The following is a 115,343-nucleotide window of genomic DNA, read 5'->3' as shown; positions in this document are numbered from 1 at the left end:
GCTGGGGCGCACCGGTATCGCCGAACCGGGCAAGCGCGTGAACAGTTACCCGCATCAGCTGTCGGGCGGGCAACGGCAGCGCGCGATGATCGCGATGGCGCTCGCGTGCCGTCCCAGACTGCTGCTCGCCGACGAGCCCACCACGGCGCTCGACGTGACGATCCGCGCGCAGATCGTCGATCTGCTGCTGGAGTTGCAACGCGACGAAGCGCAAAAGCGCGGGATGGCCGTGCTGCTGATCACGCACGACCTGAATCTGGTGCGCCACTTCGCGCAGCGCATCGCGGTGATGGAGCGGGGCGTGCTGGTCGAGAGCGGGCCGGTCGAGCGGGTGTTCGAGTCGCCGCAGCATCCGTACACGCAGCGTCTGCTGGCGAGCCGGCCGCAGCGCACGGTGGTGCCGGTGCTGCCGATCGCGCCCGTGCTGCTCGAGGCGCGCGCGATCTCGGTGGATTTCAAAACGAAGCTGCCGGGCTTCGGCGGCTGGTTCCGCTCGGGACGGTTTCGCGCGGTCGCCGACGCGAGCGTGTCCGTGCGCCAGGGCGAGACGCTCGGGATCGTCGGCGAATCGGGTTCCGGCAAGTCGACCCTCGCGATGGCGCTGCTCGGTCTGCAACGCACCGCCCACGGCGAGATCGAGTTTCAGGGCAGGGCGCTCGGCAGCTATCGCGGCGCTGACCAGACCGCGTTGCGCTCGAACATGCAGGTCGTCTTTCAGGACCCGTTCAGCTCGCTTTCGCCGCGCCAGACGATCGAGCGGATCGTCGGCGAAGGGCTCGCTCTGCATCGGCCGCAGATGACCCCGCAGGCGCGGCGCGACAAGGTGGTGGCGGTGCTGCGCGAGGTCGGCCTCGATCGCACGGTGCTGTATCGCTATCCGCATGAATTTTCCGGCGGCCAGCGTCAGCGGATCGCGATTGCGCGCGCGCTGGTGCTCGAACCGCGCGTGCTGATTCTCGACGAACCGACCAGCGCGCTCGACGTGTCGATCCAGCAACAGGTGCTGAAACTGCTCGCCGGGTTGCAACAGAAGTACAACCTCGGCTTCGTTTTCATCAGCCACGATCTCGCCGTGATCGGGGCAATGGCGCATCGCGTCGCGGTGATGCAAAACGGTTCCATCGTCGAAGCCGGGGAAGTCGAGGAAATTTTTGCGACCCCGGCTCATCCTTACACCCGAAAACTCCTGAAAGCGGCCCGCGACCATTGATTTTTCAACCCTTTCACCAATTGGGTGCGTATCTCGATTGTATTTTTCTATTTGTTTTGACATGTGAATACTTACTGGCTAGTATCGACCAAACTTTTTTCCGTAGACCCCTGATTTTTAGGCAAAAACTACCGACCAATGCAGCACAGAAATCTAACCCAGGCTTGCACGCGCGTCGTCGCCGGGATGTTCATTGGCGTCTTGATGGCAGCAGCTCCCGGCGCGTTCGCCGATGAAGTAAGCGGTTTTAATCAGAATGCCTCCTATTCGACCCCCAGCGGGTCGAATTTTTCGTCCATTTCCAGTTCGGCATCCAGTGCGCAAACGGCCGCTCCCGAAAGCGACGGCGGCGCCAAATCGTTCCTGTCCGGCATGGCCGGAAAAGCAGGCGACGTGGTGGTCGGCGCACTGAACATGATCGGCGTACGCTACCGCTGGGGCGGCAACACGCCTGATTCGGGGCTCGATTGCAGCGGTTTCGTCCGCTACGTGTTCCAGGACACGCTCGGCATGGCATTGCCGCGTCGTGCCGAGGAAATGAGCCGGGTGGGCGAGAAGGTTCGCGTGAGCGACCTGAAGCCGGGCGATCTGGTGTTCTTTAATACGATGCGCCGCACGTTCTCGCATGTCGGCATCTATATCGGCGACAACAAGTTCGTGCATTCGCCCTCCACGGGCAGCACGATTCGGGTCGACGACTTGGATAGCGGCTACTGGGAAAAACGCTTCACCGGCGCGCGCCGGATCGAAGCGTCGTACCAGGAAGGCGAAGATCTGCGCAAGCGCGTGACCGCGACGATCGGCGGCAACAACTGATTCTGGCTGAGTTGGTGGTTTTGCAGCGATAAAAAAGCCTGCTTCGTTCGAAGCAGGCTTTTTCTATTTGGGTGTTTCGGAGCCGTACTGCGCTCGCGCGGCTCGGTGGCAGTCTGATCGGCGTCGTTGCTGCCCGAGGCCCGCGCTGCGTGCCCCAGGCCGGTCGCGACAGCAACCCGCATTTGCCGCCACGCCTTACGCCGTCGTGCGACGCGCGGCCAGTTTACGTTGCAGCTCCGGCATCATCTTTGCCACTGCTTCTTCGCCGGCCAGAATCGCCGCGTTGCGCTGTGAGAAGTCACTGCCGCTCATCGCGGCCAGATTCGGCCGGATCACGACGTCAGCGTACTTGTCGAGTTCATAGGCCTTGATCGTCTGGCCCATGATCGTGAAAGTTTGCATCAGCACGTCGAACGAACTGGCGGTCAGGCCGCTTTCCGGGCGCTGCGAAATGTCCACGGCGATCACGAAGTCCGCGCCCATTTTGCGCGCGAACGATGCCGGCACCGGGCTCACCAGGCCGCCGTCGACATATTCATGGCCGCCGACCTTCACCGGCTCGAAAATCGACGGCACGCTGCATGACGCGCGCACCGCGATGCCGGTGTTGCCGCGCTGGAACAGGATCGGCTGACCGGTTTTCAGATCGGTGGCGACCACGCCGAGCGGCTTCGCCATCTTCTCGATCGGGCGGTTGTTGAGCGTCGTATTGAGGTAGTTTTGCAGCGCGACGCCTTGCAGAAAGCCGCGTGTGCGAAACGGCATCGCCCAGTCGCTGATCGACGCTTCATCCATGGTCAGAGCAAGCTTGTTCAGCGCAAAGCCGTTCATCCCCGAAGCATATAGCGCGGCGACCACCGAACCGGCGCTGGTGCCGGCCACCAGATCGATCTGGATGTTGCGCGCTTCGAGGGCCTTGATCACGCCGATGTGCGCGAAGCCGCGCGCGGCGCCGCCGCCCAGCGCGAGCCCGACGCGGACCGGGCGCTGAGGCTTGTCGAGCGGCGGCGGGTTGACGGTGGGCGCAGCGGCAAGCGGCTTGCTATCGGTTTTGGTTTTGCCACCGGTCGTGGTGCAGGCGGCCAGTACGGCGGAGGCGGCCGCCAACGAGAAGTTGCGGCGGGCGAGACGGGGTGACGAGGGTTTCAACGAGCTCTCCAGCAACGGCGCGGTCGACGCAATCGGCGTCGCCGGTCGCCGCGATCAGGCTGATAGTCAGACGGACGGGATCGCCGTAAGAGGCGATTCCGCGCGCCGTGGGCCTATCTCCAACCGCAGCGCGCGCACATCATAAATCAAAGCCCGATGCGCGCGGCGGCCTGGTAATGAAACGTTGCAGAGGAAGTGTCCGGGCGATGTGGCGGGCGACTTCAGAGCGGTTTTAACACGGCTTGAGCGTGCCTTGCGCTTGGCATGTGTGCCGCGTCGGCGCTTCTTTGGCCTCGGACGCCTTCCCTCAGGCACACCGCCCATGGCCATTCGGGCGAGGGCGGCCGGGCGCGTGTGGAAGGTATAATTCCGCTCTCGCATTTATTTCCCTCGTGTCCATGCAACGCGCTTGTGCCGCATGGGCGCGGTCCGCTGCCGCGCTTCACGGCTGATGTTCGCCTAGGCGCCGGCGCCAGTCTTCCGAGTAACCGCTAATGACCACCTCCGTTCGTACCCGTTTCGCACCGAGTCCCACCGGCTTCATCCACCTCGGCAACATTCGCTCCGCGCTCTATCCGTGGGCGTTCGCGCGCAAGATGAAAGGGACCTTCGTGCTGCGGATCGAGGACACCGACGTCGAGCGTTCCACCAGCGAATCCGTCGACGCCATTCTCGAAGGCATGGCGTGGCTCGGCCTCGATTTCGACGAAGGCCCGTTCTATCAGATGCAGCGCATGGACCGCTACCGCGAAGTGCTCAAGCAGATGCAGGACGCGGGGCTCGTCTACCCGTGCTACATGTCGACGGAAGAGCTCGACGCGCTGCGCGAGCGGCAACGCGAAGCCGGCGAAAAGCCGCGCTACGACGGCACGTGGCGCCCGGAGCCGGGCAAGGTTCTGCCGCAGCCGCCGGAAGGCGTGCAGCCGGTACTGCGCTTCCGTAATCCGCTGACGGGTGTGGTCGCATGGGACGACGCCGTGAAGGGCCGTATCGAGATTTCGAACGAAGAACTCGACGACCTCGTGATCGCGCGCCCGGACGGCACGCCGACGTACAACTTCTGCGTGGTGGTCGACGATCTGGACATGCGCATCACGCACGTGATCCGCGGCGACGATCACGTGAACAACACGCCGCGGCAGATCAACATCCTGCGTGCGCTGGGCGGCGAGACGCCGGTGTACGCGCACCTGCCGACCGTGCTGAACGAGCAGGGCGAGAAGATGAGCAAGCGCCACGGCGCGATGAGCGTGGTCGGCTATCGCGACGCCGGCTATCTGCCGGAAGCGGTGGTCAACTATCTGGCGCGTCTCGGCTGGTCGCATGGCGACGCGGAAGTGTTTTCGCGCGAGCAGTTCGTCGAATGGTTCGACCTGGAGCACCTGGGCAAGTCGCCGGCTCAGTACGACCATGACAAGCTGAACTGGCTCAACGCGCACTACATCAAGGAAGCGGATAACGCGCGCCTCGCCGGGCTCACCAAGCCGTTCTTTGCCGGACTGGGTGTGGACGAAGCAGCGCTTGCGCAGGGCGCGGATCTGACGGCGGTGGTGGGCCTGCTGAAGGACCGTGCGTCGACGGTGAAAGAGATCGCCGAAAACGCCGCGATGTTCTATCGCACCCCGGCGCCCGACGCCGAATCGCTGGCGCAGCACGTGACCGACGCGGTGCGCCCGGCGCTGGCCGATCTGGCGGCGGCGCTGAAGACCGTCGAATGGACGAAGGAGGCGATCGCCGCCGCGGTGAAGGCGACGCTCGGCGCGCACAGGCTGAAGATGCCGCAACTGGCAATGCCGGTTCGTCTGCTGGTGGCGGGCACGACGCATACCCCGTCGATCGACAGCGTGCTGATGCTGTTCGGGCGCGACGTGGTGGTGAGCCGCATTGAGAAAGCGCTGGCCTGATTAGGGGCGTTCGCGAGCGTGTTGAGAGGGTTTGCGTGCGGCTTGAAAAAAGTCGCATGTAATTGCTCAAAGGGTATTTACAAAGCGCAGATTGGCCTCTAAAATCTCGTTTCTCTGGTGTGCAGGGGGTATAGCTCAGCTGGGAGAGCGCTTGCATGGCATGCAAGAGGTCAGCGGTTCGATCCCGCTTACCTCCACCAACATAGAGTAAAGTTGTTCTGAAGTCTGGAAGTTGTAGTAAAAAAGACTTCACAATCGGCGGAAACGTCGTTAAAATAGCGGTCTTCGCAGTTGACGAAACGAAATAACTGGCAAGTTAGCGTAAGTTAGCAGCGAATTAAAGACAGATCTGAAAAGATTATGTCCCCTTCGTCTAGAGGCCTAGGACATCACCCTTTCACGGTGAGTACAGGGGTTCGAATCCCCTAGGGGACGCCAAACATCAGCGTCGCTTTAGTGTTCGAGTCACGGCTATGAGTCAGGACTCGATTGGCAGTAAAGCAACGCAGCTTGCAGAGAATTAACCGACGCTCGCAAGCCAGGGTGTAAAGACTGGAGTGGTAGTTCAGTCGGTTAGAATACCGGCCTGTCACGCCGGGGGTCGCGGGTTCGAGTCCCGTCCACTCCGCCAGACAAAGCCCGTTCATTCAAACCTGAACGGGCTTTTTCATTAAAGGTATAAGCAGTACGTTGTCCCCTTCGTCTAGAGGCCTAGGACATCACCCTTTCACGGTGAGTACAGGGGTTCGAATCCCCTAGGGGACGCCAGAACATCGGCGTCGTTCGGTTGGAAGTTTGAACGGTGCAGCAGGCGAATGAGCGTCGCTCATAAGCTGCGGTGAAAAAAATCTGGAGCGGTAGTTCAGTTGGTTAGAATACCGGCCTGTCACGCCGGGGGTCGCGGGTTCGAGTCCCGTCCGCTCCGCCAGATTTGAGAAAGCCCACTTCGAAAGAAGTGGGCTTTTTTTTATTTCCGCCTGGCCATCCTGCCACGGTATGCTCGGGACAAACAGCCATTGCCAGCGCGCGCGGGCTGTTTTACCGTTGACCGACACTTCTTCGCCGATCCACCATGTTCGATCCCACCGAAGCTCCGTCACCGTTTCATCTGCGCGTTGCCAGCATGGACGATTTCGAGTTCGCCGAGGCGCTGACCCGCAACAACATGGGCGGCTACTATCGCCGTCACCATCTGGTGTGGCGTAGCGACCTGTTTCTCGGCAGCTGGCGAGAATCGGAGAATTTCATTCTCGAAGTGGACGGCCAGCCGATCGGCGTGCTGCGCATCACGGAAGAAGGCGACTCGCTGCATATCCGCGACGTGCAGATTGCCGAAGGGCATCGGCGGCTCGGCGCCGGCACCTATCTGCTCGACATCTCGCATCAATGGGCGCGCGAGCGCGGGTTGCGCGAACTGCAACTGCGCGTGTTCGTCGACAACCCCGCCGCGCGGCTGTATCAACGCAAGGGCTACAAGCTCGCGGGGCCGCGTCTGGCGCAGCTTGGCGCGATCCGTCATCTGGCGCGGCGGGTCTGAAATCCCTGGGCCGCCGATCAGCGTGCGGCAGCATCCGCGCGGCCTTGCGCGGTTTCTTCATCCGTCTCGACGTCGTTGTGCTCGCCGTTTTCCGTGCGATGTTCCGAGCCCCGCTCGATAAACGCGCGCGGACTCTCACCGAACGCGCGCCGGAACATCGCGGAAAACGCACTCTGGCTTTGATAGCCGAGTTCCTGCGCGACATGCGAGAGCGGCCGCCCCTGACTCAACAGCGGAATCGCGCGCGCCAGAATCGCTTGTTGGCGCCATTGCGAAAAGCTCACACCCAATTCCTGACGAAACAGCCGCGCGATCGTGCGCGTACTCGCGCCGACACTCGATGCCCATTGTTCGAGCGACTCGCCGTGCGTCGGGTCCGCGATCACGGCTTCGCACAGCGCACGCAGACGCTTTTCGTTGGGCATCGGCACGGACAGCGGCAGCGGCTCCGAGCGCGTCAGCTCGTCGAGCGCGAGCGCGCCGAGCAACTGTTCGCGCGTGGCCGAGATGCCGGGGGTGTCGAGCGCGGCAATCACTTCGCGCAGCAGATCAGACACTTCGACGACGCGCGGGGCATCCAGCCCGGCCGGCACGGTGCTTTCGGTGATGTAGAGCGTGCGCAGGAACGCGTCTTCGACGGCCACCACTTCGTGTGTCACGTGCGGCGGCACCCAGATCGCGCGCGACGGCGGCACCATCCACGTCGTGCCGGTCGTCGCGACGCGCAGTACGCCGCGCGACGCGTAGGCCACCTGCGCCCACGCATGCGTATGACGCGCGATACGCCAGCCCGACGGCATTTGCCGCGAGCGCACGCGGATCGGGTGCGTCTCGGTCGGCTGGAACTCGGGCGGAATGTCGGCGAAGCGGACGAAGCTCGACAGCTCGGAGTCGGCGGACGAAGTCATGGTTAAGCGCGAAAGGCGAAGGGGGCGAAGGTCGATCCGGACAGCGAGTGCCTGAACAGGCGACGCGCGAAATAGCGCATGCGGAAGCTTTGCATTCGCAGCTCGCGCGCCATGAGCCCAGCGGGCCTTGTCATTGTAGATGTTGCCCGCACCCCGCCGTTGCATAATGTCCCGATTACCCGGATAAGGAGTACGTCATGAGTTTTGCCACCGCGGACTTGTGCGACGCACACGAAGATCAGCTGGCGCTCGGCACGCTGCGCGCGCTCGAGCCGGTGTTTCACCTGTTCAGCCGCACCGAGTGTTTCAGCGGCGAGGCGGTGACGCTGAAAGTGTTCGAAGACAATGCGCTCGTGCGGACCGTGCTCGAAGAGAAGGGCGCGGGCCGCGTGTTGGTGGTCGACGGCGGCGGCAGCCTGCGTTGCGCGCTGGTCGGCGGCACCCTCGCGCGGATCGCGGAGCAGAACGGCTGGGCGGGCATCGTGGTGAACGGCTGCGTGCGCGATGCGCTGGAACTGAACGAAGTCAATACCGGCGTGGCGGCGCTCACGACCTGTCCGCGCCGCGGCCAGAAGCGCGGCGCCGGCGAACGCGACGTGGCGGTGCAGTTGCCCGGCGCGCTCGTGCGTCCTGGCGAATGGATTTACGCGGATCTGGACGGCGTGCTCGTCGCGAGCGCGGCGCTGAACTGAAACGGCATTTGAAACGGGCACGAATCGAGCCAGCCAACCCTCATCCCAGGAGAGCAAACGACGATGCAGACCGTCTTTATCTACGGCACATTGCGTGCCGGTGAAGTGAACGACATCAGCGCAGCCGCGGCGCGCAACGACATCGCCGCGCCGACGCTACTCGGCACCGCCACCGTGCGCGGCCATCTGTACGACTTCGGCTTATATCCGGGCCTCGTCGCCGACGAAGCGGGCGTCGACGTGATCGGCGACGTCTACGAAATCGACGATGAACTGGTCGCGGTGCTCGACGAAATCGAAGCCGTGTATCCGGGCGTCGAGGATCGCTTTCTTGCGCGCGAGGTGATGGTGAAAGTGGACGGCAATGTCGTGAACTGCCGCTTCTATCCGGTCACGCCGAATGCGGTGAAGGGCTTGCCCGAAATCAGATCGGGCGATTGGGTCGAGCATCGTCGAACGCGCTGAGCCGGTGCGTCGGATGCGCATGGCGAGCGGGTGACGCGTCGTGCTAAAGGCCGCTAAAAAAGTGGCCCGGCAGACGTAAGCCTGTCGGGCCATCCGGTCGGTTAGTGTTGCGACTCAAGCCGCCCTCACGCCGCATACGGCACGTGAAGGCAAGCTTGATATGGCATCGTGCGGTGCCGATCCCGCTGATTGCGTTGACGCGTGAAGCGCGTCAACAGCCTCAGAGTTCTTCGTACAACGGCAACGTCAGGAAATCGGTGAACTGCTCCGACGTCGACATCTGTTCGAAGATCTGCGCGGCGCGCTCATACGGCTTCGTATCTCCGCCCACGGCCTGCTTCACCTTGTCGAGTTCCTGCGCCGACAGCTCGCGCACGAGTTCGACCGTCACCTTGCGGCCGTCGTCGAGCTTGCCCTTCGGCGAGCGAATCCATTGCCACACCTGCGAACGCGAAATTTCCGCGGTGGCGGCGTCTTCCATCAGGTTGTGAATCGGCACGCAGCCATTGCCCGCGAGCCACGAGCCCAGGTAGTGGATGCCGACGTTGATGTTGTTGCGCAGACCGCCTTCGGTGATCGGCGTCTCCGGGCGGAAGTCCAGCAGATCGGTGGCGGTGACGAGCACGTCGATGCGTTGCTTGCTGATCTGGTTCGGCTTGTCGCCGAGCACCTTGACGAACTCTTCCATCGCGATCGGCACGAGGCCCGGATGCGCGACCCAGCCGCCGTCGTAGCCGTCGCCGGCATCGCGCGCCTTGTCCGAGCGCACGCCGCCCATCGCTTTGTCGTTGGCCGCCGGATCGTTCTTGATCGGGATCAGCGCGCTCATGCCGCCGATCGCAGGCGCGTTGCGGCGATGGCAGGTCTTCAGCAGCAACAACGCGTACGCGCGCATGAACGGCGAGGTCATCGTGATCTGCGAGCGATCGGCGAGGCAGAAATTGCGGTCGGCCTTGAACTTCTTGATCGCCGAGAAGATGTAGTCCCAGCGGCCGGCGTTCAGGCCCGAGCTGTGTTCACGCAGTTCGTACAGGATCTCGTCCATTTCGAACGCGGCGACGATCGTCTCGATCAGCACCGTCGCGCGAATCGTGCCGCGCGGCACGCCGACCGCTTCCTGCGCGGCGATGAAGATCTCGTTCCACAGACGCGCTTCCAGATGGCTCTCCATCTTCGGCAGATAGAAGTACGGGCCCGAGCCGCGCGCGACCAGTTCCTTCGCGTTGTGAACCATGAACAGCGCGAAGTCGAAGATGCCGCCCGACACGCGCTTGCCGTCCACCTTCACGTGCTTCTCGTCGAGATGCCAGCCGCGCGGACGCACGATCAGCGTGGCGACCTTGTCGTTGAGTTTGTACGACTTGCCGTTCTGGTCGAGCGAAATCGTGCGGCGCACCGCGTCCTTCAGATTGATGTGACCGGTGATCTGGTTGTCCCAGCTCGGCGCATTCGAATCCTCAAAGTCGGTCATGTACGAATCCGCGCCCGAATTCAGCGCGTTGATGATCATCTTGCGCTCGACCGGACCGGTGATCTCCACGCGGCGGCATTGCAGATCGCGCGGCAGCGGCGCGATGGTCCAGTCGCCGTCGCGCACGCTTTTCGTCTCGGCGAGAAAGTTGGGACGCTCGCCGGCGTCGAGCCGCTTCGTGCGTTCCGCGCGCGCCTGCAGCAGTTCCTGACGGCGCGGTTCGAACGTCCGATGCAGCGCGGCGACGAGTTCGAGCGCTTCGCTCGTGAGGATCGCTTCGAAGCCGGGCTTGATCTCAGCCGAGATTTCCATGCCCTGCGGCAGTGGCAACGATGTCAGCGAATTCGCCATGTTTTCTCCTTGGTCGGTCAGATTGCAAAAGTGCAGATGTTGAAAAGCAGTCGTTGTGCGTGATGAGGCGGGCGGGACCGGCAGGGGCCGGTGGCAGCCGTCATGTGCCGGGGCGGTGACGCGTGCGGCTGCCGCCGGGATTGCCTGGGCTGTTGCCCGGGTCGTTTCCAATGCGCCCAGGCGGCGCCAGGGTCCGCAGAAAAGCGAGCAGATCGCTCATCCCGCCGCCCGTGCCGTGCGGCGTGACGCCGAGTTCTTCGAGCGGGGCGTTCTGCCGGTTGAGCCAGAAAGTGGTGAAGCCGAACCACGCCGCGCCTGCCACGTCCCAGCCGTTCGACGACACGAAGACGATCTCGCGCGGCGGCGCGTCGAAGGCCTGCGTGCCGAGCGCATAAGCGGCGGGCGAGGGTTTGTAGGCGCGCACGGCGTCGACGGAAAGAACGTGGTCGAACAGGCCGCTCATGCCGGCGCTTTTGAGCGCGATGTCGAGCATCTGCGGATTGCCGTTCGACAGGATCGCAAGACCGACGCGCTGTGTGGCGGATTCGCTGTTCGCCGGTGTCTGCGGCGTCGACGGACTCGCCGCCGGCTCGCGCAGCGTACGCAGCGCGGGCACGGCGTCGGGGAAGGCGGACAGGCACGCGTATTCGTCCATCAGCCGCTTCTCGGCCGCGCGGCCCAGCGTGAGCTGAAGTTTTTTCGCGGCGAAGCGCAGCGCGTCGAGCGTGATGTCCCAGAAGGGGCGGTAATGCGCGCCGGGCGTTGCCGCCGCATCGGCTAGCGTGCGCAATTGCGTGTATTCGATCTGCTTCTGGCGCCACAACTGCGACAGCGCATCGCCGTGGCCGGGGAACATCTGCTCGGCGGCAGCGATCACCGAGTGCACGTCGAAAAGCGTGCCGTACGCATCGAAAATCACTGCTTTTAGGGATGGTGTCGTTGTGGCCGACATTGCCGTGCACTCCTGTCAGAGGTCAAGACGGATTGTATTAGTGACGATCGACGCTAAAAAAGAGGCTAAACATCACTTGATCTTTTACTTTCATGCACCTAATCTGACGCGCACCGATCACTTTGCCGCGAAGCGCCCCCGAGGGCCTTCCTTTCGGGGCTTCGCGGCGCACCTGGCTCATGGACCGTTTCAAGCAGATCGAAACTTTCGTCACCGTCGCGGCCAAGGGCAGCCTGTCCGCCGCGGCGCTTGCAGAGGGCGTCGCGCCGGCGATCATCGGCCGACGCATCGACGCGCTCGAAGAGCGCCTCGGCGTCAAGCTGCTAGTGCGCACGACCCGCAAGATCACGCTGACCTTCGAAGGCTCGGCCTTCCTCGAGGACTGCCAGCGCATCATTCACGACATGCAGAACGCCGAAGCCAGCGTGTCGGCGGGCGGCGTGAAAGCGAGCGGCCATTTGCGGCTCTCGGCGCCGGCGGGTTTCGGACGCCGGCACGTCGCGCCGCTGGTGCCGGCGTTCACCGTCGCGCATCCGGACGTCTCGATCACGCTCGACCTGTCCGACCGGCTCGTCGATCTGGTCAACGAGGGTTTCGATTGCGCGGTGCGTCTGGGCGAACTGCCGGATTCGTCGCTGGTGTCGCTCAAGCTCGGCGAGAACCGCCGCGTGTGCGTGGCGTCGCCGGCGTACCTGAGCCGGCGCGGCGCGCCGCACAGCCTCGCCGATCTCGCGCAGCACAACTGCCTCGCGCTCGGCGCGAGCGCGAACCAGCAGCGCGGCTGGGTGTTCCAGCAGGACGGCAAGGTCGTCTCGATCAAGGTGTCCGGCACGATGGAATGCTCGGACGGCGTGGTGCTGCACGAGTGGTGTCTGGACGGCTATGGGCTGGCGTGGCGCTCGTGGTGGGAAGTCGGCGAGGAAATCGCGGCCGGGCGGCTGCTGAGCGTGCTCGACGAGTTCGCCGCGCCGCCGATCGGCATCCACGCAGTGTTCCCGCAGCGCCGTCATCTGCCGCTGCGGGTGCGGCTGTTTCTGGACCTTCTCAAGCATACGTATGGCCATCCGGGTTACTGGGGCTGACGTCGACCGGTGTCTCGCAAGCGCGCTCGTGTTCGCGCGAGCTTGCGACCGCGAGCGGGTTTGCCCTTCTGCGACCCATACCCGCATCAGCGCGAACTACAATCGACTGAAGCGGCTCGCACGCCGAGCCTCGTTGGACGCTCACGCCGCGCTGCGCGCAGCCGGCGACGGAGGGCATCATGTTCAGGCACATCCTGGTTCCGACCGATGGTTCAGAACTGTCACGCAAAGCGATAGACGGCGCAATCGACCTCGCGCAGGCGGTCGGCGCGCGCGTGACCGCCTACGCGTGTCTGCCGCAATATCCATACTCGCCGTTTTCCGACGTGGTGGTCGAGCCGCCTTCCGAATTCCTGCATCGCAGCGAACGCGAAGCGCGCGTCCATCTGCGGGAAGTGGAACTGGCCGGGCGGCGCGTCGGCGTTACCGTGGAAAGTCGTACGAGCGTCCATCCGGCGCCTTATCTGGGCATCATCGAAGCGGCCGAGCAGGGGGCTTGCGACGTGATCTTCATGGCGTCGCACGGGCGGCGCGGTCTGGGCAGTCTGCTGATCGGCAGCGAAACGCAGCGGGTACTCACGCATACGAAGATTCCAGTGATCGTGTACCGCTGAACGGCGGGCGCGCGGCTCGCAACTGATCGGGGTCCGCGCGGAAAAACACGTCGGCGATGAGGCCGGCGCGTCACTGCTGGCCGCACGATGCGCTGTGCCGGCTTTTTCTCCGCTGCTGCGGTTTTTTATCAGATTCCGTCCGCCGGGGTTGGCTTCTGACACCCCGGCGGCGCGGCTCCTCCCTATGACGGCGGCTCTCTGACGGAGCCGCTTGATCGTCTTCTGCACTGCCATTCCTGCGATCAGACCTCGGGTCCGCGAAGTCCCACGACGCGGCCGACGACGTTGCCGATCACGCGACCTTCTTGTCGAAGAACTGCTCGTCTTCCGTCGAACCGTGCAGCGCGGTCGTCGACGCTTCGCGCTCGACCGTTTGCGTGACGGCGTCGAAGTAGCCGGTGCCGACTTCGCGCTGATGCTTGACGGCGGTGAAGCCCTTTTCGGCTGCCGCGAATTCGGCCTGCTGCATTTCGACGAACGCGGTCATCTGATTGCGGGCATAGCCGTGCGCGAGGTTGAACATCGAGTAGTTCAGCGCATGGAAGCCGGCCAGCGTGATGAACTGGAACTTGTAGCCCATCGCGCCGAGTTCGCGCTGGAACTTGGCGATGGTCGCGTCGTCCAGATTCTTCTTCCAGTTGAACGACGGCGAGCAGTTGTACGACAGCAGCTGATCGGGGAATTCCTTGTGGATCGCGTCGGCGAATTTCTTCGCGAACTCGAGGTCCGGCTTGCCGGTTTCGCACCAGATCATGTCGGCGTACGGGGCGTAGGCGAGGCCGCGCGAGATCGCCTGTTCGAGACCCGGCTTGGTGCGATAGAAACCTTCCACCGTGCGCTCGCCGGTCAGGAACGGCTTGTCGTTGTCGTCGATGTCCGACGTGACGAGGTCGGCGGCTTCCGCATCGGTGCGGGCCAGCAGCACGGTCGGCACGCCGGAGACGTCGGCGGCCAGACGCGCGGCGGTCAGCTTGGCGACGTTTTCGCGGGTCGGCACCAGCACCTTGCCGCCCATGTGGCCGCACTTCTTCACCGACGCGAGCTGGTCTTCGAAGTGCACGCCCGAAGCGCCCGCTTCGATCATCGCCTTCATCAGCTCGAACGCGTTCAGCACGCCGCCGAAACCGGCTTCGGCGTCGGCGACGATCGGTGCGAAATAGTCGATGTAGCCTTCATCGCCCGGATTTTTGCCTTCCGACCACTGGATCTGGTCAGCGCGCGTCAGCGTGTTGTTGATGCGCTTCACGACGAGCGGCACCGAGTTGGCCGGATACAGCGACTGGTCCGGGTACATTTCGCCGGCGACGTTCGCATCGCCCGCCACCTGCCAGCCTGACAGATAGATCGCCTTGAGGCCGGCCTTGACCTGCTGCATCGCCTGATTACCGGTCAGCGCGCCGAGCGAGTTGACGAACGGCTCGTTGTTCACCGCATGCCACAGCTTTTCCGCGCCGCGCTTGGCGAGCGTATGTTCCACCTGAACCGAACCACGCAGACGGATGACGTCTTCCGCCTTGTAGCTGCGTTTGATGCCCTTCCAGCGCGGATCGGTATCCCATTGCTGCTGGAGTTGCTTCGCTTGTTCTTCGCGGGTCATGGTCATGGTGTTCTCCTTGGTTGCCTGTTGGATGGGTGACTCTGTCTTCGTCGAAGCGGCTGGCCGGTCGGGCATTTCGTTTCGTGAAGTCTTATATAAGAGTCTAGGCAAATCGCCGATTGCGCCATAGCTGCGGCGAAACGTTTTTCGAATATTTATTATCGTTGTTATTCAATGGTTTACAACTTACGTTTCGCATTGAGAAACGATTTTTCCCCTGTTGCAACGCATGGTCTTGTGCCGTGCAGCACGATTTTTTACGACACAAAAAATTTTTTCACATCGCGAAATTTGGGTAGCGACAAATCTCGGGACGAAAAAAAACCGGCGCCTGAGCACCGGTTTCTTCCGACTGACGAACGGCGCAAGGCCGTCCGGGTCTTTTACACGCTGATTTCTGGACTGTTGCCAGACGGTTCAGCCTTGGCTTAGCTGCCGCGACGAGCCGTGCGCGGGCCGTCGCTGCGGCGTGCGCCGTAGCCGCCGTCGCGCGAACCGCCGTAGCCTTCACGCGAGCCGCCGCCGAAGCCGCCTTCACGCGAACCGCCGCCAGCCGACTTGCCGGCCCAGCCGCCGCCATTGCCGCCGCTGCGCGCACCGCCGCCGTTGCCGGCTGGCTTGCCCGAACCGCTACCGAAGCGACGGCCACCGCCGTTGCCGCCGCCCGGACGGCCACGGCCGCCAAAGCCAGGACGGCCGTTGCCCGACGGAGCCGATTTGCGCGGCTCGAAGCCTTCCACGACGTTGACCGGGAGCGGGGTGCGCACGAAGCGCTCGATGCGCTTGAGCGCGCCCTGTTCCGCGTGATGCACGAGGCTAACCGCGATACCCGAGCGGCCAGCACGGCCGGTACGGCCGATACGGTGCACGTAGTCTTCAGCGAACTTCGGCAGGTCGTAGTTGAACACGTGCGTGATGCCCGGAATGTCGATACCGCGAGCGGCGACGTCCGTCGCCACCAGCACGCGCACACGGCGCTCGCGCAGTGCCTTGATGGTGCGGTTACGCGCGCCTTGCGGCAGATCGCCGTGCAAAGCTGCCGATTCGAAACCGGCGTCGGCAAGACGCCCTGCGAGCTGGTCGGCGTCCATCTTGGTTGCCGTGAACACAATGGCCTGGTCGAGGCCCGAGTCACGCAGCAGATGGTCGAGCAGACGATCCTTGTGATCGCGGTCGTCGACGTAGTGGACGGTTTGCGCGATGTTGGTGCGCTGTTCCAGACGCTGAACGATCTCGATACGCTCCGGTTCCTTCAGCAGGCGGCCGGTCAGCGAACCGATCTTGCCGTCGAGCGTGGCCGAGAACAGCATGGTCTGGCGCGTAGCCGGCGTAGCGGCGACGATCGTCTCGATGTCTTCGATGAAGCCCATGTCGAGCATACGGTCGGCTTCGTCGAGCACGAGGATCTGCAGTTGCGACAGGTCGATACGGCCGCGTTCCAGGTGGTCGATCAGACGGCCCGGCGTGGCAACCAGGATTTCCGGGTTCTTCGCCAGCAGCATCAGCTGTTGGCCGTAAGCGACGCCACCCAGAATGCTGACGGTGCGCAGGCGCTTGAGGTGCTTGCCGTACGTGGCGGCGGCGGTCGTAACCTGCATCGCGAGTTCGCGGGTCGGCGTCAGGACCAGCATGGTCGGACGGGCCACCGGTTGTGGGCGGCGCGTGCGGGCGCCGTCGGCCGGACGCGGCTCGCGCGGCTGGCTGGCTTGCGCCTTCTGGAGTTGCGAGAAACGTTCGATGGCGGGCAGCATGAACGCGGCGGTCTTGCCCGAACCGGTCGGGCTCGAGACCAGCAGATCGCGGCCGGCGATGCCGGCGGGGATCGCGCGTTGCTGAACCGGCGTCGGGTTCTGGTAACCAGCGGCGGTCAGCGCGGAGACGACATCCGCGGACAGACCGAGCGACGCGAACGTCGGGCCGGTGGGCGCTGCGGCTTCAGCGGCGACGGCTTCCGGAGCGGCAGCAACGGCTGCGGCTTGTGCGGGTGCGTCGGCGAGACCGAGTGCCTGATCGGCGATGGCGTTCAACGGGCTGGAGGTGTTGCTCGAAGTCATGAGAATCCTTGGTACACAGGGAATTAAAACGTCGGCGCCAATCGGCATACCCAAGTCGTCGGATTCAGCGAGCAAAGAAGCAGCGAGCAAATCGAAAAACGGGGGCAGCTCGCGACAATGAAGGCGAGCTTTTCGTTAGAAGCTGTATCGGATGCGACATGCCAACACGGCGTGCCGCCAGCCTGGGACATGATCGCCCGTAGGGGGCTAGGCAGGAGGGGACAGGTTCTAAACTGGATTGGAGCTAAACGCTACGAGGCGCTGCGCCGCAAAGGCCGCTACGGAAAGCCGGGCAAAGCAGTGAAGCGCAGGCCGCATTATATAGAGTTTTGTTGCACTGCGCCACTATTAGGAAATTTCCGGGCGGAAAAGTTTGCCGGGCGCGCGTGATGGCGATCAGTTCCGACGACGCAGGCCGGGTCGCCGGCCTGATCGCGGGCAAGGTGGCCTCAGGCCGCGGCGCCGCTTTTCAGCAATTCGACCAGTTCGACGTATTGCTGCTTCGCAGCGTCCTGCGCGGTGCCCTTGAGCGCGGCCCACGCGTCGTACTTGTATTTGCCGACGATGTCGGTGAAGCCCGGCTTGTCGCCGTGAACGTCGCCGCGGGTGGCCTGCTTGTAGAGCGCGTAGAGCCGCAGCAGCGTGAGGTTGCCCGGCCGCTCCGGCAACTGCTGGACGTCTTCATGGGCCTGGGCGAATTGGGTGTCGAGGTTTGTCATCGTGGTGGTGCCCGTGGGGCGGGATGAGGTGAGGATCGGCCGACGATCATAGCAACTGGATGCGGCCCCGGGGCCGAGGGCATATTCCAAACAGCGCCCAACAACGCCAATCAGCGACTGCCGGGCTGCGCCACGCCAAACCACATTTGCGCGCGCAGTGCCGATTACAATACGGTCCATGAATCAAACTGTGCTCCTTGCCCTCGATACCTCGACCGAATTCTGTTCGGTAGCGCTTCTGCGCGTCACCGTCGACGCCACCGGCCGGACCGGCGCCGAACCCCGCTGCTGGGTTCGCCACGAGCAGACCGGCGCGGTTTCCAGTACGCGCCTGCTTCCCGCGATCCGCGAACTTTTCGACGAGGCCGGCTTGAGCCTCGCGGACTGCAACGCGATTGCGTTCGGTGCCGGTCCCGGCTCGTTCACCGGCCTGCGCACGGCGACCGGCGTCGCCCAGGGGCTGGCGTTTGGCCTGAACCTGCCGGTCGTGCCGGTCAGCACGCTGCTGGCCTGCGCGGAAAGTGCGCGCCTGCGCGATCCGTCGACGACGCGCGTGCTTGCCGCGCTCGACGCCCGGATGGACGAAATCTATTGGGCCGACTATACGTGGGACGACGTGCAATGCGAATGGCGCACCGTACAGACGGCGTCGCTCGATGTGCCGGAGCGGCTCGTTTTGCCCGATGCGCCTTTTACGCTGGCCGGCAACGCCGCGGCCGTGTTCGGCGCGCGGCTGCCCGCGGTTGCGGCCGCGCGCACGGTCGACAGCGAAGCGCTGCCGCATGCGCTGCCGCTCGCGCACGCGGCGCTGCGCGCGTTTCGCGCCGGCCGCACGGTGCCTGCCGACCAGGCCGCGCCGGAATACGTGCGTGACAAGGTCGCGCAGACCACGGCGGAACGGGTTGCGGAGAAGGCGGAAAAAGCTGCCAGGGCTGAGCAGGCTGGGCGGTCGGAAGCGAACGCGCGGCACTCGACACCTGAGCCGAACACGCATGACGGCGCTCCCCGCGCCGCCCCTCACGGCGAGGGCCGGCAATGAGCGGCGTATTGCTCGCGGACCGCTACATGTCGCCGATGACCGAAGGCGATCTGGACGAGGTCGCCGCGATCGAGAAGATTGCTTATGAGTTTCCGTGGAGCCGGGGCAATTTCGGCGATTCGCTGCGCAACGGCTATTTCGGCATGTGTCTGCGGCACGTGACCGGTACGCTGATCGGCTACTGCGTGCTGATGCCGGTGGTCGACGAAATGCATCTGCTCAATTTATGTGTGGCGCCCAGCGCGCAAGGCGCCGGCGCCGGCCTTGCGCTGCTGCGCGAGGCGGTGCGCATTACGCGCGCCGAAAAACTCGACGGCCTGCTGCTTGAAGTGCGGCCGTCGAATCATCGGGCGATCCGGCTCTACGAACGTTTCGGCTTTACGTCGATCGGCCGGCGCAAAAATTATTATCCGGCGCGGCATCGCAGCCGGGAGGACGCCATCGTGATGCGTTTCTCGTTTGCCACGGAGGGCGCAGATGGCGCTGCATGACTCGGTAATGGAAGAGTTCGGACTCGCGCCGCTGTGGGTGCGTCGGGGAATGGCCGCGCAGCAACCGGTCGAAGAAGCGGGTGCCGGGCAGGGCGCCGATCCGCTAGCCGGGCAGCCAGTGCGTCGTGACGATGCGCGCGGCGCGGCGGCAAAGGCAGGCGGTCTTACGCAGGACCTCCAGCGGCCCGCGTTTCGTGCCAGTGAGAGCCGGCAAGCGGATGCTGCGCCGACGCAGCGCGAGCGCCACGCCCCTGTTCGCGACGGACAAGCGACATCGTCGGCCGGGGCAGCCGGGCGGTTTGATGAACGTGAAGCATCGGTGCGTACGAGCGAGCCGTCGCGCTCCGCGCAAGACGGCGAGCGCGACGAGCGTCGTGCGCAGCCTGCGCAGGGCCACATGGCGCAAGCGCGCCAGGAGCGCATGCAAGCCCCTGTTGACGCGCCTGAGCCACAAACGCAGCGCGAACCGGCGCGGCATTCCCAGCCCCCGCAGCAATCCCAGCCCGAGCCGGAGGAGCAACCCGCGAATCGCCACTCCCGCGCCGCCGAGCCCCCCGCATTCGACGCAGCCCCCGACGACGATCTCGCGTGGTTCGACGACTCGCCCGCTCCCCCGCCGTCGGAAGCGGGCCGCGACACGCCCCAACTGCCTGCCATCCACACGCTCGACTGGGATGCGTTGAGCGAGCGCGTCTCTACCTGCCGACTTTGCCGTCTGTGCGAGAAGCGCACCAACACCGTATTCGGCGTCGGCGATCGCAGCGCCGACTGGATGCTGATCGGCGAAGCGCCCGGCGAGAACGAGGACCGTCTCGGCGAGCCGTTCGTCGGCCAGGCCGGCAAGCTGCTCGACAACATGCTGCGTTCGCTGACGCTCGCACGCGACACCAACGTCTACATTGCGAACGTGATCAAATGCCGCCCGCCCGGCAACCGCAATCCGGAGCCGGACGAAGTCGCGCGTTGCGAGCCCTATCTGCAACGCCAGGTGTCGCTGGTCAAGCCGAAGCTGATCGTCGCGCTCGGGCGTTTCGCCGCGCAGAGTCTGCTGAAGACCGACGCGAGCATTTCGTCGCTGCGCGGCCGCGTGCACGAATACGAGGGCGTGCCGGTAGTCGTCACCTATCACCCGGCGTATCTGCTGCGCAGCCTGCCCGACAAGGCGAAGGCCTGGGCCGACCTGTGCCTCGCGCGCGAAACATGGCGCGCGTCCGGCGGCGCGCCGTCGGACGCGGCGAAGTGATCGGTGATGGCCGCTGATGAACCGGCGGCGCGCGTCGCTCCCGACGCGCCCGATACTCAAGCCGCGTTGCGCGCTACGCCGCTCGATGACTTGCTCGACACGTTGCGCGATGCTGCCGTGCGCGATCTGGCGTGGCTGCTGCTGAGCGCCGATCTGCTACGTCCGCAGCCACCGCTGGGCGCACTCGCGAATCCGTTCGACACCCCCGAGGCACTGCAGGCAACCATCGACTGGCTGCGCGCACTCGACGCCGCGCCGGCCCCGTTGCATAGCGACCTCGCGGCGCCGCGCATCGCGCGTCTTGGCCGATACGCCGAACGGCTGCTCGGTTGGTTTCTGCAACACGGACCGGCTCCGCGGCTCGTCGCGGCGAGCGTGCCGTTGCGGCGCGCGGGCGTCACGCTCGGCGAATGCGATTTTCTCGTGCAGACGCGCGAGGGCGCGCGGTTGCATTGGGAGCTGGCGGTGAAGTGCTACCTGCATGCGGGCGACGGGCGCGCGCAGTTGGCAGACTATGTCGGTCCGAATCTGAAAGACCGCTTCGATCTCAAGCTCGCGCATCTGTTGAACCACCAGTTGCCGTTGAGCGCGCGCGAAGAGTTCGCGTCGGTCGGCTATGCGGGGCCGTGGACGCCGCAGATGTTCATCAAGGGCTGGCTGTTTTACCGGCACGGCGAGACGCCGATGGACCCCGTCGAACTCGATCCGGCGCATGGCCGTGGCTGGTGGGTCACGCGCGGCGATTGGCCGGCTTTCGCAGCGGCGCATGCGCCGAAGTGGCGGTTGCTGCCGCGGCTGGAATGGCTCGCGCCTAGGCGCGCGGAGCACGAAGGGATGCAGGAAGTGAAGCAGGCCGGCGAGCAATTCGACACCGCCGTCACGAGACCGCGTTACGTCGACGCGCAAACACTCGCCGCGCAGATATCACATCAACATGGACCAACGATGGTCGCCGCTTTTGCCGAGGACAGCGCCGGCTATTTGATCGAACGCTCGCGCGGCTTCATCGTGCCCGACGAGTGGCCCGAGCAGGCGCGGAACTACGCGCGGCAGTAACGGTGCAGCAAGCAGCCGGACGGCAATGCCTTCTTCGCGTCGCCGTCTGATGCAACGGCTCAACGCCCATCCCCAGCTTCACCACCACCGATAAAAATGATGCACCGGCCCGACGCCGCTACCGACGTCGAGTCGATCGCTCGCCTGCAGCGCGCCGGTCAGATAAAGCTTCGCGTCGGCCACCGCGCTCGCCAGATCGTCCCGTTGCGGAATCAGCGCCGCGATCGCCGACGACAGCGTGCAGCCCGTCCCATGCGTGTTCTTCACCGGCACGCGTGGGCCGCCCAGACGCAGCGTGCCGCTGTCCTGCACCAGCCAGTCCGGACTGTCAGCCGCGCTCAGATGGCCGCCCTTCATCAGTACCGCGCGTGCGCCGAGCGCGCGCAGCGCTTCGCCCTGTTCGACCATGCCGGCTTCATCCGCGGCGGGCTGAACGCCGAGCAGCGCCGCGGCTTCCGGCAGATTGGGCGTCAGCACGTCGGCGAGCGGCAGCAGCTCATCGCGCACCACCGCGACCGCATCGGGCAGCAGCAACGCATGGTTGCTCTTCGAGATCATCACCGTGTCGAGCACGATGTACTTCGGCTTGTGACGGCGCAGCGCGTCGGCAACCGCACGAGCGATAGGTGCGTTCGCAAGCATGCCGATCTTTACCGCGTCGATGCGGATATCGTCGAACACCGCGTCGAGTTGCGCGGTGATGAAGTCCGGGTCCGGCGCATGAATCGCGGTCACGCCGCGCGTGTTCTGCGCGGTCAGCGCGGTGATCACGCTCGCGCCATACGCGCCGAGCGCCGAGAAAGCCTTCAGATCGGCCTGAATGCCGGCGCCGCCGCCGGAGTCGGAACCGGCGATCGTCAGCACATTGGGAATCGGTTGAGTCATGGTCAAGCGAGGAGGAAGGAAGGCGCGGGCACGCGGTTCGAATGCGGCCCGCGCAGGTCAGTGCTTGGCTTCGCCGATCAGCGCGACCGAGTCGAACGCCCGCTGGTTCGCCTGATGGCGCCGCATCACGAACCACATCATCACGCACACGAAGGTGCCGAACAGCACGATCACCGTGGTGACCGGCACGTCGAGCCACACCAGTACCGCGTACAGACACAGCATGACGAGCACCGAGAGATTTTCGTTGAAGTTCTGCACAGCGATCGAGTGACCCGCCGACAGCAGCACGTGGCCGCGATGTTGCAGCAATGCATTCATCGGCACAACGAAAAAGCCCGACAGGCCGCCGACCACCATCAGGAAGATGTACGCGAAGATCAGATAGCCCGGCACATGCATGCGGCCGAAATAGATGCCCCAGTGCGCGGGGAACAGGTCGCGCGTGTAGAACGCCATCAGCATCACGGCGATCCCCATCATGATGCCGACCGGCAGCACAGACAGCGACTTCTTCAACGGCACGCGCGAGGCCGCGAAGATCGCGCCGGCCGCCACGCCGACGGCCACCACCGCCTGCAGGATCGCCGCCTCGGACAGCGACATGCTGAGCGACACTTCAGCCCACTTCAGCACGATGAATTGCAGCGTCGCGCCGGCGCCCCAGAACAGCGTGGTGACCGCGAGCGAAATCTGGCCGAGCTTGTCGCGCCACAGCACGAGGAAGCAGTCGGCGAAATCGGTGATGAGCTTGATCGGGCCGCGCTCCTGTTTCGGGTAGCGCGCGCCGGTGTCGGGAATGCGCAGATTGAACAGCGCCGCGATGATGTAGATCCCCATGATCACGAGCATCGCCGCTTCTGCCGGCGTGTTGACCGTGGGGATGTGCACCCGCAGGATCGGCGCGGCGATGTGCGGACTGATCAACGCGCCGCCGAGCACCGTGCCCAGAATGATCGAGCCCACCGTGGTGCCCTCGATCCAGCCGTTCGCGGCGACCAGTCGGTCAGGCGGCAGCAGTTCGGTGAGGATGCCGTATTTGGCGGGCGAGTAGGCCGCCGCGCCGAAGCCGACGATGCCGTACGCAAGAAGCGGATGCGCGCCGACCAGCATCGTGATGCAGCCGACCACCTTGATGGTGTTGGTGATGAACATCACGCGTCCTTTCGGACGGGAGTCGGCGAAAGCGCCCACGAACGCGGCGAGCACGACGTACGACAGCACAAAAAACAGCTTGAGCAGCGGCGTCATCCAGTTCGGGGCGTGAAGATCTTTCAGCAGTGCAATAGCAGCGATCAGAAGCGCATTGTCGGCCAGCGACGAAAAAAACTGCGCGGCCATGATGGTGTAAAAACCTTTTTTCATCTGATGCGATGCTGTCCTCGCTGCGGTCTGTCCGCTCCGGTCGTTTGTAATGCGTCCGGGCTTATGCCGTTCGAAATGGGTTGTGCGCACGGCTTTATATCACGAAAATAGCTGGATTCGGACTAGCAGAATCCTTGATCGCACCGCCCAGCGGGCTGCCGAGCGTTGAAAACGCCCAGTAAGCCGCTGATTCGCAAGCGTCTTTACGAAAATATCCCATGCCGCGCCCCCTCTCAGCCACGATTCACACCGCCGTACTCGCCAATAATCTTGCCGTCGCGCGCCGCTATGCGCCGAAATCCAAAATCTGGGCCGTCGTCAAGGCGAATGCTTATGGACATGGCCTCGCGCGCGCGTTTCCGGGTTTGCGCACAACTGACGGCTTTGGTTTGCTGGACCTCGAAGAGGCCGTTAAGTTGCGTGAATTGGGCTGGGCCGGGCCGATTCTTCTGCTCGAAGGCTTCTTTCGTCCGACCGATATCGATGTGATCGACCGCTACAGCCTCACCACCGCGCTGCATTCGGACGAACAGTTGCGCATGCTGGAAATGGCGCGTCTGTCGAAACCCGTCAATATCCAGTTGAAGATGAACACCGGGATGAACCGGCTCGGCTACACGGTGGAAAAATTCCGCGCCGCGTGGGAGCGGGCGCGCGCCTGCCAGGGCGTCGGTCAGATCACCTTGATGACGCACTTTTCGGATGCCGACGGCGAGCGCGGCATCGCTTATCAGATGGAAGCATTCGAGCGCGGTGCGCAAGGCATTGCCGGCGCGCGCAGCCTCGCCAATTCGGCGGCCACGCTGTGGCATCCCGGCGCGCATTTCGACTGGGTGCGCCCGGGCATCATGCTGTACGGCGCGTCGCCGTCGGGCGTGACGGCGGCGATCGAAGGCACCGGGCTGCAGCCGGCGATGACGCTCGCATCGGAACTGATCGCGGTGCAAATGCTCAGTGAAGGCAGCACGGTCGGCTACGGTTCGGCGTTCAAGGCGCGCGGGCCGATGCGCATCGGCGTGGTCGCGTGCGGCTACGCGGACGGCTACCCGCGGGTCGCGCCGGAAGGCACGCCGGTGATCGTCGACGGCGTGCGCACGCGGGTCGTCGGGCGCGTGTCGATGGACATGCTCACCGTCGACCTGACGCCAGTGCCCACCGCCAACATCGGCTCGCGGGTCGAGTTGTGGGGCAGCGCGCTGCCGATCGACGACGTCGCGCAGGCGTGCGGCACGATCGGCTATGAGCTGATGTGCGCGGTGGCCCCGCGCGTGCCGGTGCGCGCAGAGTAGTAGTGCGTAGCGCAAGCTGCTGCTGGTTTGCAGTTTGCGATGCGCGGCGCGGGTCGTCGGATGGCAAGCCGCTTCGCTTTTCGCCTGGCTTGCCGGTGCGCTTCTCGCGAGGTTCGCTGCGTCGCTCCGCGCACCGCTCTTCATCGCGCCAGCGTTTGCCGGTCCTCAGCGACACGCCCCTCACCCGCATCAATCCCCGGAACAGCAACACAGGCAATTACGCGTGGCTAAACCCAAAACGTTGTACATCTGCAGTGAATGCGGCGGGCAATCGCCGAAATGGGCCGGCCAGTGCCCGTCATGCAACACGTGGAACACGCTGGTCGAATCGGTGGCGGAAACGCCGTCCACGCACCGCTTCCAGTCGCTCGCGAAGAGCGCCCCGGTACGCCGTCTGGCCGATATCGACGCATCCGACGTGCCGCGTTTCTCCACCGGCGTCAGCGAATTCGACCGCGTGCTCGGCGGCGGTCTGGTGCCGGGCGGCGTGGTGCTGATCGGCGGCGATCCGGGCATCGGCAAATCGACGCTGCTCCTGCAATCGCTCGCGGAAATCGCCGCCGACAAACGCGCGCTCTATATCAGCGGCGAAGAGTCGGCCGCGCAGATTGCGTTGCGCGCGCAACGGCTTTCGTTGCTGGAGCCGGGTTCGAAGGCGAGCGAGCTGCAGTTGCTCGCGGAAATCCAGCTCGAAAAAATCCAGGCGACGATCGCCGACCAGCGGCCCGATGTCGCCGTGATCGACTCGATCCAGACGGTCTATTCCGACGCGCTGACTTCCGCGCCGGGCTCGGTCGCGCAGGTGCGCGAGTGCGCGGCGCAATTGACGCGCATCGCCAAGCAGTCGGGCACCACCATCATCATGGTCGGCCACGTGACCAAGGAAGGCGCGCTGGCGGGGCCGCGCGTGCTCGAGCACATCGTCGACACAGTGCTGTACTTCGAAGGCGACACGCACTCGTCGTACCGTCTCGTGCGCGCGATCAAGAACCGCTTCGGCGCGGTCAACGAACTCGGTGTGTTCGCGATGACCGAGCGCGGCCTGCGCGGCGTGGCCAATCCGTCGGCGCTGTTTCTGTCGCAGCACGAGCAGTCGGTGCCGGGCTCGTGCGTGCTGGTGACGCAGGAGGGCACGCGGCCGCTGCTGGTCGAAGTGCAGGCGCTGGTGGACGCGGCCAATGCGCCGAATCCGCGCCGGCTGGCGGTCGGCCTGGAGCAGAACCGGCTGGCGATGCTGCTCGCCGTGCTGCATCGGCACGCGGGGATCGCGTGCTTCGATCAGGACGTGTTTCTGAACGCGGTCGGCGGCGTGAAGATCACCGAACCCGCCGCCGATCTGGCCGTGCTGCTCGCGATCCACTCGTCGATGCGCAACAAGCCGCTGCCCAAGGGGCTGGTGGTGTTCGGCGAAGTGGGCCTCGCCGGCGAGATCCGGCCGTCGCCGCGGGGTCAGGAACGGCTGAAGGAAGCGGCCAAACTGGGCTTCTCGGTTGCGGTCATTCCGAAGGCCAATGCGCCGAAACAGCCGATCGAAGGCTTACAGGTCGTTGCGGTCGAACGGATCGAACAGGCCATCGATCGGGTCCGCACGCTCGAATAGACGGGGCTGCGGCGCCTGCGGGCCGTCAGTGCGCTGTAACGTCCCGTAAATATATTCATATCGGCTGTAACCTGAATGGCATTCCTTTTTCCTAAGCTGCAAGGGTATGCATCCCTTCCGATGCCCGAAAAAGGATCGCGCCTTGAAAGAGTCATATGAAACCCTGGCCGAGCGGCCGATACAGATGCGTGGCTGCCGTGTGTCAGCACCGATCCGCCAGCCGTGGGGCGGCGCTTGCCGGATTGTCGAGTGGATCGACACGGCGGGGCAGATATCGCGGCGGGTGGTGGCCGAAGACGCCACGGCCGCCGAGGTGCGCGCCACGATCAACCGTCACGTGGAAGGCCGCAAGCACCTGCTGTACGACGACGAAAAGACGCCGCGCCAGACATTGCCGCGGCGCTGAGTCAGCTGAGCGGATCGTCGCTGTCGGTTTCACTCGCATTTTCACTCGCGCTCGCTGCCGCATACCCCTGCGGATTGAACAGCGGATGCCGCGCGGCTTCAGCCGCCGTCAGCACCGGCGACACACAGCAGTCGAGCGGCTCCAGCAGCACCACCCAGTCTTCCAGCGCCCGCGTGCCGATCACGTCGGCCAGCTCCTGCGTAAGCGCGACGGCATCCGGGCCGCCGATCGCCTGGCCGAGGCTCCAGTGGCGCGTCGCCCACTCGGGCCGGTCGAGCGACATGCACAGCGTTTCCCAGAACTTCAATTCGAGCGCGCCCACCGCGAGCCAGCGGTGATCGAGCGTGCGGTACAGGTTGTAGCAGGGCACGCCACCGTTCAGCAGGCCGGCGCCCGCAGCCGGCGCGGCGCCTTCATTGGCCAGTGCGACCTGCGCGACGACGTTGTGCGCGTAGGTGACATGCGCCATCGACACGTCGACGAAGCGGCCTTCGCCGCCGCGCGACACATGCCATAACGCGGCGAGAATCTGCGTGACCGCGCTCAACGCGCCGCCGAGCAGGTCGGCGATCTGGAAGTTCGGCACGATCGGCGTGCCGTCGCGGCTTGCCAACTGATCGAGCACGCCCGCATAACCGATGTAGTTCAGGTCGTGGCCGGCGTAATCCGCCAACGGGCCGCTCGCGCCATAGCCGCTGATCGCGCAGTAGACGAGCCGCGGGTTGTCCGCGCGCAGCGTCGCGTAGTCGAGGCCGAGCCGCTCCATCACGCCTGGACGGAAACTCTCGATCAGCACGTCCGCTTGCGCCGCGAGCGCACGCAGCACATTGCGTCCCGCGTCGGATTTGAGGTCGAGGCGCGTCTCGCGCTTGCCGCGATTCACGAGCCGGTAGAACGCGCCGGGCCGCCCGGCCACACGGTCTGCCGACGACTGCATCATCGTGCGGGTAGGATCGCCCGCGCCGGGCGCTTCGATTTTCAGCACGTCGGCGCCGAGTTCGGCGAGCCGCAGCGCGGCCACCGGGCCTGGCAGCAGGCGCGTCAGGTCGAGTACGCGCAGCCCTTGCAGCGCGGGCGGCGGCGCAATGGACGAAGCGGACGAAGCCGGCGCTGCGGCCGATGACACGGATGATGATGTCGCTAAAGACAAAGCCAACCTCCCGCCGGTGCCGGCGCGGACCGCAAACAGCGTGCCGCTAGCCGATTTGTTCGAGTTCCTCGTGAGTCTCGAGCCATTCGGCTTCGAGCGTTTCGAGGCGCGCGTTCACATCTGCCTGACGGCGGATCGCCTCCGTCAGCCTGTTTTTCTGCTCGGGCTCATAGCTTGCCGGATCGACGACGAACGCATCCAGCTTCGCCTTCTCCGCATTGAGCGCGTCCATTTCCTTTTCGATCTTCGTGATGCGGCTTTGCAGCGGCTTTTTCAGGTGCGCGAGCTTCTGCCGCGTTTCCGCTTCGAGGCGGCGCTGCTCCTTGCGATTCACGCCGTTATCCGCGCCGCTGTCCGCGCCATTGACCGCCGCGCCCGCTTTGAGCGCCGCGCGCTGCTCGGCCGCGTGTTGCAGCAGCCAGTCGCGATAGTCGTCGAGATCGCCGTCGAACTCCGTCAGACGGTGTTTGGCGACCAGCATGAACTGATCGGTGGTGGCACGCAGCAGATGCCGGTCATGCGACACGAGAATCAGCGTGCCTTCGAATTGTGCGAGCGCCATGGTCAGCGCGTGACGCGTTTCGAGATCCAGGTGGTTGGTCGGCTCGTCGAGCAGCAGCAGGTTCGGCTTCTGCCAGATGATCAGCGCGAGCGCGAGGCGCGCCTTTTCGCCGCCGGAGAAGGGCGCGATCTTCGACGTCGCCATCTCGCCGGAAAAGTTGAAGCTGCCGAGGAAGTCGCGCAGCTCCTGTTCGCGCGTGTCTGGCGCGAGTCGTGCGAGGTGCTGCAGCGGCGTGTCGTCCGCGCGCAGCGTTTCGAGCTGATGCTGCGCGAAGTAGCCGATGCGCAGGCCCTTGCCTTCGCGCACGTGACCGCCGAGCGCTTCGAGCGTGCCGGCCAGCGTTTTGATCAATGTCGATTTGCCTTGGCCGTTGGCGCCGAGCAGGCCGATGCGCTGACCGTTCTGGATCGACAGCATCACGTGATCGACGATCGGAATCTCGACGCCTTCGTCGCCTTCGCTGCGGTAGCCGCAACGCACGTCTTCCATCACCATCATCGGATTCGGCGCCGAATCGGGCGCACGGAACTCGAACGTGAACGGCGACGCCGCATGCGCGGGCGCGATCAGCTCCATCTTTTCGAGCGCCTTCACGCGGCTTTGCGCCTGGCGTGCCTTGGTGGCCTGCGCCTTGAAGCGGTTGATGTAGCTCTGCAGATGCGCGACCGTGCGCTGCTGCTTGTCGTACGCGCTCTGCTGCAGCGCGATCTGCTGCGCGCGCAGCACTTCGAACTGCGAGTAGTTGCCGCCGTAACGCTTGATCTGCTGCTGCTCCAGATGCAGCGTGACGTTGCAGACCGAATCGAGGAATTCGCGGTCGTGCGAGATCACGATCAGCGTGCCGGCATAGCGATGCAGCCAGTCTTCGAGCCAGACGATCGCGTCGAGATCCAGGTGGTTGGTCGGTTCGTCGAGCAGCAGCAGGTCGGAGCGGCACATCAGCGCTTGCGCGAGATTCAGCCGCATGCGCCAGCCGCCCGAAAAGCTGCTGACCGGCTCGCGCGTTTGGTCGAGCGTGAAGCCGAGGCCGAGCAGCAATGCTTCGGCGCGCGCGGGCGCGGTGTAGCCGTCGGCGTCCGCGAACGCGGCGTGCGCCTCGCCTTCGGCCGCGCCGTCGTGCGCGGCGGAAGCGGCGGCGATGCGCGCTTCGATCGCGCGCAACGCGGCGTCGCCGTCGAGCGTGTAGTCGAGCGCGGTCTTGTCCGCGGCGGGCGTTTCCTGCGCGACGTGGGCGATGCGCCACGTGGGCGGAATGGAAAAGTCGCCCCCGTCCGCATGCAGTTCGCCGAGCAGCACGGCAAACAGCGTCGACTTGCCCGCGCCGTTCGCCCCCACGAGGCCGGCCTTTTCGCCGGGGTTCAGGGTGAAGGTGGTGTTGTCGAAGAGCGGCTTGGTGCCGCGCGCGAGGCTGAACTGATTAAAGCGGATCACGAAGAGGCCGGCTGAGGAAAACCGCTATTTTAGACTGCCCGGACCGGCGCCGGGCGGTCAGTGGGGATCGGCCAATCGGCCGACTGTTGCGGCGCGGCTTTTGGCATAGACTGACGGCTTTCACACGGGGGGAGCACATGACATCGATTTATTCGTTTTCGGCACGCACGCTCGGCGGCGAACAGGTGAGTCTCGCGCCGTATCAAGGCAAGGTCCTGCTGATCGTCAACACGGCGAGCGAATGCGGATTCACGCCGCAGTACGCGGGCCTGCAGAAACTGTATGACACCTACGCGGCGCGCGGGCTCGCGGTGCTCGGTTTCCCATGCAACCAGTTCGGCAAACAGGAGCCGGGCGACGCCGCGCAGATCGGCAGTTTCTGCGAGAAAAATTACGGCGTGACTTTCCCGATGTTCGACAAGATCGACGTGAACGGGCCGAACGCACATCCGCTGTTCCGCTATCTGACGGGCGAGGCGCCGGGCTTGCTGGGCCTCGAGGCGATCAAGTGGAATTTCACCAAGTTTCTGATCGGCCGTGACGGCAACGTCGTGAAACGCTATGCGCCGCTCACCAAGCCCGAGGTGATCACAGGGGATATCGAAAAGCTGCTGTGACGCGACGCCTACAAGATCGGCGAGAAGAGCCGCGCCACGTGCATCAGCACACGCCGCAGCGCGCTTGCCCGCCGGTACTCGTTGCGGTCGATTTCGAGTGACTCGGCGAAATCGTTCAGCAGCATCGTTTCGACTTCCTGCGCAAAGCCGCGGTCCACGGTCAGCACCATGATCTCGAAGTTCAACCGGAACGAACGGTTGTCGAGATTGGCGCTGCCGATCGCGGCCGCCACACTGTCGATCAGCACGACCTTCTGATGCAGGAAGCCCGGCTGGTAGCGGAAGATGCGGATACCCGCGCGCAGCGAGTCGTACGCATAGAGCTTCGAGGCGGCGAACACCACCCGGTGATCGCGCCGGCTCGGAATCAGAATGCGCACGTCGACGCCGCGCAGCACCGCGAGCCGCAGCGCCGAGAACACCGCTTCGTCGGGCACGAGGTACGGCGTGGTGATCCAGATCCGCTCGCGCGCCGCGTTGATCGCTTCGACGAAAAAGAGCGAACAGGTCTCCTGCTTGTCGGCGGGGCCGCTCGGCATCACGAGGCAGTGCATGCCATGGCCGTCGGGCTGGTTGTCTGGCTGATCGTTCGGGTGATGGGCCGGCGCGGCGGGCGGCATGTCCAAATCGGGCAACTGCTGCGTGGCCCAGTACCAGTCTTCGGTGAACACGAACTGGATGCTGGCGACCGCCGGGCCGCGCACCTCGATGTGCGTATCGCGCCACGGCGACAACGGCGGCCTGCCGCCGAGATATTCGACGCCGATGTTATGGCCGCCGACAAACGCGCGCTCGCCATCCACTGACACGATCTTGCGGTGATTACGGAAGTTCAGTTGCAGACGGTTGACGAAACGCCGATTGGTGGCGAACGGATTCATCTCCACGCCGCCTGCGCGCAGCGCCGCGACGTAGCGATGCGGCAGATCGAAGCTGCCGATGCTGTCGTACAGGAAGTACACGCGCACGCCTTGCTGCGCCTTGGCGATCAGCGCGTCTTTGAACATCTCGCCGAGCGCATCGTCGCGCACGATGAAAAACTGCACGATCACGTAGCGGCGGGCGTTCTCGATCGCGTCGAAAATAGCCTCGAAGGTTGCCGCGCCATTCACGAGCGTGCGCACGGCGTTGCCTGGCAGGAACGGCATGCCGCCCAGACGCGTGAGCGAGTGCACGAGCCTCACGCCGAGCTGCTGCGTGGGCAGCCCTGCCGACGACGCCTGGCTGTCCCATTCCGGCGGATGCGCGCGCGTGCGCAGCAGTTCGTTTTCGACGCGGCGCGCGTCCGCATAGCCGGCGAACTTGCTACGGCCGAGGAACAGGTAGGGCACCAGCGTCAGATAAGGCATCGCGACCAGCGACACGGCCCACGCGATTGCGCCTTGCGAGGTGCGGGTGTTGAGAATCGCGTGGCATGCTGCGATCACCCCGAGAATGTGGGCGAGGGCGACCAGCGGGGCGACGTGAAGCAGGTCGAATGGCATAAGCTCGCGAAGAGTTGGCGAAGCGCCGCGCTTTAGAAGCGGGTGCGGATGGCTAACTGGAGCGCGGGAGTCGAGGGCCGCGGGTTCAATAAGCGCAGGCTCAAGCGGTACAGACTCCCGCAACGCCGCGCTTATGAAGCGCAGCTTCAATTACCACACTTCAAGCAGGGCAGACCCCAGCGATTGTCCATGCTAAAACCCAGCGCCTTCAAACAGCTGCGCGTAGCCGACTCGCGTCGAAAGCGCGCTCAAACGCAACACGCGCGACTCCTGCAGATACCTGCCGCGCGCACCGCGTCATCCAGCAAAAGATCAAACCGGCAGATCCGCCGCCTGAATCAGGAACACGTTGTCATCGCCTGCGCTGGTCGACATCCACACCAGATCGAGCCCGCCGAACGCCGCTTCCACATGCGCGCGCTCATTGCCGATCTCAACTACCAGCACGCCGTTTTCCGTCAGCCAGTTGCGCGCGTCGGCGATGATCCGGCGCACGACGTCCATGCCGTCGGCACCGCCCGCCAGCGCCATGTCCGGTTCATGTTTGTATTCGGCGGGCAATTCCTGCATCGACGCCGCGTTCACGTAAGGCGGATTGCTGATGATCACGTCGTAGCGGCGTTCGGCGAGCGGCGCATACAGGTCGCCTTCGAACAGTGCGATGCGGTCCTCAAGCTTGTAGTCCGACACGTTGCGCGTGGCGACTTCGAGCGCGGGCCCCGACAGGTCCACTGCGTCGACATCCGCGTTCGGGAACGCGTGCGCCGCGAGAATCGCGAGGCAGCCGGAGCCGGTGCACAGCTCGAGCACGGCGCTCACCTGCTCGGGGTCTTCCACATATGGCTGCAAGCCGTCCTGCAGCAGTTCACCGATGAACGAACGCGGCACGATCACGCGCTCGTCCACGTGAAAGCGGAAGCCGTGCATCCACGCTTCCTGCGTGATGTACGCGGCCGGCACGCGTTCGGCGGCGCGCCGCTCGATCACGTTCAGCACGGCGTCGATTTCGGCTGCGCTCAAGCGCGCGTCGAGGAACGGCTCCAGCAGATCGAGCGGCAGATGCAGCGTGTGCAGGATCAGATAGGCGGCTTCGTCGTAGGCGTTGGCCGAGCCGTGACCGAACGACAGCTCGGCCTGGTTGAAGCGCGACACCGCAAAACGCAGCAAGTCGCGAACAGTGCAAAACGGGAGCGTCATCGCAAATAGTCCTTGGTCAGGCGATCAGTTGTTCGAGCACGCGGCGGTACACGTTCTTCAGCGGCTCGATGTGTGCGACTTCGATATGTTCGTCGATCTTGTGAATGCTCGCGTTCAGCGGGCCGAATTCGATCACCTGCTTGCAGATGCGCGCGATGAAGCGGCCGTCAGACGTGCCGCCGGTGGTCGACAGTTCGGTGGTGACGCCGGTCTCGTCCTTGATCGCCTGCGCGAGCGCATTCGACAGATCGCCGCGCGGCGTCAGGAACGGCAGGCCGCTCACGGTCCACTGCAGATCGTACTCAAGCCCGTGTTTGTCGAGGATCGCATGCACGCGCGCCTGCAAACCTTCCACCGTGCTGGCCGTCGAGAAGCGGAAGTTGAACATGACGTCCGCGTGGCCGGGGATCACGTTGGTCGCGCCGGTGCCGCTGTGCAGGTTCGACACTTGCCACGTGGTGGGCGGGAAGTATTCGTTGCCGTCGTCCCAGCGAACGGCGACCAGTTCGGCCAGCGCGGGCGCGAGCACGTGTACCGGATTCTTCGCCAGATGCGGATACGCGATGTGGCCTTGCACGCCCTTGACGACCAGCTTGCCCGACATCGAGCCGCGCCGGCCGTTCTTCACCATGTCGCCGAACCGCGCGCTCGAAGTCGGCTCACCGACGATGCAGTAATCCATGCGCTCGCCGCGCGCCTGCAACGCTTCGACCACCTTGACGGTGCCGTCGGTGGCCGGGCCTTCTTCGTCGCTCGTGATCAGGAAAGCGATCGAGCCGCGATGCGCGGGGTGCGCCGCGACGAATTCCTCGCTCGCCACCACGAAGCCGGCGATCGACGCCTTCATGTCCGCAGCGCCACGGCCGTACAGCTTGCCGTCGCGTTGCGTGGGCTCGAACGGCGCCGAATGCCATTGTTCGAGCGGACCGGTCGGCACCACGTCGGTATGGCCGGCGAACGCGAGCAGCTTGCCGCGCGCGCCGTCGACGCCGCGTTTGACGGCCCACAGGTTGGTCACGCCGTTCGATTCGATCGTCTCGTGCTCGAAGCCGAGCGCGGACAGGCGTTCGATCAGGAGGCGCTGGCAATGCTGGTCGTCGGGCGTGACGGACGCGCGCGAGATCAGTTGTTCGGTAAGGGCGAGGGTGCCGGACATGGATTCAGTACAAGCCACTTTGAAATGAAAAAATGCCGGCTGGCGGTTGGACACCGCAGCCGGCAACAGCTGTTGATGCACGCGGCGAGGCCGCGTTTGCTCTCTTACTTTTGTTGCTGGTTGCGTTCGGTTGGGGCACCGGAGCGCGGGTTCAGTTCCGCGCGCCTCAATCTCAAACTCACGCAAACAGCGCCGCGTACTCGTCCGCGGAAAAACCGAGCGACTTGACCCGCCCATTGACCACCAGCACCGGACGCTTGATTACCGACGGCTTGTGGATCATCAACGCGATCGCGCCCGGCTGCGTTTCGGCGGCCGCCTTCATGTCGTCGGACAGACCGCGCCACGTGGTGCCGCGGCGATTCAGCAACGCGTCGAGCTTCACGTCCTTGAGCCAGTCCTGCACGAGCGGCTCGGTCACGCCGGCCTTCTTGAAGTCGTGAAACTCGAACTCGACGCCGTGCTCTGCCAGCCACACGCGGGCTTTCTTCACGGTGTCGCAGTTCGGGATGCCGTAAACGACGGTTTTGGTGCCGCGCGCCATCAATCGCCTCGCAGCAGCTCGTTCAGGCCGACCTTCGCGCGGGTCTTCGCGTCCACCTTCTTGACGATCACCGCGCAGTACAGGCTGTGCGAGCCGTCCTTCGACGGCAGGTTGCCCGCCACCACCACCGAGCCCGCCGGAATGCGGCCGTAGCTGACTTCGCCGGTTTCGCGGTCGTAAATCTTGGTGCTCTGGCCGAGGTACACGCCCATCGAGATCACCGAGTTCTCTTCGACGATCACGCCTTCGACCACTTCCGAACGCGCACCGATGAAGCAGTTGTCTTCGATGATGACCGGGTTGGCCTGCAGCGGCTCCAGCACGCCGCCGATGCCAACGCCGCCCGACAGGTGCACGTTCTTACCGATCTGCGCGCACGAACCGACGGTGGCCCACGTGTCGACCATCGTGCCTTCGTCGACGTAGGCGCCGATGTTGGTGTACGACGGCATCAGCACGACGTTCTTCGCGATGAACGAGCCGCGGCGCGCGATGGCGGGCGGCACCACGCGGAAGCCGCCCGCCGCGAAGTCTTCAGCGGTGTAGTTGGCGAACTTCGACGGTACCTTGTCGTAAAACTGGCTATAACCGCCGGCCGGCATCGGTGCGTTGTCTTCGAGGCGGAACGACAGCAGCACGGCTTTCTTCAGCCATTGATTGACGACCCAGTCGCCGTCCTTCTTTTCGGCGACGCGCAGCGCGCCCTTGTCCAGTTGCTCGATTGCATGGGCGACGGCTTCGCGCACTTCGGCCGGAGCGGCCTTCGGCGACAGTTCGGCGCGGTTTTCCCAGGCGGTGTCAATGATCTGCTGAAGTTGTTGCGACATATGCGTGCTTTTCTGAAGAGTAGAAGTCTGAAGAAGGGGATGCTGCGCGCGGCGTTCGCCTGAACTTCGCGAAACTGCCTCGCCGATTTTAGCTAGCGAGCGCGCGGCAAAAATCGACGATCCGCTGCGCGCCCTCGGTGCATTCGTCGACGTCGGCGACCAGCGCGAGGCGCACGAAATTGCGGCCGGGGTTCACGCCGTGCGCGGTACGCGCGAGGAACGAGCCCGGCAGAACCGTCACATTATAGTCGGCACGCAGGCGCTGGGCGAACTCGGTGTCCGTGAGGCCGGTGCGCGAGACGTTCGCCCACAGGTAGAACGCCGCGTCCGGCAGGCGCACGTCGAGCACGTCGGCGAGCATCGGTGTGACGGTGGAAAACTTCTGCAGGTACTTCGCGCGGTTTTCGCGCACGTGCGCTTCGTCGTTCCAGGCCGCGATGCTGGCGCTCTGGAACACCGTCGACAACGCCGCGCCGTGGTAGGTGCGGTACAGCAGGAAGGCCTTTAGGATCGCCGGGTCGCCGGCGACGAAGCCCGAGCGCATGCCGGGCACGTTCGAACGCTTGGACAGGCTCGACAGCATGACCAGACGCTCGAAGCCGCGGCCCAGCTTGTACGCGGCTTCGAGGCCGCCGAGCGGGGGATGCGCTTCGTCGAAATAGATCTCGGAGTAGCACTCGTCCGATGCGATCACGAAACCGTAGCGGTCCGACAGCGCGAACAGCTCGCGCCAGTCGTCGAGCGTGAGCACCGCGCCGGTCGGGTTGCCCGGCGAGCAGACGTACAGCAGTTGCGTGCGGGCCCAGATGTCGGTCGGCACCGCCGCGTAGTCGCATGCGAAGTTGCGCGCCGGGTCGCTATTGACGAAGTACGGCTGCGCGCCGCCGAGAAGCGCCGCGCCCTCGTAGATTTGGTAGAACGGGTTCGGACAGAGTACGATCGCAGGCTCGCTGCCCGCGTTGCGCTGCGGGTCGAGCACTGTCTGCGCGAGCGCGAACAGCGCCTCGCGTGAGCCCGCTACCGGCAGCACCTCGGTGGCCGGATCGATGGACGGCAGGCCGTAGCGCTGCTTGACCCACTGCGCGATCGACTCTCGCAGCGCCGGCATGCCGAGCGTGGCCGGATACGTGGCGAGGCCGCCGAGCGATGCGATCACGGCGTCGCGGATCAGTGCCGGCGTCGGATGTTTCGGCTCGCCGATGCCAAAGCTGATATGAGCGAGGCCAGCGGGCGGCGTGACGTCCTCGAAAAGCACGCGCAGCTTTTCGAACGGATAGGGCTGTAGGGAATCGAGTAGCGGGTTCACGGGGCGGATCGAGCCTGATCGAAGATGGGCGCAGACGGACGCTGGAAGAAGCCGGGCACGCGTGCCGGCGGCAAAGCGCGTCGACTGCGCTGGGCAGACCGGCCGGCAACGGCGGCGAGCGGGTGATTATAGCGTGGCCCGCATTAGCGTGGCGCGTGGGGCATGGAGGGCAACGTGGCACGGAGGGCGCGGCGGCACAGCCTGGCGGCCTTGGCAGACAGTGGCAGATAGCGGCAGCCACGCGTGACCAGACAATCGAGGACCGCGCCGCCAATGAAGGACCCACTGGAAAGACACAGCGCGCCGTGATGCACCGGCGCAACCCGCCAGGCGGCGCATGGAAAGCGTTGCAGCGGGAACGACGCGAACCGCGGACGGTTCGCGAAAAAGAGGCAGGAGCAGCAATGTACGCAGCAGTCCCGGAGACAGTCGGGCAGAGCGGGCCGAAGCCCGCCGCAGCCCGCGATGGCAACAACATCACAAGCAACCTCATAAGCACCGTCGCGGGCCACACCGCAAACACTCTTGCGAAAAACATCGCCAGCAATCCCGCACACCCCTCAAGAAGGAGCGCCGCGCGATGAACAACTGGCTTCGCAAGGGCTGGCCGACGCTCGCGATCATGATGGGCGCATCGGTATGGGGAATGATCTGGTATCCGCTGCGCATGCTGGCGGCCCTCGGCGTCACCGGTACGGCGGCCAGCGCGCTGACGAGCGGCGCCGGCTGTCTGTTCGTGCTGCTGGTGCGCCGTCGCGCGATCAAAACCGTGAGCTGGCACTGGCTGCTGCCGGCGCTCGCGCTGGCGGCGGGCATCACCAACCTCGGCTTCGTGTGGGGCTCGATCCACGGCCGGGTGATGCGTGTGCTGCTGCTGTTCTATCTCACCCCCGCATGGACCGCGCTGTTTGCGCACTTCATCCTGCATGAACGGCTGACCTGGTCGGGCGCGGCACTCGCGGCGCTGTCGCTGGCCGGCGCGATGACCATGCTGTGGTCGCCCCGGCTCGGCATTCCCATGCCCGGCAATCTCGCGGAATGGGCGGGCCTCGCGGGCGGCATGGGCTTCGCGATGAGCAACGTGCTGATCCTCAAGACGAGCCGCGTGCTGCCGGACATGAAGCCGGAAATGCGCACCGCGGTGATCTTCGGCGGCGCGGCGATCTTCGGCGTGTGCGCGTCGCTGTTCGAAGCGATGCCCGCGCCGCCCACCGGCGCGCATCTCGGCACCGCCGCGTTGCTCGTGCTCGGCCTCGGTCTGCTGCTGGCGTCGAACAATATGCTGGTGCAGTACGGCCTCGCACGCGTGCCGGCCAACCGGGCGTCGATCATCATGCTGTTCGAGCTCGTGGTCACCGCGTTGTCCGCGTGGCTGTTCGCCGGTGAGACGCCGGGCCCGCGCGAATGGGCCGGCGGCGTGTGCATCGTGCTGGCTTCGGCGTTATCCAGTTGGGTGCACCGGAGCAAAGTCTTGCCGCCCGATCCATCCACGGAGGACGTGAGCGTCGCGGACGAGCCCGCGCCCGGCAGCAACGGTGGCGCAGGCAACGGCGACGGCACCGGCGGGAACGGCCGAAACGACCGTAAGGGCGGTAAGAATCGTCCACGTGCGATGGTATGATTGCCCCTCATTAGCCGACGCATGCGTGAGCGCGTGCAGCCGGCGCCCATGTTCCGAGGGTTTGCGGGGTTCGCGGGCCGTTTCGCTGCATTGGCGAACGCTTCGCGCGGCCTTCACGAGCCACCTATTATTTTCCCTTTTCAAACAGCGAAATCGCCGTGCGTCTGACCTCGATCAAACTCGCTGGCTTCAAGTCATTCGTCGATCCCACGCATTTCCAGGTCCCAGGCCAGCTAGTCGGCGTGGTCGGACCGAACGGGTGCGGCAAGTCCAACATCATCGACGCCGTGCGCTGGGTGCTCGGCGAATCGCGCGCCTCCGAACTGCGCGGCGAGTCGATGCAGGACGTGATCTTCAATGGCTCGACCGCGCGCAAGCCGGGTAGCCGCGCCAGCGTCGAACTGGTGTTCGACAACGCCGACGGCCGCGCCGCCGGCCAGTGGGGCCAGTATGCCGAAATCGCCGTCAAGCGCGTGCTCACGCGCGACGGCACCTCGAGCTACTACATCAACAATCTGCCGGCGCGCCGCCGCGACATTCAGGACATCTTCCTCGGCACCGGCCTCGGGCCGCGCGCGTACGCGATCATCGGGCAGGGCATGATCGCGCGGCTGATCGAGGCGAAGCCGGAAGAGCTGCGGGTGTTCCTCGAAGAAGCCGCCGGCGTGTCGAAGTACAAGGAACGCCGCCGCGAAACCGAGAACCGTCTGCACGACACGCGCGAGAATCTGATTCGGGTCGAGGACATCGTCCGCGAACTGGGGGCCAACCTCGAGAAGCTCGAAGGGCAGGCCGTGGTCGCCACGCGCTACAAGGAACTGCAGACCGACGGCGAAGAGAAGCAGCGTCTGCTGTGGCTGTTGCGCAAGAACGAAGCCGGCAGTGAGCAGGAGCGCCAGCAGCGCGCGATCGAACAGGCGCAGATCGACCTCGAAGCGCAAACCGCGAAGCTGCGCGAAGTCGAAGCGCAACTCGAAACGCTGCGGGTCGCGCACTACTCCGCGAGCGACGCGATGCAGGGCGCGCAAGGCGCGCTGTACGAAGCTAATGCGGAGGTCAGCCGGCTCGAGGCCGAGATCAGGTTCATCGTCGAGTCGCGCAACCGCGTGCAAGCTCAGATTGCCGCACTGAGCGCACAGCGCGAGCAGTGGCAGTCGCAAGCCGAAAAGGCGCAGAGCGATATCGAGGACGCCGAGGAGCAACTGGCCGTCGCCGAGGAAAAAGCCACGCTCGCCGAAGACGAAGCCGCCGCGAAGCACGACGCGATGCCCGCGCTCGAAGCCCGCTGGCGCGATGCGCAGACGGAGCTGAACGCGGAGCGCGGCGGCATCGCGCAGACCGAACAGGCGCTCAAGCTCGAAGCCGCGCATCAGCGCAACGCCGATCAGCAATTGCAACAGCTGCAGCAGCGTCACGAGCGGCTGAAGTCGGAAGCGGGCGGTCTCGACGCCCCCGACGAAGCGCAGCTCGAAGACCTGCGCATGCAACTCGCCGAGCACGAAGAGATTCTGCACGACGCGCAAGCGCGTCTGGCGGATGCGCAGGAAACGCTGCCGCGCCTCGACGGCGAACGCCGCGCCGCGCAGGAACGCGTGCAGGCCGAAGGCGCGCAGATTCATCAGCTCGACGCGCGTCTCGCAGCGCTCAAGCAGTTGCAGGAAAACGTCCAGACCGAAGGCAAGATACAGCCGTGGCTCGAAAAGCACGAGTTAGGCGGGCTGCCGCGTCTGTGGAAGAAGCTGCACGTCGAAGCCGGCTGGGAAACCGCACTCGAAGCGGTGCTGCGCGAGCGCCTCGCCGCGCTGGAAGTGTCGAACCTCGACTGGGTCAAGGCGTTCGCCACGGACGCGCCGCCCGCCAAGCTCGCGTTCTACGCGCCGCCGGTGGCCGGGCAGCCGGCCGCCACGCCACCCGCGTTGCGGCCGCTGCTGTCGCTGGTGCGCATCGATGACGCCGGCATTCGCGCGGTGCTGAACGACTGGCTCGGCCTCGCGTTCGTCGCCGACGATCTGCAGCAGGCGCTCGGCATGCGCGCGCAATTGCCGGAAGGCGGCTCGTTCGTCGTGAAGGCGGGTCACGTGGTGACGCGCGTCGGCGTGCAGCTGTACGCCGCCGATTCCGAGCAGGCCGGCATGCTCGCCCGTCAGCAGGAAATTGAAAACCTCGCGCGCCAGGTGCGCGCGCAGGCGTTGCTTGCCGATGAAGCCAGGGCCACCGCGATCCGCGCCGAAGCCGCCCACACGCAAGCCGCGCAGGCGCTGACCGACGTGCGTCAGCAGGCCGAGCGCGCGACGCAACGCGTGCACGCGCTGCAAATGGATGTGCTCAAGCTCACGCAGGCGCATGAGCGTTACACCCAGCGCAGCACGCAGATTCGCGAGGAAGTCCAGGAGATCACCGCGCAGATCGAAGAGCAGCGCGGGATGCGTGCGGAGTCGGAAGCGAACTTCGAGCGGCACGACGCCGAACTCGCGGAATTGCAGGCGCGTTTCGAAGATCACCAGTTGGCCTTCGAAGCGCTCGACGAGGAACTGACCACCGCACGAGGCCAGGCCCGCGACCTCGACCGCGCCGCCACCGACGCGCGCTTCGCCGCGCGCAACATGGCGAACCGCATCGACGAATTGAAGCGCAGCATTCAGGTCGCGCACGAGCAGAGCGAGCGTGTCGCGGTGTCGCTGGAAGACGCGCGCGCCGAGCTGGAAACGATCAACGAGCAGACCGCGCACACCGGCCTGCAGGACGCGCTCGACATCCGTTCGGTCAAGGAAGAGGCGCTGCACGCCGCGCGCCTCGAACTCGACGATCTGACCGCCAAGCTGCGCTCCGCCGACGAAACCCGCCTCACCGCCGAGCGCGCGCTGCAACCGCTGCGCGAGCGCATCAACGAATTGCAGCTGAAGGAGCAGGCCGCGCGACTGAACGGTGAGCAGTTCATCGAGCAACTCGCGGCGGCGGGCGTCGACGAGGCCGAGCTGCAGGCCAAGCTCACGCCGGACATGAAGCCGTCGTACCTGCAAGGCGAAGTCACGCGCATCAACAATGCGATCGCCGCGCTCGGCCCGGTCAACATGGCCGCGCTGGATGAGTTGAAGGCCGCGACCGAGCGCAAGTTCTTCCTCGACTCGCAATCGGCCGACCTGAGCAGCGCGATCGAAACGCTCGAAGACGCGATCCGCAAGATCGACGCCGAAACGCGCACCCTGCTGCAAGGCACCTTCGACGAAGTGAACCGTCATTTCGGCGAACTATTCCCGCGCCTGTTCGGCGGCGGCCAGGCGAAGCTGATCATGACCGGCGACGAGATTCTCGACGCCGGCGTGCAGGTGATGGCGCAGCCGCCGGGCAAGAAGAATTCGACGATCCATCTGCTGTCGGGCGGCGAGAAAGCGCTGACGGCGACCGCGCTGGTGTTTGCGATGTTCCAGCTGAATCCGGCGCCGTTCTGTCTGCTCGACGAAGTGGACGCGCCGCTCGACGACGCCAATACCGAACGTTTCGCGAACCTGGTGCGGGCGATGTCGGACAAAACCCAGTTCCTGTTCATCTCGCACAACAAGATCGCGATGGAAATGGCGCAGCAACTGATCGGCGTGACCATGCAGGAGCAGGGCGTGTCGCGCATTGTCGCGGTCGACATGGAAAGCGCGGCCGGTTTCGCCCAGAATATCGTTTAACTTAAGCCTTCGCGGGCGTCCGCGGTTCAGCAGCGGCCAACGCCGCGCGACACGTGGAGCGGGCGCACAAGCCGCGCGGATAGAAGAATTGCTGATGGAGCATGCATGGACGAGTTGACACTCGGTTTGATCGGCGCGGGAGCCGTGGTGGTCGGGGGCGTGGTCGTGTACAACGCGTGGCAGGGCGCGAAAGTGCGTCGCAAGATGCCGCGGCCGATGCCGGCCGAAACCGCCGAAAACTTCGCGCGGGACGATCAGGAGGAGCAGAGCCCGTTCATCGAACCGGCCCGGCCGACCACGCGCCGCGAACCAGTGGTGGGTTCCGATGCGTCGGCGGAAACGACGGCGGCGCGCGTCGAGCCGACTTTTGGCGGGAGCCCGGGCGTACCCGCCGCGCCGCTCGACACGCCGGCCGATATTCAGGCCGAGACGATCACGCCGAACGGTTTGCCGGAAGCCGAGGGCGTGGCCGAGGCTGAAGAAGGCGTTCATCCCGCCGAGGCCGGCGAGGCCGCGCGACCCGCGCAAGCCGCTCGCGACGCCAACGAACCGGCCGAACCGATTCTGCCCGCCGCCACGACGATCTCGTCGGCGCCGCCGGCTATCGTCGATCGGCGCATCGATTGCATCGTGCCGATTCGTCTGAACGGCCCGGTGGCCGGCGACAAGGTGCTGCCCCTCGCGCAGCGCCTGCGCCGCGCCGGCAGCAAGCCGGTGCATATCGAAGGCAAGCCCGAGGGCGGCGCGTGGGAGCTGCTGCAAAACGGCGCGCGCTATGAAGAGCTGCGCGCGGCCGCGCAACTGGCCAACCGCAGCGGTGCGCTGAACGAACTGGAGTTCTCGGAGTTCGTCACCGGCGTGCAGCAGTTCGCCGACGCGCTCGACGCGGCGCCGGAATTTCCCGACATGCTCGAAACGGTCGCGATGGCGCGCGAGCTCGACGGTTTCGCCGCGCAATGCGACGCGCAACTGTCGATCAACGTGCTGTCGGACGGCGCGCCTTGGTCGGCCAACTACGTGCAGGCGGTGGCGTCGCAGGACGGCCTACTGCTGTCGCGCGACGGCACGCGCTTCGTCAAGCTCGACTCGCGGCAGAGCCCGGTGTTCATGCTGCAATTCGGCGACACCAACTTCCTGCGCGACGACCTCACGTACAAGGGCGGCCAGATGATCACGCTGGTGCTCGACGTGCCGGTCGCCGACGAAGACATCCTGCCGTTCCGGCTGATGTGCGACTACGCGAAATCGTTGGCGGAGCGTATCGGCGGGCGGGTGGTCGACGACGGCCGCCGTCCGTTGCCGGAAACCGCGTTGCTCGCCATCGAGAAGCAGTTGATGACGCTCTACGCGAAACTCGAACAGGCGGGGATTCCGGCGGGTTCGCCGGCCACGCGGCGCTTGTTCAGCCAGTAAAGCCGCACGGCTTTTTCGAGGTGCCCGACGGCCGCGCGATGTGCGGCCGTTGTCGTTAGCGGCGGCGCATGCGCGCACCGCTTTGAACCGCTGGCGAACGCGCAGCGGTCAGCCCGAAACCTGGCCACTCGGACGATGTAAAGGGGCACGCTTCCTGCGATAATCCAATGTCTGAATTTCCCTCATGAACCGTCCGACAGCATGTCCCGAACCCCCGCCTCTTCCCCAGCAACCAGCGCTCCGGCCGAACGGGCCGCGTGGCTGCGCGCGGAACTCGAACGCGCGAACTACGCGTACTACGTGCTCGACCAGCCCGACCTGCCGGACGCGGAATACGACAAGCTGTTCAAGGAACTGGAGAACATCGAGTCGGAGCATCCCGATCTGATCGTGCCGGATTCGCCCACCCAGCGCGTGGGCGGCGAGGCGGCGAGCGGCTTCGAGCCGGTCGTGCACGACCAGCCCATGCTGTCGCTGAACAACGGTTTCGCCGATGAAGACATCGTCGCGTTCGACAAGCGCGTCGGCGACGCGCTCGGCAAGAACGCGAGCGAGCCGTCGGTGCCGGTCGATTATGCGGCCGAGCTGAAGTTCGACGGCCTTGCGATCTCGCTGCGTTACGTCGACGGCGCGTTCGTCCAGGCGTCCACGCGCGGCGACGGTACCACCGGCGAGAACGTCACCGAAAACGTCCGCACGATCCGCTCCATTCCGCTCAAGCTCAAGGGCAAGCGCGTGCCGCAAGTGCTCGACGTGCGCGGCGAAGTGCTGATGTTCAAGCGCGACTTCGAACGTCTGAACGAACGCCAGCGCGCCGCGGGGCAAAAGGAGTTCGCCAATCCGCGCAATGCGGCGGCGGGCAGCTTGCGGCAGCTCGATTCGAAGATCACCGCGCAGCGGCCGCTGTCGTTTTTCGCTTATGGCATCGGTGTGCTCGAACGAATCGAGATGCCGGCCACGCATAGCGAGCTGCTCGACTGGTACAAGGAACTCGGCTTGCCGGTGAACGGTGAACGCGCTGTCGTGCAGGGTGCCGAAGGTTTGCTGGGCTTCTTCCACGCGGTCGGCGAGAAGCGCGACTCGCTGCCTTACGACATCGACGGCGTGGTCTACAAGGTCAACCGGCGCGACGAGCAGGACGCGCTCGGCTTCGTGTCGCGCGCGCCGCGTTTTGCGCTGGCGCATAAATTCCCCGCGCAGGAAGCGCTGACCAAACTCGTCGCGATCGATGTGCAGGTCGGCCGCACCGGCGCGATCACGCCGGTGGCGCGGCTGGAACCCGTGTTCGTGGGCGGCGCGACGGTCACGAATGCCACGCTGCACAACGAAGACGAAGTGCGCCGCAAGGATATCCGCATCGGCGACACGGTGATCGTGCGGCGCGCCGGCGACGTGATTCCCGAAGTGGTGAGCGCGCTGCTCGAACGTCGTCCGGCCGACGCCCGCGAGTTCGTGATGCCGACGCAGTGTCCGGTGTGCGGCTCGAACATCGAGCGGCTGCCCGACGAGGCGATCGCGCGTTGTACCGGCGGGCTGTTTTGTCCAGCGCAGCGCAAGCAGGCGCTGTGGCACTTCGCGCAGCGGCGCGCGCTCGATATCGACGGGCTCGGCGAAAAGATCATCGATCAACTGGTCGAGCAGAATCTGGTGCGCACGCCGGCTGATCTGTTCAACCTCGGCTTCGGGACGCTCGCCGAACTCGACCGTTTCGCCGAAAAGTCCGCGCAGAACCTGCTCGATTCACTGGAAAAGGCCAAGCACACCACGCTGGCGCGCTTCATCTATGCGCTCGGCATCCGCCACGTGGGCGAATCCACGGCGAAAGATCTGGCGAAGCACTTCGGCTCGCTGGACCCGATCATGGACGCAACGGTCGAAGCCTTGCTGGAAGTCAACGACGTGGGGCCGGTGGTCGCCGAGTCGATTCATCAGTTCTTCGCCGAAGAGCACAACCGCACGGTGATCGAGCAGCTGCGCGCGCCGGGCAAGGTCACCTGGCCGGAAGGGCCGCCTGCGCCGAGGGCGCCGCTAGGCGCGCTGGCCGGCAAGACGGTGGTGTTGACCGGCACCTTGCCGAATCTCGCCCGCGAGGAAGCGAAGGAAATGCTGGAAGCAGCCGGCGCGAAAGTGGCGGGGTCCGTGTCGAAAAAAACGGACTACGTGGTGGCAGGGGCGGAAGCCGGCAGCAAGTTGGTCAAGGCCGAGGAACTCGGCATCCCCGTACTCGACGAAGATGGTATGCGTAAGCTCCTGGAGGGGCAGTCATGATCCGCGAAATTCTCAAGATGGGCGATCCGCGCCTGCTGCTAATTGCCGATCCGGTCGATCACTTCGACACGCCTGAACTGCATGAACTCGTCAAAGACATGTTCGAGACCATGCGCGACGCCAACGGCGCGGGCCTTGCCGCGCCGCAGATAGGCGTCAATCTGCAGGTGGTGATCTTCGGCTTCGGCAAGAACGAGCGCTATCCGGACGCGCCGTCGGTGCCGGAGACGGTGCTGATCAATCCGACCATCTCGCCGGTCTCGCTCGATATGGAGGAGGGCTGGGAAGGTTGTCTGTCGGTGCCGGGCCTGCGCGGCGCGGTGAGCCGGTTTTCGATGATCAAGTATCACGGCTTCGACCAGTACGGCAAACCGATCGACCGGGTCGCCGAAGGCTTTCACGCACGCGTCGTGCAGCACGAGTGCGACCACCTGATCGGCAAGCTGTATCCGATGCGAATCAACGATTTCGCGAAGTTCGGCTTCACGGAAGTGCTGTTTCCGGACATGGAGCCGAATAGCGACGATTGATGCTGCTGCGGGGTTTGCTGCTGCATGCGGCAGTTTGAACGGGTAGCGCCGCCTGCGGCGCCAACAAAAAACCCACGCATCGGCGTGGGTTTTTTGTTGGCGCGAGCGCCTGTCCGATGGTGAACAGGCGCTCGCGGCGGCGGCGTCAGAACGATTCGTCCGCCGCCAGATAGCGCCATTGGCCCGGCGGCAGCGCGCCCAGCATCACGCGACCCATCCGCACACGCTTCAAGCCGATTACTTCGAGGCCGACCAGTTCGCACATCCGGCGGATCTGGCGTTTCTTGCCTTCGCGCAGCACGAAACGCAACTGCTCGCCGTTCTGCCAACTGACCTGCGCGGGCTTGAGCGGCACGTCGTCGAGCGACAGGCCGTGGCACAGCAGCTCGAGGCTTTCGGGCGGGAAGTGGCTTTCGACGTCCGTGGTGTGTTCGCCATAGGCCACGCGCACCAGGTATTCCTTGTCGATCTCCGAATGGCCGCCTATCAATTGCTTGGCGACGCGGCCGTCCTGCGTCAGTACCAGCAGGCCCGTCGAATCGATGTCGAGACGGCCGGCCGGCGCAAGCTGGCGCAGATGCGCGACGGAGAAGCGAATTTCCGAGTGGTCGCCTTCCCAGCGATTCTCCGGCGTGACCAGTGTGATCGCCGGTTGATAGCCATCTTCCGCCTGGCCCGACACGAGGCCGACCGGCTTGTGAACCAGCACCGTCACCTGGCTCGCTTGCGCGGCTTCGGCGGCGGGGTCGATCTCGATGCGTTGGTCCGGACGAACCTTGGTGCCGAGCGTGTCGATACGCTCGCCGTCTACCAGCACCCAGCCCTTTTCGATCCACTCGTCGGCTTCGCGGCGCGAGCATAGTCCGAGTTCGGACATCAGCTTCGACAGGCGCAAGGTACCCGGCGCGTCTTCGTAATCGCGACGCGGAGTGCGCGGGGCAGGATTGGCGTCGGTCTCGTTGCCCGCATCGCGGCGCCCGGCGCGCGTTGCGGACGCGCCCGCGGGGGCGCGTGGCTTGTCGGCGCGGGCCCGGGCCGGGCGGTCGTCGCCGAAGCGGCGCGGCGCGGACGGCTGTGCCTTGTCGAAGCTGCGGGCCGGGCGCTCGCCGCGTTCACCACTGCGCGTGGGGCGGTCGTTGAATTCGCGTTTGGCGGGGGCGCGGTCGCCGCGATCACTGCGTTCATTGCGCTCACCGTTGCCGTCGCGCGGAACGCGTGCCGGACGGTCAGAGCGGTCGCCGTAGCCGCTTTTTACGGGTTGCGCAAAGCTGCGTTCGCCACGTTCGGACGAGCCGCGCTCGCTTTCGAAACGGCGCGGCGCGCTATCGGTACGCGGTCCGCGGTCGCTTCCGCGATGGTCTTGGGGAGCACCACGGTCGCTGCCGAAACGGGGCCGATCGGATGCGTCGCGTTCGCGCCGCGCCGGGCGTTCGCCACGCGGTGCGTCTTCCGATGGACGGCCTGTGCCTGTGCGCGGTCCGCTGAACGGGCGGCGTTCGCCGTCGTCGCGGCGCGGGGCGCGTTCACCGCGATTACCCGCGCCTTCAAATCGGCGGGGCGCGCGTTCACCGCGATCACCCGCGCCTTCGAAGCGGCGAGGTGCGCGCTCGCCGCGATCACCCGCGCCTTCAAATCGACGTGGTGCGCGTTCGCCGCGATCACCCGCGCCTTCGAAGCGGCGGGGCGCGCGTTCGCCTCGGTCGCCTGCGCCTTCGAAGCGGCGGGGCGCGCGTTCGCCGCGATCGCCTGCGCCTTCAAACCGGCGAGGGGCGCGTTCGCCGCGATCACCCGCGCCTTCAAACCGGCGAGGGGCGCGTTCGCCGCGATCACCCGCGCCTTCGAAGCGGCGGGGCGCGCGTTCTCCACGCTCGCCACCACCTTCCAACCTGCGCGGCGCCCGCTCCCCAACATCACGACGCGGCCCCCGCTCCCCGGCAGCCCCTTCCCGGCGCGGCGGCCGATCCGACGTGGCGCGACGCGCCGCACCCGCCGCACCCGCGTCCCGCTCGCGCGAAAACGATCCCTCAGCACGCGGCGCACGTGCACCGCTACCCACCGGCTTGCCACCCGCGGGCCGCTTGCCAGCGCCGCCTGCTGCACCAGCGCCTTCACCCCGCGCCCCGCTGAAAGCCGCCGTCGACGGCTTCGGTCCCACCGGACGCGTCGGCTTACGCGCCGACGTGCTGCCGGTACGGACAGGGGCGCGTTCGGACGAAGCCGGCCGCGGGTGCTTGGCTGTTAATTTGACTCGCATGAAATCTCACACTGCGATCGCGCGCAGCAGTTCGGTCTCGACCTGAATTTGCAGGCGGTTGTCCGACAGGCCGTGTCCGTCCAGCAGGAACACGTCTTCGACTCGTTCGCCGAGCGTATTGATCCGCGCCGAAGCGACGCCGACCCGATGCTCGGCCAGCACGCGCGCGATCGAATAAAGAAGGCCTGGCCGGTCGTTCGCCGACACGGACAGGATGTAGTATTGGCCGCGCTCGTCGGCCCGAAGATCGACGCGCGGCGTGACAGGGAAGGTCCGCGACAGCCTCGACAAACGGCCCTTCGACGGTCCCGGCAGCAGGGTTCCGTGGCCGGTGAGGCGGGCGGTCAGTTCCTGTTCGACCAGATTGGCGATATCGCGATAATGCACGTCTTCTTCGGTATGCGCGACGAGGAAATTATCGAGCGCGTACCCGTGACGGGTCGTACTGACCCGCGCATCGAGCACCGACAGGCTATTGCGGTCGAAATACGCGCAAATGCCGGCGAACAGGTCGGGCTGGTCCTTCACGTACACCAGCACCTGCAGCGCCTCGCCGATCGGCGACGGACGAGCCCGGACGATCGGTGTCGGCGTTTCGACGTGGCGGTACAGCACGCGCGTTTGCCACGCGATGTCCGCCGCGTCGTGACGCAGGAAATAGCCGACATCGAGCTGGTCCCACAACGCCCGTTGCGCGCCTTCCGGCACGGTTTCGAGACGCAGCAGCGCGAGCGCCTCTTCCTTGCGGGTCTTCAGCTCCGAGTGCGCATCGGGCCGCGCGCCGCCGAGTACGGCCAGCGTCGCGCGGTACAGGTCTTCGAGCAGCTTGCCTTTCCACGTATTCCATACTTTCGGGCTGGTGCCGCGGATATCGGCCACGGTCAGCAGATAGAGCGCGGTGAGGCGGCGCTCGGTGCCGACCAGTTCGGCAAAGCGCTTGATCACTTCCGGGTCGCTCGTGTCCTGCTTCTGCGCGACCTGGCTCATCGTCAGATGCTGCTGCACCAGCCACACGACCAGCTCGCCGTCCTCGCCCTGGATGTCGTGGTTGCGGCAAAAGCGCCGCGCGTCGACCATGCCGAGCGTGGAATGGTCGCCGCCGCGGCCCTTGGCGATATCGTGGAACAGCGCCGCCACGTACAACACCCACGGCCGGTCGAAGTTGGTGATCAACTGGCTGCAGAACGGATATTCGTGCGCATGCTCGGCCACGGCGAAGCGACGCAGATTGCGCAGCACCATCAGGATGTGCTGGTCGACCGTGTAGACGTGATACAGATCGTGCTGCATCTGCCCGACGATGCGCCGGAAATTCAGCAGATAGCGCCCGAGCACGCTGGTCTGGTTCATCAGGCGCAACGCGTGCGTGATGCCGGCCGGCTGCTTCAGGATGTCCATGAACAGGAGCCGGTTCTCCGGATCGCGCCGCCAGTGCTGATCCATCACGTCGCGGGCGTTGTAGATCGCACGCAGCGTGCGCGCCGACAGGCCTTTGACGCCGGGCGTCTGCTCGTACAGCAGGAACGCTTCGAGGATCGCGTTCGGCTCGCGCTCGAACACGTCGTCGCTGGCGATCTCCAACATGCCTTGCTTTTCGACGAAGCGCTCCGACAGTACGCGCGTAATGCCGCTCGTGCTGGGGAAGAGTTGCGCCTCGATGTTCTGGATCAGGATCGTGGCGAGCTGCGTGACGGCCTTGGCGGCCCAGTAATAGCGGCGCATCAGCTGTTCGCTGGCGCGCTTGGTGACGGTCGGCTTGTAGCCGAAGCTTTCGGCCACCGGCGTCTGCAGGTCGAACACCATGATGTCCTGACGACGCCCGGCGGTCACATGAAGCCGGGCGCGCAGCGCCTTCAGGAAACCTTCGTTGTGGCGCAGTTCGCGCGCCTCGCGCTCGGTGATCAGGCCGCGCGCTTCGAGTTCGCGCCAGCTGCTGCCAAACCCGGCCGCCTGGGTGATCCAGAGAATCAGCTGAAGATCGCGCAGGCCGCCCGGACTTTCCTTGATGTTGGGTTCGAGCGAGTAGGGTGTGTCCTGGAACTTGGCGTGGCGCTGGCGCATTTCGAGCACTTTCGCCTGGAAGAAGGCCTTTGGATCGAGCGCCGCGCGGTAACGCTTCGCGAAGTCGTCGAATAGCGCGGCGCTGCCCGTGATGCGCCGCGCTTCGAGCAGCGAGGTGCGCACGGTGACGTCGTTGGCGGCTTCTTCGAGACATTGCGACACGCTGCGCACGCTGCTGCCGAGTTCCAGCCCCAGATCCCACGCGAGGCTGATGAAGCGTTCGATGCGCGCTTCCAGATGTTCCAGCGGCGCGTCCGGCAGCAAAACCAGGATGTCGATGTCCGAGTGCGGTGCCAGTTCGCCCCGGCCATAGCCGCCGACGGCCAGCAGCGCCAGCTCGCCTGACAGCTCGCAGGTGTCCCAGGCTGCGCGCAGCGAGTCGTCCGTGGCGCGCGCGAGGGCGGCCATCAACGCATCGACGTTGGTGGCCGTTTTGAAGCGTTCCAGTATCTGGGCTTTGGCCACTTTGTAGTCCGCCTTCAGCGACGTGGCATGGGATGGGGCGACGACAGGAACGCTACTCATTGGCAGGCGGGCGGTGGGGTCGGAAGTCGGTCAGGCGGTGGCCGCGACGACCGGCGGCCGCGCGGGCGTGCCGGCGGAAACGGTCAGCACGTCGTAGCCGGTTTCCGTGACGAGCACGGTGTGTTCCCATTGCGCCGACAGGCTGCGGTCCTTGGTCTTGACGGTCCACTGGTCGGGCATCGTGCGGATGTCGCGGCGGCCGGCGTTGATCATCGGCTCGATCGTGAAGATCATGCCGGCCTGCAATTCGAAGCCGGTGCCAGGACGGCCGTAGTGCAGAATCTGCGGGTCCTCGTGGAACACCGTGCTGATGCCATGACCGCAGTACTCGCGCACCACGCTATAGCCTTGGCCTTCCGCATGCTTCTGGATTGCATAGCCGATGTCGCCGAGATGCGCGCCCGGGCGGACCTGGTCGATACCCAGCCACATGCATTCGAAGGTGGTCTGCACGAGCCGTTTGGCGAGGATCGAGCCTTCGCCGACGATGAACATGCGGCTCGTGTCGCCGAAATAGCCTTCCTTGATGACCGTGACGTCGATGTTCAGCGCGTCGCCGTTCTTCAGCGTCTTGTCACCGGGGATGCCGTGACAGATGACGTCGTTGACGGAAATGCAGGTGGCTTTCGGATAGGGCGGATAGCCGGGCGGCTGATAATTCAGCGGCGCCGGAATCGTGCCCTGTTCCTTCAGCATGTATTCGTGGCATAGACGGTCGAGTTCGCCGGTCGTGACGCCGGCCTTAACAAACGGCGTGATGTAGTCGAGCACTTCGCTAGCGAGCTTGCAGGCGACGCGCATCTGCGCGATATCGTGTTCGTTTTTGAGTGTAATAGCCATGAGTCGGGCCTGAAATGCGATTTATTGCGGGATTATCGCACCATATTCCTGCTGCCGCAGGCTTTTGCGACGGGGCTCGGGAGTTTGGCGGGTGCTTTTGTGAACTGCGCTTGAGCAAGTTGGACGGCCTTGCCTGCGATAGACGAGGCGGGCTGCGCGGATTCGTCCAGCCGTTACGTCATATTTATGCGGCGGGCCGCCTTCGGCGCACGCCGGCGGCGGCAATCTTCCGGGTGCAACCCCGTCGCGGCAAACGGGGGCTCCCACGCAGGTTGAGTCGTGCAATAGTCGCGTGCTATAATCTTTGGCTAAGTCGTTCTATGTCTCGTTTTATTGCCTGGGAATCGTGAAAAATCGTGAAAGGGTGGTCAAAAACGGGCAGGAGCGGTTTTTCATGGTGCCGGTTGCCTGCGCCATGAGGTAATAAATGTAGGTCAAGGTAAGTGCAGGTTAATGGCATTACCAGGCATTGGCATTACCGGGCATTACCGGGCATTACCCAGGCAGCCAACTCGCAAGCCGGCGCACCCAGGGTGTCTGTCGCGTTCCAGCCAAAGAAGAAGGCGGGCGCGGCCGATACGGCAGCCGGCTTAAGACCCAACCCTCGCGGAGATTTTCATGGCAGTTACCATGCGTCAAATGCTGGAAGCCGGTGTCCACTTCGGTCACCAAACGCGCTTCTGGAACCCGAAGATGGCCCCGTTCATTTTCGGTCATCGCAACAAGATTCACATCATCAACCTCGAAAAGACGCTGCCGATGTACAACGACGCGCTGAAGTACGCGCGTCAACTGGCAGCGAACCGCGGCACGATCCTGTTCGTCGGCACGAAGCGTCAATCGCGCGACACGATCGCCGAAGAGGCACAACGCGCTGGCATGCCGTTCGTCAACGCACGCTGGCTCGGCGGCATGCTGACCAACTTCAAGACGCTGAAGGTTTCGATCAAGCGCCTGAAGGACATGGAAGCGGCGCTGGAAGCGGGCGAAACCGAGCGCATGAGCAAGAAGGAAGCGCTGCTGTTCGAGCGCGAAATGGCCAAGCTGCAGAAGTCGATCGGCGGCGTGAAGGACATGGGTGGCATTCCGGACGCGATCTTCGTGGTCGACGTCGGCTACCACAAGATTGCCGTCACCGAAGCGAACAAGCTCGGCATTCCGGTCATCGCAGTGGTCGACACGAACCACTCGCCGGAAGGCATCGACTACGTGATCCCGGGTAACGACGACGCCAGCAAGGCTGTGGCTCTGTACACGGCTGGCGTGGCTGACGCGATCCTGGAAGGCCGTGCGAACGCGGTCAACGAAGTGGTGCAGGCTGCACGTGGTGGCGACGGCGACGAGTTCGTCGAGGTCAACGGGGAAGCGTAAAACTGCCCCGTGTCCGGCAAAAAAGGGGGCTTTCTACAGGCCCCCTTTTTTTAAGCCGCGACGTGTTGTAGTGGGTGCCGCAGGCGGCGCCCAACGCGTTGTCCGTAAAAAAATACACGGCAACGCTGAAACGAATTCTTGCCGCCGGTATCGAAGTGCGGGCGGCGTGTGACAGACGGAACTCAAGGAGCAAATGATGGCGGCAATTACCGCAAGCATGGTTGCAGAACTGCGCGCGAAGACCGACGCGCCGATGATGGAATGCAAGAAGGCGCTGACGGAAGCCGACGGTGACATGGCGCGCGCTGAAGAGCTGCTGCGCGTGAAGCTGGGCAACAAGGCCAGCAAGGCAGCGTCGCGCGTGACGGCTGAAGGCGTGGTCGCATCGTTCATCGGTGGCAACGCGGGTTCGCTGGTCGAGCTGAACTGCGAAACCGACTTCGTTTCGAAGAATGACGACTTCCTGGCTTTCTCGAAGCAGGTCGCCGAGCTGGTCGCCAAGCAAAACCCCGCTGACGTCGCTGCTCTGTCGGCACTGCCGCTGGACGGCTCGACGGTCGACGCGGTGCGCCTCGCGCTGGTCGGCAAGATCGGTGAAAACCTGTCGATCCGTCGTTTCGTGCGCTTCGACACGGCTAACAAGCTGGCAGCGTACCTGCACGGCACGCGCATCGGCGTGCTGGTCGAGTACACCGGCGCGGACGAGCAGGTCGGCAAGGACGTGGCGATGCACATCGCCGCGATGAAGCCGGTTTCGCTGTCGTCGGACGACGTGCCGGCGGACCTGATCGCGAAGGAACGCAGCATCGCTGAACAGAAGGCCGCCGAATCGGGCAAGCCGGCTGAAATCGTCGCCAAGATGGTCGACGGCAGCGTGCAGAAGTACCTGAAGGAAGTGTCGCTGCTGAACCAGACGTTCGTTAAGAACGACAAGCAGACGATCGAACAGATGCTGAAGGCAGCCAGCTCGAGCGTGCAGAAGTTCGCGCTGTTCGTGGTCGGCGAAGGCATCGAGAAGAAGCAGGACGACTTCGCAGCAGAAGTGGCCGCTCAAGTCGCTGCTGCAAAGCAACAATAAGCGTCGCTCAAGCTTCACAGTAGTACTGTTGGACCCGCGGCGGAGCAAGACTTCTCCGCGGTCGGCAGCGCCGCAAGGCTGCGCGCGGGTTGACCCTCGCAGCGCAGCCGCAGGCGGACCCGAGGGTCCGTCAATTTGGCGGCGCTTGCCCGAATCAGCATTTCACCCCTACATTAGTCCCTTGTTGTTGCCCTGTTCTGCGCGATCTGGATACCCCTATGCCCACTGCCTACAAACGCGTCCTGCTCAAACTCTCCGGTGAAGCTCTGATGGGCGACGATGCCTTCGGCATCAATCGCGCGACCATCGAACGAATGGTGGCGGACGTGGCCGAAGTGGTCCGTCTCGGAACGCAGCTGGCCGTGGTGATTGGCGGCGGCAATATTTTCCGCGGCGTCGCGGGCGGTGCGGCCGGTATGGATCGCGCCACGGCCGACTACATGGGCATGCTGGCCACGATGATGAACGCGCTGGCGCTGCAGGACGCAATGCGCCACGCTGGTATCGAAGCGCGCGTGCAATCGGCGCTGCGCATGGACCAGGTGGTCGAGCCGTACATCCGGCCCCGCGCGATTCGCCAGCTCGAAGAAGGCAAAGTCGTGATTTTCGCGGCCGGCACCGGCAACCCGTTTTTCACTACCGACACGGCCGCCGCGCTGCGCGGCTCGGAAATCGGCGCGGAAGTCGTGCTGAAGGCAACCAAGGTGGACGGCGTCTATTCGGCCGATCCCAAGAAAGACGCAAGCGCAACCCGCTACACGACGATCAGTTTCGACGAAGCGATCGGCCGCAATCTGCAGGTGATGGACGCCACGGCGTTCGCGTTGTGCCGCGACCAGAAGCTGCCGATCCGCGTTTTTTCGATCGTCAAGCCGGGCGCGCTCAAGCGCATCATACAAGGCGACGACGAGGGCACCCTCGTCCACGTGTAAACTCTCGTTCACATAACGTGGGCTTTGATGCGAGCCCAGGCCGCCGCCTATCGCGCGCGTGCCGGCTCGCTCCGTTTTGAAGGTTCGGAGGTTTAAAAATGTCTGTGGCTGATATCAGGAAGGGCGCTGAACAAAAGATGCAGCGTTCCATCGACGCGTTCAAGAACGACCTGTCGAAGATCCGCACGGGCCGTGCGCACACGGGCCTGCTCGATCACATCCAGTGCGATTACTACGGTTCGCCGGTGCCGATCTCGCAGGTCGCGAACCTGACGCTGATCGACGCGCGCACGATCGGCGTGCAGCCGTGGGAGAAGAAGATGGTCCAGGTCGTCGAAAAGGCGATCCGCGAGTCGGATCTCGGTCTGAATCCGGCCACGCAAGGCGACGTGATCCGCGTGCCGATGCCCGCGCTGACCGAAGAGCGCCGCCGCGAACTGACCAAGGTGGTCAAGAGCGAAGCGGAAACGGCCAAGGTTGCGGTCCGCAATTTGCGTCGCGACGCCAACGAGCAACTGAAGAAGCTCGTGAAAGACAAGGAAATTTCGGAAGACGACGAGCGTCGTGCAGGCGACGACGTTCAGAAGCTGACGGACAAGTTCGTCACTGAAATCGACAAGCTCGTCGTGACGAAAGAAGCCGAGATCATGACGGTGTGAGGCCGCCTGGCTCAGCACTTTCAGGATTTCCACTTCTTTATTTGCAGTCACTGTCCCGACGGCCATGACCTATACCAGCTCAACCGTGCGCGTGCCTGATGTCGCCGCGGTGCCGCGACATATCGCGATCATCATGGATGGCAACGGCCGTTGGGCCACCCAGCGGCGCTTGCCGCGCGTGGCGGGCCATACGCGCGGCGTCGACGCGGTGCGGGCGGCCGTCGAGGCGTGCGCGCGGCAGGGCGTCGAATACCTGACGCTGTTCGCCTTCAGCTCGGAAAACTGGCGCCGCCCGAACGACGAAGTGTCGTTCCTGATGCGCCTGTTCGTCACCGCGCTCGAGCGCGAGATCGGCAAACTGCACGCGAACGGCATCCGTTTGCGGGTGGTGGGCGATCTGGACCGCTTCGACACGCGCATCCGCGACCTGATCAAGCGCGCGGAAACCAAGACCGCGCGCAACACCCGTCTCACGTTGACCATCGCCGCGAATTACGGCGGGCGCTGGGACATCATGCAGGCCACGCGCAAGCTCGCCGAGCAGTCGGCGCTGGCGGGCAAGGCGGTCGAGGTCAACGAGGATTCGTTCGCCGAGCACCTGTCCATGGCATATGCGCCGGAGCCGGACCTGTTCATCCGCACCGGCGGCGAGCGCCGCGTCAGCAACTTCCTGCTGTGGCAGCTCGCGTACACCGAGTTCTACTTCACCGACACGTTCTGGCCGGATTTCGATGCCGACGCGCTCGGCCACGCCATCGCTTCGTACGCGGAGCGCGAACGCCGCTTCGGCCGCACCAGTGCTCAGCTCGAGCCACAATCGCAAAACGTCGATTCGCTTCCATGCTAAAAACCCGTGTCATCACGGCGATCATCCTGCTGGCAGTGTTCCTGCCGGTCACGCTGTTCGCGCCGGTGGGCGCGTTCGGCGCGCTGATCGCGTTCGTCGTCGTGTTCGCCGCGTGGGAGTGGGCGCGCCTGCTCAAGCTGGGCGGCGCAGCTCCGGTGATCTACGCGCTGGTGGCCGCGGTCGCGCTGGTCGCGAGCACCCGGCTCGGCACCGGAGTCGCGGAGGCACGTTCGCTCTTCAAGGCGGCGGCCATTTTCTGGGTGATCGCCGGTCCGTTCGTGCTGCTGCGCAAGCCCACGCTCGCGCAGGGTGCCTGGCGCATCTTTCTGTCCATTGCCGGGATTGTGGTATTCGTCGCCTGCTGGCATGCTCTCGTCGCCGCGCGCATACAGGGTGTGCCCTTCGTGCTGTCGCTGCTGCTATTGGTATGGCTGGCCGATATCGGCGCATACTTCTCCGGAAAAGCATTCGGAAAACATAAGCTGGCGCCTGCCATCAGTCCGGGCAAGACTTGGGAGGGCGCGATCGGCGGCTGGCTGGTAGTGATGATCGTCGCGGCGGCGGCGGTCTTTTTGCACGCGTTCGAGCCGACCCTGTATTCTGCGCTGCTGGCGCAATGGGGCGCCGTGCGCACACTGCTCGCACTGACCTTGCTGGTGGTATTCAGCGTGGTGGGCGACCTGTTCGAATCGATGTTGAAACGCCAGGCCGCTGTGAAGGATTCAAGCGGCCTGTTGCCGGGGCACGGCGGCGTGCTCGACCGCATCGACGCCTTATTGCCGGTGCTGCCGCTTGCCATGCTGCTGCTCGGCTAGAGAAAGAGATATGCAAAAACGTCTGACATTGCTCGGTTCCACGGGCTCGATTGGAGACAGCACGCTCGACGTCGTCGCGCGTCATCCCGAGCGTTTTTCGGTTTATGCGCTCTCCGCGCATCGCAACGGCGACAAGCTCGTCGAGCAATGCCTGCGCTTCAAGCCCGAAGTCGCAGTGGTCGGTGACGCCGATACGGCCGCGCGCGTCGCGGCGAAACTTCGCGAAGCGGGTTCCAGGACCGAGGTCACGTACGGGCCGCAAGCGCTCGTCGACGTGTCGGAGAGTGACGGTTGCGATACGGTGGTGGCGGCGATCGTCGGCGCGGCCGGCCTCGCACCGAGTCTCGCGGCCGCGCGCGCCGGCAAACGCATCCTGCTCGCCAACAAGGAAGCGCTGGTGATGTCCGGCGCGATCTTCATGAACGCGGTGCGCGACCACGGCGCCGTGCTGCTGCCGGTCGACAGCGAACACAATGCGATTTTCCAGTGCCTCCCGCGTGAAGCTGCGCTGCACGGCGGCGTCTCCAAGATCATTCTGACCGCTTCGGGCGGCCCGTTCCGCACCCGCGAACCGGCCACGCTGGTCGACGTCACGCCGGACGAAGCCTGCAAGCATCCGAACTGGGTGATGGGCCGCAAGATTTCGGTCGACTCCGCGACGATGATGAACAAGGGACTCGAGGTGATCGAGGCGCACTGGCTGTTCGGCTTGCCGGGCGAGCGCATCGACGTGCTGATCCACCCGCAAAGCGTGATTCATTCGCTGGTGTCGTACGCGGACGGCTCGGTGCTCGCGCAACTCGGCAACCCCGACATGCGTACGCCGATCGCTCACGCGCTGGCGTTTCCGGAGCGCGTGGACTCGGGCGTCGCGCAACTCGATCTCGCGGAGATCGCGTCGCTGTCGTTCGAAAAGCCGGATTACACGCGCTTCCCGTGCCTTGCGCTGGCGATGAAAGCACTAGCCGAAGGTGGCGTCGCGAGCGCGGCGCTGAACGCCGCGAATGAAATCGCGGTTGAAGCATTCCTCGCGCGCCGGATCGGTTTCATGACCATCGCGCAGGTGGTCGACTCGGTGCTCAACGCTTTGTCCAATCGCAGCGCGCACGCGCTCGAAGACGTGATCGAAGCGGACGCCACCGCGCGTCGCGCCGCTGCCGAATTTATCGCGCGTCTGCCGGACGGCGCCCGTCGCACGGAACGCGCCGTCCAGTGAGGCGCTTATGAACCTGCTGATCGAACTGCTTGCCTTCGCGGTCGCGATTGGCGTACTCGTGGTGGTTCACGAATACGGGCACTACAGCGTCGCGCGTCTGTGCGGCGTCAAGGTGCTGCGCTTTTCGATCGGCTTCGGCAAGCCGCTGTTCCAGTGGGTGAGCCCAAAGACGGGCACCGAATGGATCATCGCCGCGCTGCCGCTCGGCGGCTACGTGAAGATGCTCGACGAGCGCGAAACCGGCACCGCCCCGATTCCGGCCGACGCGTTGCCGCATGCGTTCAACCGGCAATCCGTGTGGCGGCGCTTCGCGATCGTCGCGGCGGGCCCGGTGGCGAACTTCCTGTTGGCGATCGTGCTGTTCGCGCTGGTGTTCGCCACAGGCGTGACGGAACCGGCGGCCGTGATCGCGACGCCCGCGCCGAATACACCGGCGGCGGTGGCCGGCTTCGAAGGCGGTGAAACCATCGTCGCGGTGCGCAGCGGCCACGCCGACGAATCCGAATCGGTGCGCTCGTGGTCGGACCTGCGCTGGAAGCTGCTGGGCGCGGCATTCGATCGTAAGCACCTCGTGCTGAGCGCGAAAGACGCGCACGGCATCTCCGATTTCCCGATCGATCTGCGCGGCATCAGCGAGAAAGATGTCGACGACGACTTCATGTCGCGGCTCGGTTTCGAGCCGGGCGGCGGCAAGCTGACGGTGGCCGGCGTGCAAACGGGCAGCGCGGCGCAGAAGGCGGGGCTCGTCGCGGGCGATCGTCTGCGCGCCATCAACGGAACGCCGGCTGATAACGCCACAGCGTTCATCGCTTATGTAAAATCGCACGCCGGCGTGCCCGTGACGCTGCAGGTGGAGCGTGGCGGCCGCGGCGGACACGCGACGGGCGCGCTCGAAGACATCAGCATCGTTCCTCAGTCGCAGCGAGATAGTGCAACCGGTCAGCAGATCGGCCGTATCGGCGCGGAACTGGCGACCCAGGTGCCGTCGATCGAAGTCCGTTACGGGCCTGTCGAAAGCTTGCGGCTCGGCGCGCATCGCACGTGGGATCTCGCGGTGTACTCGGTGCGCATGTTCGGCAGGATGATCGTCGGCGAGGCGTCGCTGAAAAATCTGTCCGGTCCGGTGACGATCGCCGACTACGCAGGAAAGAGCGCACGTCTGGGTCCTTCTGCATTCCTTTCGTTCCTGGCCCTTGTCAGTATTAGCCTTGGCGTACTGAACCTGCTACCAATTCCGGTATTGGACGGGGGTCATCTGTTATATTATTTGGTTGAAGCTGTGACCGGTAAAGTTGTCTCCGATCGCTGGCAACTCGTTTTTCAGAGGGCGGGTCTCGCCTGCATCGTCGCACTGTCGGCGATTGCGCTGTTCAACGATCTGGCTCGTTTAATCCATTTTTAAAGTGTCTGGCGGCGTTCACGATGGCGACCGTCTGACCCGATGCAGCTATACACACTGGGGAAGCACGTTGTTTAAACCTCATCGCTTTGTTCCAAAGACGGTTATAGCCGCGGCATTCGCCGCGCATGGGCTGGTTGCTCACGCAACGACACCCTTCGTGGTGCAAGACATCCGCATTGAGGGATTGCAACGCGTCGAACCGGGTACCGTGTTCGCGTACCTGCCCATCAAGCAAGGCGACACGTTTAACGACGACAAGGCGTCCGAAGCGATTCGCGCGCTCTACGCCACCGGCTTCTTCAACGACGTCAAGATCGCGACCGAAGGCAATGTCGTCATCGTGCAGGTGCTGGAGCGTCCGGCCATCGGCACGATCGACTTCTCCGGCATCCATGAGTTCGACAAGGAAAACCTGACCAAGGCGCTGCGCGCGGTCGGCTTGTCGCAAGGCCGGTACTACGACAAGGCGCTGGTCGACAAGGCCGAGCAGGAACTCAAGCGCCAGTACCTGACGCGCGGCTACTACGCCGCCGAAGTCACCACCACGATCACGCCGATCGACCGCAACCGCGTGTCGGTGCTGTTCTCGGTGGCCGAAGGTCCGAGCGCGAAGATCCGCCAGATCAACTTCATCGGCAACAAGGCGTTCAGCACGGGTACGCTGCGCGACGAAATGCAGCTGTCCACGCCGAACTGGTTCTCGTGGTACACGAAGAACGACCTGTACGCGAAAGACAAGCTCACCGGCGACCTCGAAAACGTCCGCTCGTATTACCTGAATCGCGGCTACCTCGAGTTCAACATCGAGTCGACCCAGGTGTCGATCACGCCGGACAAGAAGGACATGTATCTGACGGTCACGCTGCATGAAGGCGAGCCGTACACGATTTCCTCCATCAAGCTGGCCGGCAATCTGCTCGATCGCGAAGCGGAGTTGTCCAAGCTGATCAAGATCAAACCGGGTGACCGTTTCTCGGCTGAAAAGCTGCAAGCCACCACGAAGGCGATCGTCGACAAGCTCGGCGAATACGGCTACGCGTTTGCGACCGTCAATGCGCAGCCGCAGATCGATCAGGCCAACCACAAGGTCGACCTGACGCTGCAGGTGGACCCGAGCCGCCGCGTGTACGTGCGCCGCATCAACGTGGTCGGCAACACGCGCACGCGCGACGAAGTGGTGCGCCGTGAAATGCGCCAGCTGGAAAGCTCGTGGTTCGACTCGAACCGGCTCGCGCTGTCGAAAGACCGGATCAACCGTCTCGGTTATTTCACCGATGTCGACGTGACCACGGTGCCGGTGGAAGGCACGCCGGACCAGGTCGACGTGGACGTCAAGGTGGCCGAAAAGCCGACCGGCGCGATCACGCTGGGAGCGGGCTTCTCGTCGACCGACAAGGTGGTGCTGTCCGCCGGCGTGTCGCAGGACAACGTGTTCGGTTCGGGCACGAGTCTCGCGGTGAACGTGAACACCGCGAAGACCTACCGTACGCTGACGGTCACGCAAGTCGATCCGTACTTCACGGTCGACGGCATCAAGCGCATTACCGACGTCTACTACCGCACGTATCAGCCGCTGTTCTACTCGACGGATTCGAGCTTCAAGATCGTCACGATCGGTGGCGACCTGAAGTTCGGCATTCCGTTCTCGGAAGTCGACACGGTGTACTTCGGCGTGGGTCTCGAGCAGAACCAGCTGGACATCGACTCGAACACACCGCAAAGCTATATCGACTACGTGAACCAGTTCGGCCGCGTGTCGAACAACGTGCCGATCACGGTGGGCTGGTCGCGCGATGCGCGTGACAGCGCACTGGTGCCGAGCCGCGGTTACTTCACGCAGGCGAACGCCGAATACGGCACGCCGATCGGCGGCACGCAGTACTACAAGGCCGACATCAACGCGCAGTACTATTATTCGTTTGCGCGCGGGTTCGTGCTGGGCTTCAACTTCCAGGGCGGTTACGGTAACGGCCTGGCCGGCAAGCCTTATCCGATTTTCAAGAACTACTACGCGGGCGGTATCGGTTCGGTGCGGGGCTACGAGCCGAGTTCGCTGGGTCCGCGTGACGCGAAGACCAACGACCCGATCGGCGGCTCGAAGCTGCTGGTGGGCAACATCGAGCTGACGTTCCCGCTGCCGGGCACCGGCTACGACCGCACGCTGCGGGTGTTCACCTTCCTCGACGCCGGTAACGTCTGGGGCACGGAAGGCAACAGCATCGGCGCAAATGGCTTGCGTTACGGTTATGGTGTCGGTCTGGCGTGGATCTCGCCGATCGGCCCGCTCAAGCTGAGCCTGGGCTTCCCGCTCACGAAGCACACTGGCGACCAGTATCAGAAGTTCCAGTTCCAGATCGGGACGGCGTTCTGATCACCGCAGAGGCGGCTCGCCAAACTACAGTATCGAGAGGATGACTTTGCTAACCGGTATGTTTTCGAAACGTGTAGCGTGCGCAATGGCGCTGGCAATGACCTTGGGCGTCGGGGTAGCGCACGCGCAGGAAGCAAGAATCGCCGCGGTGAATTCCGACCGCATCCTGCGCGAATCGGCAGCGGCGAAAGCCGCCCAGGTCAAGCTCGAGGCCGAATTCGCCAAGCGTGACAAAGATCTTGCCGACATGGCGCAGAAGCTGAAGTCGATGTCCGATTCGCTCGACAAGAACGGCGCGTCGATGTCGCCGGCCGATCGCGCGCAGAAGCAGCGCGATCTGTCGCAACTGGACACGGACTTCCAGCGCAAGCAGCGCGAGTTCCGCGAAGATCTGAATCAGCGCCGCAACGAAGAACTGGCGGCGGTGCTCGACCGCGCCAACAAGGTCATCAAGCAGATCGCCGAGGCGCAGCACTACGATCTGATCGTGCAGGAAGCGGTGTACGTGAGCCCGCGCATCGATATCACCGACCAGGTGCTCAAGGCGCTGGCGGCGTCGGGTAACTGAGCCGCGCGCGCCGGGCCTCATACCGGCACCCGGCATCACCCGGCGGCGCGGGGCCGCAATGACAGGTTGGACTGAACAGCAGGAGACAGGATAGGCATGGCATTTACGCTCGAGGACATCGTCCAGCGGTTCGGCGGTACGGTAGTCGGAAACGGTTCGCAGCACGTCGGCAGTCTGGCGCCGCTCGACCAGGCAGGCCCGGACCAACTGGCGTTCCTCGCCAATCCGAAGTATCTGTCGCAGGTCGAAACGACCCGCGCGGGCGCGGTGTTGATCAACGCCGGCGACCTCGCGAAGCTGGCTTCGCGCGAAGGTCGTAACTTCATCGTCACGCCGAACCCTTACGCTTACTTCGCGCGCGTCGCGCAAACCTTCATCGACCTCGCGGCACCCAAGGCGATGCCGGGCGTGCATCCGAGCGCCACCATCGATCCGTCCGCGCAGATCGCCGCGAGCGCAGTGATCGGTCCGCACGTCACGGTGGAAGCGGGCGCGGTGATCGGCGAACACGTGCGGCTCGACGCCAATGTCGTGATCGGGCGCGGCACGCGCATCGGCGCGAACTCGCATCTGTATCCGAACGTCGCGGTGTACCACGGCTGCAAGCTCGGCGAGCGCGTGATCGTGCACGCAGGCGCGGTGATCGGCTCGGACGGTTTCGGCTTCGCGCCGGACTTCGTCGGCGAGGGCGATGCGCGCACCGGCAGCTGGGTGAAGATCCCGCAGGTCGGCGGCGTGTCGATCGCCGCGGACGTCGAAATCGGTGCGAACACCACGATCGATCGCGGCGCGATGGCCGACACGATCATCGAAGAGTGCGTGAAGATCGATAATCTCGTGCAGATCGGCCATAACTGCAAAGTCGGCGCATACACTGTGATCGCCGGTTGCGCGGGCATCGCGGGCAGCACGACCATCGGCCGTCATTGCATGATCGGCGGCGCGGTCGGGATTGCCGGGCACGTCACGCTGGCCGATTATGTGATCGTCACCGCGAAGTCGGGCGTGTCGAAGTCGCTGTTGAAGCCCGGCATGTACACGAGCGCGTTCCCGGCCGTGAACCATGCGGACTGGAACAAAAGCGCGGCGTTGCTGCGCAACATCGACAAGCTTCGCGATCGTATCAGGGCGCTCGAAAACGCCGCCGCGGACACTTCGGGCAATGCCGCGACCCGTGTAGCGGGCAGTTCAGCAGCCGACACAACAAGCAATTCCGCAGGCGACCAGGCTTGATATCTGGGGGCGAGCTGCAAGCACCGCGTAAAATAGCGGGCAAGCATGACGAAGCAAAGACGGTTGCCGTGACCGGGTGGCACGGCCGCCGGATCATGGCGGGCGCCGGCAGCACGCGTTTTCAACCCACCTGCACCAGCATCCGCAGTCATCACCGCGCAGTCAATGCGTGAGCAGAAACACCATGAGCACCGAAAAAATCAATCTCGACATTCACAAGATTCTCACGCTGCTGCCGCATCGTTACCCGATCCTGCTGGTCGACCGGGTGCTCGAACTCGAGCCGCACAAGTGCATCAAAGCGTTGAAGAACGTGTCGATCAACGAGCCGTATTTCCAGGGGCATTTTCCGACCCGTCCGGTGATGCCCGGCGTGCTGATTCTCGAAGCGCTCGCGCAAACCGCAGCCCTGCTGACATTTTCGGAAGAGCCGAGCGATCCGTCGAATACGCTGTACCTGTTCGTCGGTATCGACAATGCGCGCTTTAAGCGGGTGGTCGAACCGGGCGACCAACTGATCCTGAACTGCACGTTCGAGCGTCATATGCGCGGCATCTGGAAGTTCAAGGCGCGCGCCGAAGTGGATGGCGTCGTGGCGGCGGAAGCCGACCTGATGTGCGCGGTCCGGCACACGGACAAAGACGCTTAAGTCAGCGTCAAGGCGGCCGGCGTCCGGGCGGTCAGCGGCTCGACACGAGCGCGGCCGGCCCTGCCGGAAGCCCATCCAGACAACGCAACAGAATCAGAAGCGAGGACGCATGAGCAGGATTCATCCCACTGCGATCGTCGAACCGGGCGCACAGCTCGACGAATCCGTTGAAATCGGACCGTACGCGGTGATCGGCGCACACGTGACGATCGGCGCGCGCAGCACCGTCGGTTCGCACAGCGTGGTCGAAGGGTACACCACGCTCGGCGAAGACAACCGCATCGGCCACTACGCATCGGTCGGCGGCCGTCCGCAGGACATGAAGTACAAAGACGAGCCGACCCGGCTCGTGATCGGCAACCGCAACACGATCCGCGAGTTCACCACGATCCACACCGGCACGGTGCAGGACGCGGGCGTCACCACGCTCGGCGACGACAACTGGATCATGGCGTATGTGCACATCGGGCATGACTGCCACGTCGGCAACAACGTGATTCTGTCGAGCAATGCGCAGATGGCCGGCCACGTGACGATCGGCGACCACGCGATCATCGGCGGCATGTCGGGCGTGCATCAGTTCGTGCGCATCGGCGCGCATTCGATGCTGGGGGGCGCGTCGGCGCTAGTGCAGGACGTCCCGCCGTTCGTGATCGCCGCCGGCAACAAGGCCGAGCCGCACGGCATCAACGTCGAAGGCTTGCGCCGCCGCGGCTTCTCGCCGGATGCGATTTCGGCGCTGCGCGCGGCCTATCGCGTGCTGTACAAGAACGGCCTGTCGCTGGAAGAAGCGAAGGTGCAGCTGCGCGAACTCGCGTCGGCCGGCGGCGACGGCGATGCGCCGGTGCACACGCTGCTCGCGTTCGTCGAAGCGTCGCAACGCGGCATCATCCGCTAACCGATGGCATTGCAACCCAGTCCGCTGCGCGTCGCGATGGTGGCCGGCGAGCCGTCCGGCGACCTGCTGGCGGCGTCGCTGCTCGACGGTCTCGCGAGCCGTTTGCCGGACGCCACCCAGTACTACGGGATCGGCGGCCCGCGCATGATCGCCACGGGTTTCGACGCCCACTGGCCGATGGAGAAGCTGACGGTGCGCGGCTATGTCGAAGCGCTGCGGCACATCCCCGAGATTCTCGGTATTCGCAACGAGCTGAAGCGCCAGCTGCTGGCCGAGCCGCCGTCCGTGTTCGTCGGCGTGGATGCGCCCGATTTCAACTTCGGGCTCGAGCACGCACTGCGCGACGCGGGTATTCCGACCATTCACTTCGTCTGTCCGTCCATCTGGGCGTGGCGCGGCGGACGCATCAAGAAGATCGCCAAAGCGGTCGATCACATGCTGTGCGTGTTCCCGTTCGAAACGGCGCTGCTGGAAAAGGCGGGCGTAGCGGCATCGTACGTGGGGCATCCGCTCGCCGACGAAATCCCGCTCGTGCCCGACACGCTCGGCGCGCGCCGTGCGCTCGGCCTCGTGCAAGAGGGTCCGATCATCGCGGTGCTGCCGGGCAGCCGGCGCTCGGAAATCGACCTGATCGGTCCGACTTTTTTCGCCGCGATGGAAATGATGCAGCACCAGGAGCCCGCTCTGCGCTTCGTGATGCCGGCGGCCACGCCGGCCTTGCGCGAGATGCTGCGGCCGCTGGTCGAGGCGCATCCGGGGCTCGCGCTGACCATCACGAACGGCCAGGCGCAGCTTGCGATGACCGCCGCCGACGCGATCCTCGTAAAGAGCGGCACCGTCACGCTCGAAGCCGCGCTGCTGAAAAAGCCGATGGTCATTTCGTACAAGGTGCCCTGGCTGACCGGCCAGATCATGCGCCGCCAGGGCTATCTGCCGTATGTCGGCCTGCCGAACATTCTGGCGGGGCGTTTCGTGGTGCCGGAGATCCTGCAGCACTTCGCCACGCCGCAGGCGCTCGCCGAAGCCACGCTGAAACAGTTGCGCGACGAGGCCAACCGGCGCACGCTGACGGAAATCTTCACGGAGATGCATCACGTGCTGAAGCAGAACACCGCGCAGCGTGCGGCGGAAGTCGTGGCGAGCGTCATCGAAAAGCGGACGGCGCGGCCGTGACCACGGCACGCGCAACCCGCCGCAAGACCGCTACCGTCGCTGGAGCGGCGATGCGGCAGGCCGGCCTGAACTTCGAGACGGCGGACGACATCGTCTGCGGCGTCGACGAAGCAGGGCGCGGGCCGCTGGCAGGTCCGGTCGTCGCGGCAGCGGTGATTTTCGACCCGGCGAGGCCAATGATCCGCGGGCTCGACGATTCGAAAGTGCTTACCGCGAAAAAGCGCGATGAGCTGTACGACAAGATCGTCGACCGGGCGCTCGCCTATTGCATCGCGTCGGCCACGGTCGAGGAAATCGATTCGCTGAACATCCTGCACGCCACCATGCTGGCGATGAAGCGCGCCGTCGAAGGCCTGTCGGTCGTGCCCACACTGGTGAAGATCGACGGCAATCGCTGTCCGACGCTGAGCATCCGCAGCGAAGCGGTGATCGGCGGCGACGCGCTCGTCAAGAGCATTTCAGCGGCGTCGATCCTGGCCAAAGTCACGCGCGACCGGATGCTGCTCGAGTTGCATCAGAGCTATCCGGTGTATGGCTTCAACGCCCATGCCGGCTACGGCACTCCGCAGCATCTGGCGGCGCTGCGCGAGCATGGACCTTGCGAACATCATCGGCGCTCGTTCGCGCCGGTGCGCGAAGCGCATCTGCGCTTCGGCACAGGCGCGCCGCTGCCGGCCGTTGACATGATCGTCATGCCCGGCACGCTCGCAGACACGATCCCCGACGAAGACGCGTTCGGCGAATACAGCGGCACCTGAACATCACCCGAGCGCCGCGAGCGGTCTCACGCGTCGCTCATTCTTTTCCTCATTCTCACCGTCTTCGCTGCCTGTGAAAGCCATCACCTCGCGGGACAATCCGCTCTACAAGCGCCTGAAGGCATTGGCCGGGTCGACGCATCAACAGCGTCGCAGCGGCCACGCGTTGCTCGAAGGGTTTCATCTCGCGGGCGCGTATCTCGATGTCGCGGGTCAGCCGGAAATGTGCATCGTCACCGACGGTGCATTGCGGCACGACGAAGCGCAAGCGATCGTGGCGCGCCTCGAAGATCATCGCATCGTGACGTTGCCGGACGCGCTGTTCGGCCAGTTGTCGAACGTCGTGCATGGGGTCGGCATTCTGTTGCTGGTCGAAAAACTCGACATGCCACTGCCCGCGAGAGTCGCGCAGACCTGCCTCGTGCTCGACGGTGTGCAGGATGCGGGCAATGTCGGTTCGATCCTGCGCAGCGCGGCCGCCGCCGGCATCCAGCAGGTGTTCTGCGCGCCGGGCACGGCGTACGCGTGGTCGTCGAAAGTGTTGCGCTCGGGCATGGGCGCGCACTTCCTGTTGCAGATTCATGAGGATGTCGAAGCGCTCGCGCTGATTGAGCGCCTCGCGGTGCCTGTTGTCATTACGGATTCGCACGGCGCCGAGGCGATCTACGATTGCGATCTGAGCGGACCGCTCGCGTGGGTGTTCGGCAACGAAGGAGCGGGCGTCTCGCAGATCTGGCGCGACGCGGTCTCGTTGCGGGTGACGATTCCGCAGCCTGGCGGCATGGAGTCGCTGAATGTGGCGGCCGCGGCCGCCGTTTGCGTGTTCGAACAGTGCCGTCAGCAACGCGGGCGCGCGTGACGGTTGTGAGCGCGGCGCGCACTGCGCGCCGCGAATCGTTACTCGGGGCTGCTCGTGAAAAAAGCCAGAATGCTTCGCAGCTTTGCCGGCGCGGCCTCGCGCTAATCTCCGTTCAGGCCGCGCTCAATACGCTGGCCGGTCCAGCCTGATCTCCTGCAGAATCGTCGTCGCGATCTCCTCGATCGACTTGTGCGTCGACGACAGCCACTTGATCCCTTCACGCCGCATCATCGTCTCGGCTTCGTTGATCTCGTAGCGGCAGTTTTCCGGCGCCGCATACTTGCTGCCCGGACGCCGCTCGTTACGAATCTCCGACAGGCGTTGCGGATCAATCGACAAGCCGAACATCTTCTGCCGATGCGCAAGCAGCGGCGTGGGCAGCTTGCCGCGCTCGAAGTCTTCCGGAATGAGTGGATAGTTGGCCGCTTTCACGCCGTACTGCATCGCCAGATACAGGCTCGTCGGCGTCTTGCCGCTGCGCGACACGCCGACCAGAATCACGTCGGCGTCGGCGAGATTGCGGTTCGATTGACCGTCGTCGTGAGCCAGCGAGAAATTGATCGCCTCGATCCGGTTCTTGTATTCCTCGGTGTCCGCATTCTGGTGGCCGCGGCCCATCGCGTGGCTCGACTTCAGCTCCAATTCCTGTTCGAGCGGCTCGACGAAGGTCTGGAACATGTCCAGCACCAAAGCGTTCGAGCCTTTCACGATCTGATTCGATGCGCTGTCCACCAGCGTGGTGAACACGATCGGACGGCGGCCGTCCTGCTGTATTGCTTCGTTGATTTTTTCGAGCGTCGCGTAAGCCTTTTCCGTCGAGTCGACGAAGGGCACGCGAACCAGGCGGAATTTCTGGTCGAACTGGGAGAGGATCGAATGCGCGAAGGTTTCGGCAGTGATCCCGGTACCGTCGGAGACGATGAATACGGTGGGCGGCATCGGTGGAGCTGGGAACGTGAGCGGCAAAAAGCGCTCGAATCAAACATCGCTGCGGTGAGTTCGCTGCCCGGTGGCTAACCGGTGCGGGCAGTGTCGTCGATGCAGCGCGCCGTGGGCGCCACAACCGCGCCCGGAGGGCGGCGGAGCCTCGCAAAAAGTCCGTCGGCCTGTGCCGGGCGCGATTCGAGGCGCAATTCTCGTCCGACTGCCACATTTAGGGAGTCGGCACGGTAGAATAGCGGCAACCTGTTGGATAAGCAATTGCGGGCGATTGGCGTCTAACTTGCCGCGAACGGTCGCTGAACGCGACGCTTTCGGCTGGTAACTAGCGGTGATTGGGGTGGATCGGCCGGTAAATCCGGCCATTCGCTTCCTTCGTCGCATTTCTGGCGCGCACGCCGCCGTGGCCGCAGCTGGTCTTTCCAGCGATTGCTTCTCCAACAGGTTGTGCAAGACACGGGGTCACGCTTCCAATGGGCGTCCCGTGTTCAAGCCCACTTGCACAGCCGTGAATTTCTTTCACACTTAGGGGCTTGTATGACTAACGCAGTTACCGTCGCAAAGGACAAGGCGTATGTAGTTCCGTTCGAGCAGTTGCGGATGACCGATGTGGAGATTGTCGGCGGCAAGAACGCGTCGCTTGGCGAGATGATCAGTCAGCTCGCTGAAGCCGGCGTGCGGGTGCCGACCGGCTTCGCCACCACGGCGCTGGCTTTCCGTGACTTCCTGCATCACAACAATCTGACTGACCGCATCGCCAAACGCCTCGAAACGCTCGACGTCGACGACGTGAAGGCGCTCGCCGAAGCGGGCAAGGAAATCCGTCAATGGATCGTCGACGCGCCGCTGCAGCCGCAGCTCGAGGCCGACATCCGCGCGGGTTTCGACACGCTCCAGAACAGCTCGCCTGAAGAGCTGTCGTTTGCCGTGCGCTCGTCGGCAACCGCGGAAGACCTGCCGGACGCGTCGTTCGCGGGTCAACAGGAAAGTTACCTGAACGTGGTCGGCATCGACGACGTGCTCGATCGCATGAAGCACGTGTTCGCGTCGCTGTATAACGATCGCGCTATCTCCTATCGCGTCCACAAGGGCTTCACTCACGCTGAAGTCGCGTTGTCGGCGGGCGTGCAGCGCATGGTGCGCTCGGACGTCGGCGCGGCAGGCGTGATGTTCACGCTGGACACCGAATCGGGCTTCAAGGACGCGGTTTTCATCACGTCGAGCTACGGCCTGGGCGAAACCGTCGTGCAAGGCGCGGTGAATCCGGACGAGTTCTACGTCTTCAAGACCACGCTCGCACAGGGCAAATACCCGATCATCCGCCGCTCGATCGGCTCGAAGCTGATCAAGATGGAATTCACCAAGGCCGGCGAGCAGGGTCGCGTGAAGACCGTCGACGTGCCGCACGAGCAGCGTAACCGCTTCTCGATCACCGACGAAGACGTGATCGAACTGGCGAAGTACGCGGTCATCATCGAAAAGCACTACCAGCGTCCGATGGACATCGAGTGGGGCAAGGACGGCCGTGACGGCAAGATATTCATTCTGCAGGCGCGTCCGGAAACGGTGAAGAGCCAGGCGTCGGGCAAGGCCGAGCAGCGATTCAAGCTGAAGGGCCAATCAAGCGTTCTGACCACGGGCCGCGCAATCGGTCAGAAGATCGGCGCGGGTCCGGTGCGCGTGATCCACGATCCGTCGGAAATGGACCGTGTGCAGCCGGGCGACGTGCTGGTCGCCGACATGACCGACCCGAACTGGGAGCCGGTGATGAAGCGCGCGTCGGCGATCGTCACGAACCGTGGCGGGCGCACCTGTCACGCGGCGATCATTGCGCGTGAGCTGGGCGTGCCGGCGGTGGTCGGGTGCGGCGACGCAACCGACCTGCTGAAGGACGGCGCGCTCGTGACCGTGTCGTGCGCGGAAGGCGACGAAGGCAGGATCTACGACGGCCTGCTCGAAACCGAGATCACCGAAGTGCAGCGCGGCGAACTGCCACCGATTTCGGTGAAGATCATGATGAACGTCGGCAACCCGCAACTGGCCTTCGACTTCTCGCAACTGCCGAATGCAGGCGTGGGTCTGGCGCGGCTCGAATTCATCATCAACAACAATATCGGCGTGCACCCGAAGGCGATTCTCGAGTACCCGAACATCGATCAGGACCTGAAGAAGGCAGTGGAAAGCGTCGCTCGCGGTCACGCATCGCCGCGCGCGTTCTACGTCGACAAGCTGACCGAAGGCATCGCGACGATCGCCGCGGCGTTCTATCCGAAGCCCGTGATCGTGCGTCTGTCGGACTTCAAGTCGAACGAATACAAGAAGCTGATCGGCGGTTCGCGTTACGAGCCGGACGAGGAAAACCCGATGCTGGGTTTCCGCGGCGCATCGCGCTACATCGCCGAAGACTTCGCCGAAGCGTTCCAGATGGAATGCATCGCGCTGAAGAAGGTGCGTGAAGAGATGGGCCTCGACAACGTCGAGATCATGGTGCCGTTCGTGCGCACGCTGAAGCAGGCGGAGCGCGTGGTCGGACTGCTGGAGAAGTTCGGCCTCAAGCGTGGCGAAAAGGGCCTGCGCCTGATCATGATGTGTGAAGTGCCGTCGAACGCGATTCTCGCCGAAGAGTTCCTGCAATTCTTCGACGGCTTCTCGATCGGTTCGAACGACCTGACGCAGCTCACGCTGGGCCTCGACCGCGACTCCGGCATGGAACTGCTGGCTGTCGATTTCGACGAACGCGATCCGGCGGTCAAGTTCTTGCTCAAGCGCGCGATCGAAACCTGCCTGCGCCTGAACAAGTACGTCGGTATCTGCGGGCAGGGCCCGTCGGATCATCCGGACTTCGCGCAATGGCTGACGGACGAAGGCATTGCGTCGATCTCGCTGAACCCGGATACGATCATCGACACGTGGCAGCAACTGGCGAAGTCGGCGAACAACAGGTAAAGCGTGCGGCATGCCGCTTTCCAGGCGGCATGCATGACGCGAGGTGCGGTGTCAAAGGCGTGTTGAAGCGCCCCGCATCGCGCGTTAAAACGTACTCGCTTCGTGCTATAAACACCCCGGTAGATCCGGGGTGTTTTGCTTTGTGGAGGTCGACGTGGCGCCAGGTGGATTGTTCTGGTGGATCGGGGCGGGCGTGCTGGTCGTGCTGGAGATGATCAGCGGCACCTTCTATCTGTTGATGATCGCGTTGGGCTGTGTCGCGGCCGCGCTTGCGCACGTGGCCGGCGCCGCTGCCGACGTGCAGTTCGCGGTGGCCGCGGTCGTGGCGCTGGCGGCGGTCCTGCTGCTCAGGCGTTCGCGCTTTGGGCGCCGCAAGCGCGAGCGGGCCTCGCGCAATCCGGACGTCAATCTGGACATCGGTCAGACGCTGACCGTGCCGGCGTGGCACGAGCGCCGGGCGCGCGTCAGTTACCGTGGCGCGGCATGGGACGTCGAACTGGCGGCGGGCGAGCCCGAAGACGCGCAGCTCTACGAAATCACGGAGCTGCGCGGCAGTTGTCTCGTCGTCGTGGCGAGCCGGCAGGCGAAAGCCAACGCGAGCGCGGCCTGAGCGCACGCGCTTGCGCTTTCGTTTGTGCTGGGCGTCAATACGCACAACTATTCGAACCAGGGACCGGAGGGCAAGTATGGATTCAACCATCGTCGGGGCAGTGCTGCTGATCGTCGTGATCGTGCTGGCGTCGCAGACCATCAAGATCGTGCCACAGCAGCATGCGTGGGTGCTGGAGCGCCTCGGCCGCTATCACAGTACGCTGACGCCGGGCTTGAGCTTCGCGTTTCCGTTCGTCGACCGGATCGCGTACAAGCACATCCTCAAGGAAATTCCGCTCGAAGTGCCGAGCCAGGTCTGCATCACGCGCGACAACACGCAGTTGCAGGTGGACGGCGTGCTGTACTTTCAGGTCACCGATCCGATGAAGGCGTCGTACGGGTCGAGCAACTTCGTGTTCGCGATCACGCAGTTGTCGCAAACCACGCTGCGCTCGGTGATCGGCAAGCTGGAACTCGACAAGACCTTCGAGGAGCGCGATTTCATCAATCACAGCATCGTTTCGTCGCTCGACGAAGCGGCGGCGAACTGGGGCGTGAAAGTGTTGCGCTACGAGATCAAGGACCTGACGCCGCCGAAGGAGATCCTGCACGCGATGCAGGCGCAGATCACCGCCGAGCGCGAGAAGCGCGCGCTGATCGCCGCGTCCGAAGGTCGCAAGCAGGAGCAGATCAATATCGCGTCGGGTGGCCGCGAAGCGGCGATCCAGAAGTCCGAAGGCGAGCGGCAGGCGGCGATCAATCAGGCGCAGGGGCAGGCGTCGGCGATTCTCGCGGTGGCCGAAGCCAACTCGCAGGCAATCCAGAAGATCGCGGCGGCCATCCAGTCGAACGGCGGCATGGAGGCGGTTAATCTGAAGGTGGCCGAACAATACGTGAACGCGTTCAGCAATCTGGCGAAGCAGGGCACCACGCTGATCGTGCCGGGCAACCTGGCGGATATGAGCTCGATGATCGCATCGGCGCTGACGATCGTGAGCAAGGGCAAGGGTGCGGCCGAGGTGCGGTAGGCGCTGCGGTAGGCACATTCGCCCGCTGCAAAAACCAGATGGCCGGCAGAGTGTGCGGGCCATTTTTCATGTGCGGCTGTAGCGCTGTGGTGATGGGGCAGGGCGCTGCAATTGCGCCCGTTGTCCGTCGCCAACGACGGCGGTGTCGTCGATCAGGTCGGCGAGCGCATCAAACGCGCTTTCTCACGCTCCCAATCACGCTTCTTCTCGGTCTCGCGTTTGTCGTGCAGCTTCTTGCCCTTGGCGAGTCCGATCTCGCATTTGACGCGGCCGCCCTTGTAGTGGAAGTTCAGGGGCACGAGCGTGTAACCGCGCTGCTCGACCTTGCCGATCAGTTTGCTGATCTCTTCGGCATGCAGAAGCAGCTTGCGCGTGCGCACCGGGTCCGGGTGGATATGGGTCGAAGCTTCGGGCAGCGGGCTGATGTGCGTGCCGATCAGGAACAGTTCGTTATCGCGGATCACCACGTAACCTTCCTTGATCTGGCCGCGCCCGGCGCGCAGCGCCTTGACCTCCCATCCTTCGAGCACGAGTCCTGCTTCGTAGCGTTCTTCGACCGAGTAGTCGTAGAAGGCTTTTCTGTTGTCGATGATGCTCATGAATGGAAAGTGCCCAACTCGTTTAAAATCACGATTTTAGCAAAGCGGGGCAAGGAAAGCCCGCGGCGCTTGTCCACCGTTGCCACGTGCTGTTCAATTTATGGCAGATGTCCAGAAAACCGTGTTGATCCGCCATTCGGCGGAACAGATGTTCGACCTCGTCACCGACGTCGCCGATTACCCCAACTTCCTGCCTTGGTGCGGGGGAGTCGAAATCCGTCACCGGGACGACACCAGCATGGAGGCGAAGATCGACATCAATTTCAAGGGCATCAAGCAGCATTTCGCCACGCGTAACAGCATGGAGCGTCCCACGCGCATCGACATGGAATTCGCGGACGGCCCGTTTCGCAAGTTCACCGGCTTCTGGCGGTTCACGCCGTTGCGCGCGGATGCCTGCAAGATCGAATTCGCACTGCACTACGAATTCACCAACATCATCCTCGAAAAGATCATTGGGCCGGTGTTCAATCACATTGCCAATACTTTCGTCGAATCTTTCGTGAAGCGCGCCGATCAGCGTTACGGTAAGGCATGAGCGCGCGCCTGTCGATCGAAGTCTGCTACGCGTCGCCTGAAGGGCAGACGCTGATTGCCGTGGAATTGCCCGAAGGCGCCACGCTGCAACAGGCGCTCGACGCGAGCGGTATTCTGCAGCGTTATCCGCGGATCGATCTGAGCACGCAGAAGGTGGGCGTGTTCGGCAAGCTCAAGCCGCTCGACGCGGTGCTGGCCGACCACGACCGCGTCGAGATTTACCGGCCGCTGCTGGTGGATCCGAAGCTGTCGCGTCAACGCCGCGTGGAGAAGACCCGCAAGGCGGGGTCGATAGAAGGGCGCCGGTGGCAGAATCGGGATTCGCGGTAGGCGGGCGGCCCGAAGCGAGTAACGTGGCTAGGAGCTAAAGAGGCGCCTCGCTTGCGAAAACCGTTGTGAACCGGGCCGCTGGCCGCGTTGATTCAGTGATGGTCGAGCGCGGCATGAAGGAGGTCTGCGAACGCCGCGCTGGCCGCGCTGGCCGCACTTCGCGTCATCCCGTCGATGTGCCGAAAGCCGTGCCTTGCCGGTCACGGAGCGCGACGACACCGCGACGTCGCGCGCCTTCCCGCACTCCATCTCAAGGCGCCGAAGCCTGCGCATTTTCCTTGATACGCCCGACTTCCGCCGAATCATCGTCCGCATGCTGGCGCACCGACCAGCATACTCCGGCCACCAACAGCAGGATCGCCGCCAGTTCCAGCGGACGCGGCAGGCGCTGGTCGTAGATGAACGCGTAGAGCAGAGCGAAGAGCGTCTCGAACACGATCATCTGGCCGGACAGCGTCAGCGGCAGCCGTTTCGATGCCGCATTCCACAGTCCGTTGCCGAGCCACGACGCACCGATCGCGAGACCGAGGTTCAGCATCCAGAACGTGTGCCAGCGCGTGTCGGCAAGCTCGCCTTGCGGGCCGCCTGACGGCAGCGCCGCGATCACGAGCCACAGCGCCGCGCCGAGCGCACCCGTCACCACGCCCCACAGCACGGACCACTCGTTGCCGCTGAAATGGGTCTGACGCTGCAGGTAGCGTGCATTTTCGACCGCGAACCACGTCCAGCAGACCAGCGCGCCGACCGCGCAGGCGACCCCGAGCAGCTTGGTGGCGACGCTCACCGGCGTACTGCCGGCCACGGTGAACACGTCGATGTTGATGCACACGATGCCCGCCATCACCACCGCGAGCGGCCACGCGAGGCGGGCGAGCGGCACCGCGCCATGATCGCGCCGGCCGAGCAGCGTCACCGTGACCGGCAGCACGCCGACGATCAGCGACGCCGGCGCAATGCCGATCAGATGGACGGCCGCCGTCAGCAGCAGGTAATAGATGAGATTGCCGGCCAGCGCCAGCTTGACGAGCGCGCCGAGATCCTCGCGGGTCAGGCGTTTGACGAGCGAGCGTGCCATCGGCAGCGCGGCGGCCAGCGACACGATGCCGTACATCGTGTAGCGGCCGGCGCTCAGCAGCAGCGGCGAAAAGTCGGGCAGCACGCGCGGCACCAGAAATACCATGCCCCATAAGGCCCCGGCCATCACTCCATATGCCACACCGCGCTGCATCGACTGCCCCTGCAAAAAAACTCGAATGGCCCGGAGAATAGCCGGTCGGCGGGCAGCGTGTCTTGTTCGATTCTGCATTCGGGCGGGTTTTGCGCGGTTTCGTCGGTGCTGCTCCGTGCTTTCCGTCGTGCCGCAGGCCCATGGCGACGGTCGCGTGACGCGGCCGCCGCTCCATGTGTCGGCCTGAAAGGCCTGAAAGGCGAACGGTCGGACGCTGCCACCGCCCGATTGCCCCTGATCGCGCAAACGAAACCCGATCGAACCCGACGCGAACAGCCAAGCGAAATCGGCCGGCCCGAAGCCGCGAAAAAATCGCCCGAAATTCGCTAAGCTGCTGTTCGCGCAGTGAAAACCGGGGAGGTATCGCGTATAATTCGCTTTTGCGCCTATAGGATTTGCCATGCGTCTGATCCAAACAGCACTCACGTTCGATGACGTGCTCCTCGTCCCGGCCTTCTCCGATGTTCTGCCGCGCGACACCAGCCTCAAGACCCGGCTGACCCGCAACATTTCCCTGAATATGCCGCTCGTGTCCGCCGCGATGGACACCGTCACCGAAGCACGCCTCGCGATCGCGATGGCGCAAATGGGTGGCGTGGGCATCATCCACAAGAACCTCACGCCGGCCGAGCAGGCCCGTGAAGTCGCCAAGGTCAAGCGTTTCGAGTCGGGCGTGGTGCGCGATCCGATCACGGTGCCACCACAGATGAAAGTGCGCGACGTGATCGCACTGTCGCAGCAGCATGGCATTTCGGGCTTTCCGGTCGTTGAGGGCGCGCAACTGATCGGCATCGTCACGAACCGCGACCTGCGCTTCGAAGAGCGTCTGGATGAGCCGGTGCGCGCGATCATGACGCCGCGCGAGCGCCTCGTCACCGTCAAGGAAGGCACGCCGCTCGCCGAAGCGAAGGCGCTGATGCACAGTCACCGCCTCGAGCGCGTGCTGGTCATCAACGACGCATTCGAACTGCGCGGCCTGATGACCGTCAAGGACATCACCAAGCAAACCGAACACCCGGACGCCTGTAAAGACGAACACGGCAAGCTGCGCGCGGGCGCCGCGGTCGGCGTCGGCGCGGACAACGAAGAACGCGTGGAACTGCTGGTGCAGGCGGGCGTCGACGTGATCGTCGTCGACACCGCGCACGGCCACAGCAAGGGCGTGCTCGAGCGCGTCAAGTGGGTCAAGCAGAACTTCCCGCACGTCGAAGTGATCGGCGGCAACATCGCCACCGCGGCGGCCGCGAAGGCGCTCGTCGAATACGGCGCGGACGGCGTGAAGGTCGGTATCGGCCCGGGCTCGATCTGCACGACGCGGATCGTCGCTGGCGTGGGCGTGCCGCAGGTCACCGCAATCTCCAACGTGTCCGAAGCGCTGAAGGGTACCGGCGTGCCGGTGATCGCCGACGGCGGCGTGCGCTTCTCGGGCGACGTCAGCAAGGCGCTGGCAGCGGGCGCGAACGCCGTGATGATGGGCAGCATGTTCGCCGGCACCGAAGAATCGCCGGGCGACGTGTTCCTGTATCAGGGACGTCAGTACAAGTCGTACCGCGGCATGGGTTCGGTCGGCGCGATGAAGGACGGCGCGGCGGACCGCTACTTCCAGGACAACTCCGCGAACATCGACAAGCTGGTGCCGGAAGGTATCGAAGGCCGCGTCGCCTACAAGGGCTCGGTCAACGCGATCCTGTTCCAGCTGATCGGTGGCGTGCGCGCCAGCATGGGTTACTGCGGCTGCCGCACGATCGCCGAGATGAACGACAAAGCCGAATTCGTGCAGATCACCGGCGCGGGCCTGCGCGAGTCGCATGTGCATGATGTGCAAATCACCAAGGAAGCGCCCAACTACCACGTGGACTAAACGCCAATGAAGCCACTGCTGCGCGTTGTACTCATCCTCGATGCCTTGTTGTTGCTTGCGTTCGGCCTGTTGTTCCTGCTGACGCCCTGGACTTCGTTGTACGACGCGCTGCAGTTGGTGCAGACCCAGCCGGCTCTGGTCGCGCAGGGGTTTGGCGTGGCGCTGATCGGGCTTGCGTGGCTGGCCTTGCACGCGTCGTTCGACGGGGCGCTGACGTCGAAGGTCGCCAAGGTCATCGGTCATGTGAACTGGCTGACCGGCGTGCTGATGCTGGTCTGGCTGCTCGGTCTGCATACTCCGGCGCTGACCGGTTTCGGGCAGATCGTCGCGGTGCTGACCGCTGTAGTGCTGGTGCTGATCGGTCTCGGCGGGGTGCGTTTGTCTGGCGCGGTGCGGCGGCGTGAGAAGGGGATCGTGGTCAAGTCCTCTGCCAGCCGGGCTGAAAAGCGGGCTGACCAGGAGGCCGCCAAGCGGCGTGAGCTGGAGCGTGAAGCCGCGCAGGAGCCGCGCGTTACAGCGGGCTTTCCGGCCTATCGCGCCGAGCCGGTGGTCGAACCTGTCGTGCCGGTTACCCGGCCTGTCAATCCTGCTGGTCCAGTGAACCCCGCATCGGCGGTGCCGGGTCGTCCGGTGCATCCGGCGGCTGACGAAGCCGGCCTGACGGAGTCCGAACGCGCTGCCCGGGCAGCGTCCGCAGCTGCCCGCGACGAGGCCCGCAACGCCGCCGCCGACGCGCCAGGCGCGCCCCGGCCTCCGGCTCATGGCTGAGGCGCTCGCGCCAGGCCGTCCGCCGAAGCTACCGGATTTCGTTTGCGCCGTCGTTCGCGCTTTCGTTCGCCCGCACCGCAGGCAGGTGGCTGCGGCCTGGGACGCGCCAGTACGCTTCATCGTTTCATGCTCGATCGTTCCCACGTGGACCGCTTTGCATTCAACGCCGCGCTCTGTGCGCGGCATTCCGTATACGCTCACTTTTGACTCCGTCCGCTGCCATGCATGACAAGATCCTGATCCTCGACTTCGGTTCGCAAGTCACCCAACTGATTGCACGTCGCGTTCGCGAAGCCAACGTGTATTCGGAAATTCACCCGTACGACGTCGATGCGTCGTTCATTCGCGACTTCGCACCGAAGGGCGTGATCCTCTCCGGCGGTCCGAGTTCGGTCACCGAAACGGATACGCCGCGCGTGCCGCAAGCAGTGTTCGAACTCGGCGTGCCGGTGCTGGGCATCTGCTACGGCATGCAGGCCATGGCCGAACAACTGGGCGGCAAGGTCGACATCGGCCATCTGCGCGAATTCGGTTATGCCGAAGTGCGCGCGCGCAACCATACGAGTCTGCTCGAAGGCATCAGCGATTTCACCACGCCCGAAGGCCACGGCATGCTGAAAGTGTGGATGAGCCACGGCGACAAGGTGCTGGAAATGCCGCCGGGTTTCGCGCTGATGGCCTCGACGGAATCGTGCCCGATCGCGGCGATGGCCGACGAAAAGCGTCACTTCTACGGTCTGCAATGGCACCCGGAAGTCACCCACACGGTGCAGGGCCGCGCGATGCTCGAGCGCTTCGTGCTGAAGATTTGCGGCGCGCAGCCCGACTGGGAAATGGGCAACTATATCGACGAAGCCGTCGCGAAGATTCGCGAGCAGGTGGGTAACGAACACGTGATTCTGGGGCTGTCGGGCGGCGTGGATTCGTCTGTGGCGGCGGCGCTGCTGCATCGCGCGATCGGCGATCAGCTGACCTGCGTGTTCGTCGATCACGGCCTGCTGCGCCTGAACGAAGCCGAGCAGGTGATGGCAACCTTCGCCGACCACCTCGGCGTGAAGGTGATTCACGTCGACGCGAGCGACGTGTTCCTGAGCAAGCTGGCCGGCGTGACCGATCCTGAAGCGAAGCGCAAGATCATCGGCGCGGAATTCGTCGAAGTGTTCCAGACGGAAGCCGGTAAGCTGACCGACGCGAAGTGGTTGGCGCAAGGCACGATCTATCCGGACGTGATCGAATCGGCCGGCAACGGTAAGAAGGCCGCGCAGACCATCAAGAGTCACCATAACGTGGGTGGCCTGCCCGAGACGCTGAATCTGAAGCTGCTTGAACCGCTGCGCGAGCTGTTCAAGGACGAGGTGCGCGAACTCGGCGTGAAGCTCGGTTTGCCGCCCGCGATGGTGTATCGCCACCCGTTCCCCGGCCCGGGCCTGGGCGTGCGGATTCTCGGCGAAGTGAAGCGCGATTTCGCGGACCTGCTACGCCGCGCGGACGCGATTTTCATCGAGACGTTGCGCACTTTCGTCGACAAGGAAACCGGCAAGTCGTGGTACGACCTGACGAGCCAGGCGTTCGCGGTGTTCCTGCCGGTGAAGAGCGTTGGGGTGATGGGCGACGGCCGGACCTACGAATACGTCGTCGCGCTGCGGGCGGTGCAGACGCTGGACTTCATGACCGCGCATTGGGCGCATCTGCCGCACGATCTGCTGGGGCATGTGTCGAACCGGATCATCAACGAAGTGCGCGGGATCAACCGGGTCGTGTACGACATTTCGGGCAAGCCGCCGGCGACGATCGAGTGGGAATGAATCGACGTTAGTCGCGTGCTTTCGGCAACTATCGGAAAACCCAGTAAACGCCGCGCTTTGCGCGGCGTTTTCTTGTTCTTAGATTCGCCGTCTATCGGCTGCAGACGCCAATTTTTGACGGTATTTCGAATAGCGCAAAGGCGCCTGAGGCGGGATCAGGGAAACCGCATGTTGATGCCGGCGAACCGGCATCGCACCTGGCCTTTTTAAAGCGGACGAACTAGGGATCGAGGCGGGGAAGTATCCGATGACTTGCGGCGGCACGACCGTCTTCTCTCACGACAAGACCTGCTTTAGCCGCCCCACAACTGCCCGCTATCCGTGGGAGAAAAAGATCCCGAAGAACAGTGCCCGCGATCCTTTCGATAGAGCCCGGGTGGCCGGCCACGACTATCATGACGCGCTGTACCACTGCGCGAAGCGGGACATGCTGCTACCGACGGACGAGGAACCCAGGGCGTTGTTCGTCTACGCGAGGGCCGGTGACGGGCAGGCCAGTACAGCCTTGAAAGCCTCGATCAGGTGGAGTCACGCCGAACCTTGCCCCGAAACACCCAGTAGACACCCGCGGTATAGAGCGCGATCACCGGCAGTACTACCACGCCCCCGTAGAACAGGAACTGCAGCGACGCCTCTGGCGCTGCAGCGCTGCCCACAGTGATGGCATAGGGGACCATGTAAGGCCAGAACATCACGCCGAGCGTCAGGTAGGCGGCGACGACGAACAACACCGTCAGCGCGAACACCAATCCGTCGCGACGCGTCCGCGCGCCCATCACGACACCACCTAGTGCCGCGATCGCAGCGATGGGGAAGACGAGTCCCCTGGGACGATCGTGCAGGTGGCTCTGCGCCACCGCGCCGGCGTCGATGGTCAGAGACGCGGTGAAAGCGAACCCCAGGATGACGAACACGATCGCGGCGAGCCAGCCAATGCGCGTGTAAGCCCAGTCTCGCAACTCACCCTCGCTCTTGAGGACGATCCAGCCCGCCCCGAGCAGCGCATAGCCGAACACCAGACCGATCCCCGTGAGCACCGAAAACGGATGGAACCACCCGAACGACGTGCCTGCAAACTGTCCGTTCGCTACGGGGATGCCGCGCATCAGCGCGCCCACCGCAGCGCCCTGGACGAAGGCGACCACGGTCGAGCCAAGGAAGAAGCCCGCGTCCCATATTCTGCGCATCCGCACGCTGCGATAGCGGAACTCGAATGCAATGCCGCGAAAGATCAGGCCGACGAACAGCAGCAGCAGCGGAAAGTAGAAGGCGCCCATGAAAACTGCATAGACGGCGGGGAAGCTCGCGAACATGCTCGCGCCGATCACGACCAGCCAGGTCTCGTTACCATCCCAGAACGGCGCGATCGTGTTCATCATGTGCAGCCGGTGGTTTTCGTCGCGCGTGCTGCCGAAAAGTATACCCACGCCGAGGTCCAGGCCGTCCAGTGTGACGTAGACCAGGATGGAGACCGCGATGACGGCGGCCCAAAAGAGCGCCAGGTTGCTGGGTTGCAGTTCGCTCATCGCTTGTTCCTGGCACCGGCCGCCGGCTCGGCGCGTGCGGCAATGGCCAGCGGCCGGCTGGCCGTGACGTTGGCTATCGCTGCGGTCTCGCCGCGCGGCCCGTCGCGCAGCAGTTTGTAGATGTAGTAGATGCCAAACGAGACGAAAAGCCAGTAGACAACGACGTAGACGACCAGCGACGTCAGCACATCGTGCGTGGTCAGCGCCGGTGTGATGGCGTCTCGGGTGCGCAGCAAACCGTACACCACCCAGGGCTGGCGACCGACCTCCGCGGTGTACCAGCCGGTCAGTATGGCGACAAAGCCGGTCGGGAACGAAAGGAACGTGCCCCAGAGAAACCAGCGCGACGATTCAAGTTTGCCGCGCCAGCGCAGCAGGTTACCGAGCCACGAGACGGCCAGCATGACAAGACCCATGCCGACCATCAGGCGGAAGGCAAGGAACGGAATCAGCACCGGCGGCCAGTCTTCGCGAGGGAAGGACTCCAGCCCGGTCTCGGCCGCGGTAAAATTGCCCGATGCGATGAAGCTGCCAAGCCTGGGCACCGTGATGGCGAACAGGTTGCGCGCGTGCGCTTCATCGGGGATGGCGATCAGTACCTCTTTGGCCGGTTGCTCGTTCTCCCAGCGTGCCTCAATCGCCGCGAATTTAGCTGGCTGGTGCTTCAGAACGTATTCGCCGGTCAGATGTCCGAAAAACAACTGAATGGGTATCACCACCGCCACCAGCGCCAGACCCCAGTGGAGCATGACGCGTCCTTCGTCTCGATGCACAGCGCGCAGGAGATACCACGCGCCGGTGGCTGCCACGCACATCGCACTGGTCAGAAAAGCGGCGAGCAGCATGTGCGGCCAGCGCACCATCTGCACCGGGCCGAGCACGATCTGCATCCAGTCGGAGGGAATGATCTTGCCGTCCACGATCGTGTGACCCAGCGGCACCTGCATCCAGCTATTGTTGGCGAGAATCCAGAACGACGAAAACATCGTGCCCAGCGACACCATGCAGCAGGCAAGAAAGTAGAACCATGGCGACACGCGATCGCGCCCGAGCAGCATCACACCAAAGAAGGTGGCCTCGAGCATGAAGGCCGTGAAGGCCTCGTAGCCCAGCAGCGGGCCCTGGATCGGCCCCGTCTTCACCGCCAGCACGCCCCAGTTGGTGCCAAACTGGAAGGCCATCACGATCCCGGTGACCACGCCCATGCCGAAAGACACGGCGAAGATCGGCAGCCAGAAGTCAAACACTCTTCGGTAGAGCGCGTTGCCGGTCACGAGCCGCGCGCCCTCGATCGTTGCCAGCCACGCGGCCAGCCCGATGGTGAAGGCCGGAAAGATGATGTGAAAGCTGATGACGAACCCGAACTGGATGCGCGAGAGGATGACGGGATCGAGTTCCATGGGCACTCCGGGCTCTGCTGTTGATCGTCGCGGTAAAACTCACAAATGGTATTAACTGTGTGCTGCACGAACCTGTCCTTGACGTCCGGCCAGGCCCGCACATGGTCCGGCGCGGTGCAGACGTCTATGCGGGAAAGATGGTCGACTTCCGGCTCAGCGCCAGGCGCGATGTTGCCGCGGCGAAGGCCTTCTTCGCGAAGGCGATCAGGAGCCAAGGGCTCGCTCCGAAAACCATCACACTGAACGGTTACGCGGCGTCTCACCGCGCAGTGCGCGAAATGAAGGCTGACGAGTCGCTGCCGAAGGAGACGACTTTGCGATCGTCGAAGTATTTAAACAACTTGATCGAGCAGGACCATCGCAACATCAAGTCGAGGATCAATGCAATGCTCGGCTTCACACGCTTCGGAAATGCAGCCACCATGATCGCCGGCTGTTTGGAACGCAGTCCTTTCCGCTCGATGAGGTAGCGGCGACTACGCCGCTTTTCGCTCGCCGCTGAAACTTGCACCAGAGCCCGCTTCGCTAACGAGCCTGGCGACTCCCCCGTCGAACTCACGTCTCCGAGCACGAGCGGCCGCGTATCGTATCGAGCCGTCGCTCTGGCTTGTAAGCAGCAGACCAGAGTCACCCGGCGATCTGACTGATCGCCGGGCCGGTTCCTTTCCTGCCGGTTCATCGCCGTTCAATGATGGGCACCGCCACCCGCATCGTCCAGTTGCCGCATCACGGCGTCGAGGTTAAATGACGCAGGCTTCTGGCGTGGAGGATACGCCTTGAAATTCTCGATCTGCGATGCCACAACCGCTTGCATCGCGTATACCAGATAAGCATGGGATATCATCCAGTCGTAGTATGTGTTGGAGCTTTCGTCCGCGCGCTCGAACGGATCCCGCCGAAGATTGAACATCTTCGGAATCCTCAGCCGAACGAAGGGTTCCGCCCAGCACGCCAACTGCTTGGCGCGCTGTTCCAGCAATACCATTTTCCATTCACGTATACGGATTGCCATCACGTCGCCGTCGTCACTGATATAGAAAAACGATTCGCGCGGGCTGTCTTTCACTTCCCCAGTCAGATACGGGAGCATGTTGAAGCCGTCCAGGTGAACCTTGAACGTCTTCCCGCCAGCTTTGTGTCCCTTAAGCAGTTTTTCCTTGACGTCCGGCTCGCCAGCCGCCGCGAGCAAGGTCGTCATCCAGTCCTGGTGCGTGACTATCCCGTTAAGAACCGTACCAGCGGGAATTTTCCCTGGCCACCGGACGAACGCAGGAACGCGCCATCCCCCTTCCCAGTTGGTATTCTTTTCAGACCGGAATGGGGTGATACCCGCGTCTGGCCAACTATTGAAGTGGGGTCCGTTATCCGTCGAGTACATCACGATGGTATCGTCGGCAATCCCCAAATCATCCAGCTTCGCCAGCATCTTGCCGATGTTCTCGTCGTGCGCGACCATCACGTCGTTATATTCGCCCTGTCCACTCTTGCCCTTATGCTTCTCGGCACAGTGGGTCCGAAAATGCATTGCCGTCGTGTTGTACCAGAGGAAGAACGGCTTGCCGTCCTTATGAGCCTTATCGATGAATGTGCAGGCACGTTCGGTAGTTTCGTCATCGATCGTCTCCATGCGCTTTTTGGTAAGCGCACCCGTATCCTCGATCGTTTGACCGCCCTTGCCATCTGACTTGCAGTGGAGCACACCTCTCGGACCGAAACGTTTCCTGAACGCTGGATCCTTCGGATAATCGGGATCCTCAGGCTCCTCTTCCGCGTTCAGGTGATACAGATTGCCGAAGAACTCGTCAAACCCATGCATGGTCGGCAAAAACTTATCCTTGTCGCCCAGATGGTTCTTGCCAAACTGTCCGGTGACGTAACCAAGCGGCTTGAGCATCTCCGCGATGGTGGGGTCTTCTGCCGACAATCCGACATCAGCCCCAGGCATACCGACCTTGGTCAGCCCCGTGCGGACCGGATTCTGCCCGGTAATGAATGCTGCGCGTCCTGCCGTACAACTCTGCTGGGCGTAGTAGTCTGTAAACGCCACGCCCTCATTGGCAATGCGATCGATATTAGGTGTGCGATAACCCATCTGCCCACGACTGTTGAAGCTGATGTTCCACCATCCGATATCATCGCCCCAAAGAATCAGGATATTCGGTTGCTTTGTCGCCATGATTGCTTCCACTCCTTTCAGATAAGGCCCGGTCAGCTTTGCGCGACGCGGGCGAAGAGGCTGCATCAATCACCGAACTGAGCCAGCACGACTCTCGCTGGTCCCTGCTCTGCGAGGATGTAACGGCCACGGACGTCTTTGGGTACATCTTTCCTATCAAGAGGTGCGCCGCTCCTCATTGCTCGTCGGCTCGAACGAGCGATGCGGCGCGTTATTACCGTGGCAGAATCTGAATTTCCTGCCGCTGCCACACGGACAGGGCGCATAAGGGCCGCGCCGTTTATCTTCAATCGCGGTAATCGCCATTACGTCAGACGGAGGCCGGCCATCGTGAAGGAGCTTGGCCATTGTCTCCATCGCATGGCGCGACTGCGTGAAGAACAACTCGAGGCCGGAGCAAAGATAGTTCTGCCCTGGCTCCCCGTCCCTTGAAAGCGCGAAGCGGTCCTTGGGACATCCGCCGTTGCACAGCGTCCGCACTTGGCAACTCTGGCACTGGGATGTAAGCGAGTCGCGCTTGTCCAGTCCAAACTTGCGCTGTTCGGGCGACGCCATGAGCGTAAGCATGTGCGTTTCGTGAATATTGCCCAACCGGTATCCGGGTTCGACAAAGTGATCGCAGGAATACAGATCACCGTTGTACTCGAGGGCAGGACCCAGGCCGCAGGTTGGTGCGTGGATGCACAAGAGATGGCGGCCGAAGAAAGCTTCGAGCGTTACGTCGAACAATTGCACGAAGACGCGACCGACGTCGTGGCGCACCCACTCTTCGAAGACGTCCATCAGGAAAAGACCATACTGCTTTGCGCCGACTGAACGTTCCGTCACCAGATTGCCGGTCTGCGTGTACAGCACGCGCTTGTGGCCAGCCTGTTCGCTCCAGCCCCGATTCGCCAGCTGAATCGTCTGTTCAGTCGCGCGCTCGATGATCGGGATGAACTGGATCCACCGAGCGCCGAGTTCATCGCGAAAGAAGCGATAGATCGCGCGACCGTGGTGCTGGTTGGCGGAATTGACCGTGCAGAGGATGTTGAACTCAACGCCATGCTTGCGCAGTTGGTTCCACCCGCTCATGACCAGATCGAAGGTACCCTGCGCACGACGATCGACGCGAAAGGTGTCGTGAAGTTCACGCGGACCGTCAACACTCAGGCCGACGAGAAAGCCGTACTGCTTGAAGAACTCGCACCATTCGTCGTCGAGAAGAATGCCGTTGGTCTGAAAAGTGTGCTTCACAACCTGCCCAGGTCTGCGGTACTTTTCGACGAATTCGACCGCGTGCCTGAAGAATTCGACCTTCATTAACGTGGGCTCGCCGCCTTGCCACGCAACGGTGACCTCAGGGGTGCGATGCGACTCCAGAAGCTGGCGAATGTAGGTCTCTAGCGTCGCGTGGGACATCCGGTGTTTTTCGTTGGGATACAGTGCCTCTTTCGACAGGAAAAAGCAGTATTTGCAGTCGATGTTGCAGGTCGAGCCGCTTGGCTTGGCCATCAAATGGAAGCACGGCGGCGCATCCGATGGCCGGCTTTCGGCCGTCTGGAGATCCTCAATACTCGATGTTGAAGCGCGAGACAGCAACGTGGCTTCCATCGCCGTGACCCCCTTTGATTGTCAGAGTGCCAAAAGATTGCCCGACGCAGTCCGCCAGGCGCCTCAACAATTCAGTTGGTACGCATCCGAAAGGAGCGAGTCGCAGACACAAACGTGATGGGTATTTAAGGCAGCTTATGTGCGGAATGCAAACGCAATTTTTTGATTTCCGAATAAAGCGCATTGCGCGAACTTGCCGGTTTTGTTCATGAGGTAAGTCCGCACACCATTCAAGCACGCAAAGCATTGAATATCAGTAATGCCCGCCGACATCGTGCTTAAAGAAGCAGGTACATAAGTACGGCTGCCCTCGGATCTATTCAGATCAGACCAAGTGCGAGCGCATGAGCCATGCCTTCGAAGCGGGAGATTCTCGCAATCGCGTCTCCCATGAACTAGATTAACGTTGACGCATGTGGGCGCCCTGAATTGTCGTTTGTGACAGTACCCGGAATTCGCTGCTGCAAACCGGGCCAACCAACCCATCCGGAGAGTGGTGTGGCTAACCTGGAAGCGCGCTCAGCGAGCCAATTGGCCGAGGATCGGACAGACCTCGCGACGACGCGCACGCTGATGGCGACCGACCGTACCTTGATGGCGTGGATCCGTACCGCGCTTTCGATGATCAGCTTCGGCTTCACGATCTACAAGGTGCTTGAGGGATTTACAGAGGCGGGCGTTCATCTGGCCCATCCGCATAGTCCTCGGAGCGTCGGGCTCTTTCTTACGGGAATGGGCACGGTTTCAATGGTAATGGGAACGATTGAGTACTGGCGAAGCATCGTCGGTCTGCGTGAGTATCAGCCAGTCAGCATCTGGCGGCCCACTTTTTTCGTTGCGTTGGTCATGGCCTGTTCAGGTAGCTTTGTCTTTCTAAGCATCGTCATCAGGTTGCTCTGAGCGTACGCGCGACGCGGCGTGCAGCCGCGGCTCCGCCAGTCGAGATCGCGGATCAATGCCTTATCGGATTGATCGCACTCGGGATCACATGGTCGCTGTACCTATTCGAAGGTGCCAGTGTCGTGACTGAAACCCTGATGATCCTGCTGAAGGTCTCCATTGCCGTGCTGATTGCTTGCGTCGGTGCGGGAACTTCGCCTGCCGAGCTGACCTATCTATGGCGGCGGCCCGGGCTATTGCTACGCTCTCTTGCAGCAATGTATCTGCTGGTTCCCGTGGCCGCGTTCGGCCTTGTGCTGATCATGCCCATCGAACGGGGGGTCAAAGCGGCGATGCTGGTGCTCGCAGTATCCGCGGGAGCCCCGCTGCTTCCCAGAAGGCTCAAGAAACTGAATAGCCAGCAATACATCTTTAGCCTGCTGATCACGTCCTCGCTCGTCGCCATTGTCGCCGTACCGGTGTGGGCGGCCTTGCTAGATGCCTACTTCGACGTTACGGTCGAGTTGTCCGCCAGCACTGTCGTGTCAGACATCGCCAAAACCATTCTGCTGCCGATCATGATCGGCATGGGGGCTCGTGTCATTTTCCCGGCCTGGTCGGAGCGGCTTTCGGACCGGCTGCTCATGATCGCCGGGGTTGTCCTGGCGGCGTCCGCCATCCTCCTGCTTGTCGTCCATAGGGAGCACCTGGCGGGTCTCACCTGGCCTGGCATGCTCGCGCTCGTGGCGCTGATGATATTCGCCCTGTTAATCGGTCACGTTCTTGGCGGACCCAACCCGGATGACCGAACGGCGCTGGCGATCGCCTGCGCAAGCCGGCACGTTGGCGTTGCGCTGATCGTCGCAACGGAGTTTGTCGGTGTGCAGACAGTCGTACTCGTCATTGCATATTTCGTTACCGCCTTGATCGTTTCGAGCATCTATCTAACCTGGCGACGACGCTAGCCTCTCACAGCAAGCACGCAGCTCAAGGCTTCACAGGTGACCAGGAGCCGTCGGGATCGTACGACGCTAGCCGTGACGCAATGCGTGCAGTTTGCGGGCAGAGGTTTTTCTGATAGATCTGGCCGTCCTGATTGACAAGGAAAGTCACGACGCCTGAAAGCCCTGCAATGGCCGCTGACCCACTCGTTCAGCGGCCGTGCATTAGCCGTGAGCGGGTGACTGAAAACAAAGGCAGGAACACCCCCCCGGTGTGGACAAAGTAACGTGGAAAACACCGAGGCCAACGCGATTGCGTCGTTGAAGAGGCGGGGTTATTCGCCCCGTCCGCTTCGGAGGGTTTTTATTCTGAAGAAAAACGGCAAGACGAGGCCACTCGGCATACCCGTGATGAAATGCCGCGCCATGCAGGCGTTACATCTGCTGGCGTTGGAACCCGTTGCGGAAACCACCGCCGATCTGAATTCTCAGGTGATGCGTCGCATCTTCGATATCTGGACGCTATAGAACTTTCGTCCGATAGCGTCCAGACGCGGCGTGACATATTCTGGACGGGCATCGCACTTCTGCAGTGCCTCGGTGGAGATCAAGAATCACCATAAGCGCGACGTTCCATGACGGCACTCGCTCCCACACCACAAGAGGCAAAGAAATGAGCAGCTTTGATGTCGACGTAATCGTGATTGGGTCTGGCTTCGGTGGAGGTGTTGCGGCATTGCGGCCACTTAAAAATCTGACGCCCGGCCATGTCGTCCGGCCACGAAGCAGCCAGCGATTTGCCGAACCTCCCCCGCGCACCGGGCACTCGAGAGCAACACGGGCCTTCATTGCGTCAATCTGTCCAGCATTGACAGCGGCAAAGTTCAAAAAATCCCTCTGGCCGGTCGCGGGATGAACCCCCATCGTTGTTCCTCAATTTGTGCGGGGCCTGACACGGGGGCGCGGGAAGACTGGGCGACGGCTGGCTCGACCCGGAGCAGGCCGGGTCGGCAAGTACGGGAAAGTGACAGCGCAAACGAATCGGGTGCGCAAAGAGCAGTCCTGACTCGCCGGAGGAAGACTGACTGGGTTGGTCGAACGAACAATGAATTTTTCTTCGCAGAATGGCCCCTTGGAAGAAAGCGGTGCTTCGCGATGCATCGAGATGCTGGCCATTTGCAACGATTGTCGCCAGGATGGATTTTTTGCTGCCACCTTATCGTACGCGGTGCCTCCAGCCGGGCCATCTGCCGGGAGCCGTTCCCATGGGTCCCAGACTGCTGCTGGGCGCAAGGACCCACGCTTCATTCACGTTCTGAGGTTGGCTATGTGTTCCGGCTGGCGTGATATGACGCTCCATTGGAGGCCGTGATGGTAAAGGCAAACGGAGTCTGCGCGCGCATGGTGCTGGCGCTTGGCGCAGCGCTCCTTGCGCAACTCCTGATTGGCATCGCGGCGCCCACTGAAACCTGCGCGCAAAGCGCCGCGAAACTCTCGAGCCAACAGCTCGATTCGCTAACCGCGCCCATCGCGCTGTACCCCGACGCGCTGCTCGCGCAGGTGCTGATGGCCGCGACCTTTCCGGCGGAAGTCCAGTCCGCCGCTACGTGGTCGAAGGCTAATTCAACGATGTCCGGCGACGAAGCCGTGAAGGCTGTCGCGTCAGAGCCCTGGGACCCGAGCGTGCAGTCACTGGTCGCGTTTTCGCAGGTGCTGGCGACGATGGCGTCAAAGCCCGAGTGGGTCACGCAGCTTGGTAAGGCGTTTCTCGCGCAGCCTGGCGACGTGATGGATTCCGTTCAGCGGCTGCGCAGGCAGGCGCACCAGGCGGGCAATCTGAAATCGGGCGAGCAGCAGAAGGTGATTGTCGAGCAGAACACGATCCAGATTCAGCCTGTGAATCCGCAGGTGGTGTACGTGCCCACCTATAACCCGGCGGTCGTCTACGGCCCCTGGCTTTATCCAGCCTATCCGCCCGTGTATTTGCCGCCACCGCCCGGATATGCGATCGCAACCGGTTTCGCCGCGGGCCTCGCGTTCGGCGCCGGGATTGCCGTCACGAATGCGCTCTGGGGCGGCTTCAACTGGAACACGCACAGCGTCAACGTCAACGTCAATCACTACAACAGTATCAACGTCAACAACCGGCTTGATGCGACCAGTAGTACGACGAACTGGAACCGGAATGCCAATGTCCGCACCAATACGGCAAACCTCAACAGCGCCCAGCACAATGCGTATCGCGGCTACGACAGCTCACGTGCCCAGGCGATGCAAACGCTGCAGAACCGCACCGGCGAGAACCTGGGCGGTTCGGCCAGCCAGCGCCTGCAGGGTATCGACAAGGGAGGCTACAGCGCGAGTAGTCTGCATAACAGCGCAGACTACGCAAATCGCAACAATGCGCTGCGCGGTGCCGGCGATGGCGCCGCCGCCCGTCAGGACTTTCAGCGTGGCGACGCAAGCCGCAACGCGATGGCGAGCAGCGGCTTCTCGGGCAACAGATTCGGGGGCGGCGGCGACCGGTTCGGCGGTGGCGGCGGGTTTGGGGGCGACCGTTTTGGTGGCGGCGGATTCGGCGGCGGTGGCGGTCGCTTTCGCCGGTAATGATCGAAGAGGTGGGAGAGATATCCGATGATCCGCTTTTCCTTCCGCTGTGCGTTGTGCACACACGCGTTGCCGTTCATCCTCGCGATCGGCACGGTCTGCACAGGGCTCGTCTTGCCGGCACTGCTGACCGGGGCGCCGGGCGCCCACGCACAGGCCCTCTACCCGACGCCCGACGCCGCTGCCAATGCATTGGCCAATGCGCTTGCCACGGGCGATCAGGATGCCACGATGCATGTGTTGGGACGCGACTACCGGCGCCTGATCCCGGCACAGGATATTGGCGAAGACGATATTTACGACTTTCTTGGCGCATGGGCGCAGGGTCACGAGATTCTGACGGAGGCCGGGCGTGGTAAAGGCCGCCAGACTGCTCGTCTCGCAGTGGGCACGAGCGGCTGGACACTGCCGATTCCGCTGGTGCAGACCTCACACGGCTGGCACTTTGATACGGCGGCCGGCCGGGACGAACTCCTCACGCGTCGGATCGGCCGCGACGAGCGGGCGGCAATGATGACCTCATTGGCGTATCTCGATGCGCAGAATGACTACCGCAACCTGACCGGTCATTACGCACAGCGCCTCATCAGTACACAGGGGCAGCATGACGGCCTGTACTGGCCGGTGGCCCCGGGCGAGGCTGATAGTCCGTTGGGGCCGCTTGCGGCCGCGATGCCGCCAGGCGCCACCGTTTCCCGGGACGGCTATCGCGGTTACCACTACCGCATCCTGACTACGCAGGGGGAGCATGCCAAGGGCGGCCCGCAGGACTATGTGCAGGACGGTGTGATGACGAAGGGGTACGCGCTTGTTGCATGGCCTGCCCAATACGGCACGACAGGCGTGATGAGTTTCGTCGTGAATCAGGACGGCCAGCTCTATCAGAAGAATCTCGGTCCGCAAAGCGCGCGCATTGCCTCAGCACTTCGGTCGTTCGATCCCGGGCCATCCTGGTCTCCAGTACAGCCTTAAACAGTTTTTTACGGGTCGCGACGCGACCATTCATCTTGAGTCACCCATAGACAGGAGAACAACATGAAAACCCTCATCGCAGCAGCCCTGCTCGGCATGGCGGTAACGACATCGAGCGCCTGGTCACAAACCCCGGATCCGACCACGCAGGGTGGTAGCAACGATCCCATCGTGAAGATGCACGAACAGATTGCGGCAGCCAGACACGTGTACGACAGGAAAGTGGCGGCCGCGAAAAAGGTGTTCGACCAGAAGAAAGCGGCAGCAGCAAAGGAGCGCGATGCTGCGATCGCCGTCGCCCGCAATGGTGCTCCCCAGTAACACCGGCTTTGCTGCTGAACGAATCACGGACCGCTTGATCCGCGCATTTGGCACGAATCACACGCCCATGTTCGGGTAGTGCTCCTGGCCAGCGTGCAGCCTGTCGCCGTTCCTGTGGGCGCGCTCCGGGTTAGCCATGGGCCGGAATGGGGCTTGTCATCGATGCCCTCGGTTCGGGATAGACGCCGCCCCTCTCATCGACTGACTTTTCTCTGGGGGACGTACGCGATCGATCCAGCTACCCGTTTGGTTCAGGTGATCAATGCAAAGGGACAGACATTCGTGTCAAAGATCGGCCCGCAGGGCGACCTCGTCGAGGCCTGTGTACAACATCGGGAACTGCCCGGCAGCGTGAAAGTGGGAGACCACTTGACCTTGGACTTACTGGATATGCACGCTCGTAACGTGAGGGATGAACACATTGGCTTGATTGCGTTTTCGGAACACCAGCAGAAATCTTGATCCTCAAATCGCGACTCGCAGCCCATGTACTGTTACTCGTGCAGATGCCTGTCGATGTGCTGGGGCGAATGTCCAAAGAATTGCCCTTTGCGCACGCCGGCGGGAGAGCCCGGGTTCAATGACCGGTGCGCCTGCATCAGGGGGCTTGATGACCACTCACGCCTGGCCGCCAATCATGGAGCTGCCTCGCGCTCCAGCATGCGGACTGCCGTGTCGTCACGCCCGCAGACGATGTGTGATTGAGCCGTAGGGTGTATTGAGAGGAGAGCTTCTGATGAAACACTTGAGACCAGCGCTTGCGACTTCGGTGTGTATCGCTTGCTCGCCACTCTTCGCGCAGGCGCAGACAACTTCGCCAGACGCCTGGCAATTCGAGCTGACCCCGTATCTATGGGCTGCTGGATTTAGTGGATGGGCACGCGTCGGCGAGCGAACGCCCACTGTCAAATTCGATGCGGACTTTTCCGATGTCTGGAGAAACCTGAACATCGGTGTGATGGGCACCTTCGAAGCGCGCAAAGGGCGTTGGGCAATCGTATTCGATACGATCTACGTGAAGCTGTCCAGGACGTCCAATCCGATTCTTGGCGGCGAACTGGGGACAGCGAAACTGACGGGTGATGAGACGATCCTTCAACTCGCGGGCGCATATCGCGTGCTCGACAGTGCAGTAATACCTGTGGATGCACTGGTTGGCATTCGATTTACCGATCTCTACGCCGACCTGTCATTCTCACAAAGTGCACTGTTACCAAACGGCCCCGGTCGGAGCGAAAGCACGAACTGGACCGATGGGTTCTTCGGTGTCCGGGCCGCGTATGTCTTTTCGGACAGGTGGTCAGTAGTCGGCTACGCAGATGCCGGAACAGGAGGCACCAAGTATTCATGGCAGCTGTATGGGGGCGTCAACTACACTATTTCGAAAACAATTACGGCGAAGCTGGGATATCGGGTACTTACTCAGAAGTACGAAAAAACTGATTTTCTCTATAACGTGAGGACATCCGGTGTTTTTGCCGGAGTGGGAATCAGATTCTAATACCCACGAGCCACGGCGTTGTCAAGTTGAGGGGCGTGAGTCGAGAGGAGCGCCGGTGTGACAATCTGTCAGAAATCGGTAGACGCAGGGGAAATGCCGGTATTGGACCCTGGTCCAATACCGGCGTGTCTGCGGGTCGCGTAGTCTTTCAGTTGGAGCGATGAACGCCGGTCGTGCGTCTTGAGACGAGGCTTTCCCACGGCAGATTCACGAAAGGATGTGACGATGACCGACTCTGACTACTCCGCACTGGTCTTCAGCCAGCGCGAATTCTTCCTGTCCGGCGCCACCCGCCAGGCGGGTTGGCACAAGGCGCAGCTCGAAGCGCTCGAGGCGCGGTTCACCGACAACCACGACGAGCTGTGCGATGCCCTGTGGCAGGACGTGCGCCGCAATGTGAACGACACCGACCTGATGGACGTCGCTGATTGCGCGAAGGAAGCCGAATACGCGCTGGAGCACCTGGGAACCTGGATGAAGCCAGTGTGCGAGCCGATGCCGGCGGTGTTCGAGCCGGGTCACATCTTCGTGCATCGCGATCCGCTGGGCGTGATGCTGATGATCGGCGCCGGGAACAAACGTTTCATCCCGACCTTCGGACCACTGGCCGCAGGCAACACGGCCGTGCGGAAGCCCTCGGAAATCTCGGTGGCCTGCGCCGCGGCTGCGGCCCGCGACAGGGGGAGGCTAATATGAAGAAGCTCTTTATCATCGCCGGCGCGCTCGCTGTCACAGGTGTGGCTATCGCGGCAGTGCTCTATGTGACTTTCCCGGTGCAGATGACTACCTACGGCGGCATGGGGCTCAACTATCTTAAAACGTTGTCGACTCCAGCAGGAACGGTGAGCACGGAGGTGAATTCGGCTTATCGTGGCGTCGCCGCTGCTGCGTCCCCGACTCCTCCCGCCGATGAAGCATGGCCGAACGCGGCGGTTGGGGACTGGCCGAGCTACAACAGAACACCGTCATCGCAACGCTACTCGCCGCTGGACCAGATCAATGCGAAAAATGTAGGAAACCTTAAAGTATCGTGCACGTACGATGTCCACGAGTTCACTTCCTTCGAGTCTGGCCTGATCATGGTGAACAATGCCTTGATCGGCACCACCGAGTACGATATTTTCTCGATCAATCCATCCACTTGCGCCGAGAATTGGCGCACCCACCTGGACTACCCAGGCGCGCTTCTGCCGTCCAACCGCGGTGCCGCCTACATGGATGGCATGCTGTTTCGCGGTACGCAGGACGGTCGCGTCCTCGCTTTTGATTTCAAGACAGGCAAGCAGCTGTGGGACACGACGATCGCGGACCCGAAACATGGCGAGTCGGTGCCGTCAGCGCCAATTGCGTGGGACGGCCTCGTCTTCGTCGGCAATTCGGGGGGAGACTACAAGGGCGGCAAAGGGCATGTGTTTGCACTCGAGGGGAAGACCGGGAAGATCGTATGGGAGTTTTTTCTCGCGCCGAAAGTTGCAGGAGATACAGTTCGCGGACCTTTAGGCGCGACGCCGCTTGACGCGTCGACGTGGAATAACGCGCCGGGCATACCGATCAGCGGCGCCGGGACCTGGACGTCCTACACCCTCGACATCAAAAACGGGCTGTTGTACGTCCCGGGAGGCAATCCTGCTCCCGACTTCGCTTCAGGGGCGCGTAAAGGGAGCAATCTCTATACTGACTCGGTCGTGGTACTCGATGCGAAGACGGGAGATTTCAAGAATAATTTCAAGGTTGTACCGAAGGACTGGCACGACTATGACGTCTCCAGCCCCCCCATCCTGCTGCAAACGATGGGCGGCAAGCAACTCATGTCGGTCTCACCGAAGGATGGGCACTTGTATGGCTACGATCTCGTCACCAACAACCAGCTCTACCGCGTGCCGGTGACCACGATCGAGAACGACGGCAGCGACTTTGCCATCGGTCAGGACGTGCATTTCTGCCCCGGTCCGGTAGGCGGCAATGAATGGAACACGCCAGGCTACGATCCGGCCACGAACCTTATTGTTACCGGCACGGTTGACTGGTGCGATACCGTAACCATCCAGGATGACAGAAAACTTCGGTCGGTCGCGATCGGGCAACCATGGACCGGAATGGCGACGCTTAACCCGATCAACATGTTCGGAAAGGAATCCCGTACCGACGGATATTGGGCAGGATGGGTCTACGCCACCGACGCCGACACCGGAGTCTGGAAATGGCGCGTGAAGTCCAACTACCCCATCGTCGGCGCCATCACGCCAACGGCCGGTGGCATCGTGTTCTTCGGCGATCTAGGCGGCAATTTCTATGCGCTCGATTCCTCCACTGGCCAGAAACTTTTTGGCCAGGTGCTTGGCGGCGGTGGTGGGATTGGCGGCGGTATCATTACTTATACTGCGGGGGGTGAACAGAAAGTTGCCGTGGCTGCCGGATTTACGATGGTCGCGTGGCCGACGAAGCCCGTGACCGCCAAGGTCGTAATACTGGGTCTAGGGCGACGCTGATTAAGTCCACCGCTAAGGTCTTCGAGCGCTATCAATCCGAGTTTATAGAGAATCCAGAACAGGATGAGACAGCAGACGCTGGCGATGGCAGCCGATCGAGGTGCGGGTTTCGAGACACACCGCAAACGGACGCGCCGCGATGAGTTTCTCGACATCATGAATGCGATCGTTCCGTGGGCCGAGTTATGTGCGGTGGTTGAGCCGCATTACCCGAAGCGCGGCAACGGTCGCCCGCCGATTGGTCCGGAGCGCACGCCGCGTGTCCACTTCATCCATCACTGGTTTAGTCTGGCGGACTTTGCGCGCGAGGAAACACCGTACGACAGTGCCAGGCTGCGTCGCTTTGTCCGGATTGACCTTAGGTTGTGAAGCCGGGCCGGACGCGACAACAATGCTCAAATTCCGGCGGCCGCGTGAGACGCACAAGCTGGGCGGCCAACTGTTTGCTGAAGTCGGCCGGGTGGTGCCGGCCAGCGCCATGACGCTGAGCAGATATGCTACGACCGCGCGGCGCAATTTGCAGAGGATTGCTTGACCTTACCAGGACTTCACTCATCTGATTCGCCGAAGTCGGCTCCGTTCTCGAACCAGCACGACTTCCCAGGAGGCAACAGCATGTCCTTTTTCAACGATCTTCTTGAGAAACCTGCTAACTTGTCCACTGCGTCGAAATACTCAGTGATGAATGGATTTGTCTATCTTGCGCTCGGAGCTTTGCTCATCGTTTGGCCCGGATCGGTGCAGACGATCTTCATGGATACACCGTTCGCAGGACACGAGAGTGCGCTCGTCCGGGTAATTGGTATGGCGGTGGCCGTCATTGGCTGGCTCTACTTATTCGGCGGTCGCTCTGGCGCTCGACAATTCGGCCCCGCTTCAGTGCTCGATCGCGTGGTGCTCGTGCCTGCAGTGCTTGTGCCCTTGGTGACAGCTGGTATTTTCCCTCATTTGCTGGGGGCGTTTGCGATTCTCGACCCCGCACTCGGCATCGGTGCCTGGGTGCTCCACAATCGCAAAATGTGACTGAAGTCTGTTTTCCTGATCACCTGATTGGCGGTTCCATGATGGAGCCTCCTGCCGCCACGCGACATCGAAGTTAAAGGAGATCAATGCCTTGCGCCATGCCAGGAGGGCGCTGGTTTTACCGGTGCTCGCCACGCACGTGTTCCCGTCGGCCGGCGCCTCTCCGATGTTCTCCAGCAGCCTTGAGTCGAATTCCGCGAGGAAGTGTTCACGGACGTCGATATGCGCAACTCGGAACGGCTGCGTTAGAACGCCGTCGATTCTCGACGCAATAGTTAGCAACCTGCGAATCGACGATTCTCTATGTTCTTGCCGAGCCATCTACCTCCCCTGCGTGAACCACTTGCCGTAGATTTTTTCGTAGGTTCCATCCGCGTACATGGAGAGCAGCGCTTCGTTGATCGGCTTGCGCAACGTGCTGCCCTCAGCCAGGGCGATTCCATACTTTTCCGGCCGGAATATCGGGCCGACGACTAGTAATACGCCATTGCCCCGCTTCGCGGCCCAGTACTGGAGGGTGGGCGCGTCATAGACAATTGCCTGCACATCGCCTTGAGTGAGCATCCGGATTCCATCGTCAGCGGTCTTCACATCGACAAACGGCAAGCCACGTTGGGTGAGGTAATCCGCGGCAATCGTCCCCGCCGCGGTGCCAATCGTTTTGCCGGGGAGATCGCCCGGACCCTGAATGTTGGACTGGAGCTGCGCCACGGTTTGCGAAGACGTCACAGTTGCCGTAAGTTGCGCGATCAGCACGACGCCAATCAGCCACATCGCGGGCACCAGCACACGCTTCAACATCGTGGCGGAATCGCGTTCGCCGTGCTCACCCGTGGCAATGATCAACATGGTTGCCCATAGACCTTCCCCTAACGCGCGTACGTAGGGTTTCTGGAAATTGGGGTCTTGCTTCCGTTCGACCAGCCACACCAGATTGGCGAGAAGGAAGACGAGAATGGCCGCCATGCCAAAAAGCTGGCCAATGGCCCGCCAGGGGATCGAACGGAGCGTGGCTAGAAAAGCACTTTCGTTGCGCGCACGCACCATAATCTGCAACCCCGAGTCGAAGTACGGAAGCGAGAAATCCACGACTTTCTCGCGTTCCGGTGTCATGGTGATAGCCGCTATGGCGACGTCTGCGTCGCCCCGCTGCACTGCAAGCAGCAGATCCGACTGCGTCGCAACTGAACTCCAGGCGAATTCGACGTGCAGTCGACGCGCCACTTCGCTCCATAGCTCGATGCTAAAACCCATTGGGGTATCGGTCTGTGGCAATACGAATGGTGCAATCGCGGCAACCGCTACACGCAACGGCCGATCTGCGCCGGATGCGGCTGTGGAAGCACCTGTTGCGACGTAAGTAACCGGAAGCGTTTGGCCGCCACCAAAGAGACTACTGCTGAGTCGTCTTGCTGACGGGACATTCGACCGGGATCTGTCGCATTCCAGGCGTTCAATGTTACATTCAGGCTTCGATGCAGTCGTGGCGGACGACATCCGCGAATGCATGAAGTCTCCCTGTGGGCCGGCGGCGAGGTCTGTTTTGTCCGCAGCGCGGTTCCCGCTCAAATTGGCAACGTGCTTCAGGTTCGAGAGCGCCTCCCAAGCCGTGATGCCTGAAGCGCCGGAGGCTGCGACGCCCGGCCAATCGAGCGAAATCAGGTGGTTCTTGGCCCCATGCGGCAACGTGCCGTCCCACCAGCTTGCACCGACACGGATGGTCTCGGCCTTGCTTCTCAGCGTCACGGTTGGGCAGGCGACCGCAGCGGCTGCCGTCACAATCGACAACAACATGAGGCGACCCGGCGCACCGATCAGCCATTTCGATATCCTGTTCAATGAACGCCTCCCTACGTTGATTGCACCTTTAGGACCGGCCATCACCTGTGGGTCTTTTTCATGCTGCCACCGCTGCCAAACCGGGTCACATCTGTGCTGCCCGGCGGACGATCGATATTGTTGACCACTGCGCCGTACAGCCAATGCCCCTCGCTCGTGGGCAACACAAACGCCGGGCCAATTCTTCGTTTTTTTGGGATCGAGCGCGTGAATTAAATTCGTAGGAACCGGCAGGATCAGCCCAACGCCTGAGATCGATCCACGGTCCAGTTGACCGGCTGGATGTTGAGAACGTTCTGCGGCTGTTTTTCGCGAACTGGCATTGAGTGTCGTGTTGTCCTGGGATCGCAGGCTGATCACGTTACCGATCGGGTTCTGCGCCGCCTTCGCCAACGCGTCGGTGTGCCGGCCGAGCGCGACCCCCGAAACGATGAACCGTCCGCGTCCAACGGCCTGAGCGCAGCCCGCGAGACGTTTGCATGGAGCAGGCTGACCATTTAATCCCGGGAAGCGTGCGACTCCCTTCCCGCGTCATATCGACAACGATCCAGCAGTGGCTCGGAGCCGCGTCCGGTGCCTCCTCAGATATTTGTTGAAGCGCTTATTGCGGACGGAAGCCGGCCATTAGTGCACCTGAGCGGAGAATGGATCCGTGCTTATGCCAGCTTGAGTCGACATGATCAACTTCATTACGTTTGCTTCGCTGTTGTTCGCCAGCACCCCGCAATATTGCCGGCAAGCGCAGAACGAAAAGCCTCTTCGCCGCGCCAATCAAGGATGCAGCGGCACCATCACCTGCAGTCTCTGGCGACAGCAGCCGACTTTCACCCCTCACTCCTTGGCGGTATCCCGGCGCACTCACTCTCGACGCGAGTTCGGTCAATTGTGCGCATAGGTCTTGCTGATTGGCGTGTGGCCGTGCGAAAAGAAATATTTCACCTTTTGGGCAAAGGACTGCTTCGGCGTCTTCTTGCATTCCTCAACCAGAGCGGCAACGGTTTCGTCCTGACCGACCATGACGACATCTTCGGGTTGCATCTTGCCTTTGTTGTTGTAGCCGTCCATCCAGTACACCATCTGTGGCTTGTACACATCATCCATCATGAGGAAATCCTGGCAGGTCATCTTGGCTGGTTTCATTTCCTTGTTCGCATCGGCAAGGCAGGATGCCGACAGGGCGACTCCAATGACAAAGACTGCCGCTTTAATCGTATTCATGGCTCTCTCCGCTATCAAACGTTAACGATCGGTTCCGGTATTGCAATGGCGGCATCCGCGAAGGGCGGTGCCGGGGTCATTGCTCCTCTCGAGATCGCGTGGTCCTCTATTTCCTCAGGGCGCCTCGCGCCAGACGCACTTTCGACCATGCTTACCTAAGCAACAGAATAGGCGGCTGGTGGCGATGCCGATATAGGACCAAGGTGCAATACGATCAGTCAAAGTAAGTCTGCGGCCTTCTTCGAACGCGGCGCGCACCGCGCCCCGTCGATGAAAGCGGGACGGACTATCTTTGGGTCGATTCTGTTTGCAAGGACTTCCCTCTAGGGTCAAGCCCAGGTTTTGTTTCCCGGTGCCCGCGAATGTGCAGATCCGACGGTCAATGAGACCGTGCTGGTTGAGGCATATATCAGCGGTCATCCAAGTCAACGTTCTGGCCGACAAGTACGCATGAGGGTTGTTCGACGCGCGCCCGTTCCCGCGGGGTTGTGACCACGCAGGACGAGCGCCCGGGGCCATGCATTGGCTACTGGAACAATAATTTTCTTGCGGCCAGGCGCGTTGCTCCAATCTGGAAAGGCTGTGTTATTCGCCCTTGGCCGCCAATCCACGAGCGGAAAACGATGACCGCTGCTGTGATCCGCGGGATATCTGCGGCGATTACTGGCAACTTTACCTGGGGTTTCAAATGGAAGGAAAGTCAGGTTGACATTCTCAGGACGCAAATTCGTGCGCTCGAGCAAAAAAATCGCGACATTGATTGAGCACCGGGTGTGGTCGAAACGCTGTTGGTGCAACTGCCTGATGAGATGTGCAGTGCTGCGCTGCTCGACCAGACGATCGCTGATAATAAACGTGCCCACAAGATGGTGGGCGGCTTGAGGGTGCTTATAGTCGGTGCGTTGATCACGTGGGGTTGCGTTTCGGACAATAGCGCCAGGAACGGCAGCGACGCAGCGAATCAAGCCCAGTCGTGTAACAAGGACGATCTGCAATGTCTCGGCGACAAAGGGACCGTTGCGGCCGCCATCTATTGCAAAGGTCCGATCGAGCGACTTGCGACGCACATCGTGAAATGGACGGGCGGCAACTTCGCGATGAAGTTCAGTCGATTTCGCTGGACCGATGAGCCGGGCGGCCCCATCACATACATTGGCGACAAGGCCGAGTTCCAGAACGACTTCGGCGCCTATAGGCCGGTGATTTACCAATGCGACCTTGCCAGTGATCATGCCGGTTGTGGAAGCGGTCGTGTCGCGCTGACGCGCATCGACAACGCACGTACACCCCGTTTTACTCATCTCGGCTCGTCTCGTCGGGGCGGGGACTGCTTGCTGCGGGACTTTGGAGGGTGCTTTAGCCGCGATGCGCCCAGCCAGTCAACACCGAGGCACCCTTAGCAACGGGCTTTGTCGCAGCAAGCGTCGGGTATCATCCGCCCTGACAATACGAACGATAGGACGCCTGATGACGACTCTGAATTCAGCCTGGGCACGGGTGCTCAAGCGTTTACACTATCCGCTCGACGTGATCCTGACGTGCGTGCGCTGGTATGTGGCGTATCCGCTGAGCCTTCGACACTCGGAAGAGATGATGGCGGAGCGCGGAATCTCGGTCGACCATTCAACTGTGCACCGCTGGGTCATCAAGATGTTGCCGGTCCTGGAGAAGGCCTTTCGCCGCCACAAGAAAGCCGTCGGTCGGAGCTGGCGAACGGATGAAACGTATGTCAAGGTTCGAGGCCAGTGGAAGTATTTGTATCGCGCAGTCGACAGGGAGGGTAACACGGTGGATTGTCTACTGCGTGCCCATTGTGACAAGGCCGCGGCGAGGCGCTACTTCGAAAAGGCGATCGCGCAAAACGGCGAACCCGAGACAGTGACAATTGATAAAAGCGGTGCGAACGTGGCCGCGCTGGATGTTCTCAACGCGGAGCGGCAAACACCGATCAAGATTCGCCAGAACAAGTATTTGAACAATGTCGTCGAGCAAGATCATCGGGCGATCAAGCGACGCATACGGCCCATGCTCTGCTTCAAGAATTTTCGTTGCGCCCGGATCCTGTTGAGCGGTATCGAGCTCATGCACATGATCGCCAAGGGCCGAATGCAAGACCATGGCATCGGATACAGTCACGCCCAACAGTTTTACTCACTGGCAGCATAAGTCATCCTACTTATACTGCCGCTAGTTCGCCGTCTCGTCCTTATCGCGACAAAACCCGCTGAGCCGCTTCGTGTGCCCGGGTACCAGGCTTACTTGACGGCCGCTACAACCGCATTGAAGAAATCGTCCCGGTTGATCACTTCCAGTCCGGTCGGTTTGGACTGCGCGCCCCACATCACGATGACCACCTTCTCTTTGGGATTGATATAGAGACCCTGTCCTTCGATGCCATGTCCGGCATAAGCGCCATCCTGAACCGACTGCCCCGACGTCACCGGCCACCAGAAGTAGCCGTAATCGGAGACCTTGCCCGTGGTGAGCGTCTTGCGCGTACCGGCCTCGGTTGTCCAGCCGGCGGGCAGGATCTGCTGGCCAGCGGCGATGCCGCCGTTTTCGATGAACACCCCGAAGCGGCCCCAATCGCGCAGCGTCGCGCTCAGGCCGCTGCCGCCGATCTCGACGCCATCCGCGGAGTCGAGCCACCACGTTGCATCGGACTGCATGCCGACAGGCCTCCACACTTTCTCCGACAGGTACTGCGAAATCGTCTTCCCTTTCAGCGCGCCGTGCAATATCTCGGCTGCGACCTGGGTCTCGCCGGTGCTGTAGTTGAAGCGGCTGCCCGGCGGTACGGCTCGCGGCAGCTTGCTCATGAGGTCGATTGTTCCGCCCGGCTTCTGTGCCAGTTGAACTTCGAGCAGCGCGCGCCGATCCGAGTTCGGGTTCGTGTAGGTTTCGTCCCAACGCACGCCCGAGGCCATCATCAGGACGTTACGGATAGTGACGCCGTCATACGCGGAGCCGGTAAGCCGCGGCACGTACTTGGTCACCGGATCGTTGATGCTGCCGATCAAGCCGTCCTTGATGGCCGCGCCGAACAGCGTCGAAGTAATCGACTTGGCGAGGGACATCGACATCCAGTGCGTTGCCGGCGTGTTGCCATACTGATAGGTCTCGTAGACGATCTGGTCGTTCTTCAGGATCAGCAGTCCCGATACGCGGTCGAGCGCAAGAAAATCGAAGAGGTCGTAGTTCTTGCCGTTTGAGACGAACTTGACCTGCGAGAGTTGCCGCGGCGCTTCAGGCAGCGGCGAGACGGTGTTTCCACGGGCGATGTGGCGCGTCGGAAAAAGCTTGTCGATGTGGCGGAAAGTATGGACGGCCATGTCGGGAGTGAGCGCGCCGTCGTAGATCTGCCGGACGGTGCCGATCGGTTCGTCGTTGGCAGCGTCGGTCGCTTTGTGAGCGTCGCTGGCGCACCCGGCGAGCAGCACGATGGCACAGCAGACCGTAAGTGTGAGTTGAGTCGAGCAAGAAACCAGGCGCTTCTGACGAGACGGGTAAGCGGCGTTGCGCAACACAGGCATGGTGGTCCTCGTAGTCGATGGCATGTTCATGGTCTTGCTGGCGGGGCAAACGTCGGCAGCACGTCGTCCGGCAAGCGGAGGCGATTTTAGTGCCTTTATTCGAACCGCGCTGAACCTCTTAAACGCACTTGGCGACCCGAGACCGCTACGGGTCGTGAACCGTTGCCACTCAAGGGTGTCCTGGCTTTACCGGGATACCCTCGGTACTATCCAAGCCACCGGCTGTCTTCGCCAGCGTTCGCGCTAGTAGTGGACTTGCTCCGCGCCGTTTGAAACCACCCTGTGAACGACCGCTCAACAACGCCCAACGGGCCACCATATCGGGTCGATGTATGCCTATCGCATGAGACGATGATCGGCCAGTCAAAGACCGTCGACGTGTCGACCAAAATTGACGATAATCTCCGCAAGGAACGATTGCGGGTCGGGCTCCGTCGTTGGAGACGCCGCTGAATCTAAAAGAAAACATGAGACGACTGTTCCTCGCTGCGCTCGCAGCCACCTCTTTCGTGACTTGCGTTCATGCGCAACGCAACGCGTCCGGCCCGCTCGTCACGCCCTCGGGTAAATTGCAATTCGTGCACGTCGACCGCGATTTCGTGGGTATGCTCGACAAGGAAATTTTCGATCGCTTCAGCGCGAGCACGCTCACGCATTTCGATGACGTCGGCAACGCAAATGACAGCGTCACACGCACGCTCGTGCAGACTGATTCCGGTCCGGTTCTGTACGACTTTCGCCACCATCCACCACTTGTGCAACGCTTGGGTAAGCGCATGACGGTCAAGCGCGTGTTCTGGCAAGGCGATGAAGTCGTGATGCAAAGCTCGCAAGGCTGGTTCCGATTCGAACGCGGCGTTCTGACGAAGCTGCAGTCGTCTACGACGACGTACCATTGATTACGCGCGCACGCCGAACACGATCTCGCCAGCGATGACATACACCGCCTCGCCGGGCACGCCGTTGCGGTTCTCCAAGTTGCCTTGGTCTCTTGTGAGTCGAGTTGTGCGCGTCGTCGTGGGACAGGTTTCGGGCCATCTACGGCCGTTGGGCCGCGCTTTCGCGCGGACATTTGAACGTCGGTAACCGCCCCAGGTACCGGGCATTCAGGTACAGACTTGATCCGTCAAGTGATCGGCATCAACGGCCGCTCGTGCAGTTGGCGGACCGTGAGCGGCTGCCGTTTCCGTGGCGGCGAACGCGTGCGTTCGAATGCGCGCATCGCTGCGTCAATCTTGTCGGAGAACTAGGCATCCGTACCGTCTTGCGGGTTTTCGACACCGCCTCTGTGTTTCATTCCTGGCGGGTCGACCTCCACCTGGTTTTCAGTATGCACTTACATCTCGCCCCAAGTCTTGATACAGTGAGGTCTCTATCCTAAAAGACCGCCGGCAAAACGGCTTACGGAGACGTAAATGAAATTTTCGCAATGCCTTGCATCATCAGTTGTCCTTACATTTCTTTCTGGCATGACTGGGACGACAGCCGCCTTCGCCGCGGCGCCCGTCAAGCTCGTCACAGAAGAAGCGATGGTGGCATCGCCACAGCCGGGCATCAAGATCTATGTCCGCAACAAACGTCCGGCCAATCAAACGCATTTTGATGCCGCTCACACGCTTGTGTTCGTCCACGGCGCTACCTATCCCGCCAGCACCGCATTCGATCTCGAACTGAACGGCATGTCGTGGATGGATTACATGGCGAGACGCGGCTTCGATGTCTACCTGCTCGATCTTCCCGGCTACGGGCATTCGACGCGTCCAGCGTCCATGGACCAGCCGGCTGACGCCGGGCAACCCGTGGAAACAACTGCACAAGCGGTGCAGGACTATGCCGCCGTCGTAGATTGGGTGCTGGCACGCCAACACCTGAGCAAGCTGGATGTCATGGGATGGTCGTGGGGCACAACGATTGCCGGCGGTTTCGCGGCCGCGCAGCCGGAGAAGGTGAATCGCCTGGTGCTTTACGCACCTGTCTGGCTCTCACATGATGCTCCGCCAACGGGCGAAGCTGCCAAGCTCGGCGCCTATCGCATGGTCACCGCGCAGATGGCGAAGGAGCGCTGGTACAAGGGCGTGCCGGAGGACAAACGCGCCGACCTGATTCCGCCGGGCTGGTTCGACAAGTGGCAGCAGGCGACGTGGGCGACGGATCCGAATGCTGCATCCGCCAGTCCGCCGGCCCTGCATGCGCCCAACGGCGTGACGCAGGACATTCGCGGCTACTACATGTCCGGTAAGGCGACCTACGACCCGGGCAAGATCACCGCGCCGACGCTCATGGTCCAGGCGCAGTGGGATCAGGACACGCCGCCTTACATGTCGCAGGCATTGTTTCCGCTGCTGACCGGTACGCCGTGGAAGCAATACGATCTGATCGGCGAAGGGACGCACACGGTCATAATGGAGAAAAACCGGCTACAACTGTTCAACTCCGTGCAAAACTTCCTTGAGCAGCCCACGCCGCGTTAAGCCAGTCTTGTCAGGGCGCGCAGGGCGATTTTTGGATGTATTCCGACGTCATCCTCATCACGCATCGACGTGCGAGTGCGCTGTGTCGCCCAACCTTCGGCCGGTGATTTGACGGGCAGCACGCGTGCACGATTGACCGCTGGACTCGGGAGCGGCCGTTCACGTCGCGTTAGCTACAACGTCCGAAGAGGGTAGTGTGCAGCCAGTCGATTCCTGGCTCAGATTAATGTGGTCATGCATAACGCATGAGACAGTGAACGGCCTTTTGAACGGTCCGTTGTGGTGCTGAGGCGCGTTGGTGCCCGATGCCAGTGCGCCAACTTCGTTCGACGCCGATAAAGGCGTACGCATGCACCGCGATGGGTCGTCAGCGTTCCCGATTTGACGCGTTTCGTCCGGCACAGTAGTTGCATCGTCCTGTATCTGCCTTCGGCGATCACGACTTCATCGGCGTAGGCGTTTCTTCGACTGGAGCGTTTGATTTCTGTCCATGGAACTGAAGTGGCTTGAAGATTTCCTGGCTCTAGCGGCCACGCGCAATTTCTCTCGCACCGCTGAGCTACGTTTCATGACGCAGCCGGCGTTCAGTCGGCGCGTCAAGATGCTGGAAGAATGGGTCGGTGTCACGTTGCTCGATCGCAATGCGCAACCGATTGCGCTGACCCCTGCGGGTGAGCGGTTCCGTGATATAGCCGAGGCGGTGGCCCGGCAGCTCTACCAGGGGCGCGACGAGTTGCGGGCGGCAGCGGAGGGACTCGCCAGTACAGTCAAGTTTGTTGCGACACACAGCCTCTCGTTGACATTTTTCCCTCACTGGATAAGTGCTTCAGAAAAGGCGGGGGAAGTGCTTAAATTTCGGCTCGATACCGGCCATGCGAACGCGTGCGTGCAGATGATGCTGCAGGGCACCAGCCACTTCATGCTGTGCCACACGCATCCTTCAGTCGATATTGGCCTCGACCCGAAACAGTTTCTGGTCTATCGCGTTGGCTTTGATCGCTTGCTGCCGTTGTCGCGCCCCGGCGCCGACAGTGGGCCGCTCGATTCGCTGGACGGCACGGCGCCGCATCGCTGCCGGTATCTGGCGTATGCCGAAACGTCCGCCATCGGTCGCGCGGTCGAAAACCTGCTGCGTACCTCGCCGGTAGCCGATCGGCTCGAGCGCGTATTCGTCTCGCCGCTTGCCGGCGTGTTGAACTCGATGGTGCGTGATGGGCGCGGGCTTGCGTGGCTACCGCAGAGTCAGGTCGGTCGGGAACTCGAATCCGGCGAACTGGTGCGCGCGGGCTCGGCCGAATGGGATATCGACGTTGACATCACGCTGTTCCGTCCGCGCGCTCGCTTGCCCAGCAGCGCCGAAGCATTCTGGGAAACGCTGACGACCAATTCCGCAACGAATATAGTTCGGCCGGCTGCTGCCTGAGTCGCTGAAACCGCGCGCCCGCAATTTCAACCACCGCCGTCGGCATGCCCGGTCGCGCGGTTTCTGTTCGTCCCCAGCTGGATAAGTCACTACGCATAAGCGATAGCGCCATGCCCGCTCGGCATCGCGTGATCGAATTTCGGCATTGGATTGCAGTTTTCTGTCCACCTACGATGCGCTCAAGTTGACCTGACTGGAGCGATTCGATGACGTCGAAAGAGATGCACGCGAGCTCAGAGGGGGATGGCCTCAAGCGCAACGCGTTGGGATTGATCAGTGCGATGGGCATGTCCCTCGCGTTTATATCGCCGACCATCGGCGTGATGTTCATATCGGCGCTGATCGGCGGCAAGGCCGGCGTGTCTTCGCCATTCGTGTTCGTATTGGGGACTGCGGGCATTGCGCTGATGGCGCTGACGATCGCGGAATTCGCCAAGCGTGTCACGTCGGCGGGTGGCTTCTACAAGTTCATTACGCTTGGGCTGGGGCGTGAAGCTGGTTTTGCAGCCGGAATGCTGATGCTGTTCGCGTACGCGCTGCAAAGCCCGATCAACACCAACCTGTTCGGCGGTTTTCTCAGCAATGCGCTCAAGAATGACTTCGGCATCACGGTACCGTGGTGGGCGTTGATGATCGGCGTCGTGGTCCTGGTCGGCGTTCTCGCGTGGTATTCGGTCCATGCGTCGATGCAATTCGACGTTGCGCTGTTGATTGCCGAAGTCGTGGTAGTGGGCGGCCTGTTGATCGTCATTGTGATCAAGGGCGGCGATGCGGGTCAGGTGCCGGAAAGCTTTTCGCCGATGCACGCAGATCAGGGGTTCGGCGGCATCGGGCAGGCCTTCGTCTTTATCGTTATGGCATTTTTCGGCTTCGAATCGTGCCTGACTGTGGCGGAGGAATGTCGTAATCCGCGTCGCAATCTGCCGATCGCGCTGATTGGATCCGTGGTGCTCGCTGGCTTGTGGTTCACATTCGCGATGTATTCGATCGTGGTCGGCTACGGCTCTGCGCACATGGACAGGCTTGCCAATTCTCAGGAGCCGATCCACGACCTCGCCGTGCGCTACCTTGGACATATGTACGGCAACCTTGTCGATCTCGCGGCCGTCTCTGCAATCGTCGCTGTTGTGCTTGCCATCCACACCGCCAATTTCCGCGTGTTGTATTCGCTGGGCCGTGACGGGCTGCTTCACAAGGCGCTCGGCCGTACTCATCCGAAGCACAAGACACCTCACGTCGCAATTGTCGTGTACTCGATTCTGACTCTCGTGGTGGGAATTGGCGCAGGGTCCTGGTGGGACCCGATGTCTGCGTTTGGCAATCTCGGCTATCTGTCGTCGCTCGGCATGCTGCCCATCCTGATCCTCACCAACGTCGCATTGCCCGTCTTCATGTGGAAGCGCTATCGCGAGGAATTTTCGCCGGTGCTGCATGTCGCGTTCCCCGTCGTCTCCAACGTCATTTTCCTGGCGGCGATCTGGCTGAACATACATCCATGGCCTGCCGCGCCGCTGACAATGTTCCCGTGGGTTGTCGTAGCCGTGATCGTCCTCGCTGCGCTGTGGGGCCGGCAACTCAAGCGTCGCGAATCGCCGGCGTTCTATCGCCTGGGCGCCGTGCTGTTCATTGAAGGCGATGCGATTCCGGAAATGGTCGATGTCGAAATCGAACCGCTCTACGAATTGCCGGGCGTCCCGGAAACAACACGTGGCACTGACAAGGCGCTTGGCCACGGCAACGAAGCGGCCTGAAACCTTCTTCGCCACGCAGACATCTCTTCGTGGCCTGTACCAACCAACGTAAGGATGATGATGGGTAGACTGAATGGCAAGAGTGCGCTGATAACCGGCGGCGCGTCGGGCATAGGCAAGGCGATTGCGCAATTGTTCGCGCAGGAAGGCGCGCAGGTCGTGATCACCGACATCGACACAGCGGCGCTTGCGGCGGCGGTAGACGAACTCACGCAATTCGGCAAGGTGTCCGGTTGCGCAGGCGACGTGCGTTCGATGAAGGATGCCGGCCGCATGGTAGAGCATGCAGTCGAAGAACATGGCGGCCTCGACATTCTCGTGTGTAACGCGGGCATTACCAGTGTGATGCCGATCGAGCAACTATCCGAGGACGAATGGGACGCGGTTCTGACCACCAACGTCAAGGGTATGTTCACGATGGTCAAGCATGCGGTGCCGAAGATGATCGAGCGAGGCGGCGGCAAAATCGTAACGCTCGGCTCGGAGATGGGCATCGTCGCGGTCCCTGAGTCACCGGCATACAACGCCAGCAAGGGCGCGGTAATGATGTTCACAAAATCGATCGCGCTCGACCTGATCCGCCACAACATTCGCGTCAACGCGCTGTGTCCCGGCATTACGCGCACACCGCTGCTACAGGCGGAAGTCGACAACAGCCTCGACCCGGCGAAGACCGCCGCGGCCCAGGCGTCGTGGGCGCCGATTATGCGCGTGGCCGACGCGCGCGAAATCGCCTACGGCGCACTTTTTCTGGCTAGCGACGAAAGCTCGTTTGCGGTCGGTACCAATCTCGTTCTCGACGGTGGCTTTACCGCCTGCTAAGCATCCAACACGTTCCCGCGACGTTCGGCCGCTGATGCTGCGGCCAGCTCGCGCCCCTACAGGAGTTATGAAATGAATCAGACGGCCGCTTTCATCGACGCAGTGTCGATCGAGACACGCAATACGGTTGCGGTGCTGGACCCGTCCAGCGGCAAGGAGATCGCTCGGACAGCGGATTGCGGACCCGAAGAGATCGATCGCGCGGTACGCGCGGCACGGCGCGCGTCGCGGCAATGGCGCAAGGTCGCGATTGCCGAGCGTGCGCGCATCCTGCGGCGCATCGCCGAACTGATCAAGCGCGACGAGCCGGATCTCGCGCATCTCGAAGCGTTGCAGACCGGCAAGCCATTGAAGCAGGCGCGACGCGACGCGGAACTCACCGCCCGGTATTTCGACTTCTACGCCAGCGCGGTGGAAACACACTACGGCTCTTCGATCCCGCTGAATGCGGACACGATGATCTTCACGGAATGGGAGCCGCACGGCGTCACGGCGCACGTGATCCCGTGGAATTACCCGATGCAGATCTTCGCACGCACGATTGCGCCGGCGCTCGCGATGGGCAATTGCTGCGTGTTGAAGCCCGCCGAAGAGGCACCACTGACGGCGCTACGTCTCGCGTCGCTCGCAGTCGAGGCCGGTCTGCCCACAGGCGCCCTCAATGTCGTAACCGGGAATGGTGAGACCGCCGGCGCGGCATTGACGGGGCACGACGATATCGACCACATCTCATTCACCGGCTCGGTTGAAGTGGGACGCATCATCGCTCACGCGGCGGCCAACCGCGTGATCCCGGCGACGATGGAACTGGGTGGCAAGTCGCCGAATATCGTGTTCGCCGATGCGGACCTCGAACGCACCGTGCCGGGCGTGATCAACGCAATCCTTCAAAACGCAGGTCAGACGTGCTCAGCCGGTTCGCGGCTGCTGGTCCATGAGAGTCTGCACGACGTGTTGGTGGCCCGCGTTGCGCAGGCCTTCGCCAACGTCGAGATCGGGCCCGCACTGAGCGACCCGGCATTGGGCCCGCTGATTTCGAAGATCCAGCGCGGACGCGTCATGTCGTTCGTCGAACGGGCTCGCAGTCACGGCGCAAAAATCGTTGTCGGCGGCGATGCGCTCAATGGCGGTGCACTTGGTGACGGCTTTTTCTTCCAGCCGACGCTGATCGACAACGTTGATCCGGTCAGCGCGCTCGGTCAGGAAGAAGTATTCGGGCCGGTGCTGGCCGTCACGCCGTTTCGCGATATCGATGAAGCGGTACGCCTCGCGAATGGGACCGACTACGGCCTTGTCGCCGGCGTATGGACGCGTGACCTTGGCACCGCGCACCGGATGATCCGGGAAGTGCTGGCCGGACAGGTATTCGTCAACACGTATGGTGCCTCCGGCGGTGTCGAGTTGCCGTTCGGCGGCTTCAAGCGCTCGGGCTACGGCCGCGAAAAAGGCGCGGAGGGGTTGCGCAGCTTCGCCCAGGTCAAGACTGGTGTCATCGCGCTCTGAGTGCGTTCATCTCTTTCTACATTCCGAATCATGACCAGCATCATGCCAGCACTGCGTTTGCGCGGTGAGCCGAACATCGTCGGCGATTCGCAAGACGTTCCTGCATCTACCCGATCAATCGAACATCTGGCCACGCCCGCGCTGCTGCTCGACGAAAGCCGGATGGCCCGTAATATCGCCCGTCTGCGCGGAAGGCTCGCGGGGCTCGGCGTCAATCTGCGTCCGCACCTGAAAACGCCGAAGTCGCTCGAAGTTGCGCGCCGCGTCATGGATGGCCCCGCCGGCCCTGCGACGGTATCGACGTTGCGTGAGGCCGAGCAATTCGCGGAGGGCGGCGTACGGGACATCCTCTATGCCGTCGGGATCGCGCCGGGCAAACTCCAGCGCGTGACCGCATTGCGTCGACGCGGGGTCGATCTGTCTGTGGTGGTCGATAACCTGGATGCCGCGCACGCGGTCGCGAAGCAGTCACGCACCAGCCGCGATCCCATTCCCACGCTAATCGAGATCGACTCGGACGGTCATCGGGCCGGCGTAAACCGCGAGGCGACTGGGCAACTGGTGGCTATCGGTCGTGTGTTGCACGAGGGCGGCGCACTATTGCGCGGCGTGATGACCCACGCGGGCGAATCATACGCATGTGACACCGTCGAAGCGATCAGGGCGATGGCCGAGCGCGAACGTGCGGAAGCGGTTGCGTGTGCCGACGTGTTGCGGGATGCGGGTCTCCCCGCACCGGTGGTGAGCGTGGGCTCGACGCCGACGGCTCACTTCGCACGCGATCTGCGCAGTGTCACGGAAGTGCGTGCCGGAGTGTTTGTGTTCTTCGATCTCGTGATGGCGGGGCTCAACGTGTGCACCGTCGATGACATCGCGCTCAGCGTGCTCGCGACGGTAATCGGTCATCAGCCTGACAAAGGCTGGATTCTGGTCGATGCGGGCTGGATGGCGATGTCGCGCGATCGCGGCACGGCGTCGCAGAAGCTCGATCAGGGCTACGGTGTCGTCTGCGACGTCGACTGCGTGCCGTACCCGGACCTGATCATGGCCCAGGCGAATCAGGAGCAGGGCATTCTCGCATTGCGCAGCGGGAGCGCCGCGCAGTTGCCGGTGCTGCCGATTGGCTCACTGGTGCGCATTCTGCCTAATCATGCGTGCCCGACCGCCGCCCAGCACGATCACTACACGGTCATACAGACTGGATCGCGTGAGATTCTCGGTCAATGGTCGAGATTCCGCGGATGGTGAGGACGCAGTTGCATTTAGCAATTGCAGTTTCAATTCAATGAAGAAAGTATCAGAAGAAGATAAAGCTCCTGGGCGCGCTAGGCTGCCGCGCACTGGCCACCGCTGCACAGGCGCAAGGCGGCGTGACGCTGTACGGCTCGCTCGATACCGCGATCGGCTACGTGAGCAATCAGCCGAAAGCGAATGGCGGCATGGGCAGCGCGTTCCAGACGATCAACGGAACGCTGAGCGCCAACTCCTGGGCATGAAGGGCACGGAGGATCTGGGCGACGGACTCTGCGTGGTATT

At 63.1% G+C, this 115,343-nt stretch carries 96 protein-coding genes, 5 tRNA genes and 3 pseudogenes (1 of these 104 running past the window's edge); 72 read left to right on the top strand and 32 right to left on the bottom strand.

The features are described from left to right. Together P0D89_RS00520 and P0D89_RS00515 are read left to right on the top strand one after the other, a co-directional pair. Nucleotides 1–1,210, top strand: partial view of an ABC transporter ATP-binding protein gene (locus tag P0D89_RS00520; RefSeq protein WP_408356945.1) — the 3' portion only. The gene continues 425 nt to the left of window position 1, outside the view; 1,210 of the gene's 1,635 nt are visible here — the last part of the coding sequence; its start codon lies off the left edge, out of view; the stop codon is at nt 1,208–1,210. 138 nt (nt 1,211–1,348) lie between these two features. Then, complete coding sequence (locus tag P0D89_RS00515) at nt 1,349–2,026, top strand: C40 family peptidase (RefSeq protein WP_408356943.1); 678 nt, start codon at nt 1,349–1,351, stop codon at nt 2,024–2,026. Between the two features lie 195 nt (nt 2,027–2,221). Here P0D89_RS00515 and P0D89_RS00510 read toward each other — a convergent pair whose 3' ends face one another. Beyond that, on the bottom strand, nt 2,222–3,175 hold the full coding sequence (locus tag P0D89_RS00510) for a patatin-like phospholipase family protein (protein WP_408356941.1): 954 nt from the start codon (nt 3,173–3,175) through the stop codon (nt 2,222–2,224). A gap of 494 nt (nt 3,176–3,669) precedes the next feature. On the opposite strand from P0D89_RS00510, the gene gltX reads away from it, so the two are divergent. The 7 genes from gltX to P0D89_RS00475 all read left to right on the top strand — a co-directional run bounded on the left by gltX (nt 3,670) and on the right by P0D89_RS00475 (nt 6,616). Further along, on the top strand, nt 3,670–5,079 hold the full coding sequence (gene gltX, locus P0D89_RS00505) for a glutamate--tRNA ligase (RefSeq protein ID WP_408356939.1): 1,410 nt from the start codon (nt 3,670–3,672) through the stop codon (nt 5,077–5,079). Between the two features lie 124 nt (nt 5,080–5,203). After that, nucleotides 5,204–5,279 (top strand) — tRNA-Ala (locus P0D89_RS00500). Nucleotides 5,280–5,441: 162 nt separating this feature from the next. Further along, nucleotides 5,442–5,517 (top strand) — tRNA-Glu (locus P0D89_RS00495). A 116-nt stretch (nt 5,518–5,633) separates the two neighbouring features. Then, nucleotides 5,634–5,710, top strand: a tRNA-Asp gene (locus tag P0D89_RS00490). Nucleotides 5,711–5,771: 61 nt separating this feature from the next. Further along, nucleotides 5,772–5,847 (top strand) — tRNA-Glu (locus P0D89_RS00485). A gap of 83 nt (nt 5,848–5,930) precedes the next feature. After that, nucleotides 5,931–6,007, top strand: a tRNA-Asp gene (locus P0D89_RS00480). A gap of 144 nt (nt 6,008–6,151) precedes the next feature. Further along, complete coding sequence (locus P0D89_RS00475) at nt 6,152–6,616, top strand: GNAT family N-acetyltransferase (RefSeq protein ID WP_408356937.1); 465 nt, start codon at nt 6,152–6,154, stop codon at nt 6,614–6,616. Nucleotides 6,617–6,633: 17 nt separating this feature from the next. Here P0D89_RS00475 and P0D89_RS00470 read toward each other — a convergent pair whose 3' ends face one another. Beyond that, complete coding sequence (locus P0D89_RS00470; RefSeq protein ID WP_408356935.1) at nt 6,634–7,524, bottom strand: AraC family transcriptional regulator; 891 nt, start codon at nt 7,522–7,524, stop codon at nt 6,634–6,636. 197 nt (nt 7,525–7,721) lie between these two features. On the opposite strand from P0D89_RS00470, the gene rraA reads away from it, so the two are divergent. Next, complete coding sequence (gene rraA, locus P0D89_RS00465) at nt 7,722–8,216, top strand: ribonuclease E activity regulator RraA (RefSeq protein ID WP_408356933.1); 495 nt, start codon at nt 7,722–7,724, stop codon at nt 8,214–8,216. A gap of 63 nt (nt 8,217–8,279) precedes the next feature. Next, a complete protein-coding gene (locus tag P0D89_RS00460) occupies nt 8,280–8,681 on the top strand; it encodes a gamma-glutamylcyclotransferase family protein (RefSeq protein ID WP_408356931.1) in 402 nt (133 codons plus the stop codon). 220 nt (nt 8,682–8,901) lie between these two features. Here P0D89_RS00460 and aceB read toward each other — a convergent pair whose 3' ends face one another. Beyond that, the gene (aceB, locus tag P0D89_RS00455) at nt 8,902–10,503 is read right to left on the bottom strand and encodes a malate synthase A (RefSeq protein WP_408356929.1); all 1,602 of its coding nucleotides are present in this window, start codon (nt 10,501–10,503) and stop codon (nt 8,902–8,904) included. Between the two features lie 100 nt (nt 10,504–10,603). After that, the gene (locus tag P0D89_RS00450; protein WP_408375984.1) at nt 10,604–11,455 is read right to left on the bottom strand and encodes a (S)-2-haloacid dehalogenase; all 852 of its coding nucleotides are present in this window, start codon (nt 11,453–11,455) and stop codon (nt 10,604–10,606) included. 179 nt (nt 11,456–11,634) lie between these two features. Between P0D89_RS00450 and P0D89_RS00445 the strand changes: the two genes are divergently transcribed. Both P0D89_RS00445 and P0D89_RS00440 read left to right on the top strand, forming a co-directional pair. Next, nucleotides 11,635–12,537 carry a LysR family transcriptional regulator gene (locus tag P0D89_RS00445; RefSeq protein WP_408356925.1) on the top strand — a complete coding sequence of 301 codons (903 nt, stop codon included), beginning with the start codon at nt 11,635–11,637 and terminating at the stop codon, nt 12,535–12,537. A 179-nt stretch (nt 12,538–12,716) separates the two neighbouring features. Then, on the top strand, nt 12,717–13,151 hold the full coding sequence (locus tag P0D89_RS00440) for a universal stress protein (protein ID WP_408356923.1): 435 nt from the start codon (nt 12,717–12,719) through the stop codon (nt 13,149–13,151). Nucleotides 13,152–13,443: 292 nt separating this feature from the next. On the opposite strand, the gene aceA is transcribed toward P0D89_RS00440, so the two are convergent. The 3 genes from aceA to P0D89_RS00425 form a co-directional block, all read right to left on the bottom strand. Beyond that, nucleotides 13,444–14,748 (bottom strand): isocitrate lyase, encoded by a 1,305-nt coding sequence (aceA, locus tag P0D89_RS00435; protein WP_408357020.1) that lies wholly within the window; start codon nt 14,746–14,748, stop codon nt 13,444–13,446. A gap of 428 nt (nt 14,749–15,176) precedes the next feature. After that, entirely contained in the window at nt 15,177–16,802 is a 1,626-nt protein-coding gene (locus P0D89_RS00430) for a DEAD/DEAH box helicase (protein WP_408356921.1), read from the bottom strand. 449 nt (nt 16,803–17,251) lie between these two features. Further along, nucleotides 17,252–17,521, bottom strand: coding sequence for an acyl-CoA-binding protein (locus tag P0D89_RS00425; RefSeq protein WP_408357018.1), 270 nt, complete (start codon nt 17,519–17,521; stop codon nt 17,252–17,254). A gap of 178 nt (nt 17,522–17,699) precedes the next feature. On the opposite strand from P0D89_RS00425, the gene tsaB reads away from it, so the two are divergent. The 4 genes from tsaB to P0D89_RS00405 are packed head-to-tail and all read left to right on the top strand — an operon-like array spanning nt 17,700 to nt 21,350. Further along, nucleotides 17,700–18,560 (top strand): tRNA (adenosine(37)-N6)-threonylcarbamoyltransferase complex dimerization subunit type 1 TsaB, encoded by an 861-nt coding sequence (gene tsaB / locus P0D89_RS00420; RefSeq protein WP_408356919.1) that lies wholly within the window; start codon nt 17,700–17,702, stop codon nt 18,558–18,560. Further along, nucleotides 18,557–19,051: a ribosomal protein S18-alanine N-acetyltransferase gene (gene rimI, locus P0D89_RS00415; RefSeq protein WP_408356917.1), complete on the top strand. Its 495-nt coding sequence runs from the start codon at nt 18,557–18,559 to the stop codon at nt 19,049–19,051. Before tsaB ends, rimI begins: the two co-directional genes overlap by 4 nt. Beyond that, on the top strand, nt 19,038–20,294 hold the full coding sequence (locus P0D89_RS00410; RefSeq protein WP_408356915.1) for a uracil-DNA glycosylase family protein: 1,257 nt from the start codon (nt 19,038–19,040) through the stop codon (nt 20,292–20,294). The genes rimI and P0D89_RS00410 overlap by 14 nt, the downstream gene beginning before the upstream one ends. A gap of 6 nt (nt 20,295–20,300) precedes the next feature. Then, nucleotides 20,301–21,350 (top strand): DUF1853 family protein, encoded by a 1,050-nt coding sequence (locus P0D89_RS00405; protein WP_408356913.1) that lies wholly within the window; start codon nt 20,301–20,303, stop codon nt 21,348–21,350. A 78-nt stretch (nt 21,351–21,428) separates the two neighbouring features. Here the strand turns inward: P0D89_RS00405 and thiD are convergent, their stop codons facing one another. Both thiD and lplT read right to left on the bottom strand, forming a co-directional pair. Then, nucleotides 21,429–22,235 (bottom strand): bifunctional hydroxymethylpyrimidine kinase/phosphomethylpyrimidine kinase, encoded by an 807-nt coding sequence (gene thiD / locus P0D89_RS00400; RefSeq protein WP_408356911.1) that lies wholly within the window; start codon nt 22,233–22,235, stop codon nt 21,429–21,431. A gap of 57 nt (nt 22,236–22,292) precedes the next feature. Then, a complete protein-coding gene (gene lplT / locus P0D89_RS00395; RefSeq protein ID WP_408356909.1) occupies nt 22,293–23,600 on the bottom strand; it encodes a lysophospholipid transporter LplT in 1,308 nt (435 codons plus the stop codon). A 218-nt stretch (nt 23,601–23,818) separates the two neighbouring features. On the opposite strand from lplT, the gene alr reads away from it, so the two are divergent. The 3 genes from alr (at nt 23,819) to P0D89_RS00380 (ending at nt 26,895) form a co-directional block, all read left to right on the top strand. Continuing rightward, the gene (gene alr, locus P0D89_RS00390; RefSeq protein ID WP_408356907.1) at nt 23,819–24,889 is read left to right on the top strand and encodes an alanine racemase; all 1,071 of its coding nucleotides are present in this window, start codon (nt 23,819–23,821) and stop codon (nt 24,887–24,889) included. A 223-nt stretch (nt 24,890–25,112) separates the two neighbouring features. After that, entirely contained in the window at nt 25,113–26,489 is a 1,377-nt protein-coding gene (gene radA, locus P0D89_RS00385; protein ID WP_408356905.1) for a DNA repair protein RadA, read from the top strand. Nucleotides 26,490–26,631: 142 nt separating this feature from the next. Then, a complete protein-coding gene (locus P0D89_RS00380; RefSeq protein ID WP_408356903.1) occupies nt 26,632–26,895 on the top strand; it encodes a DUF2866 domain-containing protein in 264 nt (87 codons plus the stop codon). Nucleotide 26,896: 1 nt separating this feature from the next. On the opposite strand, the gene P0D89_RS00375 is transcribed toward P0D89_RS00380, so the two are convergent. Continuing rightward, nucleotides 26,897–27,964: a CaiB/BaiF CoA transferase family protein gene (locus tag P0D89_RS00375; RefSeq protein WP_408357016.1), complete on the bottom strand. Its 1,068-nt coding sequence runs from the start codon at nt 27,962–27,964 to the stop codon at nt 26,897–26,899. Between the two features lie 127 nt (nt 27,965–28,091). Further along, nucleotides 28,092–30,038 (bottom strand): ATP-binding cassette domain-containing protein, encoded by a 1,947-nt coding sequence (locus P0D89_RS00370; protein WP_408356901.1) that lies wholly within the window; start codon nt 30,036–30,038, stop codon nt 28,092–28,094. Nucleotides 30,039–30,175: 137 nt separating this feature from the next. Here P0D89_RS00370 and P0D89_RS00365 point away from each other — a divergent pair, with 137 nt between their 5' ends. After that, entirely contained in the window at nt 30,176–30,655 is a 480-nt protein-coding gene (locus P0D89_RS00365) for a glutathione peroxidase (RefSeq protein ID WP_408356899.1), read from the top strand. A gap of 8 nt (nt 30,656–30,663) precedes the next feature. Here the strand turns inward: P0D89_RS00365 and cls are convergent, their stop codons facing one another. The 6 genes from cls to dapC all read right to left on the bottom strand — a co-directional run bounded on the left by cls (nt 30,664) and on the right by dapC (nt 37,169). After that, nucleotides 30,664–32,139 carry a cardiolipin synthase gene (gene cls / locus P0D89_RS00360; RefSeq protein ID WP_408356897.1) on the bottom strand — a complete coding sequence of 492 codons (1,476 nt, stop codon included), beginning with the start codon at nt 32,137–32,139 and terminating at the stop codon, nt 30,664–30,666. A gap of 312 nt (nt 32,140–32,451) precedes the next feature. Beyond that, a complete protein-coding gene (gene prmB / locus P0D89_RS00355) occupies nt 32,452–33,336 on the bottom strand; it encodes a 50S ribosomal protein L3 N(5)-glutamine methyltransferase (RefSeq protein ID WP_408356895.1) in 885 nt (294 codons plus the stop codon). 16 nt (nt 33,337–33,352) lie between these two features. Then, nucleotides 33,353–34,492 carry a succinyl-diaminopimelate desuccinylase gene (gene dapE / locus P0D89_RS00350; protein ID WP_408356893.1) on the bottom strand — a complete coding sequence of 380 codons (1,140 nt, stop codon included), beginning with the start codon at nt 34,490–34,492 and terminating at the stop codon, nt 33,353–33,355. 178 nt (nt 34,493–34,670) lie between these two features. After that, nucleotides 34,671–35,036, bottom strand: coding sequence for an ArsC family reductase (locus tag P0D89_RS00345; RefSeq protein WP_408356891.1), 366 nt, complete (start codon nt 35,034–35,036; stop codon nt 34,671–34,673). After that, nucleotides 35,036–35,863, bottom strand: a complete 828-nt coding sequence (gene dapD, locus P0D89_RS00340) for a 2,3,4,5-tetrahydropyridine-2,6-dicarboxylate N-succinyltransferase (protein WP_408356889.1) — start codon at nt 35,861–35,863, stop codon at nt 35,036–35,038. The genes P0D89_RS00345 and dapD overlap by 1 nt, the downstream gene beginning before the upstream one ends. Nucleotides 35,864–35,951: 88 nt before the next feature. Continuing rightward, on the bottom strand, nt 35,952–37,169 hold the full coding sequence (dapC, locus tag P0D89_RS00335) for a succinyldiaminopimelate transaminase (protein ID WP_408356887.1): 1,218 nt from the start codon (nt 37,167–37,169) through the stop codon (nt 35,952–35,954). A 580-nt stretch (nt 37,170–37,749) separates the two neighbouring features. Between dapC and P0D89_RS00330 the strand changes: the two genes are divergently transcribed. From P0D89_RS00330 to def, 5 genes are all read left to right on the top strand, one after another. Further along, a complete protein-coding gene (locus P0D89_RS00330; RefSeq protein WP_408356885.1) occupies nt 37,750–38,790 on the top strand; it encodes a DMT family transporter in 1,041 nt (346 codons plus the stop codon). Between the two features lie 158 nt (nt 38,791–38,948). Then, a complete protein-coding gene (smc, locus tag P0D89_RS00325; RefSeq protein WP_408356883.1) occupies nt 38,949–42,467 on the top strand; it encodes a chromosome segregation protein SMC in 3,519 nt (1,172 codons plus the stop codon). 105 nt (nt 42,468–42,572) lie between these two features. Next, on the top strand, nt 42,573–43,880 hold the full coding sequence (locus P0D89_RS00320) for a cell division protein ZipA C-terminal FtsZ-binding domain-containing protein (RefSeq protein WP_408356881.1): 1,308 nt from the start codon (nt 42,573–42,575) through the stop codon (nt 43,878–43,880). Nucleotides 43,881–44,081: 201 nt separating this feature from the next. Next, on the top strand, nt 44,082–46,148 hold the full coding sequence (ligA, locus tag P0D89_RS00315; RefSeq protein WP_408356879.1) for an NAD-dependent DNA ligase LigA: 2,067 nt from the start codon (nt 44,082–44,084) through the stop codon (nt 46,146–46,148). Then, entirely contained in the window at nt 46,145–46,678 is a 534-nt protein-coding gene (def, locus tag P0D89_RS00310) for a peptide deformylase (RefSeq protein WP_408356877.1), read from the top strand. The genes ligA and def overlap by 4 nt, the downstream gene beginning before the upstream one ends. Nucleotides 46,679–46,823: 145 nt before the next feature. Here the strand turns inward: def and P0D89_RS00305 are convergent, their stop codons facing one another. The 3 genes from P0D89_RS00305 to map are packed head-to-tail and all read right to left on the bottom strand — an operon-like array spanning nt 46,824 to nt 52,358. After that, complete coding sequence (locus tag P0D89_RS00305) at nt 46,824–48,932, bottom strand: pseudouridine synthase (protein WP_408375983.1); 2,109 nt, start codon at nt 48,930–48,932, stop codon at nt 46,824–46,826. Between the two features lie 6 nt (nt 48,933–48,938). Next, the gene (locus tag P0D89_RS00300) at nt 48,939–51,518 is read right to left on the bottom strand and encodes a [protein-PII] uridylyltransferase (protein WP_408356873.1); all 2,580 of its coding nucleotides are present in this window, start codon (nt 51,516–51,518) and stop codon (nt 48,939–48,941) included. 30 nt (nt 51,519–51,548) lie between these two features. After that, entirely contained in the window at nt 51,549–52,358 is an 810-nt protein-coding gene (map, locus tag P0D89_RS00295; RefSeq protein WP_408356871.1) for a type I methionyl aminopeptidase, read from the bottom strand. A gap of 618 nt (nt 52,359–52,976) precedes the next feature. Between map and rpsB the strand changes: the two genes are divergently transcribed. The 16 genes from rpsB (at nt 52,977) to P0D89_RS00215 (ending at nt 69,187) form a co-directional block, all read left to right on the top strand. Next, nucleotides 52,977–53,729: a 30S ribosomal protein S2 gene (rpsB, locus tag P0D89_RS00290; protein WP_028199373.1), complete on the top strand. Its 753-nt coding sequence runs from the start codon at nt 52,977–52,979 to the stop codon at nt 53,727–53,729. Nucleotides 53,730–53,925: 196 nt separating this feature from the next. Then, nucleotides 53,926–54,807, top strand: a complete 882-nt coding sequence (gene tsf / locus P0D89_RS00285; RefSeq protein WP_408356869.1) for a translation elongation factor Ts — start codon at nt 53,926–53,928, stop codon at nt 54,805–54,807. A gap of 218 nt (nt 54,808–55,025) precedes the next feature. After that, the gene (gene pyrH, locus P0D89_RS00280) at nt 55,026–55,739 is read left to right on the top strand and encodes a UMP kinase (RefSeq protein ID WP_408356867.1); all 714 of its coding nucleotides are present in this window, start codon (nt 55,026–55,028) and stop codon (nt 55,737–55,739) included. A gap of 98 nt (nt 55,740–55,837) precedes the next feature. Continuing rightward, on the top strand, nt 55,838–56,398 hold the full coding sequence (frr, locus tag P0D89_RS00275) for a ribosome recycling factor (RefSeq protein ID WP_054035184.1): 561 nt from the start codon (nt 55,838–55,840) through the stop codon (nt 56,396–56,398). A gap of 64 nt (nt 56,399–56,462) precedes the next feature. Then, nucleotides 56,463–57,245 carry a polyprenyl diphosphate synthase gene (gene uppS / locus P0D89_RS00270; protein ID WP_408356865.1) on the top strand — a complete coding sequence of 261 codons (783 nt, stop codon included), beginning with the start codon at nt 56,463–56,465 and terminating at the stop codon, nt 57,243–57,245. Next, nucleotides 57,239–58,060 carry a phosphatidate cytidylyltransferase gene (locus P0D89_RS00265; protein WP_408356863.1) on the top strand — a complete coding sequence of 274 codons (822 nt, stop codon included), beginning with the start codon at nt 57,239–57,241 and terminating at the stop codon, nt 58,058–58,060. Before uppS ends, P0D89_RS00265 begins: the two co-directional genes overlap by 7 nt. Nucleotides 58,061–58,070: 10 nt before the next feature. Beyond that, nucleotides 58,071–59,276, top strand: a complete 1,206-nt coding sequence (locus P0D89_RS00260) for a 1-deoxy-D-xylulose-5-phosphate reductoisomerase (protein WP_408356861.1) — start codon at nt 58,071–58,073, stop codon at nt 59,274–59,276. A gap of 7 nt (nt 59,277–59,283) precedes the next feature. After that, nucleotides 59,284–60,678, top strand: a complete 1,395-nt coding sequence (gene rseP / locus P0D89_RS00255; protein ID WP_408356859.1) for an RIP metalloprotease RseP — start codon at nt 59,284–59,286, stop codon at nt 60,676–60,678. Nucleotides 60,679–60,745: 67 nt separating this feature from the next. After that, nucleotides 60,746–63,049 (top strand): outer membrane protein assembly factor BamA, encoded by a 2,304-nt coding sequence (gene bamA, locus P0D89_RS00250; RefSeq protein ID WP_408356857.1) that lies wholly within the window; start codon nt 60,746–60,748, stop codon nt 63,047–63,049. 46 nt (nt 63,050–63,095) lie between these two features. Then, on the top strand, nt 63,096–63,617 hold the full coding sequence (locus P0D89_RS00245) for an OmpH/Skp family outer membrane protein (RefSeq protein ID WP_188130690.1): 522 nt from the start codon (nt 63,096–63,098) through the stop codon (nt 63,615–63,617). Nucleotides 63,618–63,713: 96 nt separating this feature from the next. Beyond that, on the top strand, nt 63,714–64,850 hold the full coding sequence (lpxD, locus tag P0D89_RS00240) for a UDP-3-O-(3-hydroxymyristoyl)glucosamine N-acyltransferase (protein ID WP_408356855.1): 1,137 nt from the start codon (nt 63,714–63,716) through the stop codon (nt 64,848–64,850). Between the two features lie 184 nt (nt 64,851–65,034). Further along, nucleotides 65,035–65,499 (top strand): 3-hydroxyacyl-ACP dehydratase FabZ, encoded by a 465-nt coding sequence (gene fabZ / locus P0D89_RS00235; RefSeq protein ID WP_012433437.1) that lies wholly within the window; start codon nt 65,035–65,037, stop codon nt 65,497–65,499. Nucleotides 65,500–65,608: 109 nt separating this feature from the next. Continuing rightward, a complete protein-coding gene (gene lpxA, locus P0D89_RS00230; protein ID WP_408356853.1) occupies nt 65,609–66,397 on the top strand; it encodes an acyl-ACP--UDP-N-acetylglucosamine O-acyltransferase in 789 nt (262 codons plus the stop codon). Between the two features lie 3 nt (nt 66,398–66,400). Beyond that, nucleotides 66,401–67,570, top strand: coding sequence for a lipid-A-disaccharide synthase (gene lpxB, locus P0D89_RS00225; protein ID WP_408356851.1), 1,170 nt, complete (start codon nt 66,401–66,403; stop codon nt 67,568–67,570). Further along, complete coding sequence (rnhB, locus tag P0D89_RS00220) at nt 67,567–68,328, top strand: ribonuclease HII (RefSeq protein ID WP_408356849.1); 762 nt, start codon at nt 67,567–67,569, stop codon at nt 68,326–68,328. Before lpxB ends, rnhB begins: the two co-directional genes overlap by 4 nt. A 73-nt stretch (nt 68,329–68,401) precedes the next feature. Beyond that, entirely contained in the window at nt 68,402–69,187 is a 786-nt protein-coding gene (locus P0D89_RS00215; protein ID WP_408375982.1) for a TrmH family RNA methyltransferase, read from the top strand. A gap of 123 nt (nt 69,188–69,310) precedes the next feature. On the opposite strand, the gene ppsR is transcribed toward P0D89_RS00215, so the two are convergent. Continuing rightward, nucleotides 69,311–70,126 (bottom strand): posphoenolpyruvate synthetase regulatory kinase/phosphorylase PpsR, encoded by an 816-nt coding sequence (gene ppsR, locus P0D89_RS00210; RefSeq protein ID WP_408356845.1) that lies wholly within the window; start codon nt 70,124–70,126, stop codon nt 69,311–69,313. A gap of 537 nt (nt 70,127–70,663) precedes the next feature. Between ppsR and ppsA the strand changes: the two genes are divergently transcribed. The 3 genes from ppsA (at nt 70,664) to P0D89_RS00195 (ending at nt 74,691) form a co-directional block, all read left to right on the top strand. Further along, nucleotides 70,664–73,072, top strand: a complete 2,409-nt coding sequence (gene ppsA / locus P0D89_RS00205) for a phosphoenolpyruvate synthase (RefSeq protein ID WP_408356843.1) — start codon at nt 70,664–70,666, stop codon at nt 73,070–73,072. 154 nt (nt 73,073–73,226) lie between these two features. Then, nucleotides 73,227–73,682, top strand: coding sequence for an NfeD family protein (locus P0D89_RS00200; RefSeq protein WP_408356841.1), 456 nt, complete (start codon nt 73,227–73,229; stop codon nt 73,680–73,682). Nucleotides 73,683–73,758: 76 nt separating this feature from the next. After that, on the top strand, nt 73,759–74,691 hold the full coding sequence (locus P0D89_RS00195) for an SPFH domain-containing protein (RefSeq protein ID WP_408356839.1): 933 nt from the start codon (nt 73,759–73,761) through the stop codon (nt 74,689–74,691). Nucleotides 74,692–74,843: 152 nt separating this feature from the next. Here the strand turns inward: P0D89_RS00195 and smpB are convergent, their stop codons facing one another. Further along, nucleotides 74,844–75,290, bottom strand: a complete 447-nt coding sequence (gene smpB, locus P0D89_RS00190; protein ID WP_408356837.1) for an SsrA-binding protein SmpB — start codon at nt 75,288–75,290, stop codon at nt 74,844–74,846. Between the two features lie 100 nt (nt 75,291–75,390). On the opposite strand from smpB, the gene P0D89_RS00185 reads away from it, so the two are divergent. Further along, nucleotides 75,391–75,828, top strand: coding sequence for a type II toxin-antitoxin system RatA family toxin (locus tag P0D89_RS00185; protein WP_128592344.1), 438 nt, complete (start codon nt 75,391–75,393; stop codon nt 75,826–75,828). Further along, on the top strand, nt 75,825–76,157 hold the full coding sequence (locus tag P0D89_RS00180) for an RnfH family protein (protein ID WP_408356835.1): 333 nt from the start codon (nt 75,825–75,827) through the stop codon (nt 76,155–76,157). Before P0D89_RS00185 ends, P0D89_RS00180 begins: the two co-directional genes overlap by 4 nt. A 250-nt stretch (nt 76,158–76,407) precedes the next feature. On the opposite strand, the gene P0D89_RS00175 is transcribed toward P0D89_RS00180, so the two are convergent. Then, complete coding sequence (locus P0D89_RS00175; protein WP_408356833.1) at nt 76,408–77,385, bottom strand: DMT family transporter; 978 nt, start codon at nt 77,383–77,385, stop codon at nt 76,408–76,410. Between the two features lie 400 nt (nt 77,386–77,785). Here P0D89_RS00175 and guaB point away from each other — a divergent pair, with 400 nt between their 5' ends. The 3 genes from guaB to guaA all read left to right on the top strand — a co-directional run bounded on the left by guaB (nt 77,786) and on the right by guaA (nt 81,819). Continuing rightward, nucleotides 77,786–79,246 (top strand): IMP dehydrogenase, encoded by a 1,461-nt coding sequence (gene guaB / locus P0D89_RS00170; protein WP_408356831.1) that lies wholly within the window; start codon nt 77,786–77,788, stop codon nt 79,244–79,246. 6 nt (nt 79,247–79,252) lie between these two features. Further along, nucleotides 79,253–80,014 (top strand): hypothetical protein, encoded by a 762-nt coding sequence (locus P0D89_RS00165; RefSeq protein ID WP_408356829.1) that lies wholly within the window; start codon nt 79,253–79,255, stop codon nt 80,012–80,014. A gap of 221 nt (nt 80,015–80,235) precedes the next feature. After that, nucleotides 80,236–81,819, top strand: a complete 1,584-nt coding sequence (guaA, locus tag P0D89_RS00160; protein WP_408356827.1) for a glutamine-hydrolyzing GMP synthase — start codon at nt 80,236–80,238, stop codon at nt 81,817–81,819. 518 nt (nt 81,820–82,337) lie between these two features. On the opposite strand, the gene cydB is transcribed toward guaA, so the two are convergent. Continuing rightward, nucleotides 82,338–83,345, bottom strand: a complete 1,008-nt coding sequence (gene cydB, locus P0D89_RS00155) for a cytochrome d ubiquinol oxidase subunit II (RefSeq protein WP_408356825.1) — start codon at nt 83,343–83,345, stop codon at nt 82,338–82,340. After that, complete coding sequence (locus P0D89_RS00150) at nt 83,342–84,745, bottom strand: cytochrome ubiquinol oxidase subunit I (protein ID WP_408356823.1); 1,404 nt, start codon at nt 84,743–84,745, stop codon at nt 83,342–83,344. The genes cydB and P0D89_RS00150 overlap by 4 nt, the downstream gene beginning before the upstream one ends. 128 nt (nt 84,746–84,873) lie before the next feature. Here P0D89_RS00150 and P0D89_RS00145 point away from each other — a divergent pair. After that, nucleotides 84,874–85,215: pseudogene (locus tag P0D89_RS00145) on the top strand (DDE-type integrase/transposase/recombinase); the annotation flags it as partial. A gap of 215 nt (nt 85,216–85,430) precedes the next feature. Here the strand turns inward: P0D89_RS00145 and P0D89_RS00140 are convergent. Together P0D89_RS00140 and P0D89_RS00135 are read right to left on the bottom strand one after the other, a co-directional pair. Continuing rightward, the gene (locus tag P0D89_RS00140; protein ID WP_408356821.1) at nt 85,431–86,921 is read right to left on the bottom strand and encodes an arylsulfatase; all 1,491 of its coding nucleotides are present in this window, start codon (nt 86,919–86,921) and stop codon (nt 85,431–85,433) included. Nucleotides 86,922–87,077: 156 nt separating this feature from the next. Beyond that, nucleotides 87,078–88,514, bottom strand: coding sequence for an anaerobic sulfatase maturase (locus tag P0D89_RS00135; protein ID WP_408356819.1), 1,437 nt, complete (start codon nt 88,512–88,514; stop codon nt 87,078–87,080). Nucleotides 88,515–89,012: 498 nt separating this feature from the next. Between P0D89_RS00135 and P0D89_RS00130 the strand changes: the two genes are divergently transcribed. Together P0D89_RS00130 and P0D89_RS00125 are read left to right on the top strand one after the other, a co-directional pair. Beyond that, nucleotides 89,013–89,414 carry a YidH family protein gene (locus P0D89_RS00130; RefSeq protein WP_408356817.1) on the top strand — a complete coding sequence of 134 codons (402 nt, stop codon included), beginning with the start codon at nt 89,013–89,015 and terminating at the stop codon, nt 89,412–89,414. A gap of 122 nt (nt 89,415–89,536) precedes the next feature. Further along, nucleotides 89,537–90,358 carry a bile acid:sodium symporter family protein gene (locus tag P0D89_RS00125; protein ID WP_408356815.1) on the top strand — a complete coding sequence of 274 codons (822 nt, stop codon included), beginning with the start codon at nt 89,537–89,539 and terminating at the stop codon, nt 90,356–90,358. Nucleotides 90,359–90,380: 22 nt separating this feature from the next. On the opposite strand, the gene P0D89_RS00120 is transcribed toward P0D89_RS00125, so the two are convergent. Further along, nucleotides 90,381–90,506, bottom strand: coding sequence for a DUF2950 family protein (locus P0D89_RS00120; RefSeq protein ID WP_408356813.1), 126 nt, complete (start codon nt 90,504–90,506; stop codon nt 90,381–90,383). On the opposite strand from P0D89_RS00120, the pseudogene P0D89_RS00115 reads away from it, so the two are divergent. The 10 genes and pseudogenes from P0D89_RS00115 to P0D89_RS00070 form a co-directional block, all read left to right on the top strand. Next, nucleotides 90,506–90,835, top strand: a pseudogene (locus P0D89_RS00115) (reverse transcriptase N-terminal domain-containing protein); the annotation flags it as partial. The gene P0D89_RS00120 and the pseudogene P0D89_RS00115 sit on opposite strands and share 1 nt — an antisense overlap. 870 nt (nt 90,836–91,705) lie before the next feature. Continuing rightward, nucleotides 91,706–92,941 (top strand): DUF3300 domain-containing protein, encoded by a 1,236-nt coding sequence (locus P0D89_RS00110; RefSeq protein WP_408356811.1) that lies wholly within the window; start codon nt 91,706–91,708, stop codon nt 92,939–92,941. Between the two features lie 27 nt (nt 92,942–92,968). Next, nucleotides 92,969–93,913: a DUF2950 domain-containing protein gene (locus P0D89_RS00105; RefSeq protein WP_408356809.1), complete on the top strand. Its 945-nt coding sequence runs from the start codon at nt 92,969–92,971 to the stop codon at nt 93,911–93,913. A 63-nt stretch (nt 93,914–93,976) separates the two neighbouring features. Then, nucleotides 93,977–94,234: a hypothetical protein gene (locus P0D89_RS00100; RefSeq protein WP_408356807.1), complete on the top strand. Its 258-nt coding sequence runs from the start codon at nt 93,977–93,979 to the stop codon at nt 94,232–94,234. A 282-nt stretch (nt 94,235–94,516) separates the two neighbouring features. Beyond that, nucleotides 94,517–94,696, top strand: a complete 180-nt coding sequence (locus P0D89_RS00095; protein ID WP_408375981.1) for a hypothetical protein — start codon at nt 94,517–94,519, stop codon at nt 94,694–94,696. 274 nt (nt 94,697–94,970) lie between these two features. After that, nucleotides 94,971–95,735, top strand: a complete 765-nt coding sequence (locus P0D89_RS00090; protein ID WP_408356805.1) for an outer membrane protein — start codon at nt 94,971–94,973, stop codon at nt 95,733–95,735. A 225-nt stretch (nt 95,736–95,960) separates the two neighbouring features. Next, nucleotides 95,961–96,431: an aldehyde dehydrogenase family protein gene (locus tag P0D89_RS00085; protein ID WP_408356803.1), complete on the top strand. Its 471-nt coding sequence runs from the start codon at nt 95,961–95,963 to the stop codon at nt 96,429–96,431. Continuing rightward, a complete protein-coding gene (locus P0D89_RS00080; RefSeq protein ID WP_408356801.1) occupies nt 96,428–98,224 on the top strand; it encodes an outer membrane protein assembly factor BamB family protein in 1,797 nt (598 codons plus the stop codon). Before P0D89_RS00085 ends, P0D89_RS00080 begins: the two co-directional genes overlap by 4 nt. A 63-nt stretch (nt 98,225–98,287) precedes the next feature. After that, nucleotides 98,288–98,711, top strand: a pseudogene (locus P0D89_RS00075) (transposase); the annotation flags it as partial. Between the two features lie 128 nt (nt 98,712–98,839). Beyond that, the gene (locus P0D89_RS00070) at nt 98,840–99,247 is read left to right on the top strand and encodes a hypothetical protein (RefSeq protein WP_408356799.1); all 408 of its coding nucleotides are present in this window, start codon (nt 98,840–98,842) and stop codon (nt 99,245–99,247) included. Between the two features lie 321 nt (nt 99,248–99,568). On the opposite strand, the gene P0D89_RS00065 is transcribed toward P0D89_RS00070, so the two are convergent. The 3 genes from P0D89_RS00065 to P0D89_RS00055 form a co-directional block, all read right to left on the bottom strand. Then, complete coding sequence (locus P0D89_RS00065; protein WP_408356797.1) at nt 99,569–101,479, bottom strand: transporter substrate-binding domain-containing protein; 1,911 nt, start codon at nt 101,477–101,479, stop codon at nt 99,569–99,571. 486 nt (nt 101,480–101,965) lie between these two features. Further along, on the bottom strand, nt 101,966–102,304 hold the full coding sequence (locus tag P0D89_RS00060) for an HdeA/HdeB family chaperone (RefSeq protein WP_408356795.1): 339 nt from the start codon (nt 102,302–102,304) through the stop codon (nt 101,966–101,968). A 425-nt stretch (nt 102,305–102,729) separates the two neighbouring features. Beyond that, entirely contained in the window at nt 102,730–103,605 is an 876-nt protein-coding gene (locus P0D89_RS00055) for a hypothetical protein (protein ID WP_408375980.1), read from the bottom strand. A gap of 166 nt (nt 103,606–103,771) precedes the next feature. Here P0D89_RS00055 and P0D89_RS00050 point away from each other — a divergent pair, with 166 nt between their 5' ends. Further along, nucleotides 103,772–104,470: an IS6 family transposase gene (locus tag P0D89_RS00050; RefSeq protein WP_408356787.1), complete on the top strand. Its 699-nt coding sequence runs from the start codon at nt 103,772–103,774 to the stop codon at nt 104,468–104,470. Nucleotides 104,471–104,559: 89 nt separating this feature from the next. Here P0D89_RS00050 and P0D89_RS00045 read toward each other — a convergent pair whose 3' ends face one another. Further along, on the bottom strand, nt 104,560–105,837 hold the full coding sequence (locus P0D89_RS00045) for a serine hydrolase domain-containing protein (protein ID WP_408356785.1): 1,278 nt from the start codon (nt 105,835–105,837) through the stop codon (nt 104,560–104,562). Nucleotides 105,838–106,304: 467 nt separating this feature from the next. Between P0D89_RS00045 and P0D89_RS00040 the strand changes: the two genes are divergently transcribed. The 8 genes from P0D89_RS00040 to P0D89_RS00005 all read left to right on the top strand — a co-directional run bounded on the left by P0D89_RS00040 (nt 106,305) and on the right by P0D89_RS00005 (nt 115,303). Further along, nucleotides 106,305–106,736 carry a hypothetical protein gene (locus P0D89_RS00040; RefSeq protein WP_408356783.1) on the top strand — a complete coding sequence of 144 codons (432 nt, stop codon included), beginning with the start codon at nt 106,305–106,307 and terminating at the stop codon, nt 106,734–106,736. A 516-nt stretch (nt 106,737–107,252) separates the two neighbouring features. Further along, nucleotides 107,253–108,308: an alpha/beta hydrolase gene (locus tag P0D89_RS00035; RefSeq protein ID WP_408375979.1), complete on the top strand. Its 1,056-nt coding sequence runs from the start codon at nt 107,253–107,255 to the stop codon at nt 108,306–108,308. Between the two features lie 490 nt (nt 108,309–108,798). Further along, nucleotides 108,799–109,731: a LysR family transcriptional regulator gene (locus P0D89_RS00030; protein WP_408375978.1), complete on the top strand. Its 933-nt coding sequence runs from the start codon at nt 108,799–108,801 to the stop codon at nt 109,729–109,731. Nucleotides 109,732–109,937: 206 nt separating this feature from the next. Next, nucleotides 109,938–111,482 (top strand): APC family permease, encoded by a 1,545-nt coding sequence (locus P0D89_RS00025; RefSeq protein ID WP_408356776.1) that lies wholly within the window; start codon nt 109,938–109,940, stop codon nt 111,480–111,482. Nucleotides 111,483–111,542: 60 nt separating this feature from the next. After that, the gene (locus tag P0D89_RS00020; protein WP_408356774.1) at nt 111,543–112,304 is read left to right on the top strand and encodes an SDR family NAD(P)-dependent oxidoreductase; all 762 of its coding nucleotides are present in this window, start codon (nt 111,543–111,545) and stop codon (nt 112,302–112,304) included. A gap of 72 nt (nt 112,305–112,376) precedes the next feature. After that, nucleotides 112,377–113,807, top strand: a complete 1,431-nt coding sequence (locus P0D89_RS00015) for an aldehyde dehydrogenase family protein (protein ID WP_408356772.1) — start codon at nt 112,377–112,379, stop codon at nt 113,805–113,807. A gap of 162 nt (nt 113,808–113,969) precedes the next feature. Next, nucleotides 113,970–115,055 (top strand): DSD1 family PLP-dependent enzyme, encoded by a 1,086-nt coding sequence (locus P0D89_RS00010; protein WP_408357014.1) that lies wholly within the window; start codon nt 113,970–113,972, stop codon nt 115,053–115,055. Nucleotides 115,056–115,114: 59 nt separating this feature from the next. Further along, complete coding sequence (locus tag P0D89_RS00005) at nt 115,115–115,303, top strand: porin (protein WP_408357012.1); 189 nt, start codon at nt 115,115–115,117, stop codon at nt 115,301–115,303. Nucleotides 115,304–115,343 lie beyond the last annotated feature (40 nt).

This window comes from Paraburkholderia sp. RL18-085-BIA-A, from assembly GCF_046027075.1.
In the GTDB taxonomy this organism is placed as follows: domain Bacteria; phylum Pseudomonadota; class Gammaproteobacteria; order Burkholderiales; family Burkholderiaceae; genus Paraburkholderia.
The sequence above is the reverse complement of the archived record's forward strand: the minus strand, read 5'-3'. Positions and strand labels throughout refer to the sequence as shown.

Bases quoted from the DNA above. Each gene is read 5' to 3' on its own strand.
- P0D89_RS00515 (WP_408356943.1), top strand. From the start codon at position 1,349: ATGCAGCACAGAAATCTAACCCAGGCTTGCACGCGCGTCGTCGCCGGG.
- gltX (WP_408356939.1), top strand. From the start codon at position 3,670: ATGACCACCTCCGTTCGTACCCGTTTCGCACCGAGTCCCACCGGCTTC.
- P0D89_RS00475 (WP_408356937.1), top strand. From the start codon at position 6,152: ATGTTCGATCCCACCGAAGCTCCGTCACCGTTTCATCTGCGCGTTGCC.
- P0D89_RS00470 (WP_408356935.1), bottom strand. From the start codon at position 7,524: ATGACTTCGTCCGCCGACTCCGAGCTGTCGAGCTTCGTCCGCTTCGCC.
- rraA (WP_408356933.1), top strand. From the start codon at position 7,722: ATGAGTTTTGCCACCGCGGACTTGTGCGACGCACACGAAGATCAGCTG.
- P0D89_RS00460 (WP_408356931.1), top strand. From the start codon at position 8,280: ATGCAGACCGTCTTTATCTACGGCACATTGCGTGCCGGTGAAGTGAAC.
- aceB (WP_408356929.1), bottom strand. From the start codon at position 10,503: ATGGCGAATTCGCTGACATCGTTGCCACTGCCGCAGGGCATGGAAATC.
- P0D89_RS00450 (WP_408375984.1), bottom strand. From the start codon at position 11,455: ATGTCGGCCACAACGACACCATCCCTAAAAGCAGTGATTTTCGATGCG.
- P0D89_RS00445 (WP_408356925.1), top strand. From the start codon at position 11,635: ATGGACCGTTTCAAGCAGATCGAAACTTTCGTCACCGTCGCGGCCAAG.
- P0D89_RS00440 (WP_408356923.1), top strand. From the start codon at position 12,717: ATGTTCAGGCACATCCTGGTTCCGACCGATGGTTCAGAACTGTCACGC.
- aceA (WP_408357020.1), bottom strand. From the start codon at position 14,748: ATGACCCGCGAAGAACAAGCGAAGCAACTCCAGCAGCAATGGGATACC.
- P0D89_RS00430 (WP_408356921.1), bottom strand. From the start codon at position 16,802: ATGACTTCGAGCAACACCTCCAGCCCGTTGAACGCCATCGCCGATCAG.
- P0D89_RS00425 (WP_408357018.1), bottom strand. From the start codon at position 17,521: ATGACAAACCTCGACACCCAATTCGCCCAGGCCCATGAAGACGTCCAG.
- tsaB (WP_408356919.1), top strand. From the start codon at position 17,700: ATGAATCAAACTGTGCTCCTTGCCCTCGATACCTCGACCGAATTCTGT.
- rimI (WP_408356917.1), top strand. From the start codon at position 18,557: ATGAGCGGCGTATTGCTCGCGGACCGCTACATGTCGCCGATGACCGAA.
- P0D89_RS00410 (WP_408356915.1), top strand. From the start codon at position 19,038: ATGGCGCTGCATGACTCGGTAATGGAAGAGTTCGGACTCGCGCCGCTG.
- P0D89_RS00405 (WP_408356913.1), top strand. From the start codon at position 20,301: ATGGCCGCTGATGAACCGGCGGCGCGCGTCGCTCCCGACGCGCCCGAT.
- thiD (WP_408356911.1), bottom strand. From the start codon at position 22,235: ATGACTCAACCGATTCCCAATGTGCTGACGATCGCCGGTTCCGACTCC.
- lplT (WP_408356909.1), bottom strand. From the start codon at position 23,600: ATGAAAAAAGGTTTTTACACCATCATGGCCGCGCAGTTTTTTTCGTCG.
- alr (WP_408356907.1), top strand. From the start codon at position 23,819: ATGCCGCGCCCCCTCTCAGCCACGATTCACACCGCCGTACTCGCCAAT.
- P0D89_RS00365 (WP_408356899.1), top strand. From the start codon at position 30,176: ATGACATCGATTTATTCGTTTTCGGCACGCACGCTCGGCGGCGAACAG.
- cls (WP_408356897.1), bottom strand. From the start codon at position 32,139: ATGCCATTCGACCTGCTTCACGTCGCCCCGCTGGTCGCCCTCGCCCAC.
- prmB (WP_408356895.1), bottom strand. From the start codon at position 33,336: ATGACGCTCCCGTTTTGCACTGTTCGCGACTTGCTGCGTTTTGCGGTG.
- dapE (WP_408356893.1), bottom strand. From the start codon at position 34,492: ATGTCCGGCACCCTCGCCCTTACCGAACAACTGATCTCGCGCGCGTCC.
- P0D89_RS00345 (WP_408356891.1), bottom strand. From the start codon at position 35,036: ATGGCGCGCGGCACCAAAACCGTCGTTTACGGCATCCCGAACTGCGAC.
- dapD (WP_408356889.1), bottom strand. From the start codon at position 35,863: ATGTCGCAACAACTTCAGCAGATCATTGACACCGCCTGGGAAAACCGC.
- P0D89_RS00330 (WP_408356885.1), top strand. From the start codon at position 37,750: ATGAACAACTGGCTTCGCAAGGGCTGGCCGACGCTCGCGATCATGATG.
- P0D89_RS00320 (WP_408356881.1), top strand. From the start codon at position 42,573: ATGGACGAGTTGACACTCGGTTTGATCGGCGCGGGAGCCGTGGTGGTC.
- ligA (WP_408356879.1), top strand. From the start codon at position 44,082: ATGTCCCGAACCCCCGCCTCTTCCCCAGCAACCAGCGCTCCGGCCGAA.
- def (WP_408356877.1), top strand. From the start codon at position 46,145: ATGATCCGCGAAATTCTCAAGATGGGCGATCCGCGCCTGCTGCTAATT.
- P0D89_RS00305 (WP_408375983.1), bottom strand. From the start codon at position 48,932: ATGCGAGTCAAATTAACAGCCAAGCACCCGCGGCCGGCTTCGTCCGAA.
- P0D89_RS00300 (WP_408356873.1), bottom strand. From the start codon at position 51,518: ATGAGTAGCGTTCCTGTCGTCGCCCCATCCCATGCCACGTCGCTGAAG.
- map (WP_408356871.1), bottom strand. From the start codon at position 52,358: ATGGCTATTACACTCAAAAACGAACACGATATCGCGCAGATGCGCGTC.
- rpsB (WP_028199373.1), top strand. From the start codon at position 52,977: ATGGCAGTTACCATGCGTCAAATGCTGGAAGCCGGTGTCCACTTCGGT.
- tsf (WP_408356869.1), top strand. From the start codon at position 53,926: ATGGCGGCAATTACCGCAAGCATGGTTGCAGAACTGCGCGCGAAGACC.
- pyrH (WP_408356867.1), top strand. From the start codon at position 55,026: ATGCCCACTGCCTACAAACGCGTCCTGCTCAAACTCTCCGGTGAAGCT.
- frr (WP_054035184.1), top strand. From the start codon at position 55,838: ATGTCTGTGGCTGATATCAGGAAGGGCGCTGAACAAAAGATGCAGCGT.
- uppS (WP_408356865.1), top strand. From the start codon at position 56,463: ATGACCTATACCAGCTCAACCGTGCGCGTGCCTGATGTCGCCGCGGTG.
- P0D89_RS00265 (WP_408356863.1), top strand. From the start codon at position 57,239: ATGCTAAAAACCCGTGTCATCACGGCGATCATCCTGCTGGCAGTGTTC.
- P0D89_RS00260 (WP_408356861.1), top strand. From the start codon at position 58,071: ATGCAAAAACGTCTGACATTGCTCGGTTCCACGGGCTCGATTGGAGAC.
- rseP (WP_408356859.1), top strand. From the start codon at position 59,284: ATGAACCTGCTGATCGAACTGCTTGCCTTCGCGGTCGCGATTGGCGTA.
- lpxD (WP_408356855.1), top strand. From the start codon at position 63,714: ATGGCATTTACGCTCGAGGACATCGTCCAGCGGTTCGGCGGTACGGTA.
- fabZ (WP_012433437.1), top strand. From the start codon at position 65,035: ATGAGCACCGAAAAAATCAATCTCGACATTCACAAGATTCTCACGCTG.
- lpxA (WP_408356853.1), top strand. From the start codon at position 65,609: ATGAGCAGGATTCATCCCACTGCGATCGTCGAACCGGGCGCACAGCTC.
- lpxB (WP_408356851.1), top strand. From the start codon at position 66,401: ATGGCATTGCAACCCAGTCCGCTGCGCGTCGCGATGGTGGCCGGCGAG.
- ppsR (WP_408356845.1), bottom strand. From the start codon at position 70,126: ATGCCGCCCACCGTATTCATCGTCTCCGACGGTACCGGGATCACTGCC.
- ppsA (WP_408356843.1), top strand. From the start codon at position 70,664: ATGACTAACGCAGTTACCGTCGCAAAGGACAAGGCGTATGTAGTTCCG.
- P0D89_RS00195 (WP_408356839.1), top strand. From the start codon at position 73,759: ATGGATTCAACCATCGTCGGGGCAGTGCTGCTGATCGTCGTGATCGTG.
- smpB (WP_408356837.1), bottom strand. From the start codon at position 75,290: ATGAGCATCATCGACAACAGAAAAGCCTTCTACGACTACTCGGTCGAA.
- P0D89_RS00185 (WP_128592344.1), top strand. From the start codon at position 75,391: ATGGCAGATGTCCAGAAAACCGTGTTGATCCGCCATTCGGCGGAACAG.
- P0D89_RS00180 (WP_408356835.1), top strand. From the start codon at position 75,825: ATGAGCGCGCGCCTGTCGATCGAAGTCTGCTACGCGTCGCCTGAAGGG.
- P0D89_RS00175 (WP_408356833.1), bottom strand. From the start codon at position 77,385: ATGCAGCGCGGTGTGGCATATGGAGTGATGGCCGGGGCCTTATGGGGC.
- guaB (WP_408356831.1), top strand. From the start codon at position 77,786: ATGCGTCTGATCCAAACAGCACTCACGTTCGATGACGTGCTCCTCGTC.
- P0D89_RS00165 (WP_408356829.1), top strand. From the start codon at position 79,253: ATGAAGCCACTGCTGCGCGTTGTACTCATCCTCGATGCCTTGTTGTTG.
- guaA (WP_408356827.1), top strand. From the start codon at position 80,236: ATGCATGACAAGATCCTGATCCTCGACTTCGGTTCGCAAGTCACCCAA.
- cydB (WP_408356825.1), bottom strand. From the start codon at position 83,345: ATGAGCGAACTGCAACCCAGCAACCTGGCGCTCTTTTGGGCCGCCGTC.
- P0D89_RS00150 (WP_408356823.1), bottom strand. From the start codon at position 84,745: ATGGAACTCGATCCCGTCATCCTCTCGCGCATCCAGTTCGGGTTCGTC.
- P0D89_RS00140 (WP_408356821.1), bottom strand. From the start codon at position 86,921: ATGGCGACAAAGCAACCGAATATCCTGATTCTTTGGGGCGATGATATC.
- P0D89_RS00135 (WP_408356819.1), bottom strand. From the start codon at position 88,514: ATGGAAGCCACGTTGCTGTCTCGCGCTTCAACATCGAGTATTGAGGAT.
- P0D89_RS00110 (WP_408356811.1), top strand. From the start codon at position 91,706: ATGGTAAAGGCAAACGGAGTCTGCGCGCGCATGGTGCTGGCGCTTGGC.
- P0D89_RS00105 (WP_408356809.1), top strand. From the start codon at position 92,969: ATGATCCGCTTTTCCTTCCGCTGTGCGTTGTGCACACACGCGTTGCCG.
- P0D89_RS00100 (WP_408356807.1), top strand. From the start codon at position 93,977: ATGAAAACCCTCATCGCAGCAGCCCTGCTCGGCATGGCGGTAACGACA.
- P0D89_RS00090 (WP_408356805.1), top strand. From the start codon at position 94,971: ATGAAACACTTGAGACCAGCGCTTGCGACTTCGGTGTGTATCGCTTGC.
- P0D89_RS00085 (WP_408356803.1), top strand. From the start codon at position 95,961: ATGACCGACTCTGACTACTCCGCACTGGTCTTCAGCCAGCGCGAATTC.
- P0D89_RS00080 (WP_408356801.1), top strand. From the start codon at position 96,428: ATGAAGAAGCTCTTTATCATCGCCGGCGCGCTCGCTGTCACAGGTGTG.
- P0D89_RS00070 (WP_408356799.1), top strand. From the start codon at position 98,840: ATGTCCTTTTTCAACGATCTTCTTGAGAAACCTGCTAACTTGTCCACT.
- P0D89_RS00060 (WP_408356795.1), bottom strand. From the start codon at position 102,304: ATGAATACGATTAAAGCGGCAGTCTTTGTCATTGGAGTCGCCCTGTCG.
- P0D89_RS00055 (WP_408375980.1), bottom strand. From the start codon at position 103,605: ATGAGTAAAACGGGGTGTACGTGCGTTGTCGATGCGCGTCAGCGCGAC.
- P0D89_RS00050 (WP_408356787.1), top strand. From the start codon at position 103,772: ATGACGACTCTGAATTCAGCCTGGGCACGGGTGCTCAAGCGTTTACAC.
- P0D89_RS00045 (WP_408356785.1), bottom strand. From the start codon at position 105,837: ATGCCTGTGTTGCGCAACGCCGCTTACCCGTCTCGTCAGAAGCGCCTG.
- P0D89_RS00040 (WP_408356783.1), top strand. From the start codon at position 106,305: ATGAGACGACTGTTCCTCGCTGCGCTCGCAGCCACCTCTTTCGTGACT.
- P0D89_RS00035 (WP_408375979.1), top strand. From the start codon at position 107,253: ATGAAATTTTCGCAATGCCTTGCATCATCAGTTGTCCTTACATTTCTT.
- P0D89_RS00030 (WP_408375978.1), top strand. From the start codon at position 108,799: ATGGAACTGAAGTGGCTTGAAGATTTCCTGGCTCTAGCGGCCACGCGC.
- P0D89_RS00025 (WP_408356776.1), top strand. From the start codon at position 109,938: ATGACGTCGAAAGAGATGCACGCGAGCTCAGAGGGGGATGGCCTCAAG.
- P0D89_RS00020 (WP_408356774.1), top strand. From the start codon at position 111,543: ATGGGTAGACTGAATGGCAAGAGTGCGCTGATAACCGGCGGCGCGTCG.
- P0D89_RS00015 (WP_408356772.1), top strand. From the start codon at position 112,377: ATGAATCAGACGGCCGCTTTCATCGACGCAGTGTCGATCGAGACACGC.
- P0D89_RS00010 (WP_408357014.1), top strand. From the start codon at position 113,970: ATGGCCCGTAATATCGCCCGTCTGCGCGGAAGGCTCGCGGGGCTCGGC.